The organism is Pseudomonas sp. C1C7 (genome assembly GCF_013359595.1).
Lineage (GTDB): Bacteria > Pseudomonadota > Gammaproteobacteria > Pseudomonadales > Pseudomonadaceae > Aquipseudomonas.
This window is the reverse complement of the sequence record NZ_JABFMP010000004.1, coordinates 115,344-227,642: the sequence shown is the minus strand read 5'-3', so window position 1 is coordinate 227,642 and position 112,299 is coordinate 115,344. Positions and strand designations below refer to the sequence as shown.

Sequence of the window (112,299 nt, the reverse complement as noted above, 5' to 3'; positions counted from 1 at the left end):
GCTGCGATCTTTTGATTTTGAAAAGCAAGATCAAAAGATCGCAGCCTTCGGCAGCTCCTACAGGGGTTCGGTAAATGGACCGTACTGAGGTGCACGGGAGTTCGCGTTAGTACGTTTCCCAAATGCCATGCAGCATTTTCCGAAATATACGAAGGCAGACTTTGATCGCCCCTACGCACCGCAAGCAATCAAATGACATCAACCACGCCTGCTGAATCCCACACAACAAAAAACCCCGCACCTTCTCTCAAAGGTGCGGGGTTTTTCTTACAGCAATCCGACGCTTACGGCGCGTACGTCAGCAACAACTCGGTCGGCACTTTGAAGTCCAGGGACATCGCGACGCTCAACGCGGTGATGGTGAAGATCGAGAACACGAACAGCTTGCGTGCCCAGACCGTGTCATCCACCGCCTTGTAGCCGGTCCAGGCCATGTACAGCCAGTACATGCCCATGGCCGCGGCGACGGCAAGGTAGCTCATGCCGGCGTAGCCGCTGAAGGTCAGCATCAGGGTCGCCACGAGGAAGGCCAGGATGTAGATCAGGATGTGCTTCTTGGCCACCTGGATTCCGCGCTTCACTGGCAGCACCGGAATCGATGCGGCCAGGTAATCGTTGAAGCGGAAGATCGCGATGGCGTAGGAATGCGGCATCTGCCACAGGCTGAACATCACCAGCAACGTCAGTGCAGCCACGTCGAAGGTGTTGCTCACCGCGACGTAGCCGATGACCGGCGGCATGGCGCCCGACAGACTGCCCACCAGCGTGCCGTGAACCGACTTGCGCTTGAGGTACAGGCTGTAGAGACCGACGTAGATCACGAAGCCGATCACGGCGAACAGTGCGGCCAACGGGTTGGCCACCTTGTACAGCAACGCAACGCCGGCGACACCCAGGACGGTCGCATAGGCCAGGGCCAGTTTCAGGGAGATGAGGCCCTGGACCAGCACACGGTTCCTGGTGCGTTCCATCTTCAGGTCGATGTCGCGGTCGATGCAGTTGTTGAACACGCAACCGGAGGCGACCACCAGGGACGTGCCGATCATGGCGGCCAGGAAGATGGCCAGATCGACATGCCCTTTGGAGGCCAGGAAGAATCCGCCTGCCACAGAAAGCACGTTACCGAAAATGATCCCCGGTTTGGTGATTTGGATAAAGTGCTTGAAGGACATGCGGATTTACCTCACTTCGCCATCATGAACGTGTGGATGCTGAACATGATCCAGATCGACAGACCAACCAGCAGGACAATCACGATCGCGGCAAAGACAAACGCGATGACGTTGTTACGCTGTGCGGCCGAGCGGTCCAGGTGCAGGAAGTACACCAGGTGCACCAGCACCTGGATCACTGCGAATGCCAGGACGATCATCAGCGTGATCGACTTCGGCAGTGTCGGGTACATCACCAGACCGAACGGAATCAGAGTCAGGATGACCGACAGGATGAAGCCAATGCCGTAGGACTTGACGCTGCCGTGGCTGCCGTCGTCGTGGTGGTCATTGTGGGAATGAGCGTTAGCCATTTACATAGTCCCCATCAGATAAACAACGGTGAATACGCAGATCCACACCACGTCCAGGAAGTGCCAGAACAGGCTCAGGCAGCTCAGACGGGTCTTGTTGGTCGCCGTCAGGCCGTGCTTGTTGACCTGGTACATCATGATCGCCATCCAGATCAGACCGCTGGTCACGTGCAGACCGTGGGTACCGACCAGGGTAAAGAACGCGGACAGGAAGCCCGAACGGTTAGGACCGTAGCCCTCGGAGATCAGCAGGTGGAACTCGTTGATCTCCATGCCGATGAAGCCGGCACCGAACAGGAAGGTCATGGCCAGCCAGCCCAGGACCTGCTTCTTGTTGCCACGGAAGAACGCCAGCATGGCGAAGCCGTAGGTGATCGAACTGAACAGCAGCAGAGCGGTTTCGCCCAGTACGTATGGCAGTTCGAAGATGTCGTGGCCCGACGGGCCACCGGCTACGTTGTTAACCAGCACCGCGTACACCGCGAAGATCGACGCAAACAGAATGCAGTCGGTCATCAGGTAGAGCCAGAAACCGTATACGGTCATCTCGCCCGAGTCGTGGTGGTGGTCATCATGCCCATGGTCATGACCATGGGCGTGTCCAGCATTGGTCACTAAGTTCGACATGGTTTAAGCCTGTTCCAACGAGGTTTCAACACGGGTGGTGGCGGTGGCCCGGACTTTGCCGGCCGCTACCAGACGCTTGTGCTGCTCGGCTTCGATGCGTTCGATCACGTCGACCGGCACCATATAGCCTTGATCATCACGGGCCGCGTGGATCGCGAAGTAGATCACGGTGCCAGCGAGGCTCGCGATTGCCAGCCACCAGATGTGCCAGATCATCGCGAAACCGAACACCGTCAACAGAGCACCCATGACCAGACCGGTCGCGGTGTTGTTCGGCATGTGGATCGGCGAGTACTTGACCGGAGTCTGGTACGCGGTGCCGTTTTCCTTCGCTTCGGTGAACGGATCGACGCCATCGGCTTTCGGCAGCACGGCGAAGTTGTAGAACGGAGGTGGCGAGGAGGTCGACCATTCCAGGGTGTGTGCATTCCACGGGTCGCCGTGTTCGCACATGTTCTCTGGCTTGTTGCGGTCACGCACACTCACGTAGAGCTGGATCAGCTGGCAAGCGATACCGGCGGCGATCAGGATCGCACCGAACATGGCGACGTACAGGTACGGCACCCACTCCGGGTTGGTAGTGGCGTTCAGACGACGGGTCATGCCCATGAAGCCCAGTGCATAGAGCGGCATGAACGCGACGAAGAAGCCGCTGATCCAGAACCAGAATGCTGCCTTGCCCCAACCTTCGTGCAGCTTGAAGCCGAACGCTTTCGGGAAGTAGAAGGCGAAACCTGCGATGTAACCGAATACCGCACCGCCGATGATCACGTTGTGGAAGTGCGCGATCACGAACAGGCTGTTGTGCAGAACGAAGTCGGCACCCGGGATGGCCAGCAGTACGCCGGTCATGCCACCGATGGCGAAGGTCACCATGAAGCCCAGGGTCCACAGAACCTGGCTGGTGAAACGCAGACGGCCCTGGTAGATGGTGAACAGCCAGTTGAATAGCTTCACACCCGTCGGGATGGAAATCAGCATCGTCGCCAGACCGAAGAAGGCGTTGACGCTGGCACCCGAACCCATGGTGAAGAAGTGGTGCAGCCACACCATGAAGCCCAGGATCGAGATTGCGCCCGATGCGTAGATCATGGAGTGGTGGCCGAACAGTTTCTTGCCAGAGAAGGTCGATACGACTTCGGAGAAGATACCGAACGCCGGCAGAATCAGGATGTAAACCTCAGGGTGACCCCACGCCCAGAACAGGTTGACGTACATCATCGGATTGCCACCAAGTTCGTTGGTGAAAATGTGGAAATCCATGTAACGGTCAAGCGTCAGCAGTGCCAGGGTAGCGGTCAGGATCGGGAACGAAGCCACGATCAGAACGTTTGCCCAGGTGCAGGTCCAGGTGAAGATCGGCATGTCCATCAGCTTCATGCCAGGTGTACGCATCTTCAGAACGGTGGCCAGGAAGTTGACCCCCGTCAACGTCGTACCCAGGCCCGATAGCTGTAGCGCCCAGATGTAGTAATCCACACCCACGCCCGGACTGTATTGCAGGCCCGACAGCGGCGGATAGGCAACCCAACCGGTCTTGGCGAATTCGCCGACGCCCAGGGACAGGTTGATCAGCACCACACCGGAAACCAGCAGCCAGAAGCTCAGGGAGTTCAGGAACGGGAAGGCAACGTCACGCGCGCCGATCTGCAGCGGCACTGCAAGGTTCATCAGGCCGGTGAAGAATGGCATCGCCATGAAGATGATCATGATCACACCGTGAGCGGTGAAGATCTGGTCATAGTGTTCAGGTGGCAGGTAGCCAGGCGAACCTTCGGTGGCCATGGCCAACTGGGAACGCATCATGATGGCGTCGGCGAAGCCGCGCAGCAGCATGACCATGGCGACGATGATGTACATCACGCCGATTTTCTTGTGGTCGACCGAAGTCAGCCACTCGGTCCAGAGGTAGGTCCACTTCTTGAAGTAGGTGATACCCGCGAACAGTGCCACACCGCCGAGCGCGATCATGGCGATGGTCACCATCACGATCGGCTCGTGGAAAGGAACTGCTTCCCAACTTAATTTACCAAACATCGTTTACTCCTCTGCCCCGGCAGCTGAATGCGAGTTCATGTCCGTAGCGGCCACTTCTTTCTCTTTCTCTTTCTTCTCGTGGTGCACCTTTGGACCTGGTTTCATGCCTTCGTACTTGTCGACGATGATCTGGAACAGGTTCGGCGTAACCGAGGAGTAGAGTTCGACTGGGTTGTTCTGGCTCTGCTTGGCAAGGGCTGCGTATTCAGCTGATTCGAGCTGCTTAGGCGACTTCTTGACTTCGCTGACCCAGGCGTCGAAATCTTCCTGAGAAGTTGCGATCGCTTTGAATTTCATTCCGGTGAAGCCCGCGCCGCTGTAGTTGGCGGAGATACCGTCCATTTCAGCGTTTTCGTTGGCGATCAGGTGCAGCTTGGTCTGCATGCCCGCCATCGCGTAGATCTGGCCGCCCAGCGCAGGGATGAAGAACGAGTTCATCACGGCGTCAGAGGTGATACGGAAGTTGATCGGGGTGTGCGCCGGGAACACGATCTTGTTGACCGTGGCGATGCCTTGTTCCGGGTAGATGAACAGCCATTTCCAGTCCAGTGCGACCACTTCGATGGTCACAGGCTTGACGTCGGATTCCAGAGGCTTGTACGGATCCAGGGCGTGGGTCGACTTGTAGGTCACGTAACCCAGGGCAATGATGATCATGATTGGCACAGCCCACACCGCGATCTCGATCTTGGTGGAGTGGTTCCACTTCGGCGTGTAGGTGGCGCTGGTGTTGGAGGCGCGATATTTCCAGGCGAACAGGAAAGTCATCACGATCACCGGAACCACGACCAACAGCATCAGCAGCGTTGCGGTGATGATCAGGTTTCGCTCATCCAGACCGACCTGGCCCTTGGGGTTGAGCAAGGTCATGTTGCAGCCTGACAGCAACAACATGCCGATCAGGGGCACTAAGCCTAGTAGTCTGGGGTACCTGTTTTTAATCATCTCACGACCTCTAAAGCAGCTTGCGCCATGCAGTTGGGTTTTGATCGCCAACACTTCACCCTGCCAAGGGTTGGCATTTTTTCTTGGATTGAATAAGGGCTGGCCCGTCGTGCGTCAGACGCGTTTCGACAAATCCTGGGCTAGCGTTGAGTTCTTATTCGATTCGTGGTCAAAGGCCTTGTTACAGACCAATTCCATTTGGTGCGGATGGTTGCAGCACCGACACCTGGGAGTCTCATGAAGCCAACCGGCCCCTTCGACACCCTTCCCTGCTCAAAGACCTGGTGAGGGTGAGCAGCGCCGGGGATTCAGTGCGGGCGATTGTAGGTTTTTCGACTTTGTTAAACCATGTCTCATCCCGAAATAATTTATATCCCGAGCCGCAACAATTCTTCACGGAACTCGTAAAAGTGCGGCATGTTATCGAAATTGATTCTCAACAAAAACACCAAAATAAGTAGGTCTACCTACCCGCATTTCAGACAGCATCGGATGCCCGATCGCTGTGGGTGATGGCGCCAAAGCCCCCATATGACGGGGGCTCTGGCAAATTGCCCAAGCCTGTTAAAACTGCCTGTTCGAGCCTGATGGCAACGAAATGGCCAAGTAGAAAAGCGGGCCAATTTCGTTGCGCGCTCGCGCACCAATTCGCCCCCTTGAAAGTCGGTGCGACACAAAAGCTGTGACAACATGTCGCACACTTGTCACACCTCTGATTGCCGCATATCACGATGTTTTAACGCGGCCTCTGAAAACGCAGAAACGCCCCGGCCCTTTTTCAGGAACCGGGGCGTTTTCGTGTGCGACGCAGCGTTGCCTTGCAACGACCTCAGCGCAGGTTTTTGCGGTTACGCACCGTGAGCAGCGGCACCAGAATCACCACCAGCACGAAGGCCACCAGCGCCCACTGCGCCAGGGACAAACCGAGGATCGGCGGGTACGGCGTGGAGCAGAATCCGTCGACCTGGAAGCCCAGCGGGAAGATCTTCGCCAGCGGCAAATCATCGACGATCGGCTGCAGCACATCGATGCCACAGCTGACCGCAGGATAGAACTGGGTGTACACGTGATGCCCGGCCACGCCGACGCCTGCCAGGGCGCAGATCACCACCAGGGTTTCGAAGGTGGTGATGCTGCGACGGCTGCTCATCGCGGCGCCGATGAAGGCGAAGATGGCGATCAGCAGCAAGGCGTAGCGTTGCAGGATGCACAGCGGGCATGGCGCCTCGCCGAGGACGATTTGCATGTACAGCGCGCCGCCGATCAGCGCCAGGCAGATGATGCCCAGCAATACCAGATAACGCCGCTCACGACCCAACCGCAGTGTTTCCTCGCTCATCGCGTTTCCCTTCAAGATATCGATTGCCCGCCAGTCTACACGCTGCTCCCGCTCTTGGAGAGCCTGAGGCATGTCGCGGGGTATCGGGGGAGAAGACGCTCGGCGGGTTAAGGAGGGATTAAATTTCGGGGGATTTTCGGCTTTGGAGCGAGGCTTGCCCGCGAAGAAGGCAGCGCGGTGAAACCGGCTCACCGCGCTTGATCGATCACTCCAGCGCCGCAGCCGGCCCGAAGAACTCGTAACGGCTCTGCTTCTCAGGCACACCCAGCGCCTTGAGGTGACGCTTGACCGCCGCCATGAAACCCTTCGGCCCCAGGAAGTAAGCATCCAGATCACGCTCGGCCGGCAGCCATGCGTTCAACAGCTCCTGATCCAGGAAACCGACGCTGTGCGCCGCCGGGCTCACGCCGTCATCTTCGGCGTAGCAGTAGAAGCGCTTGAGTTGTGGATGACGCGCCGCCAACCCTTCGATGAAGTCGCGGAAGGCGTGGACCTTGCCGTTGCGCGCGCTGTGGATAAAGTGCACCGGACGCCCGGTTTCCAGGGCCGCTTCAAGCATCGCCAGAGTCGGAGTGATGCCGACGCCGCCGCTGATCAGCACCAGCGGTTTGTCGCTGGCTGTCAGGATGAACTCGCCCGATGGCGGGAACAGCTGGATGCTCTGGCCTACATGCAGTTCATCGTGCAGGTGGTTGGATGCGCGGCCACCGGTTTCACGCTTGACGCTGATTCGGTACTGACCGTTGTTCGGACGGGCCGACAGCGAGTAGTTACGACGGATTTCTTCGCCATCGAGGAACAGTTTCATGCCGATGTACTGACCTGGCTCTGCTGCCAGAATCGGGCCTTTGTCAGCAGGTTCGAAGTAGAACGAGGTGATTTCCGCGCTTTCTTCTACCTTGTTCACCACGATGAATTCCCGCGCCCCGCGCCAGCCGCCCGGTGCCTGTTCCTTCTGGTCATAGATGCTGGTTTCGGCACCGATCAGAATGTCAGCCAGTTGGCCGTAGGCCGCACCCCAGGCCGCGATCACTTCCGGGGTGGCGATTTCTTCGCCCAGCACTTCAGCGATGGCGCGCAGCAGGCAGGTGCCGACGATCGGGTAGTGTTCCGGCAGGATCTGCAGGGCCACGTGCTTGTTGATAATCTTCGCCACCAAGTCGCCCAACTGGTCGAGTTGGTCGATGTGGCGTGCATACATCAGTACGCCGTTGGCCAGGGCGCGCGGCTGGTCACCGGTGGACTGGTGGGCCTGGTTGAACAGCGGGCGAACTTCCGGGTACTCGGACAGCATCATGCGGTAGAAGTGAGTGATCAGCGCTTCGCCACCGCTTTCCAGCAGGGGTACGGTGGATTTGACGATGGCACGGTCTTGAACGCTAAGCATAAGGTGACTCCTGAACATCGAGGGTTTGTAAGGGACTGCCCTATGCTTATCAGCATTCATGCCAACTTTTATTTCCTTATAAATCAATATCTTAAAAATAAAGTAGTCATATCGACACAAGCACCCTTATAGTCATACCGACTACACGGAGTCACTATGACTGCAAAATCCCTGCTTACCGCCCTGCTCCCCCTGGTCTCGGACCTGTCACGCGAACTGCCTGAAGGCGAGCGTTATCGACGCCTGCTTGAAGCCATGCGCGCCCTCCTGCCCTGCGATGCCGCCGCCCTGCTGCGCCTGGATGGCGAATGGCTGGTGCCGCTGGCCGTCGACGGCCTGAGTACCGACACCCTCGGCCGACGCTTCAAAGTCAGCGAACACCCGCGCTTCGAAGCCCTGCTCAGCAGCCCCGGCCCCACCCGCTTCGCCGCCGACAGTGACATGCCAGACCCCTATGACGGTTTGGTCGATGGCCTGGATGATCACCTGGAAGTCCACGACTGCATGGGTTGCCCGCTGTTCATCGACGAACGTCCTTGGGGTCTGCTGACCCTCGACGCCCTCGATCCAGAGCGCTTCGAGCCGATCGAACTGGACGCCCTGGAAGCTTTCGCCAGCCTCGCCGCTGCCACGGTCAACGCCGCCGAGCGCATCGAGCGCCTGAACAATCGCGTCGAGGACGAACACCAGCGCGCCGAGGTCTACCGTCAGGCCAGCGGCCAGCAAAACCGCGAAATGATCGGCCAGAGCAAGGCGCACAAGCGTCTGGTGGAAGAAATCAATCTGGTGGGCGGCAGCGATCTGACCGTGCTGATCACCGGGGAAACCGGGGTCGGCAAGGAGCTGGTGGCCCAGGCCATCCACGCCGCCTCGCCCCGGGCCGACAAGCCGATCATCAGCCTCAACTGCGCCGCGCTGCCCGACACATTGGTGGAGAGCGAGCTGTTCGGTCACGTGCGTGGCGCCTTCACCGGCGCGCTGAACGACCGTCGCGGCAAGTTCGAACTGGCCAACGGCGGCACGCTGTTTCTCGATGAAGTGGGCGAACTGTCACTGACGGTGCAGGCCAAGTTGCTGCGGGTATTGCAAAGCGGCCAGTTGCAGCGCCTGGGTTCGGACAAGGAACATCAGGTCGATGTGCGATTGATCGCCGCGACCAACCGCGACTTGGCCGAAGAAGTGCGCAGCGGCCGCTATCGCGCCGACTTCTATCATCGCCTCAGTGTGTATCCGTTGATGGTGCCAGCCCTGCGCGATCGGGGTCGCGATGTGCTGCTGCTCAGCGGTTACTTTCTGGAACAGAACCGCTCGCGCATGGGCCTCAACAGCCTGCGCCTGAACAACGACGCCCAGGCGGCGCTGCTGGCGTATGACTGGCCGGGCAACGTGCGGGAGCTGGAACACCTGATCGGGCGCAGTGCGTTGAAGGCGCTGGGTAATTGCAAGGAGCGGCCGAAGATCCTGAGTTTGAATGCAACGGATCTGGACTTGCCCAATGGCGGGATGGAGGTGGCTGCCGAGCAGCCGGCCGCAGCCGCGGTTGCCCTGGTGACCGGGGATTTGCGCGAGGCTACGGAAAACTATCAGCGTCAGTTGATCGGTGCTTGCCTGGAGCGGCATCACAATAACTGGGCGAGCGCGGCGCGGGAGCTGGGGCTGGATCGGGCGAACCTCGGACGGATGGCGAAGCGGTTGGGGATGAAATGATTTCCCTGTAGCAGCTGCCGAAGGCTGCGTCCGAGGACGCAGTCCTCGCCTCTGTTTATCTGATGGACTGTGTGCACAGGATTTACGACTGCTTCGCAGCCGGACGCAGCCTTCGGCAGCTGCTACAGGGATGGCCTCCGGTCACGCAACCGGGGAATATCGCTAAAGCCTGCCCCCATCAAGTCGATAACCCGGCATCGATAGCTGTTGGCGATCCTCGCGGTCGTCCGTCACCTTTTTCCACAGAAGGTACTTATGTCCTCCACCAAAGGCCGCGCGGATTCACTTTCGCTTCTGCTGTTTACCCTGCGTAGCGGCAAGTTGATGGCGATCAACCTGCTCAAAGTCAGTGAAATCATCCCCTGCCCACCGCTGACCAAATTGCCGGAGTCGCACCCTCATGTAAAAGGCATCGCCACCTTGCGCGGGGCTTCGCTGTCGGTGATCGACCTCAGCCGCGCCATCGGCGAGCGTCCGCTGGAAGATCCCAACGGCGGCTGCCTGATCGTCACCGACGTCAGTCGCTCCAAGCAGGGCCTGCACGTGCAGGCGGTGAGCAAGATCGTCCATTGCCTGACCACCGACATCCGCCCGCCACCCTTCGGCTCCGGTGGTTCGCGCGCCTACATCACCGGTGTGGCCTCGGTCGACGGCACGCTGGTGCAGGTGCTGGACATCGAGAAAGTCATCCACGGCATCGCGCCAGTGGAGATCGACATGGCGCCGACCGAACTCACGATGGAAGATGCCGAAATACTGGGTACCGCTCGCATCCTCGTAGTCGACGATAGCCAGGTCGCCCTGCAACAGTCGGTGCACACCCTGCGCAATCTCGGGCTGCAGTGCCACACCGCGCGCAGTGCCAGGGAAGCCATCGAGTGCCTGCTGGATCTGCAAGGCACCGCCCAGCAGATCAACCTGATCGTCTCCGACATCGAAATGTCCGAGATGGATGGCTACGCCTTCACCCGCACCCTGCGCGAGACCCCGGACTTCGCCCACCTCTATGTGTTGCTGCACACCTCGCTGGACAGCGCGATGAACAGCGAAAAGGCCCGGCAGGCAGGGGCCAATGCGGTGCTGACCAAGTTCTCCTCGCCGGAACTGACCCAGTGCCTGATCACCGCGGCCAAGGCCGTGGCCGCCCAGGGTCACTGAGTGTTGGCCGGAGCCTATTGCTGGTTGATGCGGCGCGACCTCAGCGAGGTCGTGCCCGGCTTCGACTGGCCAACCGGCATTCGATTGACCCATTACCGCCCGGAACTTGCCGCCGATGTGCATCACCTGATGGCCCTGGGTTATCTGGACGGCGGTGGACGCGTGCCCGCGCTGGAGGTGTGGCAGCAGCGGTTCGAAAGCGATCCCGAATATGACCCGACCCTGTGTTTCGTGGCGCAGGACGCCGAGGGTGTGGTCGCTGTTTGCCAGTGCTGGACCAGCGCCTATATCAAGGATCTGGTGGTGCATCCACGGGCTCGGCGCCTGGGGTTGGGGCGTGGGTTGCTGCTGCAGGCGTTCGGTGAGTTCCGAAAGCGTCGCGAGGGGTTTGTGGATTTGAAGGTGCTGGAGGACAACCTGCGGGCGCGTCGGTTGTATGAGAGTGTCGGGATGTATGAGGTTCGTCGGGAATTGGTTCCGGACTGATCCACCGCCTCAATGCCGGTCGCACACCCTGTGGCGAGCCACAAATATGTGTTCACAACTCTAGCTCCTGCGCAGGGTGCATCGCACTTTTACGGACCGGCATACTCCAACCTTGGCCATGACCTTCCAAGGATGCTGATCGATGAAAGCTGTCACCCTGACTTTGCTCTGCCTCACCGCCCTCGGCACCCAGGCTCAGGCCTCCAGCCCCGACGCCTGGGCTGCCTATGACAAGACCGTGCTCGCCAGTTGCACCAAGGCCAGCGGCCTGAAGAATGCGAAACCGGTCGGTAACGCCGCGCAGTTCGATGATCGCGTCGGCTACACCGCCGTCCTGTTGCAGGGCCAGTACCCGCAAAAGCACATGAAAGGCGCCCAGGGCACCGAGCTGTGCCTTTACAACAAGCAGAGCAAAACCGCCTATGTGACCGAATGGGACTCCATCCGCCCGACCGCCAAGGCACAGTGAGTGGCGCATAACTTGCTTCGACAGGGCTTTTGCGGCGGTTTTCTGTCGCCGTTTCATGCCTTTGGATGCGACTGTGCGCTCAATGAATACAACGTTTTCCTGCGTAGGTTGTGGCAAATGCTGCCATGACCACCATGTCTCCCTGACCCTGCCGGAAGCCCGCATGTGGGCCGCCGATGGCGGTCAGGTGATCGTGCTGGTGGAAGCCTTTCTGAGCAACGGCCTGGGCTTGCCGGCTGAGCAACATGACCACGCCAGACGCCGTTCCGCGCCGGTTCGCAGCGCCGACGCCGAGGCTTTCGTCGCCATCACCTTTGCCGCCTACAACGCCGGCGCCTGCCGAAACCTCGACGAAGACAACCGCTGCCGCATTTACGACCGCCGGCCGCTGGTGTGCCGCATTTATCCGATGGAAATCAATCCGCACATCCCGCTGAACACGGCGGTGAAGGAATGCCCGCCCGAATCATGGGAAACCGGGCCGCAACTGATTGTCGGTGGCGAACTGGTGGATCGGGAACTGGCGCAACTGATCCAGCAATCCCGTCAGGCGGACCGTGACGAGATTCTGATGAAGGATGCGATCTGCGCCTTGCTGGGAATTCGCACGACGGCGTTGAAGGGTGATGGATTCACCGCTTATCTGCCGGACATGAACGAGTTCGTCAAGATCATCGATGAACTGCAGGGACAGACACTGCCGGAGTGGGAAAGCGAGTGGCAGTTTCATCTGTCGAGTGAAGAGGTGGCCGGGCAGGTGCAGGCGACGGGGGCGCTGGTGGCGGGGGATGCGCCCAATTATGCATTCATTTCTCTGCGGGCGGCTTGATCCGAAATCTACGGTGTTTTTGATGGCCTCTTCGCGAGCAAGCCCGCTCGCACATTGGAACTGTGTACGCAGTACTAATGTGGAAGCGGGCTTGCTCGCGAAGACGGCAGTACTGTCACCGCAAAATCAGGATCTCAGCGCTTACCCATCGACCGCCGAGTCCCCGGCGGGGCCATGCCCGGGGTCTTGGTGTGGCCATTCTTGGCGCCATTCTTGTACCAGGGCTGGCTGGAGCCTTTGGCACCCTGCAATTCACCCGGCTTGAACGGAAACTTGAACGCCGGGATCGCGGCTCGGGTTTCGCCTTCGACAGTCTCAGGCAGCTCGGCCTGCTCCTCGCTCGGGGCGTCGGCGAGCGGTGGTTGTTTCGGGGAAGTCATGCTGGCTCCAGGGGATGCGTAGGGCGCGATTATAGCTGGAGGGCAGCTGTGAGCTTCAAGCGGCGAGCTCAAGTTAATAGCAGCCCAAGCGACTTTTAGACTTGCGGCTTGCCGCTTGAGGCTAGTAGCTTGCTAACCATTCTCACTCGCCGAGCCCGCCTCCATGAAAAAAACCGTCCTCGCCTTCAGCCGTGTCACGCCTGAGATGGTCGAACGCCTGCAACAAGACTTCGACGTCATCGTGCCGAATCCGAAAAACGGCGACATCAATGCCCAGTTCAACGAAGCCCTGCCCCACGCCCACGGCCTGATCGGTGTCGGTCGCAAGCTGGGTCGCGCGCAACTGGAGAACGCCGCCAAGCTGGAAGTGGTGTCCAGCGTTTCGGTGGGCTACGACAACTACGACGTGGCCTACCTCAGCGAACGCGGGATCATGCTGACCAACACCCCGGACGTGCTCACCGAAAGCACCGCAGACCTGGGTTTTGCCCTGCTGATGAGCAGCGCCCGCCGCGTCGCCGAACTCGACGCCTGGACCAAGGCTGGCCAGTGGCAGGCGACCGTCGGTGCGCAGCTGTTCGGTTGCGATGTCCACGGCAAGACCCTGGGCATCGTCGGCATGGGCAACATCGGTGCGGCGATTGCCCGTCGTGGTCGCCTGGGCTTCAACATGCCGATCATCTACAGCGGCAACAGCCGCAAGGTCGAGCTGGAACAGGAGCTGGGCGCGCAGTTCCGCACGCTGGATCAACTGCTGGCCGAAGCCGACTTCGTCTGCCTGGTGGTGCCGCTCAGCGAGAAAACCAGGCACCTGATCAGCCATCGCGAACTGGCGCTGATGAAGCCAAGCGCAATCCTGGTGAACATCGCACGCGGCCCGGTCGTCGATGAACCGGCCCTGATCCAAGCGCTGCAGAACAACCGGATTCGCGGCGCGGGGCTGGATGTGTACGAGAAGGAACCGCTGGCCGAGTCGCCATTGTTTCAGCTGAAAAACGCCGTGACCCTGCCGCACATCGGCTCGGCCACCCACGAAACCCGCGAGGCCATGGCCAACCGTGCCTTGAGCAACCTGCGCAGCGCATTGCTGGGTGAACGACCTCAGGATCTGGTCAACCCGCAGGTCTGGAAGGGCTGATATCAAGGCGGCACGTCCCGGTCGACGTGCCGCCTTTTAACGCTTTAAACACCGGTGCAGCAACGACATAACTTGCAAATCAGTGCCCCGGCCCAATGGCGGGAAACGGCTATAGACTCCGACGAAATAACCGCACTTTGCGTGTATTCGGAGCGTATTTGCATGAGCAACTTCACCACCGCCGGCGTTATCAGGCGAAGCAAAATAGTCGTCGTCCTGATGGCCGCACTTTTCGGTCTGATGACCCTCACCAACAATTTCACCGACTACGCGGCCTACTCCGACTACATCGGTCGAATCATCAGCATGAGCAATACCGAGGGCAACGACTCCCGGCAATATCGAGCCATCAGTTCAACGCTGTTCCACCACCGTTTTTACTGGGCAATCATCACCCTGGAGATCATCTACACCTTCAGTTTCCTGGTCGGCACTTATCATCTGTACCGCAAACTTGCCGCGCCTCGCGGCGAATTCCACGAAGCCAAGAAGTTCGCCATCATCGGTTTCAGCACCGCGCTTTTTGTTTATCAAACGCTCTACGTGATCATTCTCAACGAATGGTTCGACATGGAGTATTCCGCGCAGCGCAATGCCTTCGACTGGGCGCGAAGCAACATTGAGTACATGTTCCTCGGCCTGATTTATCTGTTGGTGGGCAAGGACAACTGACCCACTCGCCGATCAAGCCAGCTTGCCCGCCCCGGCATTCATCGCTGGCCTGGGTTTGCGGAACACCAGCACGTTACCGAACATCACCATCACCAGCCCGATCAGCGCCGGAGCGGTCCACTGGTAGCCTTCGACGAATGCCGAGACATTCAGCGCCACCACCGGAAACAGCACGGTGCAATAGGCGGCGCGCTCCGGGCCCATGCGTCCGACCAGGGTCAGGTAAGCGGTGAAGCCGATCACCGACCCCGGAATCACCAGATACAGCAGCGAGCCGATGTAACGGGCATTCCACTCCATGTCGAACGGAATGCCCTTGACCAGGCACCACACCGACAGCATCGCCGCCCCGTACGCCATGCCCCAGGCATTGGTGGTCAAGGGCTTGAGCCCGGCTTTCTGTTGCAGGCTCGACAGCATGTTCCCCGCCGAGAAACACAAGGTCCCGCACAGGGCCAGACCTAGGCCGAGCAAGGTCTGCGGGCTGGCGGTGTGGCCGACCAGTTCGGGCCAGAACAGCAACCCCAGGCCCATCAGGCCCAACGCGCCACCCATTAACACATTGCGGGCGATCTTCTGGCCGAAGAACACCCGCGCATTGAGGGCGTTCCACAGGGTCGCGGTGGAAAACACCACGGCCACCAGACCGCTGGGAATCCATTGGCTGGCGGTGAGGAAGCACATAAAGTTGACGCAGAACAGGCACAGGCCCTGGGCCAGGCAGATCAGGTGCCCGCGACGGTTCATCACTTGCAGCTTGCGGCTGAGCAGCAACATTGCGAACAGCACCAGCGCGGCAAGGCCGAAGCGATAGACAATCGACACCGGGATAGCCACCACACCCAGTTGCCACTTGAGGGCAATCCAGGTGGTGCCCCAGATCAACACGGTCAGCAAATACAAAGAAAGGTTCATGGCGCAGGCTCCTCGATAGGTCACCAGTGTCCTGCGGCGCTGGCCTGCGCACTTGCATAAACTTGCGCTTTTGTCGCACCACGGGCTGGCAGGCGCAGGTCTACGGAGTAGGATGCAAGGCGTCGGAGAGAATCGATCATGGCCGCCCTGGATACCCTGCAAGTCTTTCAAGCCCTCAACCGCTCGCCCAATGCTCGCCTGGAGCACTGCGCCGAGCTCGGTGACGGCTTGTCCGCGGCCTTGTGGAGCAATCATCACGACGCCCAGGACTACGAAGCGCCGAGCCATCACACGCTGTCGTGCTACATCGATGGCGGCACCGGCACCTTTCGCCGCGACCAGCCCGGCACCAAGGGCGGCCCGGACAAGCTGTGCATCCTGCCCGCCGACCATCAATCCGGCTGGGTGATCAACGGCGACATTCGCCTGGCCCACCTGTATTTCAGCCCCGAACAATTCGCCCTTGGTTGCGTCACGCTGCTGGATCGCGAGCCTCGGGAGTTGCAACTGCGCGAGCAGACCTTTCTCGAGGATCCGCAACAGGCGGGACGTTTTCGGCAGTTGATTGCCCTGAACTGGGACGAACCGGGCGAGCGCCTGCTCACCAGCAGCCTGGCTCACGAAATCCTCAGCCACGCCCTGCTCAGCCAGGTCGGCAATCGGCCGAACCTGCGTCTGAAAGGTGGGTTGGCCGCGCATCAACGGCGGCTGTTAGTGGAGTACATCGACAGCCATCTGGACACGGCCATCAGCCTGGGGCAGCTGGCGGCGTTGTGTTCGCTGTCCGAATACCACTTTGCGCGGATGTTCCGCGAAAGCTTCGGCCTGCCGCCGCATCAGTATGTGCTGGCACGCCGCCTGAACCGGGCGCGGGAGCTGCTGCGCTGCACCTCGCAGCCGCTGGGAGAGATTGCACTGGCTTGCGGGTTTGCCAGTGCCAGCCACTTTACCAATCGGTTTCGCCAGGCATTGGGCGGGACGCCGGGGGAGTATCGGCAGGCGTTTTTGCGCTGAAGCAAAATCAAAAGATCGCAGCCTTCGGCAGCTCCTACAGGGAAACGCAAATCCCCTGCAGGAGCTGCCGAAGGCTGCGATCTTTTAGCTACCGCCTCAGAACTCGAGGGTGCTCGACAGCACCACCTGCCGTGAATCCCCCATCGACACGAAGAACTGGCTCGCCGCCGAGGTGTAGTAGGTGCGGTCGAACAGGTTCTTCACGTTGAGCTGAAACTTGACCTTCTGCCCGTCCAGCTGGGTGTCGTAGGTGGCGAAGGCATCGGCCACGGTGTAGCTCGGCAGGTCGAAATCATTCACTGCGTTGCCCGCCCGTTCCCCGACATAACGGGCACCGGCGCCCACCCGTAGCTGATCGCCGCCGATGATCCGGCCGAAGTCATACACCGCCGACAGCGAGCCGCTGTTCTTCGCCACGTTCTGCAATCGCTTGCCTTCGTAGTCCGGGTCCTTGGTGACCTCGGCATCGGTGTAGGCATAGCTGCCGATCAGGCTCCAGCGGTCGCTGAGTTGCCCGCTCAGGTCCACTTCGAGCCCTCGGGAACGCACCTCTCCAGCAGCGCTGTAGATCGTCACCGGCCCTTCCGAGTTGGCGATCAGCACGTTGCGTTTCTTGATATCGAACAGCGCGATATTGCCCGTCACCCGGCCCGGCAGGTCCAGCTTGGCGCCCAGCTCCCAGGACTTGGCCTCTTCCGGCGCAACACTGCCGTCGAGTACGGCGGTGCTGCCGCTCAAGGGCGCGATGGTCGAGTTCGGCTTGAACGATTCGGTGTAGCTGCCGTAGAACGACAAGGCATCGGTGTAGCGATACACCAGGCCTGCGCGCGGCACCCACTTCTGGCCGTTGCTGTCGGTATTGGCGTGGAACGGCACGCCCTTGCCGGCGTACTGGTCGTATTCCTGGAAGCGCGCGCCTGCCACCAGAATCCACTGGTCGTTCAGGTGGATCGAGTCCTGGAAGAACACCGAATCGCTGCGTAGCAGATCGGTCTGCGCGCTGTCGGCCGGGCTGACGGTGGTGCCTTCGACTTCACGGCCATAAACCGGGTTGAGGTAGCTGAAGGTGGTCAGGCTTTTCTGGCGGATCAGGTCTTCGCGGTAGATCTTGCGGTATTCGTCGTCGATGCCGAACACCAGGTCATGCTGCATGCCCAGCACGTTCACCTTGCCTTCGAGGCTGGCGGTAGTGAAACGGTCGGTGCTGATCGCGTTCTGCGTGCCGTCCATGCTGCGAGTCAGGGTGCCTTTGTTGGTGTCGATGGCGGTCACGCGCACCTGGCTGGCGTCGTAGGTTTCGCGGTTCCAGCTGTAGCCGAAGTGGGCATTCCAGTTGTCGTTGAGTTCGTGATCGGCCTCGAAATGATAGAGGTCCGAGCGCCCTTCCATGTTGTTGAAAGGCTCGTCGAGACGGCGATCGCGGGAGATGTCCAGCGGATGGTTGTCCCGGGGATCGATGATCGTGCCGCGGTCGAACGGGGTCAGGAACTCCCGGTGTTCGTAGGCGAACAGCAGCTTGGTGCTTTCGCCGAACCAGGCCAGGGACGGTGCAACCAGGGTCTCGCGGTGCACGCCGTAGTTGCGCCAGTAATCTTCGTCTTCGTGGTCCAGCACCATGCGATAGGCCAACCCCGAAGTGCCCAAGGCGCCGGTGCTGTCGAAGGTGCCGCCGCTGCCGTTCTTGCCTTCGCCATAGGTCGAGCCACGCAGGGTCAGGGCGTTGTACTGCGCAAGCTCGGGCTTCTTGCTGACCATGTTCACCACCCCGCCCGGGTCCTGAATGCCGTAGAGCAACGATGCCGGCCCCTTGAGCACCTCGACCCGATCCACCGTGGCGTTCATGCCGCGACCCTGCACGATGGGCATGCTGTCGCGCATGATCGAACCGTTGCGGTTGTCGCCGAAGCCGCGGGTCATGACCGAATCCTGGGTGCTGCCCAACGTGTTGCCCTGGGTGATGCCGCTGACGTTGGCCAAGGCGTCATCCAGATTGCGCGGCGCCTGGTCGCGAATGACCTGAGAGGCGACCACGTTGATGGTCTGGGGGATTTCCTGGATCGGCGCCGAGGTGCGCGCCACCGAACTCACGGGCGGCGGCTGGTAGCTCTCGGACTGTTCCACCACCGAAGTAATGGTGGTCGCGCCAAGGTTCAGGGCGCCTTCGGTGGGCAGCGGTTCAAGGGCCATGGTGTGGCCATCGGTACGGCGGAAGGTGAAGCCCGATCCGCTGAGCAAACGTTGCAACGCCTGTTCGGCGCTCATCTGGCCGTTGATCGCCGGGGCGTTGAGGCCGTAGGGCGTCTCGTCGGTGTAGACGACGCTGATGCCGGTGGCCCGGGTGAAGTCGCTCAGGGCCTGGGGCAGTGGCTTGGCGGCCAGGGAGAAATTGAACTGCCCGCGTTGCTGACTGCTGCCCGTGTCAGCGGCCATCGCCACGCTCAGGGGCAGCAACGCCAATACCGAAAAACCTAACGCAGAAGCACCCAACCACTGTTTGACCGAACCGGATTTTGCCCTGGACTTCATGACTCATGACCTGTGTAGAACCGCAACGGATGCGAATGATTCGCTGTTTCAGTCACTACACGGATGGGGTTTGGGTTTACCTCACCGGGATCTGAAAATATTTTTTTGAAGATCAAAAGATCGCAGCCTTCGGCAGCTCCTGCACGGGTTCGCGTTCAACCTGTCGGAGCTGCCGAAGGCTGCGATCTTTGCTTTTACTTTCACCGCAAAATTATCAGATGCCCCAACACCTGATGCTGCTCAAACCCCATCACCCCCTGCAATGAACTCAACACCGCCTGTGGGTTGCGGCTCGGAAAGCTGCCACTGACCCGCCGCCTGCCCAACTCATCGCTGAGCAACACAATCCGCCCGGGGTAATAACGCCGCAGATCCTGCACCACATCGGCCAGGGGCGCCTTGTAGTAATTGAGCCAGCCCTGGCGCCACGCCAGTTGCGCTTCGCTGTCTACCGTGTGCAACGGTTGCGCCGCACCCTCGCCATAGGCCACCTGCTGGCCGGCAGTAAGGATTTGCTGCGGAGCATCTTTATCGGCGGTCACGCCAACGCGCCCGGACAACACCGTCACCTGCGCGCCATGGGGTTGCAGACGCACTTCGAATTGCGTGCCCAGCACCCGCGCCTGACCTTTTTCCGCGTCCACCACGAACGGCTCGCCGGTGTGGGTCACGCTGAAGAAACCCGCGCCACGCCGCACCTGCACATGCCGCTCGCCGCCGCTGAAATCCACCGCGATAGCGCTGTCGGCGTCGAGGGTGACTTGCGACTGATCGGCCAGGGTGACGGTGCGGATTTCCCCCGGCGCCGAGACGTAATCGGCGCCCAGATCGTCCAGCCAGCGCAGAGGCTGCCAACCGGTACCGAGGCTGACCATCAGCAACAGGCACGCCGCCATCGCCAACGCACCGGACCAGCGCCGCACGCTGGAACGTCGCGAACCGTTCATGGCATTGAGGTAACGCTGCAAGGCCAGGGCATCTTCATCGGCCAGGGTGCGAGCCGGCCCTTCGCTCAATTCCCACAACACCTGCGCGCGGGCATAGGCTTCGGCATGGGCCGGGTCAGCCTGCAGCCACTGACTGAAGGTGGCCTGGTCTGCGCTTGTGGGCTGGTCATGCAACAGACTCAGCCAAGCCAGCGCCTGCTGCTCCTGATCGGGCGTCGGAGTGACGCGTTCGAGGTTGTTCACGGTGCTTTCCCTGGCGTACGCGGTGACGCTTCCCGCAGGCTGGCCTTGCAGGCTTCGAGCGCGCGCATCATATGTTTTTCCACGGCACTTTGGGACAGGCCCATGGCCTTGGCGATCTCGGCGTATTTGCGGCCATGGATGCGATTGAGCAGGAAGATCTGCCGCGTGCGCTCGGGCAAGGCGCGCAACGCCGCCTCGACATGGCGCAAATCGTTGCCGGCCTCCAGCGCCGCCTGCGGTTCACTTCCCATGCCGTCCGACGGCTCCACCATCAAGCCTTCGCTGGCCCGCGCCCGCGTGCCTTCGCTGCGCAGATGGTCGATGGCGATGTTGCCGGCGCAACGCAGCAGGTAGGTGCTCAGTTCCTCGACCTGCACCAGAGGCCGCCGCCAGAATCGCAGGAACAGGTCCTGCACCAGGTCTGCGGCGGTGGCGCGGCAACCGACGCGGCGATTCACCAGTGCTTCCATCTGCGACTGTTGCGAGAGAAATACCTGAAGAAAATGCGCACGGTCGCCACGCGGTTCGTCGTGCTCGCGGGGCTCCAGGTCGCAGGGTTCGGGGGGAAATTTGATCATCGATTCAAAGGATCGCGAACGCGGCAATCGGGCTGAGCAGCAGGCCAAACGCCGCCAGCGACAACGCCAGGCGCGGGCGATACGGCATCAGCAGTACCAGCAACAAGGCGCTGAGCATCAACACCGCGAACCATTCCACCAGTCCGAATTCCCAACCGGTGGTCGACACCGTCGCCCACAGCGACACCCCCAGCAACGACCATCCCGCGACCTTCATCCACCGACGCAGCGCCAGCGATGACTTGCGCCCGAGCAACTCGACATGGTGCCGATCCATGGACAGACACAGCGCGGTGAATCCGCCGTAACAGAGCAAGCTGGCCAGCAACATTCAGTTGGCCTCCTGCTCAAGGTTGATCGCTTGTGCGCTGTGCCGTCCGGCCTTTTCAGCCTGCCCGGCGCGGCGCATTTTCCACGCGGCCCACCCCAGGAACAGACCGCTGCCCAGACACGCCAGATCGAAACCGGCCATGATCCAGTCGCCCGTGGCGAACGCGTTGCCCAGGTGATACGGCGTGGTCAGGGCATTGAGCAGCGGCACCGCGCCCAGCAGCAGCGCGGCCAGGGTCAACTGCTCGACCCAGGCCGAGCGACCGCGGCGCAGCATGGTGTGCAACAGACTCAGCCCCCAGGCGATAAAGAAGCTGTTGACCTCCCAGTCCGCCCGCCCGGCCATGTCCACCGGCAACAGCCGATTGCTCCAGAAGAACACCGCCACCGCGATGACCAGCCCCGACATGCTGGCGATGTTCAGCACGTCCACCAGCCGCAATTCGAAGGGCATCACGCCGCTTTTGACATGCTTGAGCTGGCGCTTGCCGAGCCAGATCACCAGCCCGGTGCCAATCATCGCCGTGCTCGCCAGACCGCAGATAAAGTAGAGCCAGCGCAACAGCGGACCGGCGAAATGGCCCATGTGCAAACCGTAGAAACCGCCGGCGATCGCCCGTGGCAGCCCAGGCTCCGGGGCCGCAGCCAGCAATTGCCCGGTGGCGCCGTTGAAGGTCACGGCGCTGCCGAAATCGTGGACCACGCGGTCGGCGCCATCCCGCGCCAGTACCACCGAGGCGTTCGCATCACCGGGATTGTTCACCGTCACCCGCACGGCGCTACCGCCGGACCACTGCTCCCGGGCCTTCTCCTGCATCGTCGCCAACGGCAACAGCGGTGCCGGATTGCCGGAGGCTTTTGTGTTGCTGGACGCTGGAAACAGCTCGCTGTAGAAGGCCTGCACGTCGCCTTTGTAGGCGGCGACGATGCTCGCCGGCATTACCATGGCCATGAAGATCACCAGACTGCTGTAGGTGATCATCAGGTGAAACGGCAACACCAGCACACCCACCGCGTTGTGCCCGTCGAGCCAGGAGCGCTGGCCCTTGCGCGGGCGGAAGGTGAAGAAGTCCTTGAAGATTTTCTTGTGGGTGATGATCCCGCTGATCAGCGCGACGAACATCACCATCGCCGCGATGGTCGACAGCCAGCGGCCCCAGGGATACGGCATCTGCAGTTGGAAGTGGAAGCGATAGAAGAATTCGCCGCCCAGGGTCTCGCGGCCCTGCACCTCGGCACCGGTTTGCGGATCGAGGCGTTTCTCTGTGAACTGTCCGCGTTCACCAGGCTTGGCCGGCGCCGGCTGCCAGCGCACGGTCAGGCCAGGCTCGCGAACGCCGGGCAGGTCGATGATCCAGCGCGAGGCATTGGCAGCGTGTTGTTCGAGATACTGCTGGGCCAGGGTCAGGCTGGCTTCGCTGGACACCGAACGCAGGGGGATTTCCGGCTGCATCCAGTGAGTGGTCTCGTCCTTGAAATAGGCGAGCGTGCCGGTCAGGAAAATCGCGAACAACAGCCAGCCGAACGTCAGACCGGCCCAAGTGTGCAACCAGGCCATGGCCTGGCGAAATCCCTCTTTCATGGGCGGCCCATCCAGTAAGTCAGGCCGGCGGCTGTCGCGAGAATCAGCGCAGGCACGATCAACCCCAGCCAGGCCCGCCAGGCGGTGCGACAGGCGAAGCACCAGATCACCGCCAGCAGATAGACCAGAAACGAACTCATCATCCCGGTCACCACCGCTTCGGCGCGCGCCATGGGCACCCACAGCGTCAGGCAGACACTCGACAGCGCCGTGATGACATAACCGCCGAGCACGGCAGCCAGCACCCGCGAGAAAACCGCCAGTCGATAGGAAACGGGGAGCGTGTTGCGTTTGGCTTTCATGTCGCGACCTGAGTGAGCCGCCGTGAATGTCACAGTGGCCGGAGGGGCGCAATATTAATGATAAATATTCTCATACGCAAAGCCTGCGTCCTGTAGGAGCGAGCTTGCTCGCGATGGAGGCAAGACATCGGCGGGGTGTCAGTCAGCCAGGGTCATCGTTGGCGACCATTTGCGGGCAAGCCTCGCTCCCACAGGGTTTTGTGCCGATCGCTGACTCGGCCAACACCACCGGACACTGTGGGAGCGGGCTTGCCCGCGAAGAGGCCGGCACATCCAGCATCGATGTCGACTGCCCTGATGCTTTCGCGAGCAGGCTCGCTCCAACAGTTCTGCGCAAAACAAAACGGGCCTGCATTGCAGGCCCGTTTTCATTGGGAAGTTAAATCAGGCTTCACCCGTTTTGGGCGGCCTGTTCGTTTTCAAGAAATTCTTCTTCCAGCAGTTTGTCTGCATGTGGCCGGCGCTCGAAGGGCACTACGGCGGCGCGTGGTTTGCCGCGCAGTTTGCCGAACAGGTGTTCCAGTGCGTGTTCGAGTTTCTCGGCAGCTCCGTCGATGGCCAGTTCCAGATTGGCGGCTTTGTGGGTGACGGAAATCGGTTGATGGCCTTTTGGCCGCGCTTCCAGTTGGCAGCGTAGATCGTGAGGGCCGGGCTTGTCGCCGTTCTCATCCCGCAGGTGAACTTCGACCCGGGTCAAATCCTCCTCATAACGTTCGAGCGTGCTCTCAATGGTTGTACGTACCCACTCCTCCAGTCGGATGCTGCTTTGAATATGGTTATCGCTATTGACTTGGATTTGCATAGTTCATCCCTTATTTCAGCTAGCTCGCGAGAGGCCGGTCAGTCGAGCCCTGGGGCGTCCTCACCGTGACCTCTTGCTGACACAATCGGTCTGTACGCTGAACAATTCAACCCCTGAAAAAAGATAAATTTGTAAACACAAATAAAACCGGACAACCGTTCAAAGCGCTGGTAAGGTCGGGAATTCACTCGCCCAGGCCCAAGTCGAAAATCCTTACATTTGCCCCTCGCCCAGCGGGTGCAAAGCACGAAAAATCCCCGCCTCCTCCACCAGCCAGTCATGCACCGCGCGCACGCCCGGATGGCTCAGCGCACCCGGCGCGTAGAGCAGCATGTAGCGTTTGTGATTGGGCACCGCCAGGCCAAATGGCACGATCAGCGCCCCGCGTTCCAGCTCATCGTTCAACAGGGTTCGCCGGGCGATGGCCACGCCCATGCCGGCGATGGCCGCTTCGATGGTCAGGTGATTGCGATTGAAGGTGTGCCCGCGCCGTACATCGGCCCCCTGGAAGCCGATGGCATTGAGGTAGAACTCCCATTCCGCGTATTCGTAACTGCCGCGCCAGGCGGTGATGTCGTGCAGTAGCGCAAAGTGCATCAGGTCCGCCGGGCCATGCAGTGGCGGACGCCCGCGCAGCAAGCCCGGCGCGCAGACGGGGAAAATCTGTTCATCGAGCAGGGCTGTGGATAACAGCCCGGGGTAGCTGCCGTCGTTGAGGTCGATGGCCAGGTCGAAATCGCCTTCGTGCAACGGCACGCTGCTGTCCTCGGCCACCAGACGCAGCTGGATGTCGGGAAAACGTTGCTGCAGACGCGGCAGGCGCGGGGTCAGCCATTTGCTCAGGAATGACGGAATCGAACGCACCCTCAGAGTGCCGCTGATCATCCCGGCGTCCAGCCGGCGCAATTCCGCATCGATGCTGCCATAGGCCTCGTTGACGGTGATGGCCAGTCGCTGGCCTTCAGCACTCAACTCCACCCCACGCGCGCGCCGATGAAACAGGCGAAAACCCAGGCGCTCTTCCAGTTGGCGAATCTGCTGGCTGACCGCGCCTGGCGTGATGTGCAGTTCTTCGGCGCAGCGGGTGAACGACAAGTGCCGGGCGGCGCAGGAAAACACCTGCAGCCACACATAGGTCTGGGCATGTAATTGACGGCTCATCGTTTAGTCCTGCTAAAGGCTCTCTTAGGAAGTTTCGTTGGTCACAGGGGACCGTGCTTGGCAGTATCGCTGAAAGTGCGCTTGTCCTACAGAAATGGCAGCGATTCATCTTCCATTTGAGGAATAGGCTTTAGCATGGCTATCAGTGTTTTCGATCTCTTCAAAGTCGGCATCGGCCCGTCCAGCTCCCATACCGTTGGGCCCATGCGTGCAGCGGCGACCTTCGCCCAGGCGCTGCTGGATCAGGGATTTTTACCTGACGTGCGGCGGGTAGAAATCCGACTTTACGGCTCCCTGTCGGCCACCGGTGTCGGCCACGCCACCGACCGCGCCTGCGTCATGGGCCTGATGGGCGAGTGGCCGGACCGCATCGACCCGACCACCATCGACAGCCGCATCCACACCCTGCGCGAAACAGCCCAGCTGTCTCTGGCCGGTCAGGCGACTATCGCCTTCGAATGGTCCCGGGACCTGCTGTTGCTCGACGAGAGCCTGCCCTACCACCCCAATGCCATGTCCCTGACTGCGTTCGGCGACACCGGCGAGCTGCTCGAACAAACCTACTATTCGATCGGTGGCGGTTTCATCGTCGAGGCGGCCGAGGCCGAGTCCGGCGTCGCACCGGCCAGCGATGTGGTATTGCCTTACGATTTTTCCAGCGCCGTTGAATTACTTGAGCTGTGCAACAAGCATGGTTTGCGGGTTTGCGAACTGATGATGGCCAACGAACGGGCCTGGCGCAGCGATGAAGAAATCCGTCAGGGCCTGTTGCACATCTGGTCGGTGATGCGCGAGTGCGTCGAGCACGGGTTGCAGCACGAAGGCATTCTTCCCGGTGGCCTGAAGGTTGCGCGCCGGGCGGCGAAGCTGCACCGCAACCTGCTGGAAATGGGCAAGCCGAACGTCATCACCTCAACCCTGTCGGCCATGGAGTGGGTCAACCTCTATGCCCTGGCGGTGAACGAGGAAAACGCCGCCGGCGGACGTATGGTCACCGCGCCGACCAACGGCGCGGCGGGGATCATTCCGGCGGTGCTGCATTACTACATGAAATTCAATCCGGATGCGTCGGACGATGATGTGGTGGCCTTCTTTCTGGGCGCCGCGGCCGTGGGCATCCTGTGCAAGAAGAACGCTTCGATTTCCGGCGCCGAAGTCGGTTGTCAGGGCGAGGTCGGTTCGGCCTGCGCCATGGCCGCCGCCGGCCTGGCCGAGGTGCTGGGCGCCACGCCGGAGCAACTGGAGAACGCTGCGGAAATCGGCCTGGAACACAACCTCGGCCTGACCTGCGACCCGGTGGGCGGCCTGGTGCAGGTGCCGTGCATCGAGCGCAACGCGATTGCCGCGGTGAAGGCGATCAACGCCACGCAAATGGCCCTGCGCGGCGACGGCAAGCACTTCATCTCCCTGGACCGGGTGATCCGCACCATGCGCGATACGGGTGCGGACATGCACGACAAGTACAAGGAAACGTCGCGCGGTGGTTTGGCGGTGAATTGGGTGGAGTGTTGATCGCTTTAGAGGCACAGCAAAGTTTTATGCCCTGAAATGAACCCGTACCTGTGGCGAGGGGGCTTGTCGAAACGTCGCACCGCCACAATGTCTGCGTCGCCAAGGGACTTATTGTCCGACAATCCAACCGGCATGCCCCTTGCTACATCCCCCTGTGAAAGCACGTCATGAAGGCCGATGGTCCGGCATCGCGAACTAATCCCGACATCGACCGGTCAACAACTGCACGTTCAATCAGGCGGTGACGCATCATGGACAACCCTTTTCAGCTCATTACCGATGCGTTTGCAGCGGATTACCACGTTAACCTGAGCATTCAGGGCCTGGACGGCAGCATCATGCTGACCCTCTCCGACAACGGTCGCATCGTTGCCAAACGCATGATCAGTGCCGAACAGCGCAACAACCCCGACCGCCTCAAACGCCTGGTTCAAAGCATCCAGTTCGGCATCGCCATCGAGCAGGGTCACAGCGCGGTCGCCATCCTCGAGGCCATGACCGAGCGCAGCCGGGGCAACCTGCCACCACCCTCGGTGAAAGGCCGGCCCCGACCCGCCATGGGTTTTTGAATCTCAGGGCTTTAAATCTCGCCCTTCTCTACCTCCGGATGTTCACTGGAACCCGCACCGGTCTTGCGATGCGGGTTTTCAATCTTCACCGATGGAAATTGCGACGACGCGTAGCGCACCACCAGAATCGCAAACGCCAGCAGCAGAATCCCCCCGCACAGGTAAATGATCCCCAGGTCCGGCGGGTTGTGATGCGACACGTTGGAGATCAGCAGGCGGGTCAGCGCGGTGATCGCCACGTAGATCAGAAAGCGCACCGGCATGTGGTTGGTCTTGAAATAAATCCCGACCATCGCACCCAATTCCAGGTAGATGAACAGCAGCAGGATGTCGTCGATCTTGATGTGCCCCTGCTCGATCATCCCCAGGAATTCCATCACCGCCGCCCAGGCGGTCACCGCGCCGATGGCGAACAGCGCCAGGTAGTGAAAGGTCTCGACGAACAGGTTGCCCAGGGTCTCCGCCAGTTCGTGCACGGATTGCCGCAGGTTTTCGGCCCAGTTGATTTTCACGATGATGCTTCCTTAGGTCGGCTCGACCGGATAATGCGGGTTGGACGTGACGGTTGTTCTGCATGCAGCAGCTGCTTTTGATGCAGGGGCCATACCATCATGGCGAGCCCTCGCGAAACGCGCGCCGTGGCGTTTTGCCGCGCCTCGACCCTGCAGGAGCAGAGCTTGCTCGCGAAAGCGGCGTATCAGGCGATATCAATGTTGACTGACACACCGCTTTCGCGAGCAAGCTTCGCTCCTACAGTGGTTCGATTGGTCTACATTAAAAAGCCACTACCCAAACCCCAATGATTCGCTTATTCTTTGCCTGTATATAAATACAGTAGTCGAATCAGACAACCAAATTTGAAGGCATGTGAGGTGGTGAATGGCCGTCGAAGTGGTATACCGCAGCAGCCGAGATCTGGAGCGCTTGTTCATGGATAAAGCCGAAGCTGATCGTCATGACAAAATGCTCGAGCTGGCCGAATTGCTGGCCGAAGTGTTGCAAAAAGCCGTTCCGTCCCTGAACGAACAGCAAGTGGAAGAAGTCGGGATCTACATGGCGAAGAATCGCGATGTGTTCGCCAAGGCCTTCAAGAGCCAGCCGGATGCCCTGTCCGAGTTGCTGACGGCGCCAGTGGAAGCGCCACAAGCCGTGGCAGAACCGGTTGAAGAAGTGGTTGAAGAGCCGGTTGCTCCGGCCAAGCCAGCCAGGGGCGCCAAAGCCGCCAAGTAAATCAAAGGATCGCAGCCTTCGGCAGCTCCTGCACGGTCCAAATGCAGGAGCTGCCGAAGGCTGCGATCTTTTGCGTTTCTATCGATACAGAACCCTCTCCGCCAACTCATCCGCCACCCGCGCCGGCGAGCGCTTTTCCGCCTGAGCATGGGCGAAGACTTCGGTCAGTCGCGAACTGATTTTCGACAGGTGTGCAGTGATGGTTCCCAATTCTTCGCCCCGGTGCTTGAGCGACACGTAGATCAAGCCGCCGGCATTGATCACGTAGTCCGGCGCATACAGGATGCCCCGCCGCTCCAGTTGATCGGCGACGTCCAGATGGGTCAGCTGATTGTTCGCCGAACCCGCCACCGCCGAGCAGCGCAGTTGCGTCACGCTGTGACTGTTGAGCACCCCGCCCAGACCACAGGGCGCCAGGATGTCGCACGGTGTGCTGAGCAGCGCATCGTTGGCAATCGGATGAGCGCCCAATTGCTCCATGGCCAACTGCACCTTGCCGTGATCGATATCGCTGACCAGCAGTTCCGCACCCGCGGCATGCAGCTGTTCGGCCAGCGCATAACCGACGTTGCCCAGGCCTTGAATGGCCACGCGCAAGCCTTCGAGATTATCGCTGCCCAACCGTGCCATGGCCGTGGCACGAATGCCGGTGAACACGCCCATCGCGGCATGGGGTGCGGGATCGCCCGCCGAGGTGGTGCTGGTGACGTGCTGGGTCTGTTGGGCGATGCAGTCCATGTCCGCCACCGAGGTGCCGCTGTCGATGGCGGTGATGTAGCGCCCGTCGAGCTGATTGATGCAGCGCCCGAAGGCCTCGAACAGTGCGGCGCGATTGGCCACATGGGCGGGCCGGATAATCACCGCGACGCCGCCACCCTGGGCCAGCCCGGCCAGTGCGGCCTTGTAACTCATGCCTTTGGCCAGGCGCACGGCATCCTCGATCGCGGACTCGTCGCTTGGATAGGCAAGGTAGCGACACCCTCCCAGGGCAGGGCCCAGGCGACTGTCATGAATGGCAATGACCGCCTTCAACCCGGTGGCCGGGTCGACGCTCAGATGCAGCGATTCAAGGCGAGTGCTTTGCATGAGAGCGAACATCGTAAAGGCTCCCGAATCCACTTCTTGTAGTCGCCAGTATAGGCTTGCGCGCAAAAATTGCCGGAGCGCACAGGAATAAGCAAAGCAGCCGTTAAGGCATTCGGAAATATCCCTCGAGCCGTCTGGCCGGCACTGGACGGATGGCCCAGACGAGGCTAAAACGAGGCATTGCCCGGAGATTTTCATGACCCCGCGCCAATCGTTTTTCGCCTGTCTGCAACGCTCACCGCCCGCGCTGTTCGAGGCGGCGTTGTGGATTGCCGCCGAACATGACAGCGAAGTGAACCCGCAAGCGCTGCTGGAAAACTTCAAGACGCTCAGGCAACGGATCAGCGGCAGCCTGCCGATGCTGCCGGTCGGTGAACTGGCGCAACCCTTGTTGCGCGGCATGAATGACCTGGGATTTGCCCAGGACGACTCCACCCCCCTGCGCGCGCAGGCGGCACTGCTCAATCGGGTGCTGGAACGTCGGCGCGGGCAACCCCTGGCCCTGGGACTGATTGCGCTGGAACTGGCCAGAGGCCTGGAGATTCCACTGGTGGGGGTCAACTTCCCCGGTCATTTTCTGTTGCGGGTGCCCGGCGCCGATCATCTGCTCGACCCCTGCGGCGGCCGACGCCTGTATCCCAACGATTGCCGCGAACTGCTGCATCGTCAGTACGGCCCCGAGATGAAACTCGGCGCCGATCACCTGGCCACCGCAGAACCGCTGCAAATGCTCCAGCGCCTGTCGCGCAATCTGCGCCAGCTGCACCTGGCCAACGACGATTACATCGGCGCCCTGATCGACGCCGAGCGAGTGCTGGAACTGGGCAACGGCACCACCGCCGACTACCTGGCCCGGGCCAGTCTCTATCAACGGCTGGACTGCCCCAATGCCGAGCGCTTCGACCTGGAACATGCCCTGCTGCTGACCGACGATCCGATCCAGCGGATTCGCCTGACGGAGCGGCTGGGGCATCTGCCGCCCAATTCCATCGTGCACTGACCGCCCATCCCCCCCAGTTCCCTGCGGGAGCGAGCCTGCTCGCGATGGTCGTGAACGATGACGCGGCGCATCAGACAGCCCGCGTTATCGTTGGCCACCATCGCGAGCAGGCTCGCTCCCACAGTGGTCAGGCGTAACGGCGGAGGTTGCGTCCGACGGCGAACGTACCTGGATAATCAACAACGCCGCAATCACCGCCGGTATCGCGCAGAAGAAGAAAATCTGCTGCACCGGCAAATGCATCGCCAGCAGCAGGCTGCCGAACAGCGGCCCCAGAATCGAGCCGAAACGCCCTACTCCCAACGCCCAGCCGGTGCCCGTGGCGCGAACCTGCGCCGGGTAGAAATTGCTGACAAAGGCATTGAGGGTCAGTTGCCCGCCGATGATGCAGAAGCCGGCGGCGAACACGCAGGCCACCAGATAGCGCGGATTGTCATGGTTCAAACCCAGCAGGATCGTGCACACCGCCGCGCCCGCCAGTACGCATGACAGCAGGCGCACTTTGCTTTTCAGGCGGTCGGCGATCCAGGCCATGCCAATCGCGCCGAGCGTGCCGGCGAACAGGAACATCGAGGTCACCAGGTTGGCTTCGCTGAGTTTCAGGCCACTTTCCAGCAGCAGCGTCGGCAACCAGCTGATCATGAAATACAACAGGATCAGGCTGACGAAGAAGGTAGCCCAGATCAGCATGGTCGGCCGCGCATAACCACTGCGCAACAGTTCCACCACCGTCAGCTTGCTGCCCTGCTCCTTCTCGTTCTGCTCAATCGATGCCGCAGGCGGCTGCCAGTCCGGCAGCATCCGTGCGGTGACTTTGCGCAGACGAGCATAGGGCGGCGCATCGCGCAGCAGACGTGGCAGGGATTCGGGCAACAGCCAGAACAGGAACGGAAACAGCAGCAGCGGCGTCACGCCACCGGCGAGAAAAACCGCTTCCCAGCCGTAGCTTTCGATGAACCCGGCGGCGACAAACCCGCCCGCCGCACCACCAAAGGAAAACCCGCACGCGGCCAGCGTGACCATCAGCGTGCGCAGGCGCGGTGGCGAGTATTCCGACATCAGCGCCATGGCGCTGGGCATCGCGCCACCCATGCCGATGCCGCAGATGAAACGGGCGGCCATCAGCGTGTCGAGGGAGTTGGCGAACACCATCAGCACAGTCAGGCAGGCGTAGATCAGGACGCAGCAGAGCAAGACTCGGCGTACACCAAAGCGATCCGCCAAGGGCGTTACCGCCAGCGAGCCGAGGGTCAGACCCAGCAGGTTGGCGCTGAACACCGGGCCGAACGCGGCTTTTTCCAAACCCCAATCCTGGGCCAAAGCCGGCACCACGTAGCCGAGCACCTGGGCGTCGTAGCCGTCGGTGACCAGCAGCAAAGCGAGGAGCAGCAGGATCAACCATTGATAACGGGACACGGGACGGGCATCGAGTGCCGCGCGGAAGCTGGCAATCTGGTTGTGCATGGCAAGGTTCCTGTTCTTGTTTTAGGTGCACGCTGCAGGAGCGAGCATGCTCGCGATGGACGACAGGACACCGCGGGGTGTCAGGCTGCCAGCGTCATCGTTAACGTCCATCGCGAGCGTGTCGCTCCTACAGGAAAGCGGTGTTACGGGGTGTCCGGCTGGTTGGCGGGGTGCGCCTTGATGAAGGCCGGGTGCATAGCCGCCAGCGCCGCCACACGGCGAATCCGTGGATAAGCCTCCAGGGAAATGTTGAAACGTTCGGCCGCATATAGTTGCGGGATCAGGTAAACGTCCGCCACACCCGGCGTATCGCCAAAGCAAAAGCCGTCATCACCAATCAATTGCTCGACGCTGGCCAGCCCCTGGCTGATCCAGTGACCGATCCACTCGGTCACCTGGGTTTCATCGTGCCCCAATTGCCGCAACCGGTTGAGCACGCTGACGTTGTGCAGCGGGTGCACGTCGCAGCCGATCAGCGCCGCCACACCGCGTTCATGGGCGCGGGTGGCGAGGTCCCGGGACAGCAGCGGCACCTGTGGATAACGTTCCTCCAGGTATTCGATGATCGCCGGAGACTGGATCAGCAGTTCACCTTCATCGGTGCGCAAGGCCGGCACCCGGCCCTGTGGATTGATGCCCAGGTACGCGGGCTGGCGATGTTCGCCACCGGGCGGCGCGATCAGGTTGACCGGCAGCGCCTGGTAATCCAGGCCCTTCAGCGCCAGCGCGATGCGCACCCGATAGGACGAGGTGGAACGGTAGTAGGTGTAGAGCTCCATGACCCCTTCCCCTTAGCGCGCCGGCAGCACTTTGCCACGGCATTCGCCGAATCCGATGGAGGCAAAACCTTCACGGCTGCAACGGCCGCGCAGGATGATTTCGTCGCCATCCTCCAGGAACTTGCGCACTTCGCCCGACGCCAGCTCAATTGGCTTCTTACCGCCTTCGGTGATTTCCAGCAGGCTGCCGAACTGACCGCTTTCAGGTCCCGACAAAGTGCCCGAACCGAACAGGTCACCGGCCTGCAACTGGCAGCCGTTGACACTGTGGTGCGCGACCATTTGCGCCACGGTCCAGTACATGTGTTTGGAGTTGCTCAGGGTCAGGCGATGGGGCGGCAGGTTCTTCTCGCGCATGGCTTCGGTGAGCAGCAACACTTCCAGTTCGATGTCGAACGCGCCAGCGGCCTGATCACGCTTGTCGAACAGGTACGGCAGCGGCTGCGGATCACCTTCCGGACGCGCAGGCTGGGCGCGACGGAACGGCTCCAGCGCTTCGGCGGTCACGACCCAGGGCGAAATGCTGGTGATGAAGCTCTTGGACAGGAACGGCCCCAGCGGCTGGTATTCCCAGGCCTGGATGTCCCGCGCCGACCAGTCGTTGAGCAGGCAGAAACCGGCGATGTGATCGGCGGCGTCACCGATGGCGATGGCGTCGCCCATCTCGTTGCCGCGACCGATCCAGATGCCCAGTTCCAGTTCGTAATCCAGACGTGCGCACGGGCCGAAGGTCGGCTCGCTCTGCCCGGCCGGCAGGGTCTGGCCTTTCGGACGACGCACGTCGGCGCCGGAGGTGCGAATGGTCGAGGCGCGGCCGTGATAACCGATCGGCACGTACTTGTAGTTCGGCAGCAAAGGGTTGTCCGGGCGGAACAGTTTGCCGACGTTCTGCGCGTGTTCGATGCCGACGTAGAAGTCGGTGTAGTCATTGATCTTCGCCGGCAGGTGCATCTGGCAATCCGCGGCCAGCGGCAGCAGTTTGGCGCCCTGGGCTTCGAGCTTGCCGTGCAGGGTGCTGCCTTCGCCGAGCAGTTCCAGCAGGCGTTCGCGCAAGGCGACACGCGCCTCGCGGCCCAGCTCGAAGAAAGCATTGAGCTGGCCGCCACGGGTGGCTTCGACGGCGGTTTTCGCCGCCCCCTCGAACAGGCCGAAATCCAGCGCGGCCTCCAGATCGAAAATACGCTCACCGATCGCCACGCCACTGCGGGGCGCCGAACCTTTCACGCTGAACACGCCCAGCGGCAGGTTTTGCAGCGGGAAATCGGCATGGCCGTTGGCCGAGGCAACCCAGCTGCGAGTGATGGAAGTCTGCGTCATGGGTTATCTCCGGGTCGGGTCGAAAGTGGCTGGCAGCGTGGACCAGCAAGCGTCGTAGTTGGTTTGCAAATGCGGGCAATCGAGGGCGAAACGGCTCGGACGCAGCACCTGGCTGGTCTCGAACATGAAGGCCATGGTGTTGTCGATCTTGGCCGGTTTCAGGTCTGCGTTCATCGCTTTGGTGCAGGTCTCGCCGTCCGGGCCGTGGGCACTCATGCAGCTGTGCAGCGAAGCACCGCCGGGAACGAAACCTTCAGCCTTGGCGTCGTACTCGCCCTGGATCAGGCCCATGAATTCGTTCATCAGGTTGCGATGGAACCACGGTGGACGGAAGGTTTTCTCGGCGACCATCCAGCGTGGCGGGAAGATCACGAAATCGAGGTTGGCCAGGCCGTGCACGCTGGTCGGCGAGGTCAGCACGGTGAAGATCGACGGGTCCGGGTGATCGAAGCTGACCGTGCCGATAGTATTGAAAAGTCGCAGATCGTATTTGTACGGCACGTTGTTGCCGTGCCAGGCGACCACGTTCAGCGGCGAGTGATCGAGCTGGGTGCCCCACAGTTGGCCGAGGAATTTCTGCACCAGGATGGTCGGCTGCGCGAGGTGTTCGTAATGAGCGACCGGTGTCAGAAAGTCCCGCGGGTTGGCCAGGCCGTTGCTGCCGATCGGCCCCAGGTCCGGCAGGCGCAGTGGCGCGCCGTGGTTCTCGGCGATGTAGCCGCGGGCTTGCGGGTCGAGCAGTTCGACGCGGAACTTCAGGCCCCGTGGCAATACGGCGATTTCCAGCGGTTCCACCTCCAGCACGCCCAACTCGGTGGCGATGCGCAGGCGGCCCAGTTGCGGCACCAGCAGCATTTCCCCGTCGGCATTGAAGAACACCCGCTCCATCGATTGGTTGGCGCGGTACTGGTAGATGCTGATGCCGGCCGGCTTATCCGCCCCGCAATTGGCGGCCATGCTCACCAGACCATCGACGAAATCCGTAGGTTCAGCAGGAATATCGAAGGCGTTCCAGCGCAGGCGATTGGGCGTCACTTCGCCCAACGGGCCGCCGGCCAGTTGCCGATCGAGCTTGATGAAGGCCGGGTGATTGGCCGACGGCTGGATACGGTACATCCAGGTCCGCCGCGCTTCGCTGCGGGCCATGGTGAAGGCGGTGCCGGAAAACAGTTCGGTGTAGAGACCGTAAGGGGCTTTCTGCGGGGAGTTCTGGCCGACCGGCAATGCGCCGGGCAACGCTTCGCTGCTGAATTCGTTGCCGAAGCCCGACTGATAAGCCAGCGCTGGCGTCGTGGAATCAAGGTTCATGAAGCCTCCTGAACAGGAAACAGGTCGTGACCTTTTCGCTCTGCAACAGAGGCCGAGGCACGCCAGAATTGTTTTTATCGTAATTCAATTACGAATAACGTAATTTGAATGCTGTCGAGCGTCAAGCTATAAAGACGCCCATTCACCCCGCTCCTCACCCTATTGAACGACGGCGCCACCATGGAAAAGCCCACCAGCGACAGCAACGGTAAACAGAAAGTCCGCTCCGCCGAGGTGGGTACCGACATCCTCAAGGCGTTGGCCGAGTTGTCGCCCTCGACGTCACTCTCGCGCCTGGCCGAACACGTGCAGATGCCGGCCAGCAAGGTTCACCGCTATTTGCGGGCGCTGATCGCCAGCGGTTTTGCCGAGCAGAACACCGCGACCAACCACTACGGGCTGGGCCGTGAAGCCTTGCGCGTGGGGCTGGCGGCACTCAACAGTATGGACGTGCTGAAAGTCGCCGCGCTGCCGCTGGCCGAGTTGCGCGACGAGCTGAACGAAACCTGCTTTCTGGCGGTGTGGGGCAACCAGGGCGCGACCGTGGTTCACATTGAGCCTGCGGTGCGCGCGGTGACGGTGGTGACGCAATTGGGTTCGGTGCTGCCGCTGCTCAGTTCTTCCACCGGCCTGGTGTTCGGCGCCTATCTGCCCAAGCGGGAAACCGTAGACCTGCGCGAACAGGAACTGCAGGCCCATGGCGCCCATCCACTGGCGGACGATCAGGTGTATGCGGCCATGTGCGAGCAGATACGTGCACGCGGGCTGCATCATGTGCATGGCTTGCTGATGCCGGGTGTCGATGCCTTGTCGGCGCCAGTGTTCAACGCGATGGGCAATGTGGTGGCGGTGTTGACGGTGGTGGGTCCGACTTCACTGTTTCATGCCGATGAAGATGGGCCGGCGGCGAAACGTTTGCTGGCGGCGGCGCGTGCGGTCAGTTGGCGGATGGGGTTTGAGGTCGCGGAACCGACATGGTCCATGTAGCCGCTGGCGAAGCCTGCGTCCGGCTGCGCAGCAGGCGTAAACCCGGATTGCAAGTTTTACCTGAAAGACCGCGATGACTGATTTTACGACTGCTTCGCAGCCGGACGCAGGCTTCACCAACTGCTACAGGTCCAGGCCTTAGCCTTGCGCTATCAGCCCCAGCTTCTTCGCCTTGGCCACTGCCTGGGTCCGGCGTTCAACACCTAATTTGCTGTGAATACGCCGCGCATGGGTTTTCACCGTGTGCAACGAGATGAACAACTGCTCGGCGATCTGCTGATTGGAATTCCCTTGGGCGATCAGGCCCAGCACCTCCAGCTCCCGCCCGCTCAACGGGTTGTCATCCAGATGCACCGCAGGCTCGTCGTCCATGCCCAGGCGAGCGAGCAAAGTCGGCTGGCGCAGCCGCAGATCGGTCAAGGCTTGTTGCAGATGGCAACGCCTGACCAGCGCCAGCCCCGCCTGCAGGGCCGAGGTCGCCAGATTCGACTCGCCAAGCAGGTCGGCCACTTCGCCAATAGCCAATTGCAATTCGCTTTCCAGCGCCAGCATCCCCTGCCGTTGCGCGTGACCGAGCAAGACCTTGAGCTGCTGCAACGGATGCTTCGCCGTTTGCAGGTGGGTTTCGGCGAGGATCAGCAGGTATTCGATCCGCGCAATCAGCTCCACAGTGGCCGGCGGCGCCTGTCGGGCATGGGGCCCGCGAAAGTGACGCAACACCCGGGTCAGTGCCTCCTGGACCAGTTCCGGACGCCCCTGCTGCAACCAGAAGTGACTGCTGATTTGCAGCAGGACGCTACGGTACACGGTGTCGGGAATCTTGCGCTGCTGCATCAAGCGCTCGGCTTCACGCAAGCGATCGAACGCAAGGGCGTAGTCCTGTTGATTGGCCGCCACCTGGGCCTGTCCGAGAAAGCCGTACAGCGCACGTTTGTCCTGGCTGTACAGGCAATCCTGCAGGCCGTTGCGGAAAAACTCGGCGGCCATTTCATCCTGCCCCTGACACAGCGCCAGACGCCCGCGGCGCAATGCAATGCGCCCCAGCAGCGGCGTCGGGCGATCGGCCTGGCGGCTCAACAACTGGTGAATATCGGCCAACAGGCTTTCGGCACGATGGGGCGCGCCACGATGTTCGAGCAACTGCGCATGGTCGAGTTCGAGCAAGCCTTCGAACAACAACGATCCTTGAGCCCGCGCCAGGCACAACGCCTCGCGGTTGAGTGCCTGGGCGGCATCCAGTTCGGCATTGAGCAGCGCCTGTTGGGTCAACCCGGACAGGCACAACAAACGTGCCGGCCAAGCCTCTGTCGCCAGCGCGGCCAGTGCCTCGACAAAGTGCTCGCGGGCCGCCGCCATGCGCCCCTGCAAATGCAGCAACCAGCCCTGTTGCGCCTGCCAGCGCGCGAGCAGTTGCCGCTGGGACGCCGCCGTCGGTTGCGGAGCGAAGCGCGCCATTTGCTCGATGCACACCGCTGCCTGATCGAAACGCCCGGCAAACAGCAGCGCCGCCGTGGTCAGACCAACCAGTTGCGGCGAACCGAGGGTCAACTCCTGCCCCTGATGCTCATGCAGATCCAGTAACAGGCGCACATTCTCGCGGCGGAACAAATGCTCGAAGTTGAAGTGCTGCAACAGGCTCACCGCCGCCTCGAACTCTTCAGCCATCAACGCCTGCTCGAAGGCGCCCTGCCAGTCTTCTTCGGCACAGAACCATTGGCAGGCGCGTCGATGCCAGGAACGCCCCACGACTCCCGGCTCATCACGCATGGCCAACGCCAGCGGCACGAACACCCGCAGCCAGTCGGCGGACTCTTCCCAGGGCTCGATAAAGCAGCCCATGTCCTGCAACGCCTGCAGCCATTTCGCACCTTCGCCGACGCCGAACAGATGCTCGCAGAGGCCAGCATTGAAGCGCGGCAAATGGGCCAGCACCTGCCAGGCTTCGACCAGTTCCGGCGACAAGGTGCTGAACAATTCGTGTTGCAGATAATCGAGCAACGTCGCCGAGCGCCCCTGCCGCTCCTGCCCCGCCGCCCACGGACAGCCCTCGAGCAGGGCAATGCGCACACCGGCGCACCAACCGCCGCTGCGCTGGACCACGCGGCGGGCCAGACTGGCCGCCTGGGAGGGTTCGACATGGCCGAGCAGTTGTTCCACTTCAGCCTCGGTGAAGGCCAGCGCCGGGCCGTCGCACTCGTACAACTCATCGTCCAGCAACAACCGTGGCCAGTTGCAGGACGGACGCCGGCGTGAAGCCAGCCACCAACTCAACGCCGGGTTGCTGAGGGCCAGCAGGCGATCAAGGAGACGGTCCAGTTCAGGGTGGGCGACGCGACAGTAGTCATCGATGAACAGCCAGGTCGGCGTCCGCAACCGGGCCAGGTGCTCCAGCAATGCGGACTCATCCGTCGACGCCAGCCCGAGCACTTGCGCCAGTCGCTGAAGGAAGTCGCCGACACTCGACGACGCCCCTGCCAAGGGCAGCCAATGCACCCGGCAATCCGCCGGCGCGCGCAAAAGGCATTCGGTGATCAGCGCACTCTTGCCGCTGCCTGCCGGCGCGCAGAGCAACTTCACCCGCGCCGTGGCGGCCAGCAAGGGCTCGACCAGTCGCTCGCGGGACAGGTGGTGGGAAGACAAGCGAGGCAGAAATCCAGGACGGTCCAGACACGTCGTCATGGCAGTCATAGTGGTGCGCCTTTTTATCGTTGTGGCGCCACCCTAGTCCCCTCCGCAGCGCTTGTTGAAGAAGTATTCAGCAGGCTGATTGACGGCCATAAAAAAGGTGACCACAGGGTCACCTTTGTGTGTAGGAGCGTGTAGGACTTTTACCTCACACCTGTACTCCGCAGGGCTGCCGGCGTGTAGTCCCCGGCTTTTGCCGCGATGTTGAATTCGAAGCTGCGTTTCTCTTCGTTCTTCATCCCCAAGGCGATGTAGCGACCGGCGATCAGGTCATACAGCGCTTCGACGGTGTAAGCCGGCACCTGATGATCGTAGTAGAACTGCGCATGCCCCTCAGCCACGCGCCAGAGCTGGCCGCGACCGTCGTAGTGATCGGCCAGCGCCACCTGCCAGGTGTCCTCGTCGATGTACATGTGGCGCTTGGCGTACACGTGCCGCTCGTTGGGCTTGACCGTGGCGACCACCTCCCAGACCCGGTGCAGCTCGTAGCGGGTCAGGTCCTGGTTGATGTGTCCGGCCTTGATCACATCGGTGTATTTGAGGTCAGGCGAATCGAGCTTGTAGCTGTTGTACGGGATGTACATTTCCTTCTTGCCGATCAGCTTCCAGTCATAACGATCCGGCGCGCCGGAAAACATGTCGAAGTTGTCGGTGGTGCGCAAACCATCGGACGAGGTACCGACGCCGTCATAAGCCACTTGCGGCGCTCGCCGCACACGACGCTGACCGGCGTTGTAGATCCAGGCCTTGCGCGGTTCCTGGACCTGATCGAGGGTCTCGTGAACCAGCAGCACGTTGCCCGCCAGACGCGCCGGCGCCGTGACTTCCTGCTTGAAGTAGTTGAGCACGTTGTCATCGCTGCCCGGTTTCAGATCCCCCAGCAGCGACGGCACGGCCACTTCATCCTTGAAGCGGATCACGGTGAAATCGCCATTGGCCTGCGGCGTGGCCTGGGTAATGGTGCGACGCAGGTTGCCGCCGTGATAACGGGTGATGTGGTTCCAGATCACCTCGACGCCGTTCTTCGGAATCGGAAACGCGTAGTAGCGGTTGCCGGTGAAATTGGCCAGGCCGTTGCCGTCGTTGATCGGCGTCACGTTCAACGCACTGCGCTTGGCCGACTCGTAGATTTCCGCTGGCAAGGCGGCGGTGCGGTGGGTCGGATACACCGGAATCCTGTAGGTTTCCGGGTAGCGCTTGAACATCGCGATCTGCCCGTCGGAGAGCTTGTCCTTGTACTTGTCGACGGTGGCCGCCGTGATCACGAACAGCGGTTTTTCATTGGCGAACGGGTCGGCCAGAAAGCCCTTGCTGTCCACCGCGCCAGCGTTTTTCGGGATGCCGCCGGTCCAGGCCGGAATCGAACCGTCGGCATTGCCGGCCTTTTCGGCGCCCAATGGCGTGAGGCTGGTGCCAAGCTTGTTCGCCTCTTCCGGCGACACCGCGGCCATGACGTTGACGGCCAGCAGCCCGAGGGCCAGGACACCGCATTGCAGAATCATCTTGCGCATGGAAATCATCCTTCTAAAGACGGGTCAGAAGTTCACGCCAAAGCTCAACGCCACGAAGTCGCGGTCCTCGAGCGTGTTGTAGTCGCCACCGAAGAAGTCGGTGTAACTGAGGCTTGCGGTGTAGGTGTTGCGGTAGTCCGCATCGACACCCAGGCTGACGGCCTTGGCGCCTTCGTTGAACAGACCGTTGGGGCCGTAACCCGTGACGTCGTGGGACCAGGACAAGTTGGGCTTGAAGTTGATCCCGGCGATGACGTTGTTGTAATCGAGGATCGCCCGGGCGCGATAACCCCAGGAAGTCGAGGTCACGAAGCCGTCGGTATCGCCGCCGAAACCGTACTGGCCATACACCGAATCGCGGCCGTAGCGCAGCTTGCTGCGAGACTCCAGGCCACCGACATGCACCACCGCCGCTTCGCCCACCAGGGTCAGGCGGTCGGCGCCGGCGACCTGATCGATGAAGTGCGTGAGGGTGCTCTGGATCTGCGTGATTTCCTTGCGGCGATAGCCTTTGTTGTCGGCGCCCGGCGAAGTGGCGATAGGCGAAGCGGCGCCACCGGCGATGGGGTTGAGCATGGCCAGGGTCAGGTCGTTGGTGTTGACCTGCACCGGTGCGTTGGGGCGATAGCTGATCTCGCCGGTCCACGCCGTACCGGTGGACAAGGTGGTGGAGAAACTCGCCCCGTACAGGCGAATGTCTTCCGGGTATTCGAGGTAGTACTGGCCGCGACCGAGCATCACGCTCTGGGCCAGCCCCGCGCCGCTGCCCGGAGCGATGCGGTTGGCAGTGGCGATAATCCCCGGAAGGCTGGCCAGGGTGGACAGGCCGGCGGTGGTGGTGCCGACGTTGGGCGTGCGGCTGTGGTAGTTCATGAAGTACAGGCCGTACTCGGTGTCATCACCCAGCCAGCGCAATGCCGTACCCCACTGCCCCGAGTCCCGGGCATCGCGGTCGCCACCACGGGGAACCACCACACCTTCGCGGGTGACTTCGAAACCCTGGCCGAAGGCCGCGGCAATCGGCTGCAACGGTGCAATGGCCGGGCTGGCGACGGTGTAGTTGTTGTCGCAGCCGTCGGCCACCACGTCGTTGCCGAAGAAGGTGCCGCAGTTGTCGACGACGGTCTGGTCCCACTCCAGTTGATAGAAGCCTTCGACCGTCAACTTGTCGGTCAGGCCCTGGGAGGCGAACAGCATGTTGACCGGAATCAGGCCTTCCTTGATCTCGGCGCCGGGACGGCGGAAGGCGGAAACGTCGACCGGGTTGATGCTGTTGATCGAGTTGCCGATGAAGGTACTTTCACCCCAGCTGACCACCTGCTTGCCCGCACGCACGGTGCCCGGCAGGTCGGCGATGGAATAGTTGTGATAGACGAAGGCATCGAGGATCTGCCCGCCCGAGGACTTGGCGCCTTCCTTGCGGTTGTGGTCGCTGATGGGCTTGAACGGCCGGTCTTCGTCTTTGAGCTCGAAGTCGTACCAGTACTTGCCCCGGACGAACACGCCGGTGTCGCCGTATTTGAGTTCGAGGTCGTGAATGCCCTTGAAGATCTTCGAGAAGGTTTCGCCCTTGCCGAAGTTCAGGCGCCCGTCGTCACCGGTCGAGGCCTGCCCGCTGCCGCCATTGGGAATCCCCACCAGCGATTTGTCCGCATCGCGCATGCCCCAGCTCGCGCCCACCGACAGCGACGAGTCGAACGTGCCCTCGATTTCCCCGATGTTGAAAGAAACAGCCTGCGCCTGGGCACAGCAACCCAAGGCCACCGCAACGGCCAGCGCCTGCGGTGTGAAGATGGCGCGCATTGTTGTTTTTGTCATGCGTCTTCCCCGGTGAGTGACAGAAGGCCTCACCCTACTGCCGCCCGCCGGGTGCGATAAGCGCACCAAGGAGGTATTCGTGATGTACCTCCAAAGGATTACCAAGCCTGGGGAGCGGGGATTTGCACGGTGCATGAATGAGTTCGATGGCGAGCCATCACCCGAACGCATGAACCCACAAATCCCTGTAGCAGCTGCCACAGGCTGCGTCCGGCTGCGAAGCAGTCGTAAATCCTGCATGCACGATTTACGTGATTAACCGGGTTAAGGACCTGGCGACTGCTACGCAGCCGAACGCAGCCTGCGGCAGCTGCTACAGTGAATGCGCGAGGACAGGCGACTGTTGTCCGCCCTGTAATAGTGCATGTCAGGAATCGCTGTTTTTCCGCCGACTGCAAAGCCTTACCCTGACTGCGCTTTCACAAGACATTGAAAGCCCCGACAGCGACAGGCAATCCGCCCTCGCCGCCGGCAACAGATTTCAGGTGATTTGAAGTTTTCGACTCACCGCCCCGTGTACACCGACGTTGATTTGTAGCTCCTGGATCCAACGTCTTGCTTGGCCGCTGCCTTTGCAGCGGCCTTTTTTATGGGTGATGGTTTTGGGATGGCAGTCGGTTTCAACTGGCTGTTTAACATATGTCCTACAAGGCCCTTCCTGTAATTGCATAGGAAGTATCTTTTTACGCAGAGGACTTTCTCGACTTTTTCTCAACATTATCGAAATACCTCTCAATACCCCATGTAAATTCCCGCACTTTTCTCAGACCCCAAATTTTTCATATCGCTGTAACTTTAATTGGCGCGACGGAACAAATGTCAGCTCACGCTCGACAACGAAAACTTGTCTGCAATGACGTGCCAATTCAAAAGGATATGAAAATGCAAAAACCGCCAACAGGCATAAGATTGAAAGAGAAAAGACCTGGCTATATTGAATTTGAAACAGGGATCGAAATAACTGGGGTCGCACCACCGACACCAGGAAATCCCCAAAAAAGTATAACGCCGGAGAATTCGGATTCCCGCCGGGTGCCAGTCGAGTAGCAAGCAAAATAACGCACACCATCCGGACAGCTACAAATTACTGACGTCGACCTTCGCTATTACACTCACGAGCTACGAGAGCTAGAGCGCTACAGAACACTCGGTTACTCCGACAACGTTTCGCCTCCCGATGACTCGCCAGTCTGGAACAATGCCCACACTGCTACACTGGATGACTATATGTACGGATGCTTCCGGCCCGAAATGTCACATGGCGAACTGGTAAGTGTTTACAACTTTCTTTTCGAGAGTGGGGAGCAAGTGACGAAAATGGGAAAACGGTCAAAGCCCCCAACTGGACTGCATCAAACTTCTTTAAAGAAAAGCGATACGTTTAGTATATTTTAAGAAATCGCCAAGCCGCCTAAACAGCGGCTTGGTTTCACCGCCTGTTAAAGCGAATACTTCTGCAAATTCCCCATCATTTCCTTCAGCGCTTCAATATTGTCCTTCGGATGCGCCGCCCCTTCGAAATCACAAATCTGCGACCAATGCTCCGCCACGTCTTCCGGTGAGAACCCGGCCCGTGGGTCGAAGCCGACGCCGAGGCTGCGTTCCCAGCGCACCTTGCCCATCCAGCCGCCGCCGACCTCGAACAGGCCCGAGGTGTCCTGGCAGTTTTCGCTGGCCAGGTACACCACCAGCGGGCTGACCAGTTCCGGCTTGAGTTGCTCGAACACTTGCGGCGGGATCAGGCCTTCGGTCATGCGGGTGCCGCCGGTGGGGGCGATGGCGTTGACCAGGATGTTGTTCTTGCGCCCTTCCAGGGCCAGGGTGCGGGTCAGGCCGTAGAGGCCGAGCTTGGCCATGCCGTAGTTGGACTGGCCGAAGTTGCCGTAGATGCCCGACGTGGAGGCGGTGAAGATCACCCGTCCGTAGTTTTGCTCGCGCATGTGCGGCCAGGCGGCGCGGGTGACCTTGTAGGCGCCTTCGACGTGGACGCGGTAAACCAGGTCCCAGTCGGCGTCTTCCATCTTGTGGAACGTCTTGTCGCGCAGGATGCCGGCGTTGTTGACCACCACATCGACGCGGCCGAAGGCGTCCATGGCGTGTTGGACCAGTTTGTCGCCGTCGGTGACCGAATCGTGGTTGGCCACGGCGGTGCCGCCGGCGTCGCGGATTTGCGCCACCACACGGTCGGCCGCCGAAGCGTTGGCGCCTTCGCCCTGGGTCGAGCCGCCCAGATCGTTGACCAGAACCTTGGCGCCCTGTTTGGCGAACAGCAGTGCGTGCGCCCGTCCCAGGCCGCCACCTGCACCGGTGATGATCACGACTTTATCTTCGAAGCGTACAGATTGACTCATGGGGGGACTCCAGCAGGCCTTGGGACGATGGGTCCGAGTGTCAGGCACGGCGCTGCGGGTCACAATGAACACGAGGGAGTCTGAATAGTGCGCGATAAGGCTGGGGGATGATGAATTCTGATGGATGTTTAAAAGATCGCAGCCTTCGGCAGCTCCTACACAAGGCCTGCCGAAAGCTGCGATCTTTTCAGGAACACGCGACCTTGAGCGCAGGTAATGTCAGCCGGTCGCGAAACTCCAGATAATGCTTGAGCACCTGGCACGGCGCTTCGATCTGCGGGTAATGGCCGATGTCGTTCAGCAACACCGTGTCCGGCTCGGCAATCAGCTCGCGATAACGCGCGACCATGTGTGCGCCGGAGATCGGATCAACCTCGCCGTCGATTACCCGCAGCGGTACCTCGCCACGCTGCATCGCGCCGACCCAACGATCGCGCTGCACGCGGCGCTCGGGAATGTAGGCGATCAGTTTGTGCATGACCCGCGGCCCACGGTTGCTCTCGATCAGGCTCCAGAAATCATCGATCACGCTTTCGCTGGGACGGGTTTTCGGGCCGAAAATCTGCCGAAAACTCTTCACCAGAGCATCGCGGCTGAACGCGCGGCCGATCATCCAGCCCAGGGGGCTGAGCAGCAGTTTCTGCATCAGCACCGGGCGATGGGTTTCCGGAAACAGGCCGCCATTGAGGAACACGCAGCTGGCGATTCGGATGTGCGATTCGTAATGCCGCGCCAACAGTTCCTGGGCCACGCTGTCGCCATAGTCGTGGGCCAGCAGGTGCACCGGCTCCACGACATTCATGTGCGCCAGCAACGCCTGTTGCAGATCGGCCTGTTCAAGAAGGCTGTATTCGTGATCCACGGGTTTGGCTGAATCGCCAAAGCCGAGCATGTCGCAGGCAATTACGCGATAGCGCTGGGTCAGCGGCTGCCACAGGTAATGCCAGTCCCAACTGGCGCTGGGGAAGCCATGGATGAGCAGCAGCGGCTCACCCTGCCCTGCCGTCCAGTAACGGATGGTCTGGCCACGGAAGCTAAAGGTGCGGCTGCGCTTTCGCCAGGCCGACAGGGGAATTTCCGCGAGTGCCATTAGAGTTTGTACCCCGGGTCCAGTTTATCGAGTTTGCGCAGCAGCGCTGGCCAGGCCAACGCGCCACCCATGCCTTGGGCACTTTTGGTAACGCCGGCGATCATCGCCTTGGCTCCTGCCAGGATCTGCGGTTCGATGGCGATCAGCTCCGCGCCACCGGTCTGCGCCATGACCTGAATGTCACAGGCGCGCTGGAAGGTGAACATCATCAGGAAGGTGTCGGCGATGCTGCTGCCGCAGGTCAGCAGGCCGTGGTTATGCAGCATCAGGAAATTGTTTTCCCCGAGGTCGGCTTGCAGCCGCGCCTTTTCTTCGTGATTGAGTGCCACACCTTCGTAGGCGTGATACGCCAGGCTCGACAGCACGAACAGCGACTGCTGGCTGATCGGCAACACGCCCTGTTTCTGCGCCGACACCGCGACACCGGAGGCGGTGTGGGTGTGCAGTACGCAAACCACGTCGTGACGGACTTCGTGCACCGCGCTGTGGATGGTGTACCCGGCCGGATTGATCTCGTAGGGACTGTCCATCAGCTTGTTGCCGGCCTGATCGACCTTGACCAGGCTGGAGGCGGTAATTTCGTGGAACATCATCCCGAACGGATTGATCAGGAAGTCCTCGGTGCCGGGCACCTTGGCGGAAATGTGGGTGAAAATCAGATCATCCCAACCATGCTGGGCCACCAGACGGTAACAGGCGGCGAGGTCCACACGGGCTTGCCATTCGGCAGGGCTGACCAGGTCTTTGACACTCTGAGGCGATTGAACGGGGGCTACGCTCACGGCAGGGGAACCTCTATTTTTATTATGGAGTGTTTCCAATGACTACCGAGTCTAGTCAGCCCACCCCGTTCACGGAGTTGCATTGGCAGCCAGCTTGATGGCCGAACGAGTCAGCGGCCAAAACAGTTTGGATCCATGTCAAAGGGCCGTCGCCATAGAGGATGCGGGGCGTGCTGTGAGCCGCCCCGTCAGAAGCATGACGAACGCCGTTGCAGCGTTCGTATCGGTCGGTCAGCCCTTGAGCGCGCCGACCAGTTCCGCGAGCCAGGGCTCGGCGTCCGCTTCCGGGTTGACGCTTTCGCTGGCGTCCAGACGCAACATCGGCAGTACTTCACGAATGCCCAACTCACCGAACAGCTCGCGCATCAGCTCGCCGCCGCCGCAGAAGGTATCGCCGTAACTGGCATCGCCCAGGGCGATCACCGCGCCGGGCAAACCACGCCAGGCCGCCGGCAACTGGTCGCGAATGGCGAAATACAGCGGCTGCACGTTATCCGGCAATTCACCCATGCCGGTGGTGGAGGTCACGGCCAGAAAGGCCTCGGGACCGAATGCCTGGAGATCGGCGAGGCTGGCACGGGGGTTGTAGGAGGTTTCGAAACCGGCGGCGTTCAAAAGGCTGGCGGCGTGACGGGCGACTTCCTCGGCCGTGCCGTATACCGAGCCGGAAATGATGGCGACTTTCATCAATCTGATCCTGGAGCTGAGTCAAAGACCCGGATATTAACAGCAGGGTCCCGATTGTTCTTTTAGAATGCCTCCAATCCCCCACAAGGAAGGGTTTCACCGATGATCAACGCCAAGCTGCTGCAACTGGCCATCAACGCCTCCAACGACGGAATCGTGATTGCCGAAAAGGAAGGCGACCAGGACAAGATCCTGATTTACGTCAACCCGGCCTTCGAACGCCTGACCGGTTACACCAGCGAAGAAATCCTTTACCAGGATTGCCGTTTCCTGCAATCGGGCGACCGCGACCAGGACGCCTTGCCAAAAATTCGCGACGCGTTGAACAGCGAAGGCTCGTGCCGGGAAATCCTGCGCAACTACAGGAAGGACGGCACGCCGTTCTGGAATGAACTGTCCCTTTCGACAGTGAAAAACCCGAACGATGGCCAGGTTTACTTCATCGGCGTGCAGAAAGATGTGACGGTGCAGGTCAAGGCACAGCAGCGCGTGGCGCAGCTCGAAGCGCAGTTGGCGAAGGTTCAGGCCGAGCTTGCTGCACTCAAGGCGACGAACGGCGCAAACATTTCACAGAATTAGTTGTCACTAACTACAATCACCAATGACTTTGTAATTATATATTTCGAGCTAGCCATGCAACGCGACGCGCTCCTGACCCAGGATGAACTGGATTTTATCCAGACCATGCAGCACAACCCGGCTCTCAACGTACGGGATGCGACGTCGAGTTTGCTCGTCAATGGCGGCTCGCAGATCCGTGACTTGCTCACGCGCCTTGCTGCCCATGAGCAGGTCACCATTCAAGCCAACTTCGAAAACCAGCAAATGACCTTCCCACTGCATCTGGTGGAAGACGAGTTTCATGCGCTGCATCTGCGTCTTGGCGTGCCCAGCATCTACGAAGACGGACCGCTGGTCCGGCCATGGCGCCTGGTGCTCGACGAGCCCGTCGCCCTGGAAAACTCCAAGGGGCAGCCGGGCTCGATGTGGGTACACGAAGTGTCGTTCAAGGGTGTTCTGCTGGAAATGCGCAGCAAGACCAAGGCGCCGAAGCATTTCGCGTTGTGGTTCAGCCCTTCGGGCTACGAGCGGATCGCCTTGCGCGGCACCCTCGAGAAGGAAACCGAACAGGGCTTCCATGCCTATCATCTGAGCCAGCACGATACGGATGAAACCGAGCGCCTGCGCCAGTACATCCTGCAACAGCACCGGTTGACCCATCCGGCACTGCATCTCTAATCGGCCTCAAGTATCGAGATTGCCCGCCAGGAACTGTTTCAGTCTCTGGCGCATCACCGCACCTTCATTCCCCAGGCAACCGATCGACGATCCCGCCAGGCTCTGCTGAGCCAGATCCGACGCATCGCCCGCCAGCAACACCGGACAATCCACACTCATCGCCAGCCGATTCAGCCGCCGTGGCAGTTCGGGGCCGGGCACGTGATTGGAAAACAGCACCAGCGCCTGGGGCTTGATCCGTTCGCAGACCAGGGTCAATTCGTCGAGCGGCTGGCCGATGGTTAACACCCGCACGCCGGTTTGCCCGCCGCTCAGGAACAGCGCGGCAATCAGCAATTCCAGCTCGCGGCACTGGCCCGCCAGGGCACTGACGATGACACGCCGGGGTTTGGTGTCGCGCACCAGCAGCAAGCGCTGCAACACCCGGGAACGCAGGAAACCGTCGAGGAACAGCCATTCGCTGGTGCGGCCGAAGGAGTCCTGGCGCTGCAGCAATTGTTTCCACAGCGGCAGCAGGATGTCCTGGAACACGACGGGCTGGGTGTAGGTGGAAAAAATCTGCGAGTAGACCTGGTCCAGTTGTACATCGTCGAACGCACTGACCGCCGCCTGGATCTGCGACTGCCATTGCGCGTAATCGGCCTGGACCAGTTTTTCGGGAATGATGTGCGACAGCGCCTGAAGCGGCGATGCCTTGGCGAGAATTCGGCCGATCTTGCTGACGGCCACGCCGCGCTCGATCCAGTCGAGGATGCTGCGCACTCGCTCGATATCGGCCATGGAATACAGGCGATGCCCGCTTTCGGTGCGCGTGGGGACGATCAGGCCATAGCGCCGCTCCCAGGCGCGCAGGGTGACCGGGTTCACGCCTGTCAGACGCGCCACCTCGCGAATCGGGAATAGCTCTTCCCGCTCGAGCGAAAGGAGATTCGACTCACCTGGGGCAATGTCAGTGAGGACAGGCATTTGGCGATCTACATCCGTGTGTGATTTGGAGACTATTGTAACGCCCTCCTCTCACCCACTTTCAAGGCCTGGTTTGTCCTGAGGGCGATTGAATGTCGCAGGGACAGCGCATGAAGGTCGCAGGTAGAATCGGGAATATTCCTTGCTTGCCCCCAAGACGCAGCCCACTACCCCGGCGCTGCGCCTGGCGAAACTCCTATCCGGAGCGACGCATCTGCTTTTGGAGATACACAAATGTCTACCTCTCCCGTCACCCTGATGGTTGCGCGCCGCGTTGCCGATGGCCGCTATCAGGACCTGATCGCCTGGTTGCGCGAAGGCGAACAACTGGCCACCGACTTCCCCGGTTATCTGGGCTCCGGCGTACTCGCGCCGCCGCCTGACGATGACGAATTCCAGATCATCTTCCGCTTCGCCGACGGGCAGACCCTGCACGCCTGGGAGCACTCCGCTTCACGCACCGCCTGGCTGGCGCGGGGCAGCGACCTGTTCGCCCATCCGACCGAACATCGCGTCAGCGGCATCGAAGGCTGGTTCGGCGCCGCCGGCCAGCGCCCACCTCGCTGGAAACAGGCGGTGGCGATCTGGCTGGCGTTCTTCCCGGTTTCCCTGCTGTTCAACTTTGTCCTGGAGCCGTTGCTGGGCGAGATGGCGCTGTTGCCCAAGGTGTTTATCAGCACCCTGTGCCTGACGCCTTTGATGGTTTATTTCTTCATTCCGTTGTCGACGCGGCTGCTCGCAGGCTGGCTCAACGCTGCGCCGGCGCGGCGGTTGCCGGCCGAGACCGCCCCGCAAAACCAATGACACCCCCTGCTTCTGTAGGAGCGAGGCTCGCCCGCGAAGAACGCTGACGCGGTGTATCTGTAAATCCGCGTTATCGTTCTTCGCCGGCAAGCCTCGCTCCTACAGCAAGCGGGATGCAGGTGAACAAGAGGGGCATAGGTGAACGCGGCGAAGCGCTGTTATAGTTTTGCTCTTACCGCGACCCGAGCCGTTCATGACTTCTTCCGCAGCTCCCATCCTCATCACCGGTGCCGGCCAGCGCGTTGGCCTGCACTGTGCGCAGCGATTGCTCGAAGACGGCCATCGCGTGATCTTCAGCTACCGCAGCGAGCGCCCCGGCGTGCAGGCGCTGCGCGATCTGGGGGCGACGGCGGTGTTCGCCGACTTCTCCAGCGAAGCGGGGATCCTCGATTTCATCCGCGAACTGAACACCCATACCGACAGCCTGCGGGCCATCGTGCACAACGCGTCCGAATGGCTGGCCGAAACCCCGGACACCGACGCGCAGGCGTTCACCCGCATGTTCCACGTGCACATGCTGGCGCCCTACCTGATCAACCTGCATTGCGCCGACCTGCTCGAGCGCTCGACCCCGGCGGACATCGTGCACATCAGCGATGACGTGACACGCAAGGGCAGCAGCAAGCATATTGGTTACTGCGCCAGCAAAGCCGGGCTCGAAAGCCTGACCCTGTCCTTCGCCGCCAAATACGCGCCGGGCATCAAGGTCAACGGGATCGCCCCGGCCCTGCTACTGTTCAACCCTGACGACGACGCGGCCTATCGCGCCAAGGCGCTGGCCAAGTCCGCGCTGGGCATCGAGCCCGGCAGCGAGGTGATCTACCAGAGCCTGCGTTATTTGCTCGATAACCCCTATGTCACCGGCACGACCCTGACCGTCAATGGCGGAAGGCACATCAAATAAGTGTCCCGCGAGGATTTACCATGACGTTATCCCTGCCTCAGAACGATCAGCCCCAGAACGACCTGGCCGAAAGCTATCGCGAAATCCTCATCGGTCTGGGTGAGAACCCCGACCGCGAAGGCCTGCTCGACACCCCGGTGCGCGCGGCCAAGGCGATGCAGTACCTCTGCCACGGCTACGATCAAAGCGTCGAAGAAATCGTCAACGGCGCACTGTTCGCCTCCGATAACGACGAGATGGTGATCGTCGACAACATCGAGCTGTATTCGCTCTGCGAACACCACATGCTGCCCTTCATCGGCAAGGCACACGTGGCTTATATTCCAACGGGCAAGGTACTGGGCCTGTCGAAGATCGCGCGACTGGTGGACATGTTCGCCCGACGCCTGCAGATCCAGGAAAACCTCACCCGGCAAATCGCCGACGCGGTGCAGCAGGTGACGGGCGCGGCCGGTGTCGCGGTAGTCATCGAAGCCAAGCACATGTGCATGATGATGCGCGGCGTCGAGAAACAGAATTCAACCATGAACACCTCGGTGATGCTCGGCGCCTTCCGCGAGTCGAGCAACACCCGCCAGGAGTTCCTGCAATTGATTGGACGGAGCAAGTAGTAATGCCACAACTTCAACCAGGCATGGCGCGCATCCGGGTCAAGGACCTGTGCCTGCGCACCTACATCGGCATCAACGAAGATGAAATCCTCAACAAGCAGGATGTGTTGATCAATCTGACCATCCTCTATGCGGCCCAGGAAGCGGTGCGTGACAACGATATCGATCACGCGCTGAACTACCGGACCATCACCAAGGCGATCATCGCCCACGTCGAAGGCAACCGCTTTGCCCTGCTCGAACGCCTGACCCAGGAAATCCTCGATCTGGTCATGGCCAACCCATCGGTGCTGTACGCCGAAGTCGAAGTGGACAAGCCCCACGCCTTGCGCTTTGCCGAATCGGTGTCGATAACGCTTGCAGCGAGCCGCTAGCTACAAGCTTCAAGCGGCAAGCTGTAGACTTCGACCCACCGCAACCCATCTTGCAGCTTGAGCTTGCCGCTTGCAGCTGTCTCAAAGAGACCCCCATGACCGATCAAGAACGCCTCGAACTCGAAGCCGCCGCCTTTCGCCGGCTGGTGGCCCATCTGGACAGCCGCAAGGATGTGCAGAACATCGACCTGATGAACCTCTCCGGTTTCTGCCGCAACTGCCTGTCCAAGTGGTACAAGGCGGCCGCCGATGAACGCCAGATCGAGGTCAGCCTCGATGACGCCCGCGAAGTGGTTTACGGCATGCCGTACGCCGAGTGGAAAGCCCAATACCAGAAAGAAGCCAGCGCCGAACAACAGGCGGCGTTCGCCAAAGGAAAACCCAATGAGTGATTTGAACACCCTGCGCGCCAGCCTCAAGAGCGGCGAACACGTTTTCGCCGACACCCTGGCGTTCATTGCCGCCGGCTACGATTACCAACCTCAGGCCTTCAACAACGGCGGCGTGGAAAACGCAGCCGGGCAGAACGAAGGTTCGTGCAAGACCCTGGGCCTGGCGCTGCTGGAAGGCCTGAGCGATGAAGAAGCCCTGCTGGCGTTCGGCGAGCATTACCGTTCGGTGGTGGCGACGCCTGAAGGCAGCGACCACGGCAACATCCGCGCGCTGATCGCCCATGGCCTGGCCGGGGTGAAATTTGCGCAGCAGCCGTTGACCCGTCGCTGATCAAACCTGCGCCTGAACCCTGTGGGAGCGAGCCTGCTCGCGATGAAAGCTGGAACACCGCAGGGTTTCAGGTAGCCAGCGTAATCGTTGACGACCATCGCGAGCAGGCTCGCTCCCCCAGGGTGAAAACACATCCCGACTTTTAAGATTGACCCGTCCACTTTATTTCGTTTGCCCGCCACCGCTGCTCACGGCTTAGATAAAAAGAAGTCCTCCTTCTTCCGAGCCCGCCCTTCATGCACAGCGAAACCATCAGCCAGTCGATCAACATCGTTCACCCTGTCACCCTCAGCCACGGCAAGAACGCCGAGGTGTGGGACACCGACGGCAAGCGCTACATCGACTTCGTCGGTGGTATCGGCGTGCTGAACCTCGGGCATTGCCACCCGCGCATCGTCGGCGCCATTCGCGAGCAGGCCACGCGCCTGACCCATTACGCCTTCAACGCCGCACCCCATACGCCGTACCTCGAGTTCATGGATCGCCTGGCGGCGTTCATCCCGGTCGAGTACCCGGTCAGCGGCATGCTCACCAACAGCGGCGCCGAGGCGGCGGAAAACGCGCTGAAGATCGTCCGTGGCGCCACCGGCCGTACGGCGGTCATTGCGTTCGATGGTGGCTTCCACGGGCGCACCCTGGCCACTCTCAACCTCAATGGCAAAGTCGCGCCCTACAAACAGAAAATCGGCGTGCTGCCGGGGCCCGTGTATCACCTGCCCTTCCCCAGCCAGGACAACGACGTGACCTGTGCCGAGGCGCTGAAGGCCATGGAGCGCCTGTTCAGCGTCGAACTCGACGTCGAGGACGTGGCCTGCTTTATCGTCGAACCGGTGCAGGGCGAGGCGGGTTTCCTGGCGATGGATATCGAGTTCGCCCAGGCCTTGCGCAAGTTCTGCGACGACAAAGGCATCCTGCTGATCGCCGATGAGATCCAGTCCGGCTTCGGTCGCACCGGACAACGCTTCGCCTTCTCGCGCCTGGGCATCGAGCCGGACCTGATCCTACTCGGCAAAAGCATCGGCGGTGGCTTGCCGCTGGGAGCGGTGGTCGGGCGCAAGTCGCTGCTCGACAACCTGCCCAAGGGCGGGCTGGGCGGCACCTACTCCGGCAACCCCATCGCTTGCGCCGCCGCGCTGGCGACCCTGGACGAAATGACCGATGCCCATCTGCAGGCCTGGGGTGCACAGCAGGAAGAGGCGATTGTCAGTCGTTACCAATCCTGGCGTGAGCGCAAGCTGTCACCGTTCCTCGGGCGCATGACGGGCGTGGGTGCGATGCGCGGGATCGAGTTGGCGAATGCCGACGGCACACCGGCGCCAGCGCAGTTGACGCAGTTGCTGGCGTTGGCGCGGGAGGCGGGCTTGTTGCTGATGCCGAGCGGGAAGTCGCGCCATATTGTTCGGTTGCTGGCGCCGTTGACCACCGAAGCGGCGGTGCTGGAGGAAGGGCTGGACATCTTTGAAGCGTGTCTGCAGAAACTGACCTGATAACACCATCCCCTGTGGGAGCGGGCTTGCTCGCTCCCACAGGGGAACATGATCAGGCATTAAATCGTGGGCACAAAAAACCGGCTAAAAAGCCGGTTTTTTCATTTCAACGCCGCAGAATCAAGCGTTCTGCAGGCCGTCGAGGTAACGCTCGGCATCCAGTGCCGCCATGCAACCGGCGCCGGCCGAGGTGATGGCCTGGCGGTAGACGTGGTCAGCCACGTCGCCGGCGGCGAAGATGCCTTCCAGGTTGGTGGCGGTGGCGTTGCCGTCACGGCCGCCGTGCACGACCAGGTAGCCGTCTTTCAGAGTCAGCTGGCCTTCGAACAGCGAGGTGTTCGGGGTGTGGCCGATGGCGATGAACACGCCGTCGACTTTGACTTCGTCGAAGCTACCGTCGTTGTTCTTCAGGCGAGCACCGGTCACGCCCATGTTGTCGCCCAGAACTTCGTCCAGGTTGGAGTTGAGCTTGAGGATGATCTTGCCCTCGGCCACGCGAGCGTTGAGCTTGTCGATCAGGATCTTCTCGGCGCGGAAGGTATCGCGACGGTGGATCAGGGTCACGGTGCTGGCGATGTTGGCCAGGTACAGGGCTTCTTCGACCGCGGTGTTGCCGCCACCGACCACAGCCACTGGCTTGTTGCGGTAGAAGAAACCGTCGCAGGTCGCGCAGGCCGAAACGCCCTTGCCCATGAACGCTTCTTCGGACGGCAGGCCCAGGTAACGAGCGCTGGCGCCGGTGGCGATGATCAGGGCGTCGCAGGTGTAGGTCGCGCTGTCGCCGGTCAGGGTGTAAGGCTTGGCAGCGAAGTCCACGGCGTTGATGTGATCGAAAACGATCTCGGTCTCAAAGCGCTCGGCGTGCTCGCGCATGCGCTCCATCAGCGCCGGGCCGGTCAGGCCGTGGACGTCGCCCGGCCAGTTGTCGACTTCGGTGGTGGTGGTCAGTTGACCGCCGGCTTGCATGCCGGTGATCAAAAGTGGCTTGAGGTTGGCACGGGCGGCATAGACCGCGGCGCTGTAACCGGCAGGGCCGGAACCAAGAATAATCACTCGCGAATGACGGACTTCAGACATGACCTGCTCCTGTTGACCGGCCCGGAACACCTGGCGCGGTACGCCGGTTTGCCGGCGAGAATAAAAAAGGACCGTTCAAAGCACTTTGGGGAAGGCTTTGCTTGCACAGCCCTGTAAAAGAATGGCTGCAGCGTATCGAGGGGGCGAAGATTAAGGAAATACGGTTTAACAATCCAGCTCATAGGTGGTCTCTATCCCGACACGGTGTGTATTCGGACGCCTTTGTTACAGTTAATGTCGATACCGCCACCGCGCTTTCGCGCCTGTCGCAAAGCCGGTAAGGTCGGCGCGATTTCCCTTGCTCGGAGCACGTTATGCCCGCCCCTGTTCTGTCAGGCCCGCAATACCTGCGTGAAGGCCTCAACCTGGTCTTGAGTCCAAGCCTGCGTTTATTCGTGTTGTTGCCGCTGGCCATCAACCTGGTGCTGTTCGTCGGATTGATTTATCTGGCCGGCCACCAATTCAGCCTGTGGGTCGATACCCTGATGCCGACGCTGCCCGACTGGCTGGGTTTTCTCAGTTACATCCTGTGGCCCTTGTTCGTGGTGCTGGTGCTGTTGATGGTATTTTTCACCTTCACCATGCTCGCCAACGTCATCGCCGCCCCCTTCAACGGCTTCCTCGCGGAAAAGGTCGAAGTGGTGGTGCGCGGCACCGATGACTTCCCGGCCTTCAGCTGGGGCGAACTGATCGCCATGGTCCCGCGCACCTTCGCCCGGGAGATGCGCAAGCTCGGTTACTTCCTGCCCCGGGCGATCGGCCTGTTCATCCTCTCGTTCATTCCCGTGGTCAACATCATCGCCGCGCCGCTCTGGCTGCTGTTCGGGGTGTGGATGATGGCCATCCAGTACATCGACTACCCGGCGGACAACCACAAGCTGGGCTGGAACGAGATGCTCGCCTGGCTGCGCCAGAAGCGCTGGCAGAGCATGAGCTTCGGCGGCATCGTCTATCTGGTGCTGCTGATCCCGGTGGTCAACATCCTTATGATGCCGGCGGCGGTGGCCGGTGCGACGCTGTTCTGGGTCCGTGAACGCGGTGCCGAGAACCTGGTGAGCCAACGCTGATCCGGTCATAAATCCATCATCTGAACGTCACAACGTCGACATGGCCTCAGCCGACACTGATGCCATGACGACAGCTCTGCATATCACCCTGATCACCGAAACCTTCCCTCCCGAAATCAACGGCGTGGCCAATACTCTTGGCCGCCTGTGCGAAGGTTTGCGCGCGCGCGGGCATCAGGTGGAACTGGTGCGTCCGCGCCAGGGTTGCGATCAGTCGGCGGGCAGCGACGATGAATTGCTGCTGTGCCGGGGCTGGCCGCTGCCGGGTTATCCAGGCCTGCAATGGGGTCAGTCGTCGATGCACAAACTGTTGCGACGCTGGAAGCGCCATCGCCCGGATGTGTTGTACATCGCCACGGAAGGCCCGCTCGGCTTGTCGGCCCTGCGCGCGGCGCGACGCCTGGGGATTTCGGTGGTCAGCGGTTTTCACACCAATTTCCAGCAGTACTCCAGCCAGTACGGCCTCGGTTTGCTGACGCGCCTGCTGACCCATTACCTGCGCTGGTTCCACAATCGCTCCAACCTGACCCTGGTGCCCAGCGTCAGCCAGCGCATGGAGCTGGAGCGCCGGCAGTTCGAGCGCTTGGCGCTGTTGTCCCGTGGCGTCGACAGCCAGCTGTTTCATCCGGCCAAACGCCTGGATGCGTTGCGTGCGCAATGGGGGCTGGGCGAGAAGGATATCGCCGTCATGCATGTCGGGCGCCTGGCCCCGGAGAAAAACCTCGGCCTGCTCAAGCGCTGCTTCGACGCCCTCAAGGCCAGTTATCCACAACGCACCCTGAAGCTGATCGTGGTGGGCGACGGTCCGCAACGCCTGCAAATGGAAAGCGAAATGCCCGAGGCGATTTTCTGCGGCTCACAGCGGGGTGAAGCCCTGGCCAGCCACTATGCGTCGGGGGATGTGTTCGTGTTTCCGAGCCTGACCGAGACGTTCGGCAATGTCGTGCTCGAAGCGCTGGCTTCCGGGTTGGGTGTGGTGGCTTACGATCAGGCGGCGGCGGCGCAACACATTCGTCATGGCTACAACGGCGTGCTGGCGATGCCTGCGGATGAAGAGGCGTTCTGCGATGCGGCGGTGTGGATGCTGGAGCAGGACGAGACTTTGCGCTGCATGCGGCTCAATGCGCGGCAGCATGCGAGTCGCCAGGGATGGGAGGCGATTGTCGAGCAGTTCGAAGGGCAGTTGCGGGGGGCTTGTGTGAGGGAGTTGGGGGTGCCGAATGTGCCGACCTTGCCTTGATTCTTTTTGACCTTAAGTCCGTCATCGCGGGCAAGCCCGCTCCCCCAGGGTCCGTGGTGTACACAGAACTTGTGGGAGCGGGCTTGCCCGCGATGAGACCCTGACAGACGCCGCTTAAACCAAGGTCATCAACGCATCACGGCTGAACGGCAGGATGTCCTGCTCACGGCCTTCACGCACTTTCTGCGCCCAGTCCGGATCCACCAGCAGCGCGCGGCCGACGGCCACCAGGTCGAACTCATCGTTGTTCAGACGCTCCAGCAGCTTTTCCAGGCTCGCCGGTTGAGCGACCTTGTCGGTGTTGACCATGAACTGCAGGAACTCGCCGTCCAGGCCGACGCTGCCCACGGTGATGGTCGGCTTGCCGGTGAGCTTGCGGGTCCAGCCGGCCAGGTTCAGTTCCGAACCGTCGAACTCCGGCTCCCAGAAGCGGCGGGTCGAGCAGTGGAAGATATCCACACCGGCATCGGCCAACGGCTTGAGGAACGCCCCCAGCGCTTGCGGCGTTTGCACCAGGCGTGCGGTGTAGTCCTGCTGCTTCCACTGGGAGAAGCGAAAAATGATCGGGAAGCCTTCGCCGACCGCGGCACGCACGGCCTGGATCAGTTCGATGGCAAAGCGCGAACGGTTGGCCAGGTCGCCGCCGTATTCGTCGGTACGCTGGTTGCTGCCTTCCCAGAAGAACTGGTCAATCAGATAGCCGTGGGCGCCGTGGATTTCCACGCCGTCCATGCCGATGCTTTTGGCATCCTTGGCCGCCTGGGCGAACGCGGCGATCACGTCCTGGATGTCCTGCTTGCTCATGCCGTGGACCACGACCTGATCGTTCTTGATCTTCTCCGACGGACCGTAACCCGGCACGCTGGCATCCGGCTCGGTGCCGATGCGGCGCACACTGCCGACGTGCCACAGTTGCGGAACGATCTTGCCGCCTTCGGCGTGGACCGCGTCGACCACTTTCTTCCAGCCCGCCAGCGCAGCTTCGCCGTAGAACTGCGGCACGTTCGGGTAGCCGTTGGAGGCCTTGTGCCCGACGGTGGTGCCTTCGGTGATGATCAGGCCAACACCGGCCGCGGCGCGACGACGGTAGTACTCGATCACTTTGGAATTGGGGATGCCGCCTGGGGAGAACGAACGGGTCATCGGCGCCATGACGACGCGGGTCGGCAGTTCGAGGGTGCCGAGGTGGAACGGTTTGAACAGGGCTTGAACGGGCATGGGTGCGCTCCACGGGGATAAACTTTATGACGGCGATAATATGGAGAGCGCGACGAGATTAACAGCACTATTGATTTGGGTGATTAAGGATCAAAAGACTGTGGGAGCAAAGCTTGCTCGCGATTGCAGTCTGTCGGGCTACATCGGGATTAAATGTGCCGACGTCATCGCGAGCAAGCTTTGCTCCTACAGAGGGGGGATGTCAGCTCAGGGCTTTTTCGATTGCCTGAACGACGCTCGGATCATCCGGCGCCGTGCGAGGCGAAAACCGCGCCAGCACGCGTCCATCCTTGCCCAACAGGAATTTCTCGAAGTTCCAGGTGATGTCACCGGGGAATTCAGCGCCCTCGCCCGCCAGCAGTTTGTACAACTGATGCCGGTCATGGCCGTTGACTTCCAGCTTGCTGGACAACGGAAAGGTCACGCCGTAGTTGAGGCTGCAGAACTCCTGGATCTCCTGTTCGGAGCCCGGTTCCTGGCCGGCAAACTGGTTGCACGGCAGGCCCAGCACACTGAAACCCTTGCCCTTGTATTGCTGGTAGAGGTTTTCCAGCGCCGCGTACTGCGGCGTCAGGCCGCACTTGGAGGCCACGTTGACCACCAGCACGACGTGCCCCTTGAACGGTGCCAAAGGCAGCGCCTTACCATCCAGGCCTGTCAAATTAAGGTCGTGAAAAGCACTCATGACGTACTCCAGATTCCCGTGTTTTTCTCGAAACAACGATTTGGCGGTGTCGCCTGGGACGGCCGCAGACTAAAAAGGCGCCCTCGGGGCGCCTCTCCAGTTATCTGAGCTTAGCGCAGAAATCAGTGGTGATGGCCACCTTCGCCATGGATGTGACCATGAGCGATTTCTTCCTGGCTGGCATCACGGATGCTGACGATCTTGACCTTGAAGTTCAGGCGCTGACCGGCCAACGGGTGGTTGCCGTCGACGGTGACGTCGTCGCCGTCCAGATCACGGATGGTCACGATCTGCATCTGGCCGTCCGGCGCGGAAGCGTGGAACTGCATGCCCACTTCCAGCTCGTCGACGCCTTCGAACATGCTGCGGCTCAGGGTGCTGACCAGCTCGGCTGCGTATTCGCCGTAAGCGTCTTCAGGCTCGACGGAAACGTTCAGTTCGTCGCCGACTGCCTTGCCTTCCAGAGCCTTTTCCAGGCCAGGGATGATGTTGCCTGCGCCTTGCAGGTAAACCAGCGGCGCGCCGCCGGCGGAGCTGTCGATGACCTCACCAGCGTCGTTGGTCAGGGTATAGTCGATGGAGACAGCCTTATTGGCGGCGATCAGCATGGGGCGAGACCTTTTGCAAAAGAATAATGAAAGACCGAGTTTAGCGAAGCAATCGCCCGAAAGCGAACACAACCCGGACAGACGGGGTGCGACCATCACGGGCTTTCATCAGGACGAGGACGGGCACTGGGTGGCCGAACTTTCCTGCGGCCACACCCAGCACCTGCGCCATCAGCCACCATGGCAATCGCGCGCCTGGGTCATGGATCCTGCGCAGCGTGATGAAAAAATAGGCCAACCCTTTGATTGCGGTTGGTGCGCACAGGGTTCGGTTAGCGATAACCTTGGCGACTGAATTTCGGTAGACGGCCAGCCAAAGGCCTTCACCCTTGCCATGCTCCTTCAGAGAATCCGCATGCAAACTTTTTTCATCGCACCCACCGATTTTGGCGTGGGTCTGACGTCCATCAGCCTCGGCCTGGTACGCACGCTGGAACGCGCCGGCCTCAAGGTCGGCTTTTTCAAACCGATTGCCCAGCCGCATCCGGGAGACACCGGGCCTGAGCGCTCCACCGAACTGGTAGCGCGCACCCACGGCCTGAAGCCGCCACAGCCTTTGGGTCTCGCCCACGTCGAGCGCATGCTGGGCGACGGTCAGCTCGATGAGTTGCTCGAAGAAATCATCACCCTCTATCAACAGGCCGCCATCGGCAAGGACGTGCTGATCGTTGAAGGCATGGTGCCGACCCGCAGCGCCAGTTATGCCGCGCGGGTCAACCTGCACCTGGCCAAGAGCCTGGATGCCGAAGTGATTCTGGTGTCGGCGCCGGAAAACGAAGTGCTCACCGAACTGTCCGGTCGCGTGGAGTTGCAGGCGCAATTGTTCGGCGGCCCGAAAGACCCGAAGGTCCTCGGCGTGATCCTCAACAAGGTCAAGACCGACGAGAGCATGGACGCCTTCGCCGCGCGCCTGAAGGAACATTCGCCGCTGTTGCGCAGTGGCGACTTCCGTCTGCTGGGCTGCATTCCCTATCAGCCGGAACTGAACGCCCCGCGCACCCGCGACGTGGCCGACCTGATGGGCGCCCAGGTGCTCAATGCCGGCGACTATGAAACCCGGCGCATGACCAAGACCATCATTTGCGCCCGCACCATGCGCAACACCGTGGACCTGCTAAAGCCCGGCGTGCTGGTGGTGACCCCCGGCGATCGCGACGACATCATCCTCGCGGTGAGCCTGGCGGCCATCAACGGCGTGCCCCTGGCCGGCCTGTTGCTGACCAGCGACACCCTCCCCGATCCGCGCATCATGGAGCTCTGCCGTGGCGCCCTGCAGGCCGGCCTGCCGGTGTTGTCGGTGAGCACCGGTTCCTACGACACCGCCAACCTGTTGAACGGCCTGAACAAGGAAATCCCGATCGACGACCGCGAGCGTGCGGAGATCATCACCGATTTCGTCGCCGGCTATCTGGACGCCAACTGGCTGCATCAGCGCTGCGGCACGCCACGGGAAATGCGCCTGTCGCCGGCGGTGTTCCGCTATCAACTGATCCAGCGCGCCCAGAGTGCCAACAAGCGCATCGTCCTGCCCGAAGGCAGCGAGCCGCTGACCGTGCAGGCCGCAGCGATCTGCCAGGCCCGTGGCATCGCCCGCTGCGTGTTGCTGGCAAAGCCCGCCGATGTCGAAGCGGTTGCCCGCGCCCAAGGCATCGACCTGCCGGCGGGGCTGGAAATCCTCGATCCGGATCTGATCCGCGAACGCTATGTCGAGCCGATGGTTGCCCTGCGCAAAACCAAGAGCCTCAACGCGCCGATGGCCGAGCAGCAACTGGAAGACCCGGTGGTGATCGGCACCATGATGCTGGCGCTGGATGAAGTCGATGGTCTGGTGTCCGGGGTCATTCACTCTACCGCCAACACCATTCGCCCAGCCCTGCAACTGATCAAGACCGCGCCGGGCTGCACCCTGGTGTCGTCGGTGTTCTTCATGCTGTTCCCCGAAGAGGTGCTGGTGTACGGCGACTGCGTGATGAACCCGCACCCAAGCGCCAGCGAACTGGCTGAAATCGCCCTGCAAAGCGCGGACTCGGCAGCGGCCTTCGGCATCACGCCACGGGTGGCGATGATCAGTTACTCCAGCGGCGAGTCGGCCACGGGCGAAGAGGTCGAGAAAGTCCGTGAAGCGACGCTGCTCGCCCATGAACAGCAACGCTCGCTGCTGATCGACGGTCCGTTGCAATACGACGCCGCCGCCAACGAAACCGTGGCCCGGCAGCTGGCACCGAACAGTCAGGTGGCCGGTCGCGCCACAGTGTTCGTGTTCCCCGACCTGAACACCGGCAACACCACGCACAAGGCCGTGCAGCGCAGCGCCGATTGCGTCAGCCTCGGGCCGATGCTGCAAGGCCTGCGCAAACCGGTGAACGATTTGCCACGTGGCGCTCAGGTCGATGACATCGTCTACACCATCGCCTTGACCGCGATCCAGGCAGCCAACCGACCTATGGATGTTTAAATGCTGGACTTTCTACCTGCACCGCTGCGCGGTGTAATCGCTTCGCTGTTGTTGGCCCTGAACACGATTCTGCTGTGCTCGTTTCTGTTCTGCGTGGCGCTGGTCAAGGCACTGCCATTCGCCCTCACCCAGCGCATTGCCGGCTGGCTGATGAGCCACACCCACGAAGCCTGGATCAGCCTCAACAAAGGCTGGATGAACCTGGTGCGTCGCACCCGCTGGCACATCAGCGGACTGCACGGCCTCGACTACCAGCACTCCTACCTGATCACCAGCAACCACCAGAGCTGGGTCGACATCCTGGTGCTGCAATACGTGCTCAACCGGCGCATCCAGCCGCTGAAGTTCTTTCTCAAGCAGGAGCTGATCTGGGTCCCGGTGATCGGGCTGGCGTGGTGGGCGCTGGGCTTTCCGTTCATGAAACGCTACTCCAAGGCCTATCTGGAAAAGCACCCGGAGAAGAAAGGCAAGGACCTGGAAACCACCCGCAAAACCTGCGCGAAGTTCCGCAACAACCCGGTCGGGATTTTCAACTTCGTCGAAGGCACGCGCTTCACTGACGGCAAACATGCCCAGCAGAAATCACCGTTCAAATACCTGCTCAAACCCAAGGCCGGCGGCATTGCCTTTGTGCTGGATGCGATGGGCGAGCAGCTGGAATCGATCGTCAACGTGACCATCCACTACCCCGCCGGACGCCCTGGGTTCTGGGACCTGCTGTGCGGGAATGTGAAGGATGTGGTGGTGCACTTCGAAGAGCTGAAGATCCCGCCGCAGTTCATCGGCAAGAACTACGACCAGGATGGCGAGTATCGCATGCAGTTCCAAGGCTGGATCAATCAGATGTGGCAGGACAAGGATGCGTTGCTGGAGCAGATGCATCGGGAGTATCCGGGGAAATAAAGATCAAAGGATCGCAGCCTTCGGCAGCTCCTGCATTGGAATGCGTACCCCTGTAGCAGCTGCCGAAGGCTGCGATCCTTGACCCTCTGACAGACACAAAAAAGCCCGCAGACAGTCACCTGTCCGCGGGCTTTTTCCTGCAGCTTGAAGCTAGAAGCTTGCCGCTGCTTTCAGCTTAGATCGCACCACGCTTGCGCAGCAGATCCAGCACTTGCTTGACGCCTTCTTCCAGCGAAACCGACTGGGTGTCGATCACCAGATCAGCATCCAGCGGCACGTCGTACGGGAAGGATTCGCCCGGGATGTTATCCCCGGCCGCCGCGTACAGGCCTTGCGGGTCACGCTCGGCGCAGACGGCTGGCGAGGCCTGTACGTAGACCGTCACCAGACGATCCTTGCCGATCAGGTCCTTGGCCTGCTCGCGACCTTCGGCGCTTGGCGCGACGAAGGCGGCCAGGGTCAGCAAACCGGCTTCGTTGAACTGACGCGCCACGTGGGCGGCACGACGCCAGTTCTCGGTACGCCCGGCGCGATCCTGCGGCAGACCCTTGTTCAGGTCGTGACGCAGGTTCTGGCCATCCAGTACGAACACCGCACGACCAAGGTCGAACAGCTTGCGCTCCACAGCGTAAGCCAGGGTGCTCTTGCCAGCGCCCGACAGGCCGCTGAACAGCACGGTGGCCGGCTGCTGGCCGAAGCGCAGTGCACGTTCCTCGGTGGCAACGTGAGCCAGTTTACCGTGGTGAGTGCTGGTGCCGTGGGCAACCGGCTGGGCCACGATCATGCCGGCGCCAACGGTGCCGTTGGTGAGGCGGTCGATGACGATGAAGGCGCCGGTGGTGCGGTTGCTGTCGTAACCGTCGAGGGCAATCGGCGCATCGAGCGCGATCTTGACTTTGCCGATTTCGTTCAGCTGCAACGCACTGGCCGAACCTTCTTCCAGGGTGTTCACATCGACCTTGTGGACGATGCTGGCAATGGAGCCCGGCACGTAGCTGGTGGCGCGCTTGATGTCGTATTTCTTGCCCGGCAGCATCGGCTCTTCAGCCATCCACACCAGCATCGCTTCGAAGCTGTCGGTGACTGGCGGCACGTTGTCGGCGTGAACCAGCAGGTCGCCACGGGAGATGTCGATTTCGTCTTCCATGGTCAGGGTGACCGCCTGACCTGGACCGGCGTGCTCCAGCTCACCTTCGAAGGTGACGATGGATTTCACGCGGCTGCTCTTGCCCGACGGCAGCACCACGACTTCGTCGCCTTTCTTGACGATGCCGCTGGCCAGGGTGCCGGCGAAACCGCGGAAGTTCAGGTTCGGACGGTTGACGTACTGCACCGGGAAACGCATGTCGGTGAAGTTGCGGTCGCCCGCCACTTCCACAGTCTCGAGAATTTCCATCAGCGACTGGCCGGTGTACCACGGCGAGCGCTCGGACTTGTTCACCACGTTGTCGCCTTTCAATGCCGACATCGGCACGAAGTGCATGCTGGTCGGCTTCATCTTCAAGCCTTCGGCGAACTTCAGGTAGTCGGCCTTGATCGACTCGAACACGCCCTGGTCGAAGTCCTTGAGGTCCATCTTGTTGATGGCGACGACGATGTGCTTGATGCCCAGCAGGGAGGCGATGAAGCTGTGGCGACGGGTCTGGGTCTGCACGCCGTAGCGGGCGTCGACCAGGATGATCGCCAGGTCACAGGTGGACGCACCGGTGGCCATGTTGCGGGTGTACTGCTCGTGGCCCGGGGTGTCGGCGATGATGAACTTGCGCTTGGCGGTGGAGAAATAGCGGTAGGCGACATCGATGGTGATGCCCTGCTCACGCTCGGCCTGCAGGCCGTCGACCAGCAATGCCAGATCGATGTCTTCGCCGGTGGTGCCGACTTTTTTCGAGTCGCGGGTGATCGCTTCCAGGTGATCCTCGTAGATCATCTTGGAGTCGTGCAGCAGGCGCCCGATCAGGGTGCTCTTGCCGTCGTCGACGTTACCGCAGGTCAGGAAGCGCAGCAGCTCTTTACGTTCGTGCTGGCCCAGGTAGGCGAGGATGTCCTCGCTGATCAAATCAGATGCGTGCGACATGACAGCCCCTTAGAAATAACCTTGACGTTTTTTGTCTTCCATCGAGCCTGCGCCATCGTGGTCGATGACACGGCCCTGGCGCTCGGAAGTTCGCGTCAGGAGCATTTCCTGAATGATGTCCGTGAGGCTTTCGGCCTCGGACTCCACCGCGCCCGTCAACGGGTAGCAGCCAAGGGTACGGAAACGCACTTTCTTTTTGACGATGCGGGCTTTGTCTTCATCGCTCAGGTGCTCGAGGATGCGCTCGTCGTCGATCATGATCAGGGTGCCGTTCTTCTCGATCACTTCACGCTCGGCGGCGAAGTACAGCGGCACGATCGGGATGCCTTCGAGGTAGATGTACTGCCAGATGTCCAGCTCGGTCCAGTTCGACAGCGGGAATACGCGAATCGACTCGCCCTTGTTGACCTTGCCGTTGTAGACGTTCCACAACTCCGGACGCTGGTTTTTCGGGTCCCAGCGGTGCTTGCTGTCGCGGAACGAGTACACACGCTCCTTGGCGCGGGATTTCTCTTCATCGCGACGCGCACCACCGAAGGCGGCGTCGAAGCCATGCTTGTCCAACGCCTGCTTCAGGCCTTCGGTCTTCATGATGTCGGTGTGCTTGGCACTGCCGTGGGTGAACGGGTTGATGTTCTGCGCCACGCCATCAGGGTTGATGTGGGTGATCAGGTCCAGGCCCAGATCCGCCACCATCTTGTCGCGGAAGGCGTACATCTCCTGGAATTTCCAGCGGGTGTCGACGTGCATCACCGGAAACGGCAGCTTGCCGGGGAAGAATGCCTTGCGTGCCAGGTGCAGCATCACGGCGGAGTCTTTACCGATGGAGTACAGCATCACCGGGTTGTCGAACTCGGCGGCCACCTCGCGGATGATGTGGATGCTTTCCGCCTCCAGCTGTTTCAGATGCGTCAGTTTGTCGACCATGGCTACTCACGAAAACTTTCTTATGAACGGCCAGCGGGCCGTGTTCGAGGGGCGATCCTAGCACAGCGTCCCGCTTCTAATCAGGGCGCGGGCTAGATCGAAAGGGCATATGAATATGCCCCTGCGTTTGGGGTCCTCTGTAGGAGCGATGTCAGATCGGGTTCGGGCAATCGATGAAGATGTGCTCGAGAGCAAAGCGTCGCGCCAGGTAATCGCCCAGCGCCTGGACGCCATAGCGCTCGGTGGCGTGGTGACCGGCGGCGATGAAGCTGATGTCGTTTTCCCGGGCGCTGTGGAAAGTCTGCTCCGAGGCTTCACCGCTGAGGTACAGATCGACACCGGCAAGAACCGCCTGATCGATGTAGCCCTGGCCGCCACCGGTGCACCAGCCGACGCGCCGGATCATCGAACTGCCCTCGATGACCAGCGGCTCACGGCCCATGACTTCCTGCACACGGCGGGCGAAATCCCGGGGCGTGGCCGGCTCGTTGAGCGATCCCACCAGGCCGACGACCTTGAGGTTATCGGGATCCAATGGCCCCTCGACGGTGATGTCGAGCTGACGCGCCAGCTGCACGTTGTTGCCGACCTCAGGGTGCAGGTCCAACGGCAGGTGGTACGCCAGCAGGCTGATGTCGTGCTTGAGCAACGTCTTCAAGCGGCGCTGTTTCATGCCGGTGATGCACGGGTTCTCGCCCTTCCAGAAATAGCCATGGTGCACCAGCACCAGATCGGCATTGGCCTCCACGGCGGCATCGAGCAACGCCTGGCTGGCGGTGACCCCGCTGACGATGCGCATCACCTGCGGCCGGCCCTCGACCTGCAGGCCGTTGGGGCAGTAATCGGCGATCCTTGCAGCGTTGAGGTAACGGTCGGCTTCTTCGACGAGTGTGCTCAGGGCGACGGCCATAAAAGACTCCTAAATATCCCGTTCAGAGGCACGCGCGGCCTCGTATAATGCGCGACATTATGAGCGGTCTCTTACCGCCTGCAACTCTCTCAGGACGTGCTTAATGCTCAAGGCGCTGCGTTTTTCCGGCTGGCCGCTGTTGGCCGGCGTGCTTGTCGCTCTGTTAATCATCCAGCGTTACCCGCAGTGGGTCGGGCTTCCAAGCCTCGACGTCAACCTGCAGCAAGCCCCGCAAACCACCAACATGCAGGAAGGCCCTGTGTCCTATGCGGACGCGGTGACCACTGCCGCGCCGTCCGTGGTGAACCTGTACACCACCAAAGTCATCAACAAGCCCAGCCATCCACTGTTCGAAGATCCGCAGTTCCGCCGCTTCTTCGGCGACAACTCGCCCAAGCAGAAACGCATGGAATCGAGCCTGGGTTCGGGCGTGATCATGAGCCCGGAAGGCTACATCCTGACCAACAACCACGTGACCAGCGGCGCCGACCAGATCGTGGTGGCGCTCAAGGACGGTCGTGAAACCCTGGCCCGGGTGATCGGCAGCGACCCGGAAACCGACCTCGCGGTATTGAAGATCGACCTGAAGAACCTTCCGGCGATCACCGTCGGCCGCTCCGACAACATCCGCATCGGCGACGTCGCGCTGGCCATCGGCAACCCGTTCGGCGTCGGCCAGACCGTGACCATGGGCATCATCAGCGCCACCGGCCGCAACCAGCTGGGCCTGAACAACTACGAAGACTTCATTCAGACCGACGCGGCGATCAACCCCGGCAACTCCGGCGGTGCGCTGGTGGATGCCCTCGGCAACCTGACCGGCATCAACACGGCGATCTTCTCCAAGTCCGGAGGCTCACAGGGCATCGGCTTCGCCATCCCGGTCAAGCTGGCGATGGAAGTGATGAAGTCGATCATCGAGCACGGCCAGGTGATTCGTGGCTGGCTCGGTATCGAGGTACAGCCGCTGAGCCAGGAACTGGCAGAGTCGTTCGGTCTGTCGGGACGTCCGGGCATCGTGGTCGCGGGGATTTTCCGCGACGGTCCTGCGCAGAAGGCGGGCCTGCAATTGGGTGACGTGATCCTCACCATCGACGGCGAACCGGCCGGCGATGGTCGTCGTTCGATGAACCAGGTCGCGCGGATCAAACCGACCGACAAGGTCACGATCCAGGTGATGCGCAACGGCAAGGAGCTCAAGCTCACGGCGGAAATCGGCCTGCGTCCACCGCCTGCGCCGATGAAGGAAAAAGAAGAGGAGTAAGCCTGACCCGAGAATCTCGGGTGATTGGCAGACATTCTCATTAGACATGTTATATTGTTTCAACTCTTGAAATTGGAACAACATAACATGTCGTCTCGAACAAAGGCCTCCCTCGCCGGTTTCGCCTTCGGCCTGCTGGGAAATCCGGTCTTCGCCGAAGAACCCCGCCCCCTGGAACTGGACGCCATCAGCGTCACTTCCGACTATCAGTCCCCCACCGGCCCCGTCGATGGCTATCGCGCCACCCGCTCTTCGACCGCGACCAAGACCGACACCGCCATTCGCGACATCCCGCAATCGATCAGTGTGGTTCCCGTCAGCGTGCTCAACGACCTGGGCAGCACCAGCGTCGAGCGCGCACTGGACTTTGCCGGCGGCGTATCCAAGCAGAACAACTTCGGTGGCCTGACCCTTTACGAATACAGCGTGCGCGGCTTCACCACCTCGGAGTTCTACAAGGACGGCTTCAGCGCCAATCGCGGTTACCCGAGCACGCCGGACGTGGCCAATATCGAACGCATCGAAGTGCTCAAGGGCCCCGCCGCCAGTCTCTACGGCCGAGGCGATCCGGGCGGCACGGTGAACATCGTCACTAAAACCCCTCAACCCGAAGCCTTCACCACCCTGCAAACCAGCGCCGGCAGTTGGGATCGCTATCGCACGGCAGTGGACGTCAACACGCCGCTGGATGAGCATGGCGATGTCCTGTCCCGGGTCAATCTGGCCGTGGAGGACAACCACAGCTTCCGCGATCACGTCGACAGTCAGCGGGTGTTCGTCGCGCCTTCGTTCAGCTGGCAGCTCAATCCCGACACCCACCTGCTGGTGCAGAGCGAATTCGTCCGGCACAGCTCGACCTTTGATCGCGGCATCGTTGCTCCGAATAACAAATGGAGCAGCGTCTCCCGCTCGACTTTCCTCGGCGAGCCCGATGACGGCGACATCGACAACCACAACAATCAACTTCAGGCCGCCGTCGAACACCAGCTCAACGACCTTTGGCAATTGCGTCTGGCCAGTCACTACAAGGAAGGCCGGCTCTGGGGATTCGCCTCCGAACAGCGCGCGCTGAATGCCGATGACCACACCGTCAACCGTCGCTATCGCGAGCGCGACAACAACTGGCACGACAGCATCACCCAGCTTGAACTGCGCGGCTTCTTCGACCTTGGCAGCTGGCAACACGAACTGCTGATCGGCAGCGAGTACGAAAGCTACCGCAAGGACGAACGGGTCACGACCATTGCCGGCGCCCCCTACGCCATCGACATTTATCAGCCGGTCTACGGCCAGCCGAAACCCGATGGCGCACGTTCCGGAACTGACTTTTTCGAACACGTCGAAAGCCGCGCGCTGAACCTGCAGGACCAGATCATCTTCACCGACAAACTGCGGGGCATGCTCGGTGCGCGCATCGAACAGTTCGAGCAGCGCATCGACGATCACACCCGCGGCGCCAGCAGCCATCAGCGTCACGACGCCCTCACCCAGCGCGCCGGCCTGCTCTATCAACTGACGCCCGACGTCGGCCTGTTCGCCAACGCCTCCACCTCGTTCAGACCGAACAACGGCCTGGACGCCGCCGGCAAATCCTTCGACCCGGAAGAAGGCGTCGGCTATGAAATCGGCATCAAGAGCGAGCTGTTCGACGAGCGCTTGAGCAGCACCCTGGCCGCCTTTCACATCGAGAAGGAAAACGTCCTCGCACTCGATCCGGCCACCGACACCAGCCGTGCCATGGGCAAGGCGCGCAGCCGCGGTTTCGACCTGCAAATCGCCGGACAAATCAGTGATGCGCTGAGGGTGATCGGCGCGTTCGCCTACATCGACGCCGAGGTCACCCAGGGTGACTCGGTCATTCCCACAGGCAGCCGGATTCTCGGCGTGGCCAAACGCAGCGGCAGCCTGCTGGGGGTTTATGAATTTCAGGACGGGCGCTGGCGCGGCTCGGATGTCGGGGCGGCGTTCACTTACGTTGGCGATCGCTCGGGCGAGGCCGGCGGCGACTTCGAATTGCCGGCCTATCACACCGTCGACCTGCTCGCTCATTACCAGGCCACGGACAACCTCAAGGTCGGCCTGAACCTGAACAACGTATTCGACGAGAAGTACTTCGAGCGCTCGTACAGCAACTACTGGGTCAACCCCGGCGAGCCGCGCAATTTCACCGTCAGCCTGACACTCACTCTGTAAAAGGACGCCCCATGCACGCTCTCAAACCCCTGGCCCTGCTCGGTTTGCTGTTCGCCACCGAAGTCTCGGCCCACGGCCTGTGGACGGAACAACGTCGCGGCAACATCGAAGTGATTTACGGCCATGGCGCCGAAGACAATGCCTTCAAGGCCCGCAAGATCAGCGGCGCCTGGGCCTATGACAAAAACGGGAAAATGATTCCGGTGACGGTGCAGCGCCTGGTCGATCACGCCCGCCTGCAACCGCTAAAACCACCGGCCGTGATGGCGGTGGCGCTGGACAACGGCATGTGGTCGCAGACTGCGGACAAGAAGTGGATCAACGAAGGACGCAGCAAAGTACCGGGAGCGATCGAGTCGACCCAGACCTTCAAGTACAGCCTGGCGATTTATCAACCGGGGGCGAAGTTGCCGAAACTGGATCAGATCAAATTGCTGATCCTGCCCGAAACCGACCCACTGCTCGTCGGCCCCGGCCAGTCATTGCCGGTGCGGGTGCTGCTGGATGGCAAACCGGCGGCGGGTGTGAAGTTGATCGGCGATTACCGCAGCGCGCCCAACACCTTGACCACCGAAACCGACAAGGACGGCCGTGCGCAGGTACTGGTGCGTAATGAGGGGTTGAATGTGATTGCGGCACAGGTGGAAGTGCCGGTGAAGGACAGTGCGGATATCGGAAGTAGAGGGTTGTTCAGTTCGCTGACGTTCCTGGGCGAGCCGCATCACGAATAACCCACACCGCCTGTAGGAGCGAGGCTCGCCCGCGAACAACGATAACGCGGTGTACCTGTTGCACCGAGTCATCGTTGTTCGCGGGCGAGCCTCGCTCCTACAGGTTCGGCGGTGTTTAGAGGTCGCCCAGGCCCTCGATCAACGCCTGATTCTGCTCCGGCGTACCAATCGAAATCCGCAGGAACTGCGCAATCCGCTCCTGCTTGAAGTGACGGACAATCACGCCCTGCTCACGCAGCTTCGCCGCCAGTCCTGCCGCATCGTGTTGCGGGTGACGGGCGAAGATGAAGTTCGCCGCCGACGGCAGCACTTCGAAGCCCTTGGCTTGCAACTGAGCGGTCACCCATTCGCGGCTTTCGATGACCAGGTGGCAGGTCTTGTCGAAGTATTCGCGATCTTCGAATGCGGCCGCCGCACCGACGTTCGCCATGCGATCGAGCGGGTAGGAGTTGAAGCTGTTCTTGATTCGCTCCAGCGCCTCGATCAGATCCGGATGACCCACCGCCAGGCCAACCCGCAGGCCGGCCAGCGAGCGGGACTTGGACAGGGTCTGGGTCACCAGCAGGTTCGGATAACGGTCCACCAGACTGATCGCGGTTTCGCCGCCGAAGTCGATGTAGGCCTCGTCCACCACGACCACCGAATCCGGGCTGGCCTTGAGGATCTGCTCGACCGCTTCCAGCGCCAGCAGGCAGCCGGTCGGGGCGTTCGGGTTGGGGAAGATGATCCCGCCGTTTGGCCTGGCGTAGTCCGCAGGGTTGATCCGGAACTGTTCATCCAGCGGCACCGCATCGAAGTTGATGCCGTACAACCCGGCGTAAACCGGATAGAAGCTATAGCTGATATCCGGGAACAGCAGCGGTTTGTCGTGCTGCAGCAAGCCGTGGAAAACATGCGCCAGGACTTCATCGGAACCGTTGCCGAGGAACACCTGATTGCTCTTCACGCCGTAGTAGCTGGCGACCGCGTTCTTCAACAGATCGCTGTTCGGGTCCGGGTACAGGCGCAGGTTGTCGTTGAGCTCGGTCTGCATCGCGGCCAAGGCTTTTGGCGATGGACCGTAAGGGTTTTCGTTGGTGTTGAGCTTCACCAGCTTGGCCAGTTTCGGCTGCTCGCCCGGCACGTAAGGCACCAGGTTCTTGACGAACGGGCTCCAGAATTTACTCATGTTCAGTTCCCCTGCCCTGGTACGAAGTCTTTATCGAGAATGCGGTATTCGGCGCTGCGTGCGTGGGCGCTCAGCGATTCGCCACGAGCCAGCACCGAAGCGGTCTTGCCCAGCTCGGAGGCACCGGCTTCGGAGCAGAAGATGATCGAGGAGCGTTTCTGGAAGTCGTACACGCCCAGCGGCGACGAGAAGCGAGCGGTGCCGGAGGTCGGCAACACGTGGTTGGGACCGGCGCAGTAGTCGCCCAAGGCTTCGGAGGTGTGACGGCCCATGAAGATCGCGCCGGCGTGGCGGATCTTCGGCAACCAGGCGTGCGGGTCGGCGACCGACAACTCCAGGTGCTCCGGCGCGATGCGGTTGGCCACTTCCATGGCTTGCTCCATGTCACGCACCTGAATCAGCGCACCACGGCCGTTGATCGAGGTTTCGATGATGGTGGCGCGGTCCATGGTCGGCAGCAGCTTGGCGATGCTGGCGGCCACCTTGTCGAGAAACTCGGCATCGGGGCTGACCAGGATCGCCTGGGCGTCTTCGTCGTGCTCGGCCTGGGAGAACAGGTCCATGGCGATCCAGTCCGGATCGGTCTGGCCGTCGCATACCACGAGGATCTCCGAAGGACCGGCGATCATGTCGATACCGACCTGGCCAAACACATGGCGCTTGGCGGTGGCGACATAGATGTTGCCCGGACCGACCACCTTGTCGACCTGCGGAACGCTTTCGGTGCCATAGGCCAGGGCAGCTACCGCCTGGGCGCCGCCAATGGTGAACACGCGGTCGACGCCGGCGATGCAGGCAGCGGCCAGCACCAGTTCATTGACTTCGCCACGCGGGGTCGGCACCACCATGACCACTTCGGCCACGCCAGCCACCTTGGCCGGAATCGCGTTCATCAGTACCGACGACGGGTACGAGGCTTTGCCGCCCGGCACATACAGGCCGGCGCGATCCAGTGGCGTGACTTTCTGGCCCAGCACCGTGCCGTCGGCTTCGGTGTAGCTCCAGGAGTCCTGCTTCTGCTTTTCGTGGTAGCTGCGCACGCGGGCCGCGGCTTTTTCCAGGGCTTCGCGCTGGGCCACGGTGATTCGGGTCAGGGCCAGTTCCAGGCGCTCGCGCGGCAGGATCAGGTCGGCCATGGACGCAACGTCCAGGCCGTCGAACTGGCGGGTGTAATCCACCAGCGCCGCATCGCCGCGCTCGCGCACGTTCTTGATGATGTCCAGCACTCGCTGATTGACCGAGTCGTCAGACACACTTTCCCAGCTCAGCAGATGATCCAGATGATGCGCGAAATCCGGGTCAGCAGCGTTGAGTCGGCGAATTGCAGTCAGTGCGGTCATAGCGAGAGCCTCATAGGATTGGCAAAAAACTCAGGCGCCCGAAGCTAACATCCGATCCGCTTGGGCACCTGAGAATTCTGGCTATGAGGCGGATAGACGGCGCGGCTCAGAGCCGCGCGAGTGAATCAGCCGCGGTGTCGAGACTCCACTGCCTTGCGCAGGGTGTCGATCAACGCCTGGATACGAGCGTGTTGCATTTTCATCGAAGCCTTGTTGACGATCAGCCGGGAGCTGATGGCGGCGATGAAGTCCTGTGGCTCCAGGCCGTTGGCCCGCAGCGTGTTACCGGTGTCCACCACGTCGATGATCTTGTCGGCCAGACCGATCAGCGGCGCCAGTTCCATCGAACCGTACAGCTTGATGATGTCGACCTGGCGACCCTGTTCGGCGTAGTAGCGCTTGGCAACGTTGACGAACTTGGTGGCGATACGCAGGCGGCCCTTGGGCTCGACCGCACCGACCTTGCCGGCGGTCATCAACTTGCACTTGGCGATTTGCAGGTCCAGCGGCTCGTACAGGCCCTGGCCACCAAATTCCATCAGCACGTCTTTACCGGCGACACCCAGGTCGGCGGCGCCATGCTCGACATAGGTCGGCACGTCGGTGGCACGCACGATCAACAGGCGTACATCTTCCTGGGTCGTGGGGATGATCAGCTTGCGGCTCTTGTCCGGATTCTCGGTCGGCACGATGCCTGCTTCAGCCAGAAGCGGCAGGGTGTCGTCAAGGATGCGGCCCTTGGACAGTGCGATGGTCAACATGGGTAACGTCAGTCCTTATCAAGGTACTCATGCCCGGTCACAAACGGCGCCGGACATACATCGAGCCGGATACCCGGCTCGACTTGAAACAAAACCTGTCGGACACGTCCCTGTGCCCATCTGCAATGACTAGCCCGGAACGCGACGGATCTTGGCGCCCAGCATCTGCAGTTTCTCTTCGATGCACTCGTAACCACGGTCGATGTGGTAGATGCGGTCGATCAGGGTATCGCCTTCGGCGACCAGCGCCGAAATCACCAGGCTGGCCGAAGCACGCAGGTCGGTGGCCATGACTGGCGCGCCCTTGAGCTTTTCGGTACCGGTCACGATGGCAGTGTTGCCTTCGACCTGGATCTTGGCGCCCATGCGGTGCAGTTCGTAAACGTGCATGAAGCGGTTTTCGAAGATCGTCTCGATCACGGCACCGGTGCCTTCGGCAACGGCGTTGAGGGAGATGAACTGCGCCTGCATGTCGGTCGGGAACGCCGGATAAGGAGCGGTCCGCACGTTCACGGCCTTGGCCCGCTTGCCGTGCATGTTCAGCTCGATCCAGTCTTCGCCGGTGTTGATCTCGGCACCCGATTCACGGAGCTTTTCCAGCACCGCTTCAAGGATGGTCGGATCGGTGTCCTTGACCTTCACGCGACCGCCGGTCACGGCGGCGGCAACCAGGTAGGTGCCGGTTTCGATACGGTCAGGCATCACTTTGAAGGTGGTGGTGTGCAGACGCTCGACGCCATCGATGGTGATGGTGTCGGTGCCGGCGCCGGAAACCTTGGCGCCCATGGCGTTCAGGAAGTTCGCCAGGTCGACCACTTCAGGCTCGCGCGCGGCGTTCGCCAGGACGCTGCGGCCCTTGGCCAGTGCAGCGGCCATCATGATGTTTTCGGTACCGGTCACGCTGACGGTGTCGAAGAAGAAGTGCGCACCGCGCAGGCCGCCTTCAGGGGCCTTGGCCTTGATGTAGCCGCCTTCGACGTCGATGATCGCGCCCATGGCTTCCAGGCCACGGATGTGCAGGTCAACCGGACGCGAACCGATGGCGCAACCGCCTGGCAGCGCGACTTCGGCTTCGCCGAAACGGGCGACCATCGGGCCCAGCACCAGGATCGACGCACGCATGGTTTTAACCAGTTCGTACGGAGCGACCAGGGTCTTGATGGTGCGCGGGTCGATTTCGACGGCCAGCTTCTCGTCGATCACCGGCTCAATGCCCATGCGACCGAACAGCTCGATCATGGTGGTGATGTCGTGCAGGTGCGGCAGGTTGGCAACGGTCACCGGGCCATCGCACAGCAGCGTGGCGGCCAGGATCGGCAGGGCAGAGTTCTTTGCCCCGGAGATGCGGATCTCGCCATCAAGACGAGCGCCGCCAGTAATAATCAATTTATCCATAAGAATCTCGACGCCCTTGGGCTCAGGTGCGCTCGGCCCAGGCCGCGCTGCTGAAAAATTTCATAGTGACCGCATGGATGCTGCCATCGGTGATCCACGGGTTCAAATGGGCATAGATCTGCTGCTGACGCTTGACCGGACTCAATGCCGCCAGTTCATCGCTAATCACGTTCAGCTGGAAATTGCAGCCTTCGCCTTCAACTTCCACCTGAGTTCCTGGCAGCTTTCCTTCAAGGAAGCTTTTAACTTCTACGGCCTGCATGCTCAACCTCAATCGGCGCCCTGTGCGCGCGGGTCGGACATCATACAAAAAAGCCCCGCGCCTGCGAACCCCGCGGAGCAGGACTCTGACGGGGGGCTTGTCTGTCGATGCGGTTTAGGGATTGGCCAACAACTCGGTCAACTCACTGACCTCGGCGATTTCACGCATGTCTTCGGGCATTGCGCGGATGGTCAGCGCCTTGCCGGCCGCCCGCGCATCACGCATGAAGCACAGCAACAAGGATAGCCCCACGCTGCTGGACTTGGTCACTGCGGAGCAATCGACCACCACGGTCGCGGCCTTGCTCGCCTTGATCAGCGCCTGGCCCTGCTCACGCAGGCCAGGGCCGGTGCGATAGTCCAGCACGCCGCTGAGCCGCAGCTCACCGGCTGCATCCATCAGGACTGCCGACTCACTCATTGGGCTTTCTCGGGGGATTGCTCTGCGGTCTGCTTGGCCTTGGCGACTTCACCGGCCCAGCCGTTGATGGTCTTGTCCAGGTCGTTGCCATTGCGCTGCATGGCGTCGGCGAACTGATCGCGGAACAGCTTGCCGATGTTGATGCCGTTGATGATAACGTTACGCAGCTTCCACTCGCCGCTGACCTTTTCCAGGGTGTAGGACACCGGATAGATCGCGCCGTTGCTGCCCTTGACGGTCATGCCGACGCTGGTGCGGTCTCCCGATTCGTCCTTGGCTGGATCGACGGTGATGCCCTGGTTGTTGTACTCCAGCAAGGCGTTGCCATAGAACTGGAACAGACCGCGCTTGAAGTTCTCTTCAAAGGTCTTCATCTGTTCAGGGGTGGCTTTGCGCGAGTACTTGACCGTCATGATGCTCTTGGAGATGCCCTCGGCATCCACCACCGGCCCGACAATGTTGTTCAGTGCCGCATAGAAACCGTTCGGATCCTGTTTGTACTTCTCTTTATTGGCCGCCAGGTCCGAAAGCATCCGGTTGGTGGTGTCCTGCACCAGGTCGTGTGCGGAAGGGGACGCCACGGCGTTAGCCATCAGCGGCAAGGCCGCGAGCAATACCAACAGGCCACGTCGCAAGATAGAGATCATTTCTAGGCTCCTCATTTAGCGTCTTTGCTAACGGTGTTGAGCAGGAATTTACCGATCAGGTCCTCGAGCACCAGCGACGACTGGGTGTCATGGATGGTCCCGCCATCGGCGAGCAGTTTTTCTTCGCCGCCCACACTGATGCCGATGTATTTCTCGCCCAACAGGCCAGCAGTCAGGATAGATGCAGTGGAGTCGGTCGGCAGGTTATCCACCCGTTTTTCCAGCTGCATGGTCACTCGACCGGTGAAACTGTCGCGGTCCAGATCGATCGCCGTGACCTTGCCGATGGTCACACCGGCCATGGTCACTTTAGCTCTGACCGTCAAACCGGCGATATTGTCGAAATACGCGTAAAGTTTATAAGTGTCGGTGCTCGGGCTCGGGGACAAGCCACTGACCCGCAGGGCCAGCAGCAGCAAAGCCAGGATGCCAGCCAGCAAGAAAAGGCCGACACCGATTTCCAGGGTGCGGTTTTGCATCAGAAATCTCCAAACATCAAGGCGGTCAGAATAAAGTCCAGACCGAGCACTGCCAGAGAGGCATATACCACGGTCTTGGTGGTGGCACGACTGATCCCCTCGGAGGTGGGCTCGCAGTCATAGCCTTGGAATACGGCGATCCAGGTCACGACAAAGGCAAAAACCATGCTTTTGATGATGCCGTTGAGCACATCGTCGGCAAAGGTCACGCTGTTCTGCATGTTCGACCAGTAGGAACCTTCATAGACGCCCAACCAGTCGACGGCCACCCACGAACCGCCCCAGATACCCACCACGCTGAAAATCATCGCCAGCACCGGCAGGGAAATGAAGCCGGCCCACAGGCGCGGGGCAACGATGTATTTGAGCGGGTCGACCCCGATCATTTCCAGGCTGGACAATTGCTCGGTGGACTTCATGTTGCCGATTTCCGCGGTCAACGCCGAACCGGCACGCCCGGCAAACAGCAGGGCCGTCACCACCGGGCCCAGTTCACGCAGCAGCGTCAGCGCAACCATCTGCCCGACCGCCTGTTCCGAACCGTAGCTGGAAAGAATGTTGAAGCCCTGCAGCGCCAGCACCATGCCGATGAAAATCCCGGAGACCACGATGATCACCAGCGACATCACGCCAACGGAGTGCAATTGCTTGACCAGCAGGCCGAAAGCACCGCCGATGCCGCCGCGACCGAGCAAGGCGTGAAACAGGAACAGGGTCGAGCGACCGAACACCGACACGGTGTCGATCCCGGCCTGGCCGAACCGGCGTATGCGTTCTATCAGTGAAATTCTGCGCATCAGCGGCGCTTCCCCAGAAGATCTGCGCGGTAATCCGTCGCTGGAAAGTGGTACGCAACCGGGCCATCGGGTTCGCCGGTCATGAATTGACGAATTTTCGGCTCATCCGAGTTCATCAGCTCCTCAGGCGTGCCCTGCCCCAGCACTTGCCCATCGCCCACTACATAGATGTAGTCGGCAATGCTCGCGGTTTCGGCCAGATCGTGGGAAACCACGATACTGGTGATGCCCAGCGCGTCGTTGAGCAGGCGGATCAGGCGCACCAGAACGCCCATGGCGATCGGGTCCTGGCCGACAAAGGGCTCGTCGTACATGAGAATCTGTGGATCCATCGCGATGGCCCGCGCCAGGGCGACGCGGCGCTTCATGCCACCGGACAGCTCATCGGGCATCAGCTCGATCGCCCCGCGCAGACCCACGGCCTGCAATTTGAGCAGGACAATGTCACGAATCATTTCTTCGGGCAGATCGGTGTGGACGCGTAGCGGAAACGCGACGTTCTCGAAGACATCGAGATCGGTGAACAGGGCACCACTCTGAAACAGCACGCCCATGTGCTTGCGTGCGTCGAACAGATCGCTGCGCGAGAGTTTCGGCAGGTTCTGACCGTTGACCCAGACTTCGCCCGTGGTTGGTCGCAGCTGCGCGCCCATCAACCGCAGAAGCGTCGTCTTGCCGCAACCGGAAGGTCCCATGATGCCGGTGACCTTGCCGCGCGGAATACGGATATCGACGTTATTGAAAATGCTGCGCGTACCGCGCTTGAAGGTCACTCCCTTCAGCTCGACCGCGTAGGCGTTATCGGCACTCATCTAAACTCCTTGCGATGCAGTCTCTCCCTCGGACGCCTGACTTTCTGACGAAAGCACATACCTCCGGGCGGGCCGAACTGGCGGCGAACTATATCACTGCAAACCCCGGGCGCCCAAGGTCATTACCGCGTCATATTCTTAGGTATGACAGGCAGAAACCTTCATTTAGAGGGATTTACCGGACAAGGAATGACAAAGCGCGACGAACTAGCGTGAGGGTTTCGATCATAACCGCTATAATCGCCGCCTTTTCATCAGGCTAAACGATTTCTGACATGAGCCAATCCAGCGACCTGATTCAGTCCGCCCAACGCACCATCCGCCTCGAAGTCGAAGCCGTACAAGGCTTGATGCCGCAAATCGACGCGGATTTCGTACGCGCCTGCGAGATGATTCTGGCCAGCAAAGGCCGCGTGGTCGTGGTCGGCATGGGCAAGTCGGGGCATATCGGCAGGAAGATCGCCGCCACCCTGGCCAGCACCGGCACCACGGCGTTTTTCGTCCATCCGGCTGAAGCCAGCCATGGCGACATGGGCATGATCACTCGCGACGACATCATCCTCGCGCTGTCGAACTCCGGCTCCACCAACGAAATCATTACCCTGCTGCCGCTGATCAAGCGCCTGGGCATCAAGCTGATCAGCATGACCGGCAACCCCGACTCGCCGCTGTCCAAGGCCGCCGAGGTCAACCTCAACGTCAACGTCGGCCATGAAGCCTGCCCGCTGAACCTGGCGCCGACTTCCTCGACCACCGCCGCCCTGGTCATGGGCGACGCCCTGGCCGTGGCGCTGCTGGACGCTCGCGGATTCACCGCCGAAGACTTCGCGTTCTCCCACCCAGGCGGTGCGCTCGGCCGGCGCCTGCTGTTGAAAGTGGAAAGCGTCATGCATGCCGGCCAGGAGCTGCCGCAGGTCCAACGCGGCACCCTGCTCAAGGACGCGTTGATGGAAATGACCCGCAAGGGCCTGGGCATGACCGTCATTCTCGAAGCCGACGGCAAGCTGGCCGGGATCTTCACCGACGGCGACTTGCGTCGCACCCTGGATCGCCCTATCGACATTCACAGCGTCACCATCGACGAAGTGATGACCGCCCACGGCAAAACCGCCCGCGCCGAGATGCTCGCCGCCGAAGCGCTGAAAATCATGGAAGATCACCGAATCAACGCACTGGTCGTCGTGGACGATGAAGACCGCCCGATCGGCGCCTTCAACCTCTCCGATCTGTTGCGCGCAGGAGTCATGTAAATGAGCAACGAACTGTTGCAACGCGGCAAAGCGATCAAACTGGCGGTTTTCGACGTCGACGGCGTCCTCACCGACGGCCGCCTGTACTTCCTTGAAGACGGCAGTGAATTCAAGACGTTCAACACCCTCGACGGCCAGGGCATCAAGATGCTGATGGCGGCCGGCGTGCAGACCGCCATCATCAGCGGCCGCAAGACCCCGGTGGTCGAACGACGCGCGAAGAATCTCGGCATCCCTCACCTGTACCAGGGTCGCGAAGACAAACTGGTGGTGCTGGACGAGCTTCTTGGCCAACTCAACCTAAGCTATGAACAGGTCGCCTACCTGGGTGACGACCTGCCTGACCTGCCGGTGGTTCGCCGCGTCGGCCTGGGCATGGCGGTGGCCAATGCCGCCAGTTTCGTGCGCGAACACGCTCACGGCGTGACTCAGGCCCGTGGCGGCGAAGGTGCCGCCCGCGAGTTCTGCGAATTGATCCTGCGCGCCCAGGACCGCCTCGATGCGGCAAACGCCGCGTACCTGTGAGCCTGACCATGTTTAGCAAAAAACTTCGCAATGCCGTGCTGCTCACCTTTATCGCCGCGATTCTGGTCGCGGTCGGTTACTGGAACATCAGCCCGGAACGCTTCCTCGACAAGCCGCCGGCCAAGACCACCGAAAGCCCGATCGACTGGTACGCGACCAACACTCACACCCTGCAGTACCTCGAAGACGGCAAGGTGCAGTACGAAATGACGTCCGACAAGGCCGAACACGTCAAGGCCACCGACGTCACCCTGGTCACCAAGCCTGACCTGAACATGTACCGCGGCACCGAGTTCCCGTGGCACGTGACCAGCGAGCGCGGCGAAGTGAACCCGGGTGGCACCGAGGTCGAACTGATCGACAACGTGCGCGTCAAGCGCACCGATGAAAAGAACCGTGATGTGCTGATCACTTCCACTCGCATGACAGTGTTCCCTCAGGAGCAATATGCGCAGACCCAGCAACCCGTTAGAATCGACGGCGCTGGCGGCGTATCGACTGGCGTAGGAATGAAAGCGTATTTGAAGGAAAGCAGGATTCACCTGCTATCGAACGTAAGAGGACAGTATGAGGCTCGTTAAAACTCTCCCTATTTTGCTCGGACTGAGCGCAGCACTGGGAAGCGTGAGCGCCTGGGCTCTGCCGAACGATCAGCAGCAGCCAATCCGTATCCAGGCCGACGATGCCCAGCTGGACGACAAGAACGGCATTGCCACCTACACCGGCGACGTGATCATCACCCAGGGCTCGATGAAGGTGACCGGCAATAAAGTGACCATGACCCGCGCGCCCAATGGCGACATCGACGTGGTGACCTCGGTGGGCAACCTGGCCTACTTCGAACAACTGCAGACCGCGGGCGATCCCAAGCCGGTGCAGGGCTGGGGTGTGACCATCCAGTACCACGCCCAGCAGAACCGCGTGGTGCTGATCGATCGCGCCAAAGTGATCGACAAGGACAACAACACCACCCAGGGCGAGAAAATCGTCTACGACACCGTCAAGAAGCTGGCCAGCGCCGGTCGCGCCACCGGCAGCAACGTCACCGAGTCGCGTCCACGCATCGACATGGTGATCCAGCCGAAAAAGAAAACCGACGAGCAAAAGGCCCAGTAAATGGCAACTCTGAAAGCTCAGCATCTGGCCAAGAGCTACAAGAGCCGCCAGGTCGTGCGTGACGTCAGCCTGTCCATCGACAGCGGTCAGATCGTCGGCCTGCTCGGCCCTAACGGTGCTGGCAAGACCACCTGCTTCTACATGATTGTCGGCCTGGTCAGAGCCGATCAGGGCCGCGTGCTGATCGACGACCTGGACGTCAGCCACCAGCCGATGCACGGTCGCGCCAAAGCCGGTATCGGCTACCTGCCGCAGGAAGCCTCGATCTTCCGCAAGCTCTCGGTGGCCGACAACATCATGGCGATCCTCGAGACCCGCAAGGAGCTCGACAAGGCTGGCCGTCGTCGCGAACTGGAAAGCCTGCTGCAGGAATTCCACATCAGCCACATCCGCGACAACCTCGGCATGAGCCTGTCCGGCGGTGAGCGCCGTCGCGTGGAAATCGCCCGTGCACTGGCCACCAACCCCAAGTTCATCCTGCTCGACGAACCCTTCGCCGGCGTGGACCCGATCTCGGTCGGCGACATCAAGCAGATCATCCACCACCTCAAGGCCAAGGGCATTGGTGTGCTGATCACCGACCACAACGTCCGCGAGACGCTGGACATCTGCGAAACCGCCTATATCGTCAATGATGGGCAGCTGATCGCAGAAGGCGACTCCGAGACGATCCTGGCCAATGACCTGGTCAAGGAAGTGTATCTGGGCCACGAGTTCCGCCTCTGAGCACTGTGCGAGGCTGGCCGAAAGAGCGTTTGTCGCGATAAAAATCAACACTTTTTTATTGTTACAGCGCTCTAGGCAAACACTGCAATATCAGGCATATAATTTGCTTATGTTTGGCGCTCCGGCGCCCTGTAGTGGATGGCGCATGTGCGCCGGAATAAGGTGTTAAGCCCCTGCCATGAAACCATCGCTAGTCTTGAGAATGGGCCAGCAGCTGACGATGACACCGCAGCTGCAACAGGCCATCCGCCTGCTCCAATTGTCGACCCTGGACCTGCAACAGGAAATCCAGGAGGCCCTGGAGTCCAATCCGATGCTCGAACGCCAGGAAGAAGGCGACGACTTCGACAACTCCGATCCGATGGCCGACAACGTCGAACAGAAGCCAAACACGGAAATCCAGGAACCTTCCTACCAGGAAAGCGCGCCAACCGTCGACAACCTCGATGAAGGCGACTGGAACGAACGCATTCCCAACGAACTGCCCGTCGACACCGCCTGGGAAGATGTCTACCAGACCAGCGCCAGCAGCCTGCCCAGCAACGATGACGACGAATGGGACTTCACCACCCGCACGTCGGCCGGCGAAAGCCTGCAAAGCCATCTGCTGTGGCAATTGAACCTGGCGCCGATGTCCGACACCGACCGCCTGATCGCCGTGACCCTGATCGACTGCATCAACAATCAGGGCTACCTCGACGAAACCCTCGAAGAAATCCACGAAGCCTTCGACCCGGAGCTCGACATCGAGCTGGACGAGATCGAAGCCGTCCTGCATCGCATCCAGCAATTCGAACCCGCCGGCATCGGCGCCCGCAACCTGGGCGAGTGCCTGCTGCTGCAACTGCGCCAGCTGCCCGCCAAGACCCCATGGCTGACCGAAGCCAAGCGCCTGGTCACCGACTTCATCGACCTGCTCGGCAGCCGCGACTACAGCCAGCTGATGCGCCGCATGAAGCTAAAGGAAGACGAGCTGCGCCAGGTGATCGAACTGGTCCAGAGCCTCAACCCGCGTCCGGGCTCGCAGATCGAGTCCACCGAAGCCGAATACGTCGTGCCCGACGTGATCGTGCGCAAGGACAACGAGCGCTGGCTGGTGGAACTCAATCAGGAATCGGTGCCTCGGCTGCGGGTCAACGCCCAGTACGCCGGTTTCGTGCGCCGCGCCGATACCAGCGCCGACAACACCTTCATGCGCAATCAGTTGCAGGAAGCCCGATGGTTCATCAAGAGCCTGCAGAGCCGCAACGAAACCCTGATGAAAGTGGCCACCCAGATCGTCGAGCATCAACGCGGCTTCCTGGAGTACGGCGACGAGGCCATGAAGCCGCTGGTCCTGCACGACATCGCCGAAGCGGTGGGCATGCACGAGTCGACGATCTCCCGGGTGACCACCCAGAAATTCATGCATACCCCTCGGGGCATCTACGAGCTGAAATACTTTTTCTCCAGCCACGTCAGCACCTCTGAAGGCGGAGAATGCTCGTCCACGGCGATCCGCGCGATCATCAAAAAACTGGTTGCCGCTGAAAATCAGAAAAAGCCGTTGAGTGACAGCAAGATCGCTGGTTTACTGGAGGCACAAGGCATTCAGGTGGCTCGCCGCACCGTCGCCAAGTACCGCGAATCCCTCGGGATCGCGCCTTCGAGCGAACGCAAGCGGTTGATGTAGGGCCACGCCACAGCGTTCCAGTGGCAGGTAATCAGTGCCTGCCGCTTTATGCACTGGCAACGAAGGAGAAGCTGTATGCAAGTCAACATCAGTGGACACCAATTGGAAGTGACCGAACCTCTTCGCACCTACATCGGCGAAAAACTCGAACGATTGGAGCGACATTTCGACAAGATCACCAACGTGCAGGTCACGATGACCGTCGAAAAGCTGAAGCAGAAAATCGAAGCCACCCTGCATATTCCCGGCAATGAAGTGGTCGCCAACGCGGAACATACCGACATGTACGCGGCGATCGACGCACTGACCGACAAGCTGGACAAACAACTCAAAAAGCATAAGGAAAAGACCCAGAGCCTGCTTCAAGGCGCTACCGGTCGTTAACACTCCCTACCCATGATCCGACTTGAAAGTATCCTGACCCCCGGCCGTTCCCTGGTGAACGTGCCGGGAGGCAGTAAAAAGAAAGCCCTCGAACAAATTGCCAACCTTATCCACCGCAGTTTTCCGGATCTGGAGATGCAAGCTGTCTTCGAGGCATTGATTGCCCGTGAAAAACTCGGCTCTACGGGTTTTGGCAACGGCATCGCCATTCCTCATTGCCGTCTCAAGGGTTGCACCTCGCCCATCAGTGCCTTGATGCACCTGGATGCCCCTATCGATTTCGACGCGATCGATGGCGCCCCGGTCGACCTGCTGTTTGTCCTGCTGGTCCCGGAAGCTGCCACCGACGCCCATCTGGAGCTGTTGCGCCAGATCGCCAGCATGCTCGACCGCAAGGATGTGCGCGACAAACTGCGCAGCGCCCCGAGCAATGAAGCCTTGTATCAGGTTGTCCTGGACGAGCAAAACAGGCCGTAACCATGCGCTTGATCATCGTCAGCGGCCGCTCCGGCTCAGGTAAAAGTACCGCCCTCGATGTACTTGAGGACAACGGCTACTACTGCATCGACAACCTGCCCGCCGGCCTGCTGCCAGAACTGGCCGAACGCGCGCTGATCCATACCGAACTGCCGCAACCGATGGTGGCGGTGTCCATCGACGCCCGCAACCTGCCCAGTCATTTGTCGCGCTTCCCGGAGCTGTTGGAAGAAGTCCGCAGCCGGCACATCCAGTGCGATGTCCTGTACCTGGATGCCGACGACGAGACCCTGCTCAAGCGCTTCTCGGAAACCCGTCGCCGCCACCCGCTGAGCAATGCCGACCGCTCGCTCGCAGAAGCGATCACCGACGAAAAGATCCTGCTGGACCCGATTGCCGACCTGGCGGATCTGAAACTCGATACCACCAACCTGAACCTGTATCAGCTGCGCGATTCGATCAAGCTGCGCCTGCTGAACCAGCCGGAACCCGGCACAGCGTTCCTGGTGGAATCTTTCGGCTTCAAGCGCGGCATGCCGGTGGACGCCGATCTGGTGTTCGATGTGCGCTGCCTGCCCAATCCTTACTGGAAGCCGGAGTTGCGCGCGCAGTCCGGTCTCGATTTACCGGTTGCCGAGTACCTGGCGGCACAGCCGGATGTTGAAGAGATGTTTCAGGACATCTCCACTTATTTGCTCAAATGGTTGCCCCGCTTTGCTGCCAGTAACCGCGCCTATGTCACCATTGCCATCGGCTGCACCGGCGGGCATCACCGCTCCGTCTATCTGACCGAGCGGCTGGCCAAGACCCTGCAGCAATCCCTGAAGAACGTCCAGGTCCGCCACCGCGACCTCAGCTAAAGGATTCACATCGCGATGCCTGCTCGGGAAATCGAAATCATCAATAAACTGGGTCTGCATGCCCGGGCATCTGCAAAATTCGTCGGGATCGCCGGCCAATTCAAGGATTGCACCATCAGGGTCGGCCGCACGCCGGAATCTACCGTGGACGGCAAAAGCATCATGGCCATGATGATGCTCGCCGCCGGCAAGGGAACCATGATCCATCTGAGCACGGAAGGCGCGCAGGAACAGGAAGCGATGGATGCGCTGGTGGCCTTGATCAACAATTACTTCGACGAAGGCGAATAACACCGCAGCCCCTGTAGCAGCAGGCTTCGCCAGCTGCTACAGGGTGCGTGTCAGCCCAACGCCGTATCCATCACCATCATCAGGCAAAAGCCGATCAACACTCCAAGGCTGGCCAGCTTGTCGTGACCATTGCGACGCGACTCCGGGATGACCTCGTGAGTCACCACCAGCAACATCGCTCCCGCCGCCAATGCCAGGCCCAATGGCAACAGCAATTCAGCCAGGCTCACCAGCCACGCGCACAGCAGCGCGAACACCGGCTCGACCAGACCTGACGCCGCACCGATCAGGAACGCCTTGAACCGCGACATCCCTGCCCCGGCCAATACCAAAGCAATCACCAGCCCCTCTGGCACATCCTGCAGGGCAATGCCCATGGCCAGACTGTCGGCGTCCGGCATGCCGCCACCGGCGGACACGCCCACTGCCATGCCTTCGGGAATGTTATGGGCAATGATCGCGAACACGAACAGCCAGATCCGTGGCGGGATGACCGGCCGCTCAAGGGTGCCGATGAGCTCTTCCGGGGATGCGCCGGACACCTTGCGATCGACCAAGAACAGGCCGAACGCACCGAGCATGATGCCGAAACAGATCAGGCTACTGGCGCCCCACGGGGTCATGCCGAGTTTTTCCGCCGCGGCAATGCCGGGCACGATCAGCGAAAACGCGGTTGCCGCCAGCATCACGCCGGCACCAAATCCCAACAACGTATCGCTGAGCGCCTGGGGCATGCGCCGGATCACCAGTACCGGCACAGCCCCGAGCGCGGTGCCGAGGGCGCAGATTGCACCGCCCTGCAGCGCCCTCGACAACCTCGGCTCCAGATTCATCCACTCCAGCCCGTGCGCCACCAGCAAGCTCATGCCCGCCAGCACTAACAGCGATCCAAACGCGTAACGAAACATTCGTCCACTTCCGATCGCCAGTGTTTCAGTGCCCATATTCAGCCTTGGATTGTGTGCGGGTGGACTTAATTCAAAGCAGCCTGATAGCGCGCAGCGACTTCGGGCCAATTGATCACGTTGTAAAACGCGCTGATGTATTCCGGGCGACGGTTCTGATATCGCAGGTAATAGGCGTGCTCCCAGACATCCAGACCGAGAATCGGCGTGTTGCCGTTCATCAACGGGCTGTCCTGGTTACCGCTGCTCTCCACCACCAGAGTCTTCTGCGGTGTGACGCTGAGCCATGCCCAGCCGCTGCCGAAACGGGTCAGCGCCGCTTTGGTGAAAGCTTCCTTGAAGCTGTCCAGACCGCCCAGTTGCTCGTCGATGGCCTTGGCCAGAGCGCCTTCCGGCTTGCCGCCGCCGTGGGGCGCCATGACTTCCCAGAACAGCGAATGGTTGGCGTGACCGCCGCCCTGGTTGATCACCGCTGCACGCAGCTTCTCCGGCAGTTGCTGCACCGCGGCGACCAGCTTCTCCACCGGCCATTCGGCGAACTCGGTGCCTTCGACGGCGGCGTTCAGGTTGTTGATGTAGGTCTGGTGATGCTTGGTGTAGTGAATCTCCATGGTCTGCGCATCGATGTGCGGTTCCAGGGCGTCGTAGGCGTACGGCAAGGCGGGCAAGGTAAAAGCCATTTCAATGAACTCCATGATGGTGAGGCGCAGGCGCAGCGGCATCGACGTGCAGCAAGCGATGGGTGCGCGGGTATTCGCCGTGTTCGCTGATGAAACTCAGCAGCTCGACATAGGTCTTGCTGCTCTGACGCAACGCGGCTTCGCGCAAGGCTTGCGGCAGCCGCGGGTCCTGCATGGCCTGCAAAAGCCGTTGGTGGATGGCGCACAGGTATTCGGCGCTCTCCTCCGGCTGGTTCAGGCGCAAATGCAGATCCGCCAGGTTGTGATGGGAAATCACGCAGGCCGCCACCGCTTCGTCGGCATTCGCCCAGCGCTCGAACAGCACCTGAGCCAGAGCCAGTGCCTGCAAGTAAGCCTCGCGGGCATCGACCAGTTCACCTTGCATGAAAAAACGATTGGCTCTTTCGATCGTGCGTTTCCAGTGCTCCATGGTGTACCTCCAAAGCGGCAGCGGTGTGTTACACGCCGCCTGCGGTGAGTTTTTCCGGGTTGAGCAGTTCTTCCAGCTGCCCGCGCGACAGGTCGGTGTGCTCCAGCGCGACATCGATCACCGGACGACCCTGGGCATAGGCTTTCTTGGCGATCTCGGCAGCCTTCTGGTATCCGATGATCGGGTTCAGTGCGGTCACCAGAATCGGGTTGCGCGACAGGGCTTCCTTGAGACGGGAGTCGTTGACCTTGAAGCTGGCAATGGCCTTCTCACCCAGCAGGCGGCTGGCGTTGGCCAGCAACTCGATGCTGCTCAAGAGGTTCTGGGCGACGATCGGCAGCATCACGTTCAGCTCGAAGTTGCCCGACTGGCCGGCGATGGTGATGACTGTGTCGTTGCCGATCACCTGGGCGGCGACCATGGCGGTGGCTTCCGGGATCACTGGATTGACCTTGCCCGGCATGATCGAAGAGCCCGGTTGCAGCGCTTCGAGTTCGATTTCACCGAGGCCGGCCAAGGGACCGGAGTTCATCCAGCGCAGATCGTTGGCGATTTTCATCAGCGATACCGCGGTCGCCTTGAGCTGGCCGGAGACGGCGACGGCAGTGTCCTGGGAACCGATCAGGGCAAACAGATCCACGCCCGGGGTGAATTCCACCTTGGTCAGTTGGCTCAACTGCTGGCTGAAACGCGCCGCGAACTCGGGATGCGCATTGATCCCGGTGCCCACCGCCGTGCCGCCCTGCGCCAGGGATTGCAGGCTTGGCTGCAGGCCTTGCAGATGACCGATGTTGGCCTTGAGCTGCTGCGCCCAGCCGTTGAGCACCTGGCTCAGGCGCACGGGCATGGCGTCCATCAGGTGGGTGCGGCCGGTCTTGACGTGGTGATGCACCTGGCCGGCCTTGTGTTCGATCACCTGCACCAGGCCGTTCAGGGCCGGCAGCAATTGTTCGTGCAGCGCCAGCGCGGCGCTGACGTGGATGGTGGTCGGGATGATGTCGTTGCTGCTCTGGCCGCAGTTGACGTGATCGTTCGGGTTCACCGACTCGCCCAGGAGGCGGCTGGCCAGGGTGGCGATCACTTCGTTGGCGTTCATGTTGGAACTGGTGCCGGAACCGGTCTGGAAAATATCCACCGGGAAGTGCTGCATGAAATCGCCTTCGAGCAGACCTTGCGCCGCATCGACAATGGCTTTGCCCTGGGACGGACTGATCTGCTTGAGCTCGATGTTGGCCCGGGCGGCCGCGGCCTTGGCCAGGATCAGCGCGCGAATGAACTGCTCCGGCATCGGCTTGCCGCTGATCGGGAAGTTATCCACAGCACGTTGGGTCTGCGCACCGTAGAGGGCGTCTTCCGGGACCTGAAGCTCGCCCATGCTGTCGCGCTCAATACGTGTCTTGGTCATCTGTAAATCCTTGCACCAGTTCGATAAGAGGGATGGAGGGTTGCAACTCGCAGGTCGCCAGTTGCCAGGTGTAGCTCTGCCAGCGTTTGAGCCGGCACTTGCAGAGGGAGAGGCGCTCCAGCTCGCGCAGCGGACGCCAGGCCTGATCCAGGCAGTAGGTGCGCCAGTGCCAGGGCAGCGCCACATCGGCGGCGGTGTCGAGCAGCAAGCGGAAAGAGGTTTCAGCGACGGTCCAGGCAGAAGTGGCCGTGCAACACGCCAGATACCGGCCTTCGGCCAGGTAGTGTTCGATCAGGCGGGGTTCGTCGGGATCCATCGCGCAACGGATCTGGCGACTCATCCAGCGCCAGTTTTCGAGGTAGGGCTGCTCGTGCAAGGCAGAACTCATGATCCGGGCTCATTCGATAATGAGATTTATTATTAGATGATAATGAGAACCAAAACAAGAGTAGCGGCGCGCTGAGAACTTTGCGAGAGCGGGTTTATCCGAGATGTTTTTGGTGGTTGTGATGGCCTCTACGCGAGCAAGCCCGCTCCCACAGGGTTTTGTGGGGGGGCATGAAAAAGGCGCGCCACCCGATGGGTGGCGCGCCTTTTTTGTACAGCGGGGAGGCTTAGCTGCCGGCGACCATCATCCGCTCGATCAGCACCGACCCCGTGCGAATGTTGCTGCGCAGCTCCAGGTCATTCCCCACCGCTACGATCTGCTTGAACATGTCGCGCATGTTGCCGGCGATGGTCACTTCCTGCACCGCGAACTGGATTTCGCCGTTTTCGACCCAGTACCCCGCCGCGCCGCGGGAGTAGTCACCGGTGACCATGTTCAGGCCCTGCCCCATCAGCTCGGTCACCAGCAGGCCACGGCCCATGCGGCGAATCAATGCCGCCTGGTCTTCGTCGCCGTGAGTTACGAACAGGTTGTGCACGCCACCGGCGTTGGCGGTGCTCGGCATGCCGAGTTTGCGGCCGGAATAGGTCCCGAGGATGTAGGACACCAGCTCGCCATTTTCGACGAACGGTTTGGCGTAGGTGGCCAGGCCATCACCGTCGAACGCCGCACTGCCCAGGGCACGCATCAGGTGTGGACGCTCGTCGAGAGTCAGCCACTCAGGGAACAGCTTCTGCCCCAGGGTGCCTTCGAGGAACGACGACTTGCGATAAAGACTGCCGCCGGAAATCGCCGACAGGAAACTGCCGAACAAGCCACCGGCCAGTTCTGCAGAAAACAGCACCGGTACTTCGCAGGTCGGCACCGGACGCGCGCCCAGGCGACTCGCCGCCCGTTGCGCAGCACGCTGGCCAATGCTCACCGGGTCCGCCAGCAAGTTGCCAATGCGGTTAACGTCATACCAGTAGTCGCGCTGCATCTGACCTTCGGCCTCGGCGATCATCACGCAGCTGAGGCTGTGACGAGTCGAGGCGTAACCGCCGATGAACCCGTGGCTGTTGCCGTAGACGCGGCAACCCTGGTGGGTGCTCAAGGTGGTGCCGTCGGCGTTCTTGATCCGCGCGTCGGCATCGAAGGCCGCGGCTTCGCAGAGCAAGGCTTTCTCGATGGCTTGTTCCGGGGTGATGTCCCAGGCGTGGAACAGGTCGAAATCATGAAGATCCCGAGCCATCAGCGCGGCGTCAGCCAGGCCCGAGGCTTCGTCTTCGGAAGTGTGTTTGGCGATGGCCAGAGCGGCGGCGACGGTTTCACGAATGGCGTCAGGACCGCTGGCCGAGGTGCTGGCCGAGCCCTTGCGCTGACCGACATACAGGGTGATGCCGAAGCCCTGATCGCGGTTGAACTCGACGGTTTCGACCTCGCGCTGACGCACCGACGTCGACAGCCCCTGCTCCAGGGACACCGCCACCTCGCAGGCGCTGGCGCCCTGACGCTTGGCTTCAGCGATGATCTGCTCGACCTGTTCCTGCAGTGCCGGCAACGCTTGTGGGCCGACGCTTTCAACTGCACTCATGCTGTTCTCCACTCAAATTCTGCTTTCGGTGACGGTCATCGAGCGACCGGGCCGGACAAGCGGCCCCCGACTGGTTATCATGGCGGCGTTTCTTTGCGGACGGCCACCATGGTTGATTCTTACGACGACTCCCTCGATACGGGAGAAAAAAGCAAATCCCAGGTCAAACGCGAGCTGCATGCTCTGGTTGACCTCGGCGAGCGCCTTACGACACTCAAGCCCGACCTGCTGGCAAAACTGCCTTTGACCGACGCCTTGCGCCGGGCTCTGGCCGATGCGCCCAAGCACGTTGCGCACATCGCGCGTAAACGGCACCTTCAATTCATCGGCAAACTGATGCGCGATCAGGACACCAGCGCAATTCTGGTCCTGCTCGATCAACTCGATGCCTCCACTCGCCAGTACAACGAGCGTTTCCATAACCTGGAACGCTGGCGTGATCGCCTGATTGCCGGTGACGACGCGGTCCTGGAAAAATTCGTTTCCGAATACCCGGACGCCGACCGCCAGCAGTTGCGTTCCCTGATCCGTCAGGCTCAGCACGAGGTTGCGCACAACAAGCCTCCTGCTTCGAGCCGTAAAATCTTCAAGTACATCCGTGAGCTGGACGAGACTCAGCGCGGTCTGCGCTGATCTGACGCCCATCCCCTGCTTGCAGGAGCCGCCGCAGGCTGCGATCTTTTTCAAGATCAAAAGATCGCAGCCTTCGGCAGTTCCTACAGGTTACGACCCCGTGCCACCCACGGTGATCGCATCAATCTTCAGCGTTGGCTGACCGACACCCACCGGCACCGACTGCCCGTCCTTGCCGCACGTCCCCACACCACTGTCCAGCGACAGGTCGTTGCCGACCATCGACACCTTGCTCATGGCTTCCGGACCGTTGCCGATCAGCGTCGCGCCCTTGACCGGCGCGGTGATCTTGCCGTCTTCGATCAGGTAGGCCTCGCTGGTGGAGAACACGAACTTGCCGCTGGTGATGTCCACCTGACCGCCGCCCAGGTTGGCGCAGTAGATGCCCTTCTTCACCGAGGCAATGATTTCCGCCGGATCGCTTTCGCCACCCAGCATGTAGGTATTGGTCATGCGCGGCATTGGCAGGTGCGCGTAGGACTCGCGACGGCCGTTACCGGTGCGGGCCACGCCCATCAGGCGCGCGTTGAGCTTGTCCTGCATGTAACCCTTGAGCACGCCGTTTTCGATCAGCGTGGTGCACTCGGTCGGGGTGCCTTCGTCGTCGACGCTCAGCGAACCGCGACGACCGGCCAGCGTGCCGTCATCGACGATGGTGCACAGCTTGGAAGCGACCATTTCGCCCATGCGCCCGCTGTAGGCCGAACTGCCCTTGCGGTTGAAGTCGCCTTCCAGGCCATGGCCGACCGCTTCGTGCAGCAGTACGCCCGACCAGCCGGAACCAAGGACCACCGGCAAGGTGCCGGCCGGCGCCGGAATGGCTTCCAGGTTGACCAGCGCCTGACGCAGCGCTTCGCGGGCATAGCTCATGGCACGGTCTTCGGCGAGGAAATAACGGTAATCGGTACGACCGCCACCGCCGTGACCACCCCGTTCGCGACGGCCGTTCTGCTCGACGATCACACTGACGTTGAAGCGCACCAGCGGTCGCACATCCGCTGCCAGACCGCCGTCGGTGGACGCCACCAGAATCCGCTCCCAGACACCGGCCATGCTCACGGTGACTTGCTGGATGCGCGGATCGAGCGCGCGGGTGGCGGCATCGATGCGCTTGAGCAACTCGACTTTCTCGGCGCGGGTCAGCACTTCCAGGGGATTGTCCGGTGCGTACAACTGCGCAACGTCCTGGGTGCTGAACGCCTGGACAGTGCCGTTCTGACCGGCACGGGAAATCGAGCGCGCGGCACGGGCAGCAGCGCCCAAGGCTTCGAGTGTGATTGCATTGCTGTAGGCGAAACCGGTTTTTTCACCGGACTGCGCGCGGACGCCGACGCCCTGGTCAAGGTTGAAACTGCCTTCCTTGACGATGCCGTCTTCCAGCGCCCAGGACTCAGAAATCTGCCCCTGGAAATACAGGTCCGCGGCATCGATGCCCGGGCCGGCCAGGTCGCCGAGTACGCCTTGCAGGCTTTCGATGGTTACGCCACCAGGCGCCAGGAGGTGTTCACTGACTGAGGACAACAACTCGCTCATATGCTTTACGCCTTAAATTCGTCGTTCTGATGCAGGTCGCTGGGCGCCCTGCGAGAAAAAGCGCCGGTGACTGGACACCGGCATCCGCGCCCGGATGGACGCCTGTTCGCTGCTGTCGCGTTCGGCCAGCAGCACGGCCTCGCCTTGATCCTGTTGCGCCAGCACCCTGCCCCAGGGATCGACGATCGCCGCATGACCCCAGGTTTCCCGCGGCCCCGGATGCGTCCCGCCCTGTGCGGCCGCGAGCACGTAGCACTGGGTCTCGATGGCCCGCGCGCGAATCAGCACATCCCAATGTGCGGCGCCGGTCACGGCGGTGAAGGCCGACGGTGCAGTAATGATTTGCGCACCGGCGGCACGCAATTCGCTGTACAGCTCCGGGAAGCGCAAGTCGTAGCAGACCGTCAGGCCCACTCGCCCGACCGGCGTGTCCGCCACCACCACCCCACTGCCATAAGCATAGTCATCGGATTCGCGATAACGCCCGCGATTGTCGGCAACGTCCACGTCGAACAGGTGCAGCTTGTCATAGCGCGCGACCGTTTCCCCCTGATCATCGACCAGCAACGAGCAGGCATGGGATTTGCCCTCCGGCTGATCCGCAGGCGGCAAAGGCAAGGTGCCGGCGACTATCCATAACTTGAGGTCACGCGCGGTCTGTTTCAACCAGGGCAGGATCGGACCCTCACCCAGCGCTTCGGCGCGGCCGATGTCAGCGACATCGCGACGGCCCATGGCGGCGAAGTTTTCCGGCAGCACCGCCAGCTTCGCCCCGCCGGCCGCGGCCTGCTCGAGCAGCTGACGGGCCTGGGCCAGGTTGGCCAGCACATCGCTCTGGCTGACCATTTGAATCACGGCTAAAGACATGACCTTTTCCTTGTAGGAGCGAGCTTGCTCGCGATGGTGGTCAACGGTAATGATGGTTGCCTGATGCCCCGCGGCGTTCTCGGGTCCATCGCGAGCAGGCTCGCGCCTATAGGGGGCGGTGGCGTTAGGGCCATGCTACTCCATAGGTCCGGGGATCGGGTTTTCAAAAAGGCTTGTCGAAGGTGATTTTCGGGTCTTTCCACGGGCCTTTGACCGTGTATTTCACGCTGGCAAAACGGGACACGCGGTCGCCGATCAGCTTGTCGATCAGGAACAAGGCCCCACCGACCGCCGGTGCACCGACAAGCAGCGCGGCGATCGGCAGGTTGTTGGTCACCGGCAAGGTCACCAGCAGTTTCGCGTCGATCTGATCGGCCACCATGTTCAGGGTGCCGTTGAGTTCCAGGGTGCTGGACGGGCCGGTCACGCGAATCGGTTCACGGGTGACGTATACGCCGTTGGTCGCTACCAGCAGACCTTTGACCCGGTCATAGCTCAGGCCTTTGCCGAACAGGTCGGAGAAGTCCAGGCGCAAGCGGCGACCGATGGAGTTGAAGTTGAGCAGGCCAAACACCCGCAGGGCCTGGGCACTGCCTTCGACCTCGACGAACTGCCCTTCGGTCAGCGATGCATCGAGGGTGCCGGAGAAGCGCTTGGTCGCCAGCCAGGCCGGTGACCCGGGCCAGTTCCCGTCGACGTCCATGTGGAATTCCTTGCTGGTGACGCTCGGCGCAAAACCCCAGCCCTTGAGCACATCGGCGAGGTTCTTGCCGCTGGCCCGCCCCTTGAACCAGCTGGTACTGGCTCCCGGCATGCCCTCCCAACCGCCATTGCCCTGCAACAGAATGCCCTTGAGCCCCATGTCCAGCGAGTTGAGTGCGATGCCCTTGGGTGTCGGACGCACTTTCAACGACCAGCCGCCGACCAGGTCATTGCCCTGGAACAGCTGGTTGACGGTGATATCCATCGCCGGAATCTTGCTCGGGTCGACCGAGGCCAGAGGATCAGGGGAATTCTCGTCGGCCAGCACCTTCGGATCCGGAGCCGGCAGGCGCACGGTCTGCAGGTTGATGGCGATCGGCGCAGCCTTCGCATCGGGAAGATTGGCATTGCCCTTGACCTGCTGGCTGTCGAGTTGCAGCGCCCATGCCGAGGGTTTACGGGTGAGCTGCACGGAAGCCTGATCCAGGGTGGTGCCCATGGCCGTGAGCTTGTCGACCTTGAAATCGGCACCGCTGAGCAACTGCTTGGCGCTGCCGCCGGGATCGTTCCCGGCATATTTGCTCACCAGATCCTGCCAGGGGCCGACGTCCAGTTCCGACAGCACGCCACGGATGCGCAAGCCTTTGTTGCCCGGCAGCACCGCCTCGCCATTGCCCAGGAACAGCTCACCACGGCCATCGGCGAAATTGCCGGTCGGCGCGGCGAAAGTGAAGTTGGCCAGCTCGCCATAATTCACCCAATAGCGCCGCTCGGGGCCCTGCAGGGTCATGCGGAAGGTCGTGTCACGTCCCGCATCCGCGGTCATGCCGAATGGTGCCGGCAGATCGACCGCAACGCCCTTGAGATTGGAATTGACCATCAACTGGCTGTCCGCGCCGTCCAGGGTCAGTTGCAGTTGATAGGGGATCAAGCCACTCACCGGCAGCGGCTGGGTGACGCTCAGCCATTCGCTGAGCTTCTTGACTTCAATCTGCCCCGAAGCGTTTACCCGGGTCTTCATTTTGCCCGGACCGCCCTCGGCGAAAATCTGCGCGCTCACCGGCTTGTCGAAGGCTCGGGCGGTGATGTTCTGCCCGCTCAGGCCCTTGTTGCTGTCGAAGCGGAAATCGCCTTTGAGCTGAGACAACTCCAGCGCAGGCTCAGGCAGTTTCAGGCGGGACTTGGCGGTCTTGAAGTCGACGAGGATCTTCGGCTGCTCACCCTTGGACAGCGCAATATCCAGTTTCAACTTGCCTTGCAGCTCACCCTCGCCCTCCCAGCCGGCGAAGGTTTCAGCGGTGCCGATTGGCGCTTCCTTGAGGATTTTCAGGCCATCGCCCAGTCCGCCGGAGAATCCGCCGTCGAGGAACAGGCGAACGGTCTGTCCGTCCGGCACGTGAGGAATATTGACGTAGACATCGCTGACCTGGGTATCGAGCAATTGCCCCTTGCTGGCCAGGACCCGCACACCACTGTCTTCGACGAACACATCGCCGGTGACCTTGCTGACATGGGGCCAGCCGGGCTGGAACGCCAGTTCGGCGTCATGCACCTTGAAAAACAGGCTGATGCTGCGTGACTCAGGCGTCGCGCCGTGGTTCAGCGACCCTTGGTACTGGAAGAAACCCTCGTCCACCGCGCCCTTGAGAATCGCCGTGCGCAACCATTCGTCCAGCGCCGGGCTCAGCACCGCCGGCAGGTACTTGGCGGTGTAGCGCCCATCACCGTCCACCATGCCGACCCGCAGGTCCATGTAATCTTCCTGGGTGTGATCGAAATGCAGACGGATCAGGAAGTCGCCGGCAATCTTGCCCTCCTCGCCCAACACTTTCAGGTACGGCGCGATCAGGGTGAAGCCTTCCTTGTCCAGCCTCCAGGTCAGGCGCGCATTGGCCTGCAGGTAATTCCAGGGTTTGGCGAAAATCGGGTCCAGGTGCAGCATGAAATCCTTGGTGTCCATGCGCAGTTCGCCATGGCCCAGGTCGCCGCTGATGCTGCCCGTCACGTTTCGAGCCGCCGGAGCGCCGTGATAGGCGTCGAAACCCACCTGTTCGAGGTTGGCGGCGAAACTGAATTTGCTGTCGTCGGTGGCATTGGGCCGAATGTCGATCAGCACATTGCGCAACCCGCCCTGGACCTTCAGGCGCTCGACCACCGTGGCAAAGCCTCCAGGCAAAGGCGCCAGGGCGTTGAGCAAGGGGGTGAGCGGCGTCAGGTCGAGACGATCGGCCTGCAAGTGCCAGAGTTCTTCGGCCTTGTCGCTGGCGGCGGTCTGTTTGACTTGCAGACGGGATTCCCAGCGGGTTTCGCCAAGGCTCATCGCCAGGGAATCCAGGGTCACCAACATGCCTTCGTCGCTGCGCTGGAAATAGCCATTCAGCGCCAGGTTATCGATCTTCACCGGCTTGCGATCAGCATAGGCACCCTTGAGTTGCGGAGCGTTCAGACGAACCGCAGCACTTTGCAGCAGGCCCTTGCCCCAGGTCGCCCACAGCTCGCCACCGGCCTTGATCTCGGAAAAATTCCATTGCTGACTGACGCGCTCGGGCAACCATTTCGACCAGTCACTCTGGGGCAGGCTCAGGTAAACCTCGGCCTCGCCGTCCTTCCACTGGCTCGCGCGAATACGGGTGCGCAAGCTCATGGCCACTGGCTGGCCGTCGGGCAGGGTCAGGCGGGCATCGAGGCGTTGGCGAGAAATACCGGTTTTCAGGTTCAGGCCAACGTAAGTGAGGGTCAGCGGCGATTCACCCCAAGGCTGCAGGGTCACCTGGCTGTCGAGCACCGACAGTTGCTGGATCATCTGCATGCGATTGAGCAGCTGTTCCGGATCGAGGGGCTTGTCGTCCTTGACGACCGGCAAGCCTTCGAGCGCCCACTCGCCGTCATCGCCTTGCTTGAGGCTGATCTTCAGGCCATTGAGCGACAGATGGGCGATGCGCACTTCACGGGCGAGCAGACTGGCCCACAGGTCCGGCACCGCGCGCACGGTTTCCAGATGCAGGGCATTGGCGCCCTCGCCCACCGTGACATCGTGAGCCGAGACAATCGGCGCGAAACCGCTCCAGGAGCCTTTCAACTCACCGATCTGCAGCGGCATGCCCAAGGCCTCGGTGGCCCGGGTTTCGACTTCGGTACGGTATTCGGCGACCAGCGGCGCCAGTTCCCGGCCAAGGCTGACGTACAGCGCCATCAACACCAAAACCAACGCGCACAGGCCCAGCCCCCAACGGGTCAGTGCGGCCAGAATGCGTGTCAGACGCTCCATGTCAGTTGGCTCCCATGGCAAAAGTTTTGCAAAAAGCTGAGGCCAGCCGTGCAGGATAAGTGGTGACGCCGCGTATCAGAGCAGCACCACGTCGTATTGTTCCTGGGAATACATGGTTTCTACCTGAAACCGAATGGTGCGTCCGATGAAGCCTTCAAGTTCGGCAACGTTGCCCGATTCCTCGTCGAGCAGGCGGTCGACGACTTTCTGGTTCGCCAATACACGATAGCCTTCCGCCTGATAGGCGCGAGCCTCGCGGAGGATTTCGCGGAAAATTTCGTAGCAAATCGTCTCAGGAGTTTTCAGCTTGCCGCGCCCCTGACAGCTGGTGCATGGCTCGCAGAGGATCTGCTCCAGGCTTTCGCGGGTACGCTTGCGGGTCATCTGCACCAGGCCCAACTCGGTGATGCCGATGATGTTGGTCTTGGCGTGATCGCGCTCCAGTTGTTTCTCGAGGGTGCGCAGGACCTGGCGCTGATGCTCTTCATCTTCCATGTCGATGAAGTCGATGATGATGATCCCGCCCAGGTTGCGCAGGCGCAGTTGGCGAGCGATGGCGGTGGCCGCTTCGAGGTTGGTCTTGAAGATGGTCTCTTCGAGATTGCGATGGCCGACGAACGCCCCGGTGTTGACGTCGATGGTGCTCATGGCTTCCGCCGGATCGACCACCAGGTAACCGCCGGACTTCAGCGGGACTTTGCGCTCCAGGGCTTTCTGGATTTCGTCTTCGACGCCGTACAGGTCGAAGATTGGCCGTTCGCCGGGGTAGTGTTCCAGACGATCGGCGATTTCCGGCATAAGCTCGGCGACGAACTGCGTGGTTTTCTGGAAGGTTTCCCGGGAGTCGATGCGAATTTTCTCGATCTTCGGGCTCACCAGGTCGCGCAGGGTACGCAATGCCAGGCCGAGATCTTCGTAGATCACGCTGGGCGCGCTGATGGTTTTGATCTGCTCGCTGATCTGGTCCCAGAGCCGGCGCAGGTAACGAATGTCCATGAGGATTTCATCGCCACCGGCACCTTCGGCCGCCGTGCGCAGGATGAAACCGCCGGCTTCCTTGATCCCTTCCTTGGCCACGCAATCGCTGACCACCTGTTTCAGGCGCTCACGTTCGGCTTCGTCTTCGATCTTCAGGGAAATGCCGACATGTGCAGTGCGCGGCATGTACACCAGATAACGCGACGGGATCGACAACTGGGTGGTCAGACGCGCGCCCTTGGAACCGATCGGATCCTTGGTGACCTGCACCACCAGGCTCTGGCCTTCATGCACCAGCGCGCCGATGCTTTCCACCGCCGGACCTTCACGCAGGGAAATCTCCGAGGCGTGGATAAACGCGGCACGATCCAGGCCGATGTTGACGAAAGCCGCCTGCATCCCCGGCAAGACCCGAATGACTTTGCCTTTATAGATATTGCCGACGATCCCGCGTTTTTGCGTCCGTTCGACATGGACCTCTTGCAGCACACCGTTTTCGACCACCGCCACGCGTGATTCCATCGGCGTGATGTTGATCAGGATCTCTTCACTCATGGCAGGGTCTCGTTCAGGCATGTTCACGATAGTGGCCGCATCTGTTCAGCACGGCGCTCAGCGCGCGGCTGGGGTTTGCCAACAGGGTATGCCGAAATGGCCCAGCAGTTGCGCGGTTTCGCACAGCGGCAATCCAACCACCGCCGAGTAACTTCCATTGAGCGCGGCGACGAACACCGCGCCCAGGCCTTGAATCCCATAACCACCGGCCTTGTCCCGCGGCTCACCGCTGGCCCAGTAGACGGCCGCCTCGTCGCTGCCGATTTGCCGAAAAAGCACGTTGCTGGTGACGACCCGCGACTCGCAGCGGTCGCCTTCGAGCACGGCAATGGCGGTCAGGACTTGATGCTCTCGCCCGGACAATATCTTCAGCATGGCGCAAGCATCAGCTTCATCAACCGGTTTGCCGAGAATTTTGCCTTCGAGCACAACGGCGGTATCGGCGCCCAGTACGCAGAACGGTGCATCGGACACCACGACATTGCGGCCGGCCGCAGCCTTGCCGCGCGCCAGACGCTCGACGTAGGCCGATGGCGATTCGTGATTCAGAGGGGTTTCATCGATGTCCGCACTGACGGCGGTGAACGGCACGCCAATCTGCGTGAGCAGTTCACGCCGACGTGGCGAGCCTGAGGCAAGGTAAAGCGATTTCATCAAGACATCTCCCTGTCGAGGTGGCAAATGCCTGACCGAATCAGTTGATTTTGTAGCGGCGACGCAATCCACGCAAACCGAAGCTGATCCATGGCCAGAGCAAGGCGCTGACCAGTGCCGGCAATACCAGCGCCAGCGTCGGCTGACGGTTGCCGGTCAGGGCGCTCAGCCAGAGTTGAACGAGCTGCGCCAGACCGAAGATCACCAGGATCACCAGGCTCTGCTGCCACATCGGGAACATCCGCATGCGTTGCTGCAGCGCCAGCACCAGGTAGGTGATGAGGGTCAGGATCAATGCGTTCTGGCCCAGCAACGTGCCGTACAGCACGTCTTCAGCCAGGCCCAGGCACCAGGCGGTGACCATGCCGATCTTCTGCGGCAGGGCCAGGGCCCAGAACGCCAGCAGCAGGCCAAGCCACAGCGGGCGGAGGATCTCCATGAATTGCGGCAACGGCGAGACGCTGAGCAGCATGCCGATGGCGAAGGTCAGCCAGACGATCCAGCCGTTACGGGAGGCTTTGACACCGACCATTATTCTTCTCTCTCCGTGTTAGCCGGCGCAGAGACAGGCGGTTTGGCAGCCGGCTTGGCGGGTTGCGTTACCGCAGGCTTGGCTGGCGGCTTGGACGCAGCGGAATGGGACGCGGCCGGTTTGGCCGGTGTGGTCGCCGGGGCCGTTGCCGGCGCTGCGGGCGCTGCTGGAGTCGCCGGAGCAGCAGGTGCCGCCGCCGCAGCCGGAACCAGCGCGGGCTTCGGCACGGTCGCCGGCATCATCGGACCACCACCCTGCGCATCCAGTGCTTCCTGGGCCTGCGCGGCGTCATTGGCGCGCTCTTCCGCGGTGCGGTTGTCGCTGAACACCAGCAACAGGTAACGGCTGCGATTGAGGGCGGCGGTCGGCACGGCGCGGACGACGGCGAACGGCTGGCCGGTGTCGTGCAGCACTTCCTTGACCGTGGCCACCGGATAACCCGCCGGGAAACGCTGACCCAGGCCGGAGCTGACCAGCAGATCGCCTTCCTTGATGTCGGCGGTGTCCGCCACGTGACGCAGTTCGAGACGTTCCGGGTTGCCAGTGCCGCTGGCAATCGCCCGCAGGCCGTTGCGATTGACCTGGACCGGAATGCTGTGGGTCGAGTCGGTCAGCAACAGGACACGGGAGGTATAAGGCATCAGCTCGACCACCTGCCCCATCAGACCACGGGCATCGAGCACCGGCTGGCCGAGGACCACACCATCACGCTCACCTTTGTTGATGATGATGCGATGGGTGAAGGGGTTGGGGTCCATGCCGATCAGTTCGGCCACTTCGACCTTTTCATTGACCAGCGCCGAAGAGTTGAGCAATTCGCGCAGGCGAACGTTCTGCTCGGTCAGGGAGGCAAGCTTTTGCATGCGCCCCTGCAACAGCAGGTTTTCGCTCTTGAGTTTTTCGTTTTCGGCGACGAGTTCGGTCCGGCTGCCAAACTGGCTGGCCACGCCTTCGAACAGCCGCTGCGGCAGGTCGGTGATCCAGTAGGACTGCATCAGCACCAGCGACATCTGGCTGCGCACCGGCTTGAGCAGTGTAAAGCGGGCATCGACGACCATCAGCGCGACCGATAGCACGACCAGCACCAACAAGCGCACGCCCAACGATGGACCCTTGGTGAAAAGCGGTTTAATAAGCCGCTCCTCCCAGGCAAATGTTCTCTTTATTCATAGGCAGACCGGCCTGGATGAAAACTGACAGAAGATAAACGCGAACAGGCAGCACTGCAAAGTGCCGCCTGCGCGCTCAACAGCATAGAGGCAATCCGGCGACTTATTCGCTGGAGAGCAGATCCATGGTGTGCTTATCCATCATTTCCAATGCACGGCCACCGCCGCGAGCTACGCAGGTCAGCGGGTCTTCGGCGACGATCACCGGCAGACCGGTTTCCTGGGCCAGCAACTTGTCGAGGTCACGCAGCAAGGCGCCACCACCGGTCAGGACCAGACCACGCTCGGCGATATCGGAAGCCAGTTCCGGAGGCGATTGCTCCAGAGCGCTCTTCACGGCCTGAACGATAGTGGCCAGGGACTCTTGCAGAGCTTCCAGCACTTCGTTGGAGTTCAGGGTGAATGCGCGTGGAACGCCTTCGGCCAGGTTACGGCCGCGAACGTCGACTTCACGGACTTCGCCGCCCGGGTAGGCAGTACCGATTTCCTGCTTGATGCGTTCGGCGGTGGATTCGCCGATCAGGCTGCCGTAGTTGCGACGCACGTAGGTGATGATCGCTTCGTCGAAGCGGTCGCCGCCAACGCGTACGGATTCGGCGTAAACCACACCGTTCAGGGAGATCAGGGCGATTTCGGTGGTACCACCACCGATGTCCACGACCATCGAACCGCGGGCTTCTTCAACCGGCAGGCCGGCACCGATTGCAGCGGCCATTGGCTCTTCGATCAGGAATACTTCACGGGCACCGGCACCAAGGGCCGATTCACGGATGGCACGACGCTCGACCTGGGTGGATTTGCACGGAACGCAGATCAACACGCGAGGGCTAGGCTGCAGGAAACTGTTTTCGTGAACCTTGTTGATGAAGTACTGCAGCATTTTTTCGCAGACGCTGAAGTCGGCGATCACGCCGTCCTTCATCGGACGAATGGCAGCAATATTGCCTGGAGTACGGCCCAGCATGCGCTTGGCTTCGGTGCCGACAGCGACGACACTTTTCTGGTTACCGTGTGTCCGAATGGCCACAACCGATGGCTCATTCAGGACGATACCGCGCTCGCGCACGTAAATAAGGGTGTTGGCAGTGCCCAGGTCAATGGAAAGATCGCTGGAAAACATGCCACGCAGTTTCTTGAACATGGGAAAGGGACCCTAGGCAACGCGTGGGTAAAAAAGTGCGGCAAACTCTAACAACGACAGGGATTTTGGGCAAGGCGCCAATATGTTAAATTGGCCGCTTTTCTGCGCACCAAGCCCCACAATCGCGGCCTTATGACCGTAGAAGTGCGGTTGCGTTCCGACAAACTAACACACGGACAGTGTCCGTTTTGTTTTCCACTGGAGAACCCCAATGGCTCTAGAACGCTCCGACGTGGAAAAAATCGCTCATCTGGCCTGCCTTGGCCTCAATGAAGCCGATCTTCCAAACGTCACTTCGGCCCTCAACAGCATTCTCGGACTGGTCGACGAAATGCAGGCCGTCAATACCGATGGTATCGAACCGCTGGCCCACCCACTGGAAGCCAGCCAGCGCCTGCGTGCGGACGTCGTGACCGAGACCAATAATCGCGAGGCCTACCAGTCCATCGCACCAGCGGTCGAAAACGGCCTGTACCTGGTTCCGAAAGTCATCGACTAAAGGGAAAGAGCCTGCAATGCATCAATTGACTCTGGCCGAGATCGCCCGCGGTCTCGCCGACAAGAAGTTTTCCTCCGAAGAGCTGACCAAAGCCCTGCTGGCGCGCATCGCCCAGCTCGATCCGCAGCTCAACAGTTTCATCAGCCTCACCGAAGAGCTGGCCCTCAGCCAGGCGAAAGCCGCTGACGCGCGCCGGGCCAATGGTGAGGACGGCGCCCTGCTCGGCGCGCCGATCGCCCATAAAGACCTGTTCTGCACCCAGGGCATCCGCACCAGCTGCGGCTCGAAGATGCTCGACAACTTCAAGGCGCCCTACGACGCCACCGTGGTCGCCAAGCTGGCCGCTGCCGGGGCTGTGACCCTGGGCAAGACCAACATGGACGAATTCGCCATGGGCTCGGCCAACGAGTCGAGCTACTACGGCGCGGTGAAAAACCCGTGGAACCTGGAGCACGTACCGGGCGGTTCGTCCGGTGGTTCGGCCGCCGCGGTTGCCGCTCGTCTGCTGCCCGCCGCCACCGGCACCGACACCGGCGGTTCCATTCGTCAGCCCGCTGCGCTGACCAACCTCACCGGCCTGAAACCGACGTACGGTCGCGTTTCCCGTTGGGGCATGATCGCCTACGCCTCCAGTCTCGATCAGGGCGGTCCGTTGGCTCGCACCGCCGAAGACTGTGCAATTTTGTTGCAAGGTATGGCCGGCTTCGATCCGAATGACTCCACCAGCATCGACGAACCCGTGCCGGACTACAGCGCCGGCCTAAACGGCTCGCTGCAGGGCCTGCGCATCGGCGTGCCGAAAGAGTACTTCGGCGCCGGTCTCGACCCGCGCATCGCCGAGCTGATCCACAACAGCGTCAAGGAGCTGGAAAAGCTCGGCGCCGTGGTCAAGGAAATCAGCCTGCCGAACATGCAGCACGCCATTCCTGCGTACTACGTGATCGCCCCGGCTGAAGCCTCCTCGAACCTTTCGCGTTTCGACGGCGTGCGCTTCGGCCATCGTTGCGAGAACCCGGTCAACCTGAGCGACCTGTACAAGCGTTCCCGTGGCGAAGGCTTCGGCGCGGAAGTGCAGCGCCGGATCATGGTCGGCGCCTACGCGCTGTCCGCCGGTTACTACGATGCCTATTACCTGAAGGCACAGAAGATCCGTCGCTTGATCAAGAACGACTTCATGGCTGCCTTCAATGAAGTCGACATCATCCTCGGCCCAACCACGCCGAACCCGGCCTGGAAGCTCGGCGCCAAGAACAGCGACCCGGTCGCTGCGTACCTGGAAGACGTCTACACCATCACCGCCAACCTCGCGGGTCTGCCGGGCTTGTCCATGCCTGCCGGTTTCGTCGACGGTCTGCCGGTCGGCGTGCAGCTGCTCGCCCCGTATTTCCAGGAAGGCCGCTTGCTCAACGTTGCGCACCAGTACCAGCTCAATACTGACTGGCACACCCGCACCCCAACCGGCTTCTGAGGAGAAACACATGCAATGGGAAGTCGTGATCGGGCTGGAGATTCACACCCAGCTCACCACCCGGTCGAAAATCTTTTCCGGTAGTTCCACCACGTTCGGTTCCGAGCCGAACACCCAGGCCAGCCTGATCGACCTGGGCATGCCTGGCGTTCTGCCGGTGCTGAACCAGGAAGCGGTGCGCATGGCCGTGATGTTCGGTCAGGCGATCGACGCCGAGATCGGCCAGCACAACGTGTTCGCCCGCAAGAACTACTTCTACCCTGACCTGCCCAAGGGCTATCAGATCAGCCAGATGGAATTGCCGATCGTCGGCAAGGGCCACCTGGACATCGCCCTGGAAGACGGCACGGTCAAACGCGTCGGCATCACCCGCGCGCACCTGGAAGAAGACGCCGGCAAGAGCCTGCACGAGGAATTCGGCGGCGCTACCGGCATCGACCTGAACCGTGCCGGCACGCCGCTGCTGGAAATCGTTTCCGAGCCTGACATGCGCAGCGCCAAGGAAGCCGTGGCCTACGTCAAGGCGATCCATGCGCTGGTGCGTTACCTGGGCATCTGCGACGGCAATATGGCCGAAGGCTCGCTGCGTTGCGACTGCAACGTGTCGATCCGTCCGAAAGGCCAGGCCGAGTTCGGCACCCGCTGCGAGATCAAGAACGTCAACTCGTTCCGCTTCATCGAGAAGGCGATCAACAGCGAAATCCAGCGTCAGATCGAGCTGATCGAAGACGGTGGCAAGGTGATCCAGCAGACCCGCCTGTACGATCCGAACAAGGACGAGACCCGTCCGATGCGCAGTAAAGAGGAAGCCAACGACTACCGTTACTTCCCCGATCCGGACCTGCTGCCGGTGGTCATCGAGCAATCCTTCCTCGATGAAGTGCGCGCGACCCTGCCGGAATTGCCGCCGCAGAAACGCGAGCGTTTCCAGGCGCAGTTCGGTCTGTCGGTCTACGACGCCAGCGTGCTGGCCACCAGCCGCGAGCAGGCAGACTACTTCGAAAAAGTCGCCAGCATCGGCGGGGACGCCAAGCTGGCGGCCAACTGGGTGATGGTGGAGTTGGGCAGCCTGCTCAACAAGCAAGGCCTGGACATCGAAGAGTCGCCGGTTTCGGCCGAGCAACTGGGCGGCATGCTGCTGCGCATCAAGGACAACACCATCTCCGGCAAGATCGCCAAGGTGGTGTTCGAAGCCATGGCCAACGGCGAAGGTAACGCTGACGAGATCATCGACAAGCGCGGCCTCAAGCAAGTGACCGACACCGGCGCCATCTCCGCCGTGCTGGACGAAATGCTCGCGGCCAACGCCGAGCAGGTCGAACAGTACCGCGCGGCAGACGAAGCCAAGCGCGGCAAGATGTTCGGCTTCTTCGTCGGCCAGGCCATGAAAGCCTCCAAAGGCAAGGCCAACCCGCAGCAAGTGAACGAATTGCTGAAAAGCAAGCTCGAAGGCTGACAAAGATGGAGCCAGTTTTCAAACCTGGCTCAAAACCTTGCAGGAGCGAGCTTGTGTGGCGAGGGGGCTTGCCCCCGTTGGGTTGCGAAGCGACCCCGAAGGCTGAACTTGCGGATTATCTGACAATCCCAGTATTCAGTTTTGGGACTGCTGCGCAGTCCAGCGGGGGCGAGCCCCCTCGCCACATAAACCGCTTACAGTTGCTTCGGGGAATCCGTTTATGAAGCGTCTACTCGGCGCCTGCGCCCTGCTCTCGCTGCTTGCCGGCTGCGCCAGCACCGACACCGTCGACCCGCATGGCTATGACAAGACCGGCATAGCGTCCTATTACGGCGCCAAACATCAAGGCAAACGCACCGCCAGCGGCGAGCGTTTCGACAAGAATTCCCTGACCGCCGCCCACCGCCAACTGCCCTTCGGCACGCGGGTGAAGGTCACCAATCTGAGCAACGACAGATCCTGCGTGGTGCGCATCAACGATCGCGGACCTCACACCCGCGGCCGTCTGATCGACCTGTCCCACGAAGCCGCCGAACGCTTGGGGATGCTCAGAAGCGGCACCGCACGGGTTCGCGTGCAGGCCCTCGACTGATACGGAGCCCCGACTATTTTCGGACTAGCCGACATTCCGCTGATCAGCCTGATCGAATTGATCAGCGGCCTGGTGCTGCTGATCGCCGGCGCCGAACTGATGGTCCGCGCCGCCGTGCGTCTGGCCGCTCGCCTGCATGTCCGCCCGCTGATCATCGGCCTGACCATCGTCGCCCTCGGCAGCAGCGCACCGCAGATGGCGGTGAGTTTGCAAGCGACCCTGGCGCACAACGCCGACATCGCCGTTGGCAGCGTGATCGGCAGCAGCATTTTCAACATCCTCGTCACCCTCGGTCTGTCGGCGCTGATCATCCCGTTACGGGTGTCGCGCCAACTGGTGCGCCTGGACATTCCCCTGATGATCGGCGCCAGCCTGCTGGTGTTCGTGTTGGCCTGGAACGAAGACCTGACCCGCACCGACGGCATGATTCTGCTGGCGGCATTGCTGCTATATCTGGGCCTGCTGCTGCGTCAGTCGCGGCACTCGGTGCGCCCGGTATCGAGCCATGAGCAAAGCGGACCGGCACCTTGGATCAGCAGCCTGCTGATGATCGTTGCCGGTCTGGCGATGCTGGTGTACGCCGGGCACCTGCTGCTCGGTGCGGCCGTGTCGGTTGCCACCGATCTCGGGCTGTCGGAGCGAATCATCGGCCTGACCATCGTCGCCGTCAGCACCTCCCTGCCGGAACTCGCCACCTCGCTGATCGCCGCATTGCGCGGTGAGCGTGAGATCGCCGTGGGCAACGTGGTCGGCAGCAACCTGTTCAACCTGCTGGGTGTGCTGGGTGTGACGGCGTTGATCGCGCCAGCGCCGCTGTCGGTATCGCCCAACGCCCTGGATTTCGACCTGCCGGTGATGCTCGGCGTTACCGCGCTGTGCCTGCCGGTGTTCTATTCCGGTTACCGGGTGACCCGCGCCGAAGGCTTGCTGTTTCTCGGCTTGTACCTGGCTTACGGCCTGCACGTGGTGTCGTTCACCACCGGGATGCCGCTGGCGGGCAAGCTTGAGCACCTGATGCTGTTTTTCGTCCTGCCGGCGCTGGTGGCGTTCCTGCTGTTCACGTCGCTGCGCGCCTGGCGTCGCCAACACCACAAGAGGGAATTGCCATGACCAAGAACAAGAAATCCGGCGTTGAAGTACGTCGCCAAGTGATGGGCGATGCCTTCGTCGACCGCGCACTGGGCAATGCCACCGAGTTCACCCAGCCGCTGCAGGACTTCGTCAACGAACACGCCTGGGGCGGCGTCTGGAACCGCGAAGGCCTGCCACTGAAAACCCGCAGCCTGATCACCCTCGCCGCCCTGACGGCACTGAAGTGCCCGCAGGAATTGAAGGGGCACGTGCGCGGTGCGCTGAACAACGGTTGCACGGTGGAAGAGATTCGCGAGGCGTTGCTGCACTGCGCGGTGTATGCGGGCGTGCCGGCGGCGATCGATGCGTTTCGGGCGGCGCAGGAAGTGATCGATACCTACCAGAAATCCGAGTGATAGATCTGACGCTTTCGCGGGCAAGCCTCGCTCCTACAGGTTTTGAGGTGTGACACGCCGCCCCTGCAGGAGCGAGGCTTGCCCGCGAAGAGGCCCGCAAAGACACCACAAATCCCGGGCCTAGATCCACCCACCCCACTGCAACAAAAAGATCCCGATATTGGTGGTCACCGCCGCCATCAACGTGGTGATCACGATGATCGCCGCCGCCAATTCATGATTACCATCCGCCGCCCGCGCCATGACGAAACTGGCCGCCGCGGTCGGGCTGCCGAAGTACAGAAACAGAATCCCCAGCTCCGCCCCACGGAATCCCCACAGCCACGCGCCCAGCGTCGCCAGCACCGGCAGGCCGAGCATTTTCACCAGGCTCGAGCTGAGCGCCATTTTGCCGCTTTTGCGCAGCGCCGCCAGCGACAGCGTGCCGCCGATGCAGATCAGCGCCAGTGGCAAGGTGGTTTGCGCCAGGTACTGGCCGGAGGTTTCCAGCCACCCCGGCAAGCCGATGTTGAAATAGGCAAAGGGCGCCGCCGCGATCACGCTGATGATCAGCGGATTGCTGACCACGCTTTTGCAGATGCTCCACGGATCGGACTTGATCACCGGGCTGTACACCGCCAGGACGATGGTCGAGAGCGTGTTGTAGAACAGGATCACCAGTGCCGCAAGGATCGCGCCGAGGGAAATCCCGTAGTCGCCGTACATGCTCGCCGCCAACGCGAGGCCGATCACCCCGTTGTTGCCGCGAAAGGCACCCTGGGTGTAGATACCGCGGTCTTCGCGCGGGCAACGGAAAATCGCCCAGCCCCAGGCGATGGCAAAGCACACCAGGGTCGCGACGCAGAAGTAGATCAGCAGCGCCGGCTGCAGCGCGGCGTGCAGGTCGGCATGCAGGATGCCCAGAAACAGCAACGCCGGCATGGTGACGTTGAACACCAGGGCCGACGCTGTGTGAATGAAATTGTCGTTGATCCAGTCGATGCGCTTGAGCAACACCCCCAGAAACAGCATGGCAAACACCGGAGCGGTGATGTTCAGGGTTTCGAGGAAGATTGCCAGCATGCCGGGGAGGACCTTGAGGTGGGTGTCGTTAGTGAGCTAATGATAAGCCACAGAGGACGTTGGCGTCTGGTAGAAAGCCTTCGCGAGCAAGCCCGCTCCCACAGGTACAGCGCATTCCATGTGGGAGCGGGCTTGCTCGCGAAGCAGGCGACTCGGTCTCAGGTGATCGGCGCCGGATTGAACAGGGTAATGTCGTTGTACAGCTTGTGCCGCTCGGCCCAGGTCTGCGCCTTGCCGCTGGCCACATCCAGGTAGTAGTGGAACAGCTCCCAACCCAGCTCCTCGATGGAAGCACGACCGGTTGCGATGCGGCCGGCGTCGATGTCGATCAGGTCCGGCCAGCGCTGGGCCAGCTCGGTGCGGGTCGAGACCTTCACTACCGGGGCCATGGCCAGCCCGTAAGGCGTGCCGCGACCGGTGGTGAACACGTGCAGGTTCATCCCCGCCGCCAACTGCAAGGTCCCGCAGACGAAATCGCTGGCCGGGGTCGCGCAGAAGATCAGGCCTTTTTCCTTGAAGCGCTCGCCAGGGCCAAGCACGCCAGTGATCGCGCTGCTGCCAGACTTGACGATCGACCCCAGGGATTTCTCGACAATATTCGACAGCCCGCCCTTCTTGTTGCCCGGCGTGGTGTTGGCGCTGCGATCCGCTTCGCCCTTGGCCAGGTAACGGTCGTACCAGTCCATTTCCCGCACCAGTTCCTGGGCGACGCTTTCGGTTTTCGCCCGGGACGTCAGCAGATAGATGGCGTCACGCACTTCGGTCACTTCGGAAAACATCACCGTCGCGCCCGCACGCAACAACAGGTCCGAGGCATAGCCCAGGGCCGGGTTGGCGGTGATGCCGGAAAACGCATCGCTGCCGCCGCACTGCATGCCCAGGATCAGCTCGGACGCCGGCACGGTTTCCCGACGGCGCTGATCGAGCTTCTTCAGACGGGTTTCCGCCAGCTCCATGATCTGCTCGATCATCTCGGTGAAACCGTGGCTGGAGTCCTGCAGGCGATACAGCCACGGCTCGCTCAAGTCCACCGAGGCATCGTCCTCGTGCATCACCTGCCCGGCCTGCAACTTCTCGCAGCCCAGGCTGATCACCAGCGCCTCGCCACCCAGGTTCGGGTTGCGCGCCAGGTTGCGCACGGTGCGAATCGGGATGTAGGCGTCGGTGGCGGTGATCGCCACGCCACAGCCGTAGCTGTGGGTCAG

110 protein-coding genes and 1 pseudogene (1 of these 111 cut by a window edge) are annotated in these 112,299 nt (G+C 61.3%); 47 read left to right on the top strand and 64 right to left on the bottom strand.

Annotation, left to right across the window (positions count from 1 at the left end):
* Positions 1-284 precede the first annotated feature (284 nt).
* From cyoE to hmpA, 7 genes are all read right to left on the bottom strand, one after another.
* Positions 285-1,172, bottom strand: coding sequence for a heme o synthase (gene cyoE / locus HNO86_RS05600; protein ID WP_175376017.1), 888 nt, complete (start codon positions 1,170-1,172; stop codon positions 285-287).
* Positions 1,173-1,183: 11 nt separating this feature from the next.
* Entirely contained in the window at positions 1,184-1,525 is a 342-nt protein-coding gene (cyoD, locus tag HNO86_RS05595) for a cytochrome o ubiquinol oxidase subunit IV (protein WP_175376016.1), read from the bottom strand.
* Positions 1,526-2,152 carry a cytochrome o ubiquinol oxidase subunit III gene (locus tag HNO86_RS05590; protein WP_175376015.1) on the bottom strand — a complete coding sequence of 209 codons (627 nt, stop codon included), beginning with the start codon at positions 2,150-2,152 and terminating at the stop codon, positions 1,526-1,528.
* Positions 2,153-2,155: 3 nt separating this feature from the next.
* Positions 2,156-4,189 (bottom strand): cytochrome o ubiquinol oxidase subunit I, encoded by a 2,034-nt coding sequence (gene cyoB / locus HNO86_RS05585; protein ID WP_175376014.1) that lies wholly within the window; start codon positions 4,187-4,189, stop codon positions 2,156-2,158.
* A 3-nt stretch (positions 4,190-4,192) separates the two neighbouring features.
* Positions 4,193-5,134: a ubiquinol oxidase subunit II gene (gene cyoA / locus HNO86_RS05580; protein ID WP_175376013.1), complete on the bottom strand. Its 942-nt coding sequence runs from the start codon at positions 5,132-5,134 to the stop codon at positions 4,193-4,195.
* Positions 5,135-5,963: 829 nt separating this feature from the next.
* The gene (locus HNO86_RS05575; RefSeq protein WP_175376012.1) at positions 5,964-6,473 is read right to left on the bottom strand and encodes a disulfide bond formation protein B; all 510 of its coding nucleotides are present in this window, start codon (positions 6,471-6,473) and stop codon (positions 5,964-5,966) included.
* Positions 6,474-6,678: 205 nt separating this feature from the next.
* A complete protein-coding gene (gene hmpA, locus HNO86_RS05570) occupies positions 6,679-7,860 on the bottom strand; it encodes an NO-inducible flavohemoprotein (protein ID WP_175376011.1) in 1,182 nt (393 codons plus the stop codon).
* Positions 7,861-8,016: 156 nt separating this feature from the next.
* Between hmpA and norR the strand changes: the two genes are divergently transcribed.
* The 5 genes from norR (at position 8,017) to HNO86_RS05545 (ending at position 12,509) form a co-directional block, all read left to right on the top strand.
* Positions 8,017-9,567, top strand: coding sequence for a nitric oxide reductase transcriptional regulator NorR (gene norR / locus HNO86_RS05565; RefSeq protein WP_175376010.1), 1,551 nt, complete (start codon positions 8,017-8,019; stop codon positions 9,565-9,567).
* A gap of 255 nt (positions 9,568-9,822) precedes the next feature.
* Entirely contained in the window at positions 9,823-10,725 is a 903-nt protein-coding gene (locus tag HNO86_RS05560; RefSeq protein WP_175376009.1) for a chemotaxis protein CheV, read from the top strand.
* 27 nt (positions 10,726-10,752) lie between these two features.
* A complete protein-coding gene (locus HNO86_RS05555; protein WP_175376046.1) occupies positions 10,753-11,211 on the top strand; it encodes a GNAT family N-acetyltransferase in 459 nt (152 codons plus the stop codon).
* A gap of 142 nt (positions 11,212-11,353) precedes the next feature.
* Positions 11,354-11,680 carry a hypothetical protein gene (locus HNO86_RS05550; RefSeq protein WP_175376008.1) on the top strand — a complete coding sequence of 109 codons (327 nt, stop codon included), beginning with the start codon at positions 11,354-11,356 and terminating at the stop codon, positions 11,678-11,680.
* Positions 11,681-11,762: 82 nt separating this feature from the next.
* On the top strand, positions 11,763-12,509 hold the full coding sequence (locus HNO86_RS05545; protein WP_175376007.1) for a YkgJ family cysteine cluster protein: 747 nt from the start codon (positions 11,763-11,765) through the stop codon (positions 12,507-12,509).
* A gap of 134 nt (positions 12,510-12,643) precedes the next feature.
* On the opposite strand, the gene HNO86_RS05540 is transcribed toward HNO86_RS05545, so the two are convergent.
* A complete protein-coding gene (locus HNO86_RS05540) occupies positions 12,644-12,889 on the bottom strand; it encodes a hypothetical protein (protein ID WP_175376006.1) in 246 nt (81 codons plus the stop codon).
* A 163-nt stretch (positions 12,890-13,052) separates the two neighbouring features.
* Between HNO86_RS05540 and HNO86_RS05535 the strand changes: the two genes are divergently transcribed.
* Together HNO86_RS05535 and HNO86_RS05530 are read left to right on the top strand one after the other, a co-directional pair.
* The gene (locus HNO86_RS05535) at positions 13,053-14,027 is read left to right on the top strand and encodes a D-glycerate dehydrogenase (RefSeq protein ID WP_175376005.1); all 975 of its coding nucleotides are present in this window, start codon (positions 13,053-13,055) and stop codon (positions 14,025-14,027) included.
* 162 nt (positions 14,028-14,189) lie between these two features.
* Positions 14,190-14,699 (top strand): DUF2165 family protein, encoded by a 510-nt coding sequence (locus HNO86_RS05530; RefSeq protein WP_175376004.1) that lies wholly within the window; start codon positions 14,190-14,192, stop codon positions 14,697-14,699.
* A 12-nt stretch (positions 14,700-14,711) separates the two neighbouring features.
* Here the strand turns inward: HNO86_RS05530 and HNO86_RS05525 are convergent, their stop codons facing one another.
* Positions 14,712-15,614 (bottom strand): DMT family transporter, encoded by a 903-nt coding sequence (locus HNO86_RS05525; RefSeq protein ID WP_175376003.1) that lies wholly within the window; start codon positions 15,612-15,614, stop codon positions 14,712-14,714.
* A gap of 138 nt (positions 15,615-15,752) precedes the next feature.
* Between HNO86_RS05525 and HNO86_RS05520 the strand changes: the two genes are divergently transcribed.
* Positions 15,753-16,628, top strand: a complete 876-nt coding sequence (locus HNO86_RS05520; protein WP_175376002.1) for an AraC family transcriptional regulator — start codon at positions 15,753-15,755, stop codon at positions 16,626-16,628.
* 96 nt (positions 16,629-16,724) lie between these two features.
* Here HNO86_RS05520 and HNO86_RS05515 read toward each other — a convergent pair whose 3' ends face one another.
* The 8 genes from HNO86_RS05515 to HNO86_RS05480 form a co-directional block, all read right to left on the bottom strand.
* Positions 16,725-19,154 carry a TonB-dependent receptor gene (locus tag HNO86_RS05515; RefSeq protein ID WP_175376001.1) on the bottom strand — a complete coding sequence of 810 codons (2,430 nt, stop codon included), beginning with the start codon at positions 19,152-19,154 and terminating at the stop codon, positions 16,725-16,727.
* 200 nt (positions 19,155-19,354) lie between these two features.
* Complete coding sequence (locus HNO86_RS05510) at positions 19,355-20,344, bottom strand: FecR domain-containing protein (protein ID WP_175376000.1); 990 nt, start codon at positions 20,342-20,344, stop codon at positions 19,355-19,357.
* Positions 20,341-20,922, bottom strand: a complete 582-nt coding sequence (locus tag HNO86_RS05505; RefSeq protein WP_175375999.1) for an RNA polymerase sigma factor — start codon at positions 20,920-20,922, stop codon at positions 20,341-20,343. The genes HNO86_RS05510 and HNO86_RS05505 overlap by 4 nt, the downstream gene beginning before the upstream one ends.
* A gap of 4 nt (positions 20,923-20,926) precedes the next feature.
* Positions 20,927-21,253, bottom strand: coding sequence for a DUF3325 domain-containing protein (locus HNO86_RS05500; protein WP_175375998.1), 327 nt, complete (start codon positions 21,251-21,253; stop codon positions 20,927-20,929).
* Positions 21,254-22,834, bottom strand: coding sequence for a PepSY domain-containing protein (locus HNO86_RS05495; protein ID WP_175375997.1), 1,581 nt, complete (start codon positions 22,832-22,834; stop codon positions 21,254-21,256).
* Positions 22,831-23,136, bottom strand: a complete 306-nt coding sequence (locus HNO86_RS05490) for a DUF3649 domain-containing protein (protein WP_175375996.1) — start codon at positions 23,134-23,136, stop codon at positions 22,831-22,833. Before HNO86_RS05490 ends, HNO86_RS05495 begins: the two co-directional genes overlap by 4 nt.
* 391 nt (positions 23,137-23,527) lie before the next feature.
* Positions 23,528-23,938: an HPF/RaiA family ribosome-associated protein gene (locus HNO86_RS05485; protein WP_175375995.1), complete on the bottom strand. Its 411-nt coding sequence runs from the start codon at positions 23,936-23,938 to the stop codon at positions 23,528-23,530.
* A gap of 213 nt (positions 23,939-24,151) precedes the next feature.
* Complete coding sequence (locus HNO86_RS05480) at positions 24,152-25,099, bottom strand: LysR substrate-binding domain-containing protein (protein ID WP_175375994.1); 948 nt, start codon at positions 25,097-25,099, stop codon at positions 24,152-24,154.
* 135 nt (positions 25,100-25,234) lie between these two features.
* On the opposite strand from HNO86_RS05480, the gene HNO86_RS05475 reads away from it, so the two are divergent.
* Together HNO86_RS05475 and HNO86_RS05470 are read left to right on the top strand one after the other, a co-directional pair.
* Positions 25,235-26,611 carry an L-serine ammonia-lyase gene (locus HNO86_RS05475; RefSeq protein ID WP_175375993.1) on the top strand — a complete coding sequence of 459 codons (1,377 nt, stop codon included), beginning with the start codon at positions 25,235-25,237 and terminating at the stop codon, positions 26,609-26,611.
* A 251-nt stretch (positions 26,612-26,862) separates the two neighbouring features.
* A complete protein-coding gene (locus tag HNO86_RS05470) occupies positions 26,863-27,180 on the top strand; it encodes a DUF3509 domain-containing protein (protein WP_175375992.1) in 318 nt (105 codons plus the stop codon).
* An 11-nt stretch (positions 27,181-27,191) separates the two neighbouring features.
* Here HNO86_RS05470 and HNO86_RS05465 read toward each other — a convergent pair whose 3' ends face one another.
* The gene (locus HNO86_RS05465) at positions 27,192-27,692 is read right to left on the bottom strand and encodes a phosphate-starvation-inducible PsiE family protein (RefSeq protein ID WP_175375991.1); all 501 of its coding nucleotides are present in this window, start codon (positions 27,690-27,692) and stop codon (positions 27,192-27,194) included.
* Positions 27,693-28,059: 367 nt separating this feature from the next.
* On the opposite strand from HNO86_RS05465, the pseudogene HNO86_RS05460 reads away from it, so the two are divergent.
* Positions 28,060-28,299: pseudogene (locus HNO86_RS05460) on the top strand (YebG family protein); the annotation flags it as partial.
* A gap of 189 nt (positions 28,300-28,488) precedes the next feature.
* On the opposite strand, the gene HNO86_RS05455 reads toward HNO86_RS05460, so the two are convergent.
* Positions 28,489-29,508, bottom strand: a complete 1,020-nt coding sequence (locus tag HNO86_RS05455) for a Glu/Leu/Phe/Val dehydrogenase (protein WP_175375989.1) — start codon at positions 29,506-29,508, stop codon at positions 28,489-28,491.
* Positions 29,509-29,692: 184 nt separating this feature from the next.
* Here HNO86_RS05455 and HNO86_RS05450 point away from each other — a divergent pair, with 184 nt between their 5' ends.
* Positions 29,693-30,496 carry a SirB1 family protein gene (locus HNO86_RS05450; RefSeq protein WP_175375988.1) on the top strand — a complete coding sequence of 268 codons (804 nt, stop codon included), beginning with the start codon at positions 29,693-29,695 and terminating at the stop codon, positions 30,494-30,496.
* Between the two features lie 84 nt (positions 30,497-30,580).
* Here the strand turns inward: HNO86_RS05450 and HNO86_RS05445 are convergent, their stop codons facing one another.
* The 4 genes from HNO86_RS05445 to hmgA all read right to left on the bottom strand — a co-directional run bounded on the left by HNO86_RS05445 (position 30,581) and on the right by hmgA (position 35,364).
* Positions 30,581-31,960, bottom strand: coding sequence for an aromatic acid/H+ symport family MFS transporter (locus tag HNO86_RS05445; RefSeq protein ID WP_175375987.1), 1,380 nt, complete (start codon positions 31,958-31,960; stop codon positions 30,581-30,583).
* Positions 31,961-32,103: 143 nt separating this feature from the next.
* Positions 32,104-32,739 carry a maleylacetoacetate isomerase gene (gene maiA / locus HNO86_RS05440; RefSeq protein ID WP_175375986.1) on the bottom strand — a complete coding sequence of 212 codons (636 nt, stop codon included), beginning with the start codon at positions 32,737-32,739 and terminating at the stop codon, positions 32,104-32,106.
* A gap of 12 nt (positions 32,740-32,751) precedes the next feature.
* Complete coding sequence (fahA, locus tag HNO86_RS05435; protein WP_175375985.1) at positions 32,752-34,056, bottom strand: fumarylacetoacetase; 1,305 nt, start codon at positions 34,054-34,056, stop codon at positions 32,752-32,754.
* A 3-nt stretch (positions 34,057-34,059) separates the two neighbouring features.
* Complete coding sequence (hmgA, locus tag HNO86_RS05430; RefSeq protein ID WP_175375984.1) at positions 34,060-35,364, bottom strand: homogentisate 1,2-dioxygenase; 1,305 nt, start codon at positions 35,362-35,364, stop codon at positions 34,060-34,062.
* Between the two features lie 180 nt (positions 35,365-35,544).
* Between hmgA and HNO86_RS05425 the strand changes: the two genes are divergently transcribed.
* On the top strand, positions 35,545-36,351 hold the full coding sequence (locus HNO86_RS05425; RefSeq protein ID WP_175375983.1) for an IclR family transcriptional regulator: 807 nt from the start codon (positions 35,545-35,547) through the stop codon (positions 36,349-36,351).
* A gap of 138 nt (positions 36,352-36,489) precedes the next feature.
* On the opposite strand, the gene HNO86_RS05420 is transcribed toward HNO86_RS05425, so the two are convergent.
* From HNO86_RS05420 to HNO86_RS05390, 7 genes are all read right to left on the bottom strand, one after another.
* Positions 36,490-39,039, bottom strand: coding sequence for a LuxR C-terminal-related transcriptional regulator (locus HNO86_RS05420; protein ID WP_175375982.1), 2,550 nt, complete (start codon positions 39,037-39,039; stop codon positions 36,490-36,492).
* 140 nt (positions 39,040-39,179) lie between these two features.
* The gene (locus HNO86_RS05415; protein ID WP_175375981.1) at positions 39,180-40,547 is read right to left on the bottom strand and encodes a DUF1329 domain-containing protein; all 1,368 of its coding nucleotides are present in this window, start codon (positions 40,545-40,547) and stop codon (positions 39,180-39,182) included.
* Positions 40,548-40,571: 24 nt separating this feature from the next.
* Positions 40,572-42,365, bottom strand: a complete 1,794-nt coding sequence (locus tag HNO86_RS05410; RefSeq protein ID WP_175375980.1) for a DUF1302 domain-containing protein — start codon at positions 42,363-42,365, stop codon at positions 40,572-40,574.
* A gap of 1,439 nt (positions 42,366-43,804) precedes the next feature.
* Positions 43,805-44,716, bottom strand: a complete 912-nt coding sequence (locus HNO86_RS05405) for an SDR family oxidoreductase (protein ID WP_175375979.1) — start codon at positions 44,714-44,716, stop codon at positions 43,805-43,807.
* Between the two features lie 187 nt (positions 44,717-44,903).
* Positions 44,904-45,806 (bottom strand): alpha/beta fold hydrolase, encoded by a 903-nt coding sequence (locus tag HNO86_RS05400; RefSeq protein ID WP_175375978.1) that lies wholly within the window; start codon positions 45,804-45,806, stop codon positions 44,904-44,906.
* Positions 45,806-46,588 (bottom strand): class II aldolase/adducin family protein, encoded by a 783-nt coding sequence (locus tag HNO86_RS05395; RefSeq protein ID WP_175375977.1) that lies wholly within the window; start codon positions 46,586-46,588, stop codon positions 45,806-45,808. The genes HNO86_RS05400 and HNO86_RS05395 overlap by 1 nt, the downstream gene beginning before the upstream one ends.
* 231 nt (positions 46,589-46,819) lie before the next feature.
* On the bottom strand, positions 46,820-47,275 hold the full coding sequence (locus HNO86_RS05390; RefSeq protein ID WP_175375976.1) for a flavodoxin: 456 nt from the start codon (positions 47,273-47,275) through the stop codon (positions 46,820-46,822).
* Positions 47,276-47,377: 102 nt separating this feature from the next.
* Here HNO86_RS05390 and HNO86_RS05385 point away from each other — a divergent pair, with 102 nt between their 5' ends.
* Both HNO86_RS05385 and HNO86_RS05380 read left to right on the top strand, forming a co-directional pair.
* On the top strand, positions 47,378-47,854 hold the full coding sequence (locus HNO86_RS05385; protein ID WP_175375975.1) for a PAS domain-containing protein: 477 nt from the start codon (positions 47,378-47,380) through the stop codon (positions 47,852-47,854).
* Between the two features lie 54 nt (positions 47,855-47,908).
* A complete protein-coding gene (locus HNO86_RS05380) occupies positions 47,909-48,514 on the top strand; it encodes a hypothetical protein (RefSeq protein WP_175375974.1) in 606 nt (201 codons plus the stop codon).
* A 6-nt stretch (positions 48,515-48,520) separates the two neighbouring features.
* Here the strand turns inward: HNO86_RS05380 and HNO86_RS05375 are convergent, their stop codons facing one another.
* Positions 48,521-49,480: a MerR family transcriptional regulator gene (locus HNO86_RS05375; RefSeq protein ID WP_175375973.1), complete on the bottom strand. Its 960-nt coding sequence runs from the start codon at positions 49,478-49,480 to the stop codon at positions 48,521-48,523.
* 234 nt (positions 49,481-49,714) lie between these two features.
* Between HNO86_RS05375 and HNO86_RS05370 the strand changes: the two genes are divergently transcribed.
* The 7 genes from HNO86_RS05370 to HNO86_RS05340 all read left to right on the top strand — a co-directional run bounded on the left by HNO86_RS05370 (position 49,715) and on the right by HNO86_RS05340 (position 54,383).
* Positions 49,715-50,284 (top strand): antibiotic biosynthesis monooxygenase, encoded by a 570-nt coding sequence (locus tag HNO86_RS05370; RefSeq protein WP_175375972.1) that lies wholly within the window; start codon positions 49,715-49,717, stop codon positions 50,282-50,284.
* Positions 50,285-50,477: 193 nt separating this feature from the next.
* Positions 50,478-51,188 carry a dihydromonapterin reductase gene (gene folM, locus HNO86_RS05365; RefSeq protein ID WP_175375971.1) on the top strand — a complete coding sequence of 237 codons (711 nt, stop codon included), beginning with the start codon at positions 50,478-50,480 and terminating at the stop codon, positions 51,186-51,188.
* 20 nt (positions 51,189-51,208) lie between these two features.
* Complete coding sequence (folE, locus tag HNO86_RS05360; protein ID WP_175375970.1) at positions 51,209-51,799, top strand: GTP cyclohydrolase I FolE; 591 nt, start codon at positions 51,209-51,211, stop codon at positions 51,797-51,799.
* Between the two features lie 2 nt (positions 51,800-51,801).
* A complete protein-coding gene (gene folX, locus HNO86_RS05355) occupies positions 51,802-52,173 on the top strand; it encodes a dihydroneopterin triphosphate 2'-epimerase (RefSeq protein ID WP_175375969.1) in 372 nt (123 codons plus the stop codon).
* Positions 52,174-52,268: 95 nt separating this feature from the next.
* Positions 52,269-52,565 (top strand): DUF1244 domain-containing protein, encoded by a 297-nt coding sequence (locus HNO86_RS05350; RefSeq protein ID WP_175375968.1) that lies wholly within the window; start codon positions 52,269-52,271, stop codon positions 52,563-52,565.
* On the top strand, positions 52,558-52,896 hold the full coding sequence (locus HNO86_RS05345) for a HopJ type III effector protein (RefSeq protein WP_018927180.1): 339 nt from the start codon (positions 52,558-52,560) through the stop codon (positions 52,894-52,896). The genes HNO86_RS05350 and HNO86_RS05345 overlap by 8 nt, the downstream gene beginning before the upstream one ends.
* Before the next feature lie 236 nt (positions 52,897-53,132).
* On the top strand, positions 53,133-54,383 hold the full coding sequence (locus HNO86_RS05340; protein WP_175375967.1) for an aspartate aminotransferase family protein: 1,251 nt from the start codon (positions 53,133-53,135) through the stop codon (positions 54,381-54,383).
* 120 nt (positions 54,384-54,503) lie between these two features.
* Here HNO86_RS05340 and trxB read toward each other — a convergent pair whose 3' ends face one another.
* Positions 54,504-55,460, bottom strand: a complete 957-nt coding sequence (gene trxB / locus HNO86_RS05335) for a thioredoxin-disulfide reductase (protein ID WP_175375966.1) — start codon at positions 55,458-55,460, stop codon at positions 54,504-54,506.
* 314 nt (positions 55,461-55,774) lie between these two features.
* Here trxB and cysZ point away from each other — a divergent pair, with 314 nt between their 5' ends.
* Entirely contained in the window at positions 55,775-56,527 is a 753-nt protein-coding gene (gene cysZ / locus HNO86_RS05330) for a sulfate transporter CysZ (protein ID WP_175375965.1), read from the top strand.
* A gap of 40 nt (positions 56,528-56,567) precedes the next feature.
* Positions 56,568-57,767, top strand: coding sequence for a glycosyltransferase family 1 protein (locus HNO86_RS05325; protein ID WP_175375964.1), 1,200 nt, complete (start codon positions 56,568-56,570; stop codon positions 57,765-57,767).
* 114 nt (positions 57,768-57,881) lie between these two features.
* Here the strand turns inward: HNO86_RS05325 and HNO86_RS05320 are convergent, their stop codons facing one another.
* From HNO86_RS05320 to HNO86_RS05310, 3 genes are all read right to left on the bottom strand, one after another.
* Positions 57,882-58,985: an NADH:flavin oxidoreductase gene (locus tag HNO86_RS05320; protein ID WP_175375963.1), complete on the bottom strand. Its 1,104-nt coding sequence runs from the start codon at positions 58,983-58,985 to the stop codon at positions 57,882-57,884.
* Between the two features lie 202 nt (positions 58,986-59,187).
* Positions 59,188-59,670, bottom strand: a complete 483-nt coding sequence (locus HNO86_RS05315) for a glutathione peroxidase (protein ID WP_175375962.1) — start codon at positions 59,668-59,670, stop codon at positions 59,188-59,190.
* Positions 59,671-59,792: 122 nt separating this feature from the next.
* A complete protein-coding gene (locus HNO86_RS05310; RefSeq protein WP_175375961.1) occupies positions 59,793-60,278 on the bottom strand; it encodes a peptidylprolyl isomerase in 486 nt (161 codons plus the stop codon).
* Here HNO86_RS05310 and HNO86_RS05305 point away from each other — a divergent pair.
* Genes HNO86_RS05305 through HNO86_RS05295 form a run of 3 tightly spaced genes read left to right on the top strand, consistent with a single transcriptional unit; the run spans position 60,247 to position 63,636 of the window.
* A complete protein-coding gene (locus HNO86_RS05305; RefSeq protein ID WP_175375960.1) occupies positions 60,247-60,573 on the top strand; it encodes a DUF3565 domain-containing protein in 327 nt (108 codons plus the stop codon). The two genes, HNO86_RS05310 and HNO86_RS05305, sit on opposite strands and share 32 nt — an antisense overlap.
* 60 nt (positions 60,574-60,633) lie before the next feature.
* Complete coding sequence (gene pta / locus HNO86_RS05300; protein WP_175375959.1) at positions 60,634-62,733, top strand: phosphate acetyltransferase; 2,100 nt, start codon at positions 60,634-60,636, stop codon at positions 62,731-62,733.
* The gene (locus HNO86_RS05295; protein ID WP_175375958.1) at positions 62,734-63,636 is read left to right on the top strand and encodes an acyltransferase; all 903 of its coding nucleotides are present in this window, start codon (positions 62,734-62,736) and stop codon (positions 63,634-63,636) included. It begins immediately after the preceding gene.
* Positions 63,637-63,811: 175 nt separating this feature from the next.
* On the opposite strand, the gene cysN is transcribed toward HNO86_RS05295, so the two are convergent.
* The 3 genes from cysN to HNO86_RS05280 form a co-directional block, all read right to left on the bottom strand.
* Positions 63,812-65,710, bottom strand: a complete 1,899-nt coding sequence (gene cysN, locus HNO86_RS05290) for a sulfate adenylyltransferase subunit CysN (RefSeq protein WP_175375957.1) — start codon at positions 65,708-65,710, stop codon at positions 63,812-63,814.
* Between the two features lie 9 nt (positions 65,711-65,719).
* Positions 65,720-66,637 carry a sulfate adenylyltransferase subunit CysD gene (gene cysD / locus HNO86_RS05285; protein ID WP_093226702.1) on the bottom strand — a complete coding sequence of 306 codons (918 nt, stop codon included), beginning with the start codon at positions 66,635-66,637 and terminating at the stop codon, positions 65,720-65,722.
* Positions 66,638-66,788: 151 nt separating this feature from the next.
* Positions 66,789-67,547, bottom strand: coding sequence for a Nif3-like dinuclear metal center hexameric protein (locus HNO86_RS05280; RefSeq protein ID WP_175375956.1), 759 nt, complete (start codon positions 67,545-67,547; stop codon positions 66,789-66,791).
* Between the two features lie 103 nt (positions 67,548-67,650).
* Between HNO86_RS05280 and algW the strand changes: the two genes are divergently transcribed.
* From algW to HNO86_RS05265, 3 genes are all read left to right on the top strand, one after another.
* Positions 67,651-68,811: a Do family serine endopeptidase AlgW gene (algW, locus tag HNO86_RS05275; RefSeq protein WP_175375955.1), complete on the top strand. Its 1,161-nt coding sequence runs from the start codon at positions 67,651-67,653 to the stop codon at positions 68,809-68,811.
* A gap of 87 nt (positions 68,812-68,898) precedes the next feature.
* Positions 68,899-71,004 carry a TonB-dependent siderophore receptor gene (locus HNO86_RS05270; RefSeq protein ID WP_175375954.1) on the top strand — a complete coding sequence of 702 codons (2,106 nt, stop codon included), beginning with the start codon at positions 68,899-68,901 and terminating at the stop codon, positions 71,002-71,004.
* A gap of 11 nt (positions 71,005-71,015) precedes the next feature.
* Complete coding sequence (locus tag HNO86_RS05265) at positions 71,016-71,735, top strand: DUF4198 domain-containing protein (RefSeq protein WP_175375953.1); 720 nt, start codon at positions 71,016-71,018, stop codon at positions 71,733-71,735.
* Positions 71,736-71,850: 115 nt separating this feature from the next.
* On the opposite strand, the gene hisC is transcribed toward HNO86_RS05265, so the two are convergent.
* From hisC to HNO86_RS05215, 10 genes are all read right to left on the bottom strand, one after another.
* Positions 71,851-72,903 carry a histidinol-phosphate transaminase gene (gene hisC / locus HNO86_RS05260; protein ID WP_175375952.1) on the bottom strand — a complete coding sequence of 351 codons (1,053 nt, stop codon included), beginning with the start codon at positions 72,901-72,903 and terminating at the stop codon, positions 71,851-71,853.
* Between the two features lie 2 nt (positions 72,904-72,905).
* Positions 72,906-74,243, bottom strand: a complete 1,338-nt coding sequence (gene hisD / locus HNO86_RS05255; RefSeq protein ID WP_175375951.1) for a histidinol dehydrogenase — start codon at positions 74,241-74,243, stop codon at positions 72,906-72,908.
* A 125-nt stretch (positions 74,244-74,368) separates the two neighbouring features.
* On the bottom strand, positions 74,369-75,004 hold the full coding sequence (hisG, locus tag HNO86_RS05250) for an ATP phosphoribosyltransferase (RefSeq protein ID WP_110966372.1): 636 nt from the start codon (positions 75,002-75,004) through the stop codon (positions 74,369-74,371).
* A 129-nt stretch (positions 75,005-75,133) separates the two neighbouring features.
* Positions 75,134-76,399 (bottom strand): UDP-N-acetylglucosamine 1-carboxyvinyltransferase, encoded by a 1,266-nt coding sequence (murA, locus tag HNO86_RS05245; protein WP_175375950.1) that lies wholly within the window; start codon positions 76,397-76,399, stop codon positions 75,134-75,136.
* Positions 76,400-76,421: 22 nt separating this feature from the next.
* Positions 76,422-76,661, bottom strand: a complete 240-nt coding sequence (locus HNO86_RS05240; protein WP_046052891.1) for a BolA family protein — start codon at positions 76,659-76,661, stop codon at positions 76,422-76,424.
* A 114-nt stretch (positions 76,662-76,775) separates the two neighbouring features.
* Positions 76,776-77,081 (bottom strand): lipid asymmetry maintenance protein MlaB, encoded by a 306-nt coding sequence (locus HNO86_RS05235; protein WP_175375949.1) that lies wholly within the window; start codon positions 77,079-77,081, stop codon positions 76,776-76,778.
* Complete coding sequence (locus HNO86_RS05230) at positions 77,078-77,728, bottom strand: phospholipid-binding protein MlaC (RefSeq protein WP_175375948.1); 651 nt, start codon at positions 77,726-77,728, stop codon at positions 77,078-77,080. Before HNO86_RS05230 ends, HNO86_RS05235 begins: the two co-directional genes overlap by 4 nt.
* A gap of 11 nt (positions 77,729-77,739) precedes the next feature.
* On the bottom strand, positions 77,740-78,207 hold the full coding sequence (mlaD, locus tag HNO86_RS05225; RefSeq protein WP_175375947.1) for an outer membrane lipid asymmetry maintenance protein MlaD: 468 nt from the start codon (positions 78,205-78,207) through the stop codon (positions 77,740-77,742).
* Complete coding sequence (gene mlaE / locus HNO86_RS05220) at positions 78,207-79,004, bottom strand: lipid asymmetry maintenance ABC transporter permease subunit MlaE (protein ID WP_175375946.1); 798 nt, start codon at positions 79,002-79,004, stop codon at positions 78,207-78,209. The genes mlaD and mlaE overlap by 1 nt, the downstream gene beginning before the upstream one ends.
* Entirely contained in the window at positions 79,004-79,816 is an 813-nt protein-coding gene (locus HNO86_RS05215; RefSeq protein WP_175375945.1) for an ATP-binding cassette domain-containing protein, read from the bottom strand. Before HNO86_RS05215 ends, mlaE begins: the two co-directional genes overlap by 1 nt.
* Positions 79,817-80,091: 275 nt before the next feature.
* Here HNO86_RS05215 and HNO86_RS05210 point away from each other — a divergent pair, with 275 nt between their 5' ends.
* The 10 genes from HNO86_RS05210 (at position 80,092) to HNO86_RS05165 (ending at position 87,117) form a co-directional block, all read left to right on the top strand.
* Complete coding sequence (locus HNO86_RS05210; RefSeq protein WP_175375944.1) at positions 80,092-81,066, top strand: KpsF/GutQ family sugar-phosphate isomerase; 975 nt, start codon at positions 80,092-80,094, stop codon at positions 81,064-81,066.
* Positions 81,067-81,591: an HAD family hydrolase gene (locus HNO86_RS05205; protein WP_175375943.1), complete on the top strand. Its 525-nt coding sequence runs from the start codon at positions 81,067-81,069 to the stop codon at positions 81,589-81,591.
* Between the two features lie 8 nt (positions 81,592-81,599).
* Positions 81,600-82,172, top strand: a complete 573-nt coding sequence (lptC, locus tag HNO86_RS05200) for an LPS export ABC transporter periplasmic protein LptC (RefSeq protein ID WP_175375942.1) — start codon at positions 81,600-81,602, stop codon at positions 82,170-82,172.
* A complete protein-coding gene (gene lptA, locus HNO86_RS05195; protein ID WP_175375941.1) occupies positions 82,159-82,707 on the top strand; it encodes a lipopolysaccharide transport periplasmic protein LptA in 549 nt (182 codons plus the stop codon). Before lptC ends, lptA begins: the two co-directional genes overlap by 14 nt.
* A complete protein-coding gene (lptB, locus tag HNO86_RS05190; RefSeq protein WP_175375940.1) occupies positions 82,708-83,433 on the top strand; it encodes an LPS export ABC transporter ATP-binding protein in 726 nt (241 codons plus the stop codon).
* A gap of 178 nt (positions 83,434-83,611) precedes the next feature.
* The gene (locus HNO86_RS05185; RefSeq protein WP_175375939.1) at positions 83,612-85,105 is read left to right on the top strand and encodes an RNA polymerase factor sigma-54; all 1,494 of its coding nucleotides are present in this window, start codon (positions 83,612-83,614) and stop codon (positions 85,103-85,105) included.
* A gap of 75 nt (positions 85,106-85,180) precedes the next feature.
* A complete protein-coding gene (gene hpf / locus HNO86_RS05180; RefSeq protein WP_007941242.1) occupies positions 85,181-85,489 on the top strand; it encodes a ribosome hibernation-promoting factor, HPF/YfiA family in 309 nt (102 codons plus the stop codon).
* Positions 85,490-85,501: 12 nt separating this feature from the next.
* Entirely contained in the window at positions 85,502-85,966 is a 465-nt protein-coding gene (gene ptsN, locus HNO86_RS05175; protein WP_175375938.1) for a PTS IIA-like nitrogen regulatory protein PtsN, read from the top strand.
* 2 nt (positions 85,967-85,968) lie between these two features.
* Positions 85,969-86,826 carry an RNase adapter RapZ gene (gene rapZ / locus HNO86_RS05170; protein WP_175375937.1) on the top strand — a complete coding sequence of 286 codons (858 nt, stop codon included), beginning with the start codon at positions 85,969-85,971 and terminating at the stop codon, positions 86,824-86,826.
* 15 nt (positions 86,827-86,841) lie between these two features.
* Positions 86,842-87,117 (top strand): HPr family phosphocarrier protein, encoded by a 276-nt coding sequence (locus tag HNO86_RS05165; protein ID WP_175375936.1) that lies wholly within the window; start codon positions 86,842-86,844, stop codon positions 87,115-87,117.
* A gap of 50 nt (positions 87,118-87,167) precedes the next feature.
* Here HNO86_RS05165 and HNO86_RS05160 read toward each other — a convergent pair whose 3' ends face one another.
* From HNO86_RS05160 to pmbA, 6 genes are all read right to left on the bottom strand, one after another.
* Positions 87,168-88,061: a ZIP family metal transporter gene (locus HNO86_RS05160; RefSeq protein WP_175375935.1), complete on the bottom strand. Its 894-nt coding sequence runs from the start codon at positions 88,059-88,061 to the stop codon at positions 87,168-87,170.
* A 29-nt stretch (positions 88,062-88,090) separates the two neighbouring features.
* A complete protein-coding gene (locus HNO86_RS05155; protein ID WP_175375934.1) occupies positions 88,091-88,702 on the bottom strand; it encodes a superoxide dismutase in 612 nt (203 codons plus the stop codon).
* Between the two features lies 1 nt (position 88,703).
* Positions 88,704-89,132, bottom strand: a complete 429-nt coding sequence (locus HNO86_RS05150; protein WP_175375933.1) for a hypothetical protein — start codon at positions 89,130-89,132, stop codon at positions 88,704-88,706.
* 28 nt (positions 89,133-89,160) lie between these two features.
* Complete coding sequence (locus HNO86_RS05145; RefSeq protein ID WP_175375932.1) at positions 89,161-90,537, bottom strand: aspartate ammonia-lyase; 1,377 nt, start codon at positions 90,535-90,537, stop codon at positions 89,161-89,163.
* The gene (locus HNO86_RS05140; RefSeq protein WP_175375931.1) at positions 90,518-90,925 is read right to left on the bottom strand and encodes a FagA protein; all 408 of its coding nucleotides are present in this window, start codon (positions 90,923-90,925) and stop codon (positions 90,518-90,520) included. Before HNO86_RS05140 ends, HNO86_RS05145 begins: the two co-directional genes overlap by 20 nt.
* Positions 90,926-91,151: 226 nt before the next feature.
* The gene (gene pmbA / locus HNO86_RS05135) at positions 91,152-92,498 is read right to left on the bottom strand and encodes a metalloprotease PmbA (RefSeq protein WP_175375930.1); all 1,347 of its coding nucleotides are present in this window, start codon (positions 92,496-92,498) and stop codon (positions 91,152-91,154) included.
* Positions 92,499-92,606: 108 nt separating this feature from the next.
* Here pmbA and yjgA point away from each other — a divergent pair, with 108 nt between their 5' ends.
* On the top strand, positions 92,607-93,131 hold the full coding sequence (yjgA, locus tag HNO86_RS05130; protein ID WP_175375929.1) for a ribosome biogenesis factor YjgA: 525 nt from the start codon (positions 92,607-92,609) through the stop codon (positions 93,129-93,131).
* Between the two features lie 90 nt (positions 93,132-93,221).
* Here the strand turns inward: yjgA and tldD are convergent, their stop codons facing one another.
* From tldD to mreB, 8 genes are all read right to left on the bottom strand, one after another.
* Positions 93,222-94,664 (bottom strand): metalloprotease TldD, encoded by a 1,443-nt coding sequence (tldD, locus tag HNO86_RS05125; RefSeq protein WP_175375928.1) that lies wholly within the window; start codon positions 94,662-94,664, stop codon positions 93,222-93,224.
* A gap of 12 nt (positions 94,665-94,676) precedes the next feature.
* Positions 94,677-95,531: a carbon-nitrogen hydrolase family protein gene (locus tag HNO86_RS05120; RefSeq protein WP_175375927.1), complete on the bottom strand. Its 855-nt coding sequence runs from the start codon at positions 95,529-95,531 to the stop codon at positions 94,677-94,679.
* A gap of 163 nt (positions 95,532-95,694) precedes the next feature.
* The gene (locus HNO86_RS05115; protein ID WP_175375926.1) at positions 95,695-99,501 is read right to left on the bottom strand and encodes a YhdP family protein; all 3,807 of its coding nucleotides are present in this window, start codon (positions 99,499-99,501) and stop codon (positions 95,695-95,697) included.
* 75 nt (positions 99,502-99,576) lie between these two features.
* The gene (gene rng, locus HNO86_RS05110; protein WP_175375925.1) at positions 99,577-101,034 is read right to left on the bottom strand and encodes a ribonuclease G; all 1,458 of its coding nucleotides are present in this window, start codon (positions 101,032-101,034) and stop codon (positions 99,577-99,579) included.
* 57 nt (positions 101,035-101,091) lie between these two features.
* Positions 101,092-101,688, bottom strand: coding sequence for a nucleoside triphosphate pyrophosphatase (locus tag HNO86_RS05105; protein WP_175375924.1), 597 nt, complete (start codon positions 101,686-101,688; stop codon positions 101,092-101,094).
* A 40-nt stretch (positions 101,689-101,728) separates the two neighbouring features.
* Positions 101,729-102,220 carry a rod shape-determining protein MreD gene (gene mreD / locus HNO86_RS05100; RefSeq protein WP_175375923.1) on the bottom strand — a complete coding sequence of 164 codons (492 nt, stop codon included), beginning with the start codon at positions 102,218-102,220 and terminating at the stop codon, positions 101,729-101,731.
* Complete coding sequence (mreC, locus tag HNO86_RS05095) at positions 102,220-103,353, bottom strand: rod shape-determining protein MreC (protein WP_175376045.1); 1,134 nt, start codon at positions 103,351-103,353, stop codon at positions 102,220-102,222. The genes mreD and mreC overlap by 1 nt, the downstream gene beginning before the upstream one ends.
* Positions 103,354-103,492: 139 nt before the next feature.
* Positions 103,493-104,530, bottom strand: coding sequence for a rod shape-determining protein MreB (gene mreB, locus HNO86_RS05090; RefSeq protein WP_002555108.1), 1,038 nt, complete (start codon positions 104,528-104,530; stop codon positions 103,493-103,495).
* Between the two features lie 211 nt (positions 104,531-104,741).
* Between mreB and gatC the strand changes: the two genes are divergently transcribed.
* From gatC to HNO86_RS05060, 6 genes are all read left to right on the top strand, one after another.
* The gene (gene gatC, locus HNO86_RS05085) at positions 104,742-105,029 is read left to right on the top strand and encodes an Asp-tRNA(Asn)/Glu-tRNA(Gln) amidotransferase subunit GatC (RefSeq protein ID WP_085726363.1); all 288 of its coding nucleotides are present in this window, start codon (positions 104,742-104,744) and stop codon (positions 105,027-105,029) included.
* Between the two features lie 16 nt (positions 105,030-105,045).
* On the top strand, positions 105,046-106,497 hold the full coding sequence (gene gatA / locus HNO86_RS05080) for an Asp-tRNA(Asn)/Glu-tRNA(Gln) amidotransferase subunit GatA (RefSeq protein WP_175375922.1): 1,452 nt from the start codon (positions 105,046-105,048) through the stop codon (positions 106,495-106,497).
* Between the two features lie 10 nt (positions 106,498-106,507).
* Complete coding sequence (gene gatB, locus HNO86_RS05075; RefSeq protein ID WP_175375921.1) at positions 106,508-107,953, top strand: Asp-tRNA(Asn)/Glu-tRNA(Gln) amidotransferase subunit GatB; 1,446 nt, start codon at positions 106,508-106,510, stop codon at positions 107,951-107,953.
* A gap of 220 nt (positions 107,954-108,173) precedes the next feature.
* Positions 108,174-108,545, top strand: a complete 372-nt coding sequence (locus tag HNO86_RS05070; protein WP_175375920.1) for a septal ring lytic transglycosylase RlpA family protein — start codon at positions 108,174-108,176, stop codon at positions 108,543-108,545.
* Between the two features lie 48 nt (positions 108,546-108,593).
* A complete protein-coding gene (locus HNO86_RS05065) occupies positions 108,594-109,655 on the top strand; it encodes a calcium/sodium antiporter (protein ID WP_175376044.1) in 1,062 nt (353 codons plus the stop codon).
* Complete coding sequence (locus tag HNO86_RS05060) at positions 109,652-110,032, top strand: carboxymuconolactone decarboxylase family protein (protein WP_175375919.1); 381 nt, start codon at positions 109,652-109,654, stop codon at positions 110,030-110,032. Before HNO86_RS05065 ends, HNO86_RS05060 begins: the two co-directional genes overlap by 4 nt.
* Before the next feature lie 120 nt (positions 110,033-110,152).
* Here HNO86_RS05060 and HNO86_RS05055 read toward each other — a convergent pair whose 3' ends face one another.
* Positions 110,153-111,094, bottom strand: coding sequence for an AEC family transporter (locus tag HNO86_RS05055; RefSeq protein ID WP_175375918.1), 942 nt, complete (start codon positions 111,092-111,094; stop codon positions 110,153-110,155).
* A 158-nt stretch (positions 111,095-111,252) separates the two neighbouring features.
* Positions 111,253-112,299 carry the 3' portion of a galactarate dehydratase gene (gene garD / locus HNO86_RS05050; RefSeq protein WP_175375917.1) on the bottom strand. 507 nt of this gene lie beyond the right edge of the window, so 1,047 of the gene's 1,554 nt are visible here — the last part of the coding sequence; the start codon falls outside the window, past its right edge; it ends in the stop codon at positions 111,253-111,255.

What these genes read in the sequence shown, in the direction of transcription:
- HNO86_RS05560 (WP_175376009.1), top strand. Translation starts at nt 9,823, where the DNA reads ATGTCCTCCACCAAAGGCCGCGCGGATTCACTTTCGCTTCTGCTGTTT.
- HNO86_RS05545 (WP_175376007.1), top strand. Translation starts at nt 11,763, where the DNA reads ATGAATACAACGTTTTCCTGCGTAGGTTGTGGCAAATGCTGCCATGAC.
- HNO86_RS05215 (WP_175375945.1), bottom strand. Translation starts at nt 79,816, where the DNA reads ATGAGTGCCGATAACGCCTACGCGGTCGAGCTGAAGGGAGTGACCTTC.
- HNO86_RS05405 (WP_175375979.1), bottom strand. Translation starts at nt 44,716, where the DNA reads ATGAGTCAATCTGTACGCTTCGAAGATAAAGTCGTGATCATCACCGGT.
- HNO86_RS05165 (WP_175375936.1), top strand. Translation starts at nt 86,842, where the DNA reads ATGCCTGCTCGGGAAATCGAAATCATCAATAAACTGGGTCTGCATGCC.
- folE (WP_175375970.1), top strand. Translation starts at nt 51,209, where the DNA reads ATGACGTTATCCCTGCCTCAGAACGATCAGCCCCAGAACGACCTGGCC.
- HNO86_RS05105 (WP_175375924.1), bottom strand. Translation starts at nt 101,688, where the DNA reads ATGAAATCGCTTTACCTTGCCTCAGGCTCGCCACGTCGGCGTGAACTG.
- HNO86_RS05155 (WP_175375934.1), bottom strand. Translation starts at nt 88,702, where the DNA reads ATGGCTTTTACCTTGCCCGCCTTGCCGTACGCCTACGACGCCCTGGAA.
- gatB (WP_175375921.1), top strand. Translation starts at nt 106,508, where the DNA reads ATGCAATGGGAAGTCGTGATCGGGCTGGAGATTCACACCCAGCTCACC.
- mlaD (WP_175375947.1), bottom strand. Translation starts at nt 78,207, where the DNA reads ATGCAAAACCGCACCCTGGAAATCGGTGTCGGCCTTTTCTTGCTGGCT.
- mlaE (WP_175375946.1), bottom strand. Translation starts at nt 79,004, where the DNA reads ATGCGCAGAATTTCACTGATAGAACGCATACGCCGGTTCGGCCAGGCC.
- cysD (WP_093226702.1), bottom strand. Translation starts at nt 66,637, where the DNA reads ATGGTCGACAAACTGACGCATCTGAAACAGCTGGAGGCGGAAAGCATC.
- HNO86_RS05385 (WP_175375975.1), top strand. Translation starts at nt 47,378, where the DNA reads ATGATCAACGCCAAGCTGCTGCAACTGGCCATCAACGCCTCCAACGAC.
- HNO86_RS05240 (WP_046052891.1), bottom strand. Translation starts at nt 76,661, where the DNA reads ATGCAGGCCGTAGAAGTTAAAAGCTTCCTTGAAGGAAAGCTGCCAGGA.
- HNO86_RS05150 (WP_175375933.1), bottom strand. Translation starts at nt 89,132, where the DNA reads ATGGAGCACTGGAAACGCACGATCGAAAGAGCCAATCGTTTTTTCATG.
- ptsN (WP_175375938.1), top strand. Translation starts at nt 85,502, where the DNA reads ATGATCCGACTTGAAAGTATCCTGACCCCCGGCCGTTCCCTGGTGAAC.
- lptA (WP_175375941.1), top strand. Translation starts at nt 82,159, where the DNA reads ATGAGGCTCGTTAAAACTCTCCCTATTTTGCTCGGACTGAGCGCAGCA.
- hmgA (WP_175375984.1), bottom strand. Translation starts at nt 35,364, where the DNA reads ATGAACCTTGATTCCACGACGCCAGCGCTGGCTTATCAGTCGGGCTTC.
- HNO86_RS05205 (WP_175375943.1), top strand. Translation starts at nt 81,067, where the DNA reads ATGAGCAACGAACTGTTGCAACGCGGCAAAGCGATCAAACTGGCGGTT.
- HNO86_RS05475 (WP_175375993.1), top strand. Translation starts at nt 25,235, where the DNA reads ATGGCTATCAGTGTTTTCGATCTCTTCAAAGTCGGCATCGGCCCGTCC.
- hmpA (WP_175376011.1), bottom strand. Translation starts at nt 7,860, where the DNA reads ATGCTTAGCGTTCAAGACCGTGCCATCGTCAAATCCACCGTACCCCTG.
- HNO86_RS05390 (WP_175375976.1), bottom strand. Translation starts at nt 47,275, where the DNA reads ATGAAAGTCGCCATCATTTCCGGCTCGGTATACGGCACGGCCGAGGAA.
- cysZ (WP_175375965.1), top strand. Translation starts at nt 55,775, where the DNA reads ATGCCCGCCCCTGTTCTGTCAGGCCCGCAATACCTGCGTGAAGGCCTC.
- HNO86_RS05060 (WP_175375919.1), top strand. Translation starts at nt 109,652, where the DNA reads ATGACCAAGAACAAGAAATCCGGCGTTGAAGTACGTCGCCAAGTGATG.
- HNO86_RS05345 (WP_018927180.1), top strand. Translation starts at nt 52,558, where the DNA reads ATGAGTGATTTGAACACCCTGCGCGCCAGCCTCAAGAGCGGCGAACAC.
- HNO86_RS05310 (WP_175375961.1), bottom strand. Translation starts at nt 60,278, where the DNA reads ATGCTGATCGCCGCCAATAAGGCTGTCTCCATCGACTATACCCTGACC.
- HNO86_RS05525 (WP_175376003.1), bottom strand. Translation starts at nt 15,614, where the DNA reads ATGAACCTTTCTTTGTATTTGCTGACCGTGTTGATCTGGGGCACCACC.
- fahA (WP_175375985.1), bottom strand. Translation starts at nt 34,056, where the DNA reads ATGACGCAGACTTCCATCACTCGCAGCTGGGTTGCCTCGGCCAACGGC.
- tldD (WP_175375928.1), bottom strand. Translation starts at nt 94,664, where the DNA reads ATGAGCGAGTTGTTGTCCTCAGTCAGTGAACACCTCCTGGCGCCTGGT.
- HNO86_RS05520 (WP_175376002.1), top strand. Translation starts at nt 15,753, where the DNA reads ATGGCCGCCCTGGATACCCTGCAAGTCTTTCAAGCCCTCAACCGCTCG.
- HNO86_RS05160 (WP_175375935.1), bottom strand. Translation starts at nt 88,061, where the DNA reads ATGGGCACTGAAACACTGGCGATCGGAAGTGGACGAATGTTTCGTTAC.
- HNO86_RS05120 (WP_175375927.1), bottom strand. Translation starts at nt 95,531, where the DNA reads ATGTCTTTAGCCGTGATTCAAATGGTCAGCCAGAGCGATGTGCTGGCC.
- pmbA (WP_175375930.1), bottom strand. Translation starts at nt 92,498, where the DNA reads ATGAGTGCAGTTGAAAGCGTCGGCCCACAAGCGTTGCCGGCACTGCAG.
- HNO86_RS05055 (WP_175375918.1), bottom strand. Translation starts at nt 111,094, where the DNA reads ATGCTGGCAATCTTCCTCGAAACCCTGAACATCACCGCTCCGGTGTTT.
- HNO86_RS05575 (WP_175376012.1), bottom strand. Translation starts at nt 6,473, where the DNA reads ATGAGCGAGGAAACACTGCGGTTGGGTCGTGAGCGGCGTTATCTGGTA.
- HNO86_RS05380 (WP_175375974.1), top strand. Translation starts at nt 47,909, where the DNA reads ATGCAACGCGACGCGCTCCTGACCCAGGATGAACTGGATTTTATCCAG.
- mreD (WP_175375923.1), bottom strand. Translation starts at nt 102,220, where the DNA reads ATGGTCGGTGTCAAAGCCTCCCGTAACGGCTGGATCGTCTGGCTGACC.
- cysN (WP_175375957.1), bottom strand. Translation starts at nt 65,710, where the DNA reads ATGTCGCACGCATCTGATTTGATCAGCGAGGACATCCTCGCCTACCTG.
- cyoD (WP_175376016.1), bottom strand. Translation starts at nt 1,525, where the DNA reads ATGGCTAACGCTCATTCCCACAATGACCACCACGACGACGGCAGCCAC.
- HNO86_RS05425 (WP_175375983.1), top strand. Translation starts at nt 35,545, where the DNA reads ATGGAAAAGCCCACCAGCGACAGCAACGGTAAACAGAAAGTCCGCTCC.
- HNO86_RS05325 (WP_175375964.1), top strand. Translation starts at nt 56,568, where the DNA reads ATGGCCTCAGCCGACACTGATGCCATGACGACAGCTCTGCATATCACC.
- HNO86_RS05410 (WP_175375980.1), bottom strand. Translation starts at nt 42,365, where the DNA reads ATGACAAAAACAACAATGCGCGCCATCTTCACACCGCAGGCGCTGGCC.
- HNO86_RS05470 (WP_175375992.1), top strand. Translation starts at nt 26,863, where the DNA reads ATGGACAACCCTTTTCAGCTCATTACCGATGCGTTTGCAGCGGATTAC.
- HNO86_RS05505 (WP_175375999.1), bottom strand. Translation starts at nt 20,922, where the DNA reads ATGATCAAATTTCCCCCCGAACCCTGCGACCTGGAGCCCCGCGAGCAC.
- HNO86_RS05350 (WP_175375968.1), top strand. Translation starts at nt 52,269, where the DNA reads ATGACCGATCAAGAACGCCTCGAACTCGAAGCCGCCGCCTTTCGCCGG.
- HNO86_RS05535 (WP_175376005.1), top strand. Translation starts at nt 13,053, where the DNA reads ATGAAAAAAACCGTCCTCGCCTTCAGCCGTGTCACGCCTGAGATGGTC.
- HNO86_RS05315 (WP_175375962.1), bottom strand. Translation starts at nt 59,670, where the DNA reads ATGAGTGCTTTTCACGACCTTAATTTGACAGGCCTGGATGGTAAGGCG.
- cyoA (WP_175376013.1), bottom strand. Translation starts at nt 5,134, where the DNA reads ATGATTAAAAACAGGTACCCCAGACTACTAGGCTTAGTGCCCCTGATC.
- HNO86_RS05210 (WP_175375944.1), top strand. Translation starts at nt 80,092, where the DNA reads ATGAGCCAATCCAGCGACCTGATTCAGTCCGCCCAACGCACCATCCGC.
- HNO86_RS05340 (WP_175375967.1), top strand. Translation starts at nt 53,133, where the DNA reads ATGCACAGCGAAACCATCAGCCAGTCGATCAACATCGTTCACCCTGTC.
- norR (WP_175376010.1), top strand. Translation starts at nt 8,017, where the DNA reads ATGACTGCAAAATCCCTGCTTACCGCCCTGCTCCCCCTGGTCTCGGAC.
- HNO86_RS05070 (WP_175375920.1), top strand. Translation starts at nt 108,174, where the DNA reads ATGAAGCGTCTACTCGGCGCCTGCGCCCTGCTCTCGCTGCTTGCCGGC.
- HNO86_RS05235 (WP_175375949.1), bottom strand. Translation starts at nt 77,081, where the DNA reads ATGAGTGAGTCGGCAGTCCTGATGGATGCAGCCGGTGAGCTGCGGCTC.
- HNO86_RS05140 (WP_175375931.1), bottom strand. Translation starts at nt 90,925, where the DNA reads ATGAGTTCTGCCTTGCACGAGCAGCCCTACCTCGAAAACTGGCGCTGG.
- HNO86_RS05495 (WP_175375997.1), bottom strand. Translation starts at nt 22,834, where the DNA reads ATGAAAGAGGGATTTCGCCAGGCCATGGCCTGGTTGCACACTTGGGCC.
- yjgA (WP_175375929.1), top strand. Translation starts at nt 92,607, where the DNA reads ATGGTTGATTCTTACGACGACTCCCTCGATACGGGAGAAAAAAGCAAA.
- HNO86_RS05115 (WP_175375926.1), bottom strand. Translation starts at nt 99,501, where the DNA reads ATGGAGCGTCTGACACGCATTCTGGCCGCACTGACCCGTTGGGGGCTG.
- HNO86_RS05590 (WP_175376015.1), bottom strand. Translation starts at nt 2,152, where the DNA reads ATGTCGAACTTAGTGACCAATGCTGGACACGCCCATGGTCATGACCAT.
- algW (WP_175375955.1), top strand. Translation starts at nt 67,651, where the DNA reads ATGCTCAAGGCGCTGCGTTTTTCCGGCTGGCCGCTGTTGGCCGGCGTG.
- HNO86_RS05320 (WP_175375963.1), bottom strand. Translation starts at nt 58,985, where the DNA reads ATGCCCGTTCAAGCCCTGTTCAAACCGTTCCACCTCGGCACCCTCGAA.
- gatA (WP_175375922.1), top strand. Translation starts at nt 105,046, where the DNA reads ATGCATCAATTGACTCTGGCCGAGATCGCCCGCGGTCTCGCCGACAAG.
- murA (WP_175375950.1), bottom strand. Translation starts at nt 76,399, where the DNA reads ATGGATAAATTGATTATTACTGGCGGCGCTCGTCTTGATGGCGAGATC.
- folM (WP_175375971.1), top strand. Translation starts at nt 50,478, where the DNA reads ATGACTTCTTCCGCAGCTCCCATCCTCATCACCGGTGCCGGCCAGCGC.
- HNO86_RS05540 (WP_175376006.1), bottom strand. Translation starts at nt 12,889, where the DNA reads ATGACTTCCCCGAAACAACCACCGCTCGCCGACGCCCCGAGCGAGGAG.
- hisG (WP_110966372.1), bottom strand. Translation starts at nt 75,004, where the DNA reads ATGTTGACCATCGCACTGTCCAAGGGCCGCATCCTTGACGACACCCTG.
- mreB (WP_002555108.1), bottom strand. Translation starts at nt 104,530, where the DNA reads ATGTTCAAGAAACTGCGTGGCATGTTTTCCAGCGATCTTTCCATTGAC.
- HNO86_RS05295 (WP_175375958.1), top strand. Translation starts at nt 62,734, where the DNA reads ATGCTGGACTTTCTACCTGCACCGCTGCGCGGTGTAATCGCTTCGCTG.
- HNO86_RS05230 (WP_175375948.1), bottom strand. Translation starts at nt 77,728, where the DNA reads ATGATCTCTATCTTGCGACGTGGCCTGTTGGTATTGCTCGCGGCCTTG.
- HNO86_RS05485 (WP_175375995.1), bottom strand. Translation starts at nt 23,938, where the DNA reads ATGCAAATCCAAGTCAATAGCGATAACCATATTCAAAGCAGCATCCGA.
- HNO86_RS05455 (WP_175375989.1), bottom strand. Translation starts at nt 29,508, where the DNA reads ATGTTCGCTCTCATGCAAAGCACTCGCCTTGAATCGCTGCATCTGAGC.
- rapZ (WP_175375937.1), top strand. Translation starts at nt 85,969, where the DNA reads ATGCGCTTGATCATCGTCAGCGGCCGCTCCGGCTCAGGTAAAAGTACC.
- cyoB (WP_175376014.1), bottom strand. Translation starts at nt 4,189, where the DNA reads ATGTTTGGTAAATTAAGTTGGGAAGCAGTTCCTTTCCACGAGCCGATC.
- HNO86_RS05530 (WP_175376004.1), top strand. Translation starts at nt 14,190, where the DNA reads ATGAGCAACTTCACCACCGCCGGCGTTATCAGGCGAAGCAAAATAGTC.
- cyoE (WP_175376017.1), bottom strand. Translation starts at nt 1,172, where the DNA reads ATGTCCTTCAAGCACTTTATCCAAATCACCAAACCGGGGATCATTTTC.
- hisC (WP_175375952.1), bottom strand. Translation starts at nt 72,903, where the DNA reads ATGAGTAAATTCTGGAGCCCGTTCGTCAAGAACCTGGTGCCTTACGTG.
- lptB (WP_175375940.1), top strand. Translation starts at nt 82,708, where the DNA reads ATGGCAACTCTGAAAGCTCAGCATCTGGCCAAGAGCTACAAGAGCCGC.
- HNO86_RS05265 (WP_175375953.1), top strand. Translation starts at nt 71,016, where the DNA reads ATGCACGCTCTCAAACCCCTGGCCCTGCTCGGTTTGCTGTTCGCCACC.
- hisD (WP_175375951.1), bottom strand. Translation starts at nt 74,243, where the DNA reads ATGACCGCACTGACTGCAATTCGCCGACTCAACGCTGCTGACCCGGAT.
- HNO86_RS05305 (WP_175375960.1), top strand. Translation starts at nt 60,247, where the DNA reads ATGGAGACAGCCTTATTGGCGGCGATCAGCATGGGGCGAGACCTTTTG.
- pta (WP_175375959.1), top strand. Translation starts at nt 60,634, where the DNA reads ATGCAAACTTTTTTCATCGCACCCACCGATTTTGGCGTGGGTCTGACG.
- HNO86_RS05400 (WP_175375978.1), bottom strand. Translation starts at nt 45,806, where the DNA reads ATGGCACTCGCGGAAATTCCCCTGTCGGCCTGGCGAAAGCGCAGCCGC.
- HNO86_RS05185 (WP_175375939.1), top strand. Translation starts at nt 83,612, where the DNA reads ATGAAACCATCGCTAGTCTTGAGAATGGGCCAGCAGCTGACGATGACA.
- HNO86_RS05280 (WP_175375956.1), bottom strand. Translation starts at nt 67,547, where the DNA reads ATGGCCGTCGCCCTGAGCACACTCGTCGAAGAAGCCGACCGTTACCTC.
- lptC (WP_175375942.1), top strand. Translation starts at nt 81,600, where the DNA reads ATGTTTAGCAAAAAACTTCGCAATGCCGTGCTGCTCACCTTTATCGCC.
- HNO86_RS05555 (WP_175376046.1), top strand. Translation starts at nt 10,753, where the DNA reads ATGCGGCGCGACCTCAGCGAGGTCGTGCCCGGCTTCGACTGGCCAACC.
- HNO86_RS05415 (WP_175375981.1), bottom strand. Translation starts at nt 40,547, where the DNA reads ATGCGCAAGATGATTCTGCAATGCGGTGTCCTGGCCCTCGGGCTGCTG.
- HNO86_RS05490 (WP_175375996.1), bottom strand. Translation starts at nt 23,136, where the DNA reads ATGAAAGCCAAACGCAACACGCTCCCCGTTTCCTATCGACTGGCGGTT.
- hpf (WP_007941242.1), top strand. Translation starts at nt 85,181, where the DNA reads ATGCAAGTCAACATCAGTGGACACCAATTGGAAGTGACCGAACCTCTT.
- HNO86_RS05450 (WP_175375988.1), top strand. Translation starts at nt 29,693, where the DNA reads ATGACCCCGCGCCAATCGTTTTTCGCCTGTCTGCAACGCTCACCGCCC.
- folX (WP_175375969.1), top strand. Translation starts at nt 51,802, where the DNA reads ATGCCACAACTTCAACCAGGCATGGCGCGCATCCGGGTCAAGGACCTG.
- HNO86_RS05420 (WP_175375982.1), bottom strand. Translation starts at nt 39,039, where the DNA reads ATGACTGCCATGACGACGTGTCTGGACCGTCCTGGATTTCTGCCTCGC.
- HNO86_RS05500 (WP_175375998.1), bottom strand. Translation starts at nt 21,253, where the DNA reads ATGTTGCTGGCCAGCTTGCTCTGTTACGGCGGATTCACCGCGCTGTGT.
- trxB (WP_175375966.1), bottom strand. Translation starts at nt 55,460, where the DNA reads ATGTCTGAAGTCCGTCATTCGCGAGTGATTATTCTTGGTTCCGGCCCT.
- HNO86_RS05550 (WP_175376008.1), top strand. Translation starts at nt 11,354, where the DNA reads ATGAAAGCTGTCACCCTGACTTTGCTCTGCCTCACCGCCCTCGGCACC.
- rng (WP_175375925.1), bottom strand. Translation starts at nt 101,034, where the DNA reads ATGAGTGAAGAGATCCTGATCAACATCACGCCGATGGAATCACGCGTG.
- HNO86_RS05370 (WP_175375972.1), top strand. Translation starts at nt 49,715, where the DNA reads ATGTCTACCTCTCCCGTCACCCTGATGGTTGCGCGCCGCGTTGCCGAT.
- HNO86_RS05270 (WP_175375954.1), top strand. Translation starts at nt 68,899, where the DNA reads ATGTCGTCTCGAACAAAGGCCTCCCTCGCCGGTTTCGCCTTCGGCCTG.
- gatC (WP_085726363.1), top strand. Translation starts at nt 104,742, where the DNA reads ATGGCTCTAGAACGCTCCGACGTGGAAAAAATCGCTCATCTGGCCTGC.
- HNO86_RS05445 (WP_175375987.1), bottom strand. Translation starts at nt 31,960, where the DNA reads ATGCACAACCAGATTGCCAGCTTCCGCGCGGCACTCGATGCCCGTCCC.
- maiA (WP_175375986.1), bottom strand. Translation starts at nt 32,739, where the DNA reads ATGGAGCTCTACACCTACTACCGTTCCACCTCGTCCTATCGGGTGCGC.
- HNO86_RS05515 (WP_175376001.1), bottom strand. Translation starts at nt 19,154, where the DNA reads ATGAAGTCCAGGGCAAAATCCGGTTCGGTCAAACAGTGGTTGGGTGCT.
- HNO86_RS05145 (WP_175375932.1), bottom strand. Translation starts at nt 90,537, where the DNA reads ATGACCAAGACACGTATTGAGCGCGACAGCATGGGCGAGCTTCAGGTC.
- HNO86_RS05375 (WP_175375973.1), bottom strand. Translation starts at nt 49,480, where the DNA reads ATGCCTGTCCTCACTGACATTGCCCCAGGTGAGTCGAATCTCCTTTCG.
- HNO86_RS05480 (WP_175375994.1), bottom strand. Translation starts at nt 25,099, where the DNA reads ATGAGCCGTCAATTACATGCCCAGACCTATGTGTGGCTGCAGGTGTTT.